The sequence below is a fragment of the Bordetella petrii genome, from assembly GCF_017356245.1.
In the GTDB taxonomy this organism is placed as follows: Bacteria; Pseudomonadota; Gammaproteobacteria; order Burkholderiales; family Burkholderiaceae_B; genus Bordetella_A; species Bordetella_A petrii_D.
Genome location: NZ_JAFMZZ010000004.1, coordinates 170,788 through 280,648, shown reverse-complemented (window position 1 = coordinate 280,648; position 109,861 = coordinate 170,788). Strand labels below are relative to the sequence as shown.

113 protein-coding genes and 1 tRNA gene (2 of these 114 running past the window's edge) are annotated in these 109,861 nt (G+C 67.0%); 64 read left to right on the top strand and 50 right to left on the bottom strand.

Features of this window, described 5'->3' with window-relative positions; all coding sequences use genetic code 11:
* The 3 genes in view from pip to J2P76_RS19470 are tightly spaced (at most 34 nt apart) and all read right to left on the bottom strand, a layout consistent with a single transcriptional unit that may run on beyond the window.
* Positions 1–391, bottom strand: the start of a protein-coding gene (gene pip, locus J2P76_RS19480) for a prolyl aminopeptidase (RefSeq protein WP_207409503.1). 551 nt of this gene lie to the left of the window's left edge; only the first 391 of its 942 coding nucleotides appear in the window; the start codon lies at positions 389–391; its stop codon lies beyond the left edge, outside the window.
* Positions 392–393: 2 nt separating this feature from the next.
* Positions 394–1,170, bottom strand: a complete 777-nt coding sequence (gene trmB, locus J2P76_RS19475) for a tRNA (guanosine(46)-N7)-methyltransferase TrmB (protein ID WP_207409502.1) — start codon at positions 1,168–1,170, stop codon at positions 394–396.
* A 34-nt stretch (positions 1,171–1,204) separates the two neighbouring features.
* Positions 1,205–2,152 carry a LysR family transcriptional regulator gene (locus J2P76_RS19470; protein ID WP_207409501.1) on the bottom strand — a complete coding sequence of 316 codons (948 nt, stop codon included), beginning with the start codon at positions 2,150–2,152 and terminating at the stop codon, positions 1,205–1,207.
* A 145-nt stretch (positions 2,153–2,297) separates the two neighbouring features.
* Here J2P76_RS19470 and J2P76_RS19465 point away from each other — a divergent pair, with 145 nt between their 5' ends.
* From J2P76_RS19465 to J2P76_RS19425, 9 genes are all read left to right on the top strand, one after another.
* A complete protein-coding gene (locus J2P76_RS19465; protein ID WP_207409500.1) occupies positions 2,298–3,101 on the top strand; it encodes an aspartate/glutamate racemase family protein in 804 nt (267 codons plus the stop codon).
* Positions 3,102–3,120: 19 nt separating this feature from the next.
* Positions 3,121–4,146: a tripartite tricarboxylate transporter substrate binding protein gene (locus J2P76_RS19460; RefSeq protein ID WP_207409499.1), complete on the top strand. Its 1,026-nt coding sequence runs from the start codon at positions 3,121–3,123 to the stop codon at positions 4,144–4,146.
* Between the two features lie 82 nt (positions 4,147–4,228).
* Positions 4,229–5,128, top strand: a complete 900-nt coding sequence (locus J2P76_RS19455; RefSeq protein WP_207409498.1) for a LysR family transcriptional regulator — start codon at positions 4,229–4,231, stop codon at positions 5,126–5,128.
* 116 nt (positions 5,129–5,244) lie between these two features.
* The gene (locus J2P76_RS19450) at positions 5,245–6,438 is read left to right on the top strand and encodes a CaiB/BaiF CoA transferase family protein (protein ID WP_207409497.1); all 1,194 of its coding nucleotides are present in this window, start codon (positions 5,245–5,247) and stop codon (positions 6,436–6,438) included.
* Positions 6,435–7,385: a hydroxymethylglutaryl-CoA lyase gene (locus J2P76_RS19445; RefSeq protein ID WP_207409496.1), complete on the top strand. Its 951-nt coding sequence runs from the start codon at positions 6,435–6,437 to the stop codon at positions 7,383–7,385. Before J2P76_RS19450 ends, J2P76_RS19445 begins: the two co-directional genes overlap by 4 nt.
* A 63-nt stretch (positions 7,386–7,448) precedes the next feature.
* Complete coding sequence (locus tag J2P76_RS19440; RefSeq protein WP_207409495.1) at positions 7,449–8,441, top strand: Bug family tripartite tricarboxylate transporter substrate binding protein; 993 nt, start codon at positions 7,449–7,451, stop codon at positions 8,439–8,441.
* 205 nt (positions 8,442–8,646) lie between these two features.
* Positions 8,647–8,720 (top strand) — tRNA-Gly (locus tag J2P76_RS19435).
* Between the two features lie 314 nt (positions 8,721–9,034).
* Complete coding sequence (locus J2P76_RS19430; RefSeq protein WP_242697622.1) at positions 9,035–10,090, top strand: DUF72 domain-containing protein; 1,056 nt, start codon at positions 9,035–9,037, stop codon at positions 10,088–10,090.
* Between the two features lie 57 nt (positions 10,091–10,147).
* A complete protein-coding gene (locus J2P76_RS19425) occupies positions 10,148–11,776 on the top strand; it encodes an FAD-dependent oxidoreductase (RefSeq protein ID WP_207409494.1) in 1,629 nt (542 codons plus the stop codon).
* An 88-nt stretch (positions 11,777–11,864) separates the two neighbouring features.
* On the opposite strand, the gene msrA is transcribed toward J2P76_RS19425, so the two are convergent.
* From msrA to J2P76_RS19400, 5 genes are all read right to left on the bottom strand, one after another.
* A complete protein-coding gene (gene msrA, locus J2P76_RS19420) occupies positions 11,865–12,608 on the bottom strand; it encodes a peptide-methionine (S)-S-oxide reductase MsrA (protein WP_207409493.1) in 744 nt (247 codons plus the stop codon).
* A gap of 23 nt (positions 12,609–12,631) precedes the next feature.
* Positions 12,632–13,135 (bottom strand): peptide-methionine (R)-S-oxide reductase MsrB, encoded by a 504-nt coding sequence (gene msrB, locus J2P76_RS19415; RefSeq protein WP_207409492.1) that lies wholly within the window; start codon positions 13,133–13,135, stop codon positions 12,632–12,634.
* Positions 13,136–13,205: 70 nt separating this feature from the next.
* On the bottom strand, positions 13,206–13,505 hold the full coding sequence (locus J2P76_RS19410; protein ID WP_207409491.1) for a pentapeptide MXKDX repeat protein: 300 nt from the start codon (positions 13,503–13,505) through the stop codon (positions 13,206–13,208).
* A gap of 49 nt (positions 13,506–13,554) precedes the next feature.
* A complete protein-coding gene (locus tag J2P76_RS19405; RefSeq protein WP_207409490.1) occupies positions 13,555–14,346 on the bottom strand; it encodes a molybdopterin-dependent oxidoreductase in 792 nt (263 codons plus the stop codon).
* 12 nt (positions 14,347–14,358) lie between these two features.
* Entirely contained in the window at positions 14,359–14,991 is a 633-nt protein-coding gene (locus J2P76_RS19400; protein ID WP_207409489.1) for a cytochrome b/b6 domain-containing protein, read from the bottom strand.
* Between the two features lie 135 nt (positions 14,992–15,126).
* On the opposite strand from J2P76_RS19400, the gene J2P76_RS19395 reads away from it, so the two are divergent.
* Both J2P76_RS19395 and J2P76_RS19390 read left to right on the top strand, forming a co-directional pair.
* Positions 15,127–15,843, top strand: coding sequence for a response regulator transcription factor (locus J2P76_RS19395; protein WP_207409488.1), 717 nt, complete (start codon positions 15,127–15,129; stop codon positions 15,841–15,843).
* The gene (locus J2P76_RS19390; protein ID WP_207409487.1) at positions 15,840–17,306 is read left to right on the top strand and encodes a sensor histidine kinase; all 1,467 of its coding nucleotides are present in this window, start codon (positions 15,840–15,842) and stop codon (positions 17,304–17,306) included. Before J2P76_RS19395 ends, J2P76_RS19390 begins: the two co-directional genes overlap by 4 nt.
* A 27-nt stretch (positions 17,307–17,333) precedes the next feature.
* Here J2P76_RS19390 and J2P76_RS19385 read toward each other — a convergent pair whose 3' ends face one another.
* Positions 17,334–18,407, bottom strand: coding sequence for a 5'-methylthioadenosine/adenosylhomocysteine nucleosidase (locus tag J2P76_RS19385; protein ID WP_242697621.1), 1,074 nt, complete (start codon positions 18,405–18,407; stop codon positions 17,334–17,336).
* On the opposite strand from J2P76_RS19385, the gene J2P76_RS19380 reads away from it, so the two are divergent.
* From J2P76_RS19380 to J2P76_RS19370, 3 genes are all read left to right on the top strand, one after another.
* Positions 18,292–19,233 carry an aldo/keto reductase gene (locus J2P76_RS19380; RefSeq protein WP_242697620.1) on the top strand — a complete coding sequence of 314 codons (942 nt, stop codon included), beginning with the start codon at positions 18,292–18,294 and terminating at the stop codon, positions 19,231–19,233. The genes J2P76_RS19385 and J2P76_RS19380 overlap by 116 nt on opposite strands.
* Positions 19,234–19,410: 177 nt before the next feature.
* Entirely contained in the window at positions 19,411–20,373 is a 963-nt protein-coding gene (locus J2P76_RS19375) for a TAXI family TRAP transporter solute-binding subunit (RefSeq protein WP_207409484.1), read from the top strand.
* Positions 20,374–20,483: 110 nt separating this feature from the next.
* A complete protein-coding gene (locus tag J2P76_RS19370; protein ID WP_207409483.1) occupies positions 20,484–22,517 on the top strand; it encodes a TRAP transporter permease in 2,034 nt (677 codons plus the stop codon).
* A 28-nt stretch (positions 22,518–22,545) separates the two neighbouring features.
* Here the strand turns inward: J2P76_RS19370 and tehA are convergent, their stop codons facing one another.
* The 3 genes from tehA to J2P76_RS19355 all read right to left on the bottom strand — a co-directional run bounded on the left by tehA (position 22,546) and on the right by J2P76_RS19355 (position 25,918).
* Positions 22,546–23,550, bottom strand: a complete 1,005-nt coding sequence (gene tehA, locus J2P76_RS19365; RefSeq protein ID WP_207409482.1) for a dicarboxylate transporter/tellurite-resistance protein TehA — start codon at positions 23,548–23,550, stop codon at positions 22,546–22,548.
* Positions 23,551–23,671: 121 nt separating this feature from the next.
* Positions 23,672–24,883: an FAD-dependent monooxygenase gene (locus J2P76_RS19360; protein ID WP_207409481.1), complete on the bottom strand. Its 1,212-nt coding sequence runs from the start codon at positions 24,881–24,883 to the stop codon at positions 23,672–23,674.
* Between the two features lie 39 nt (positions 24,884–24,922).
* Entirely contained in the window at positions 24,923–25,918 is a 996-nt protein-coding gene (locus tag J2P76_RS19355) for a Bug family tripartite tricarboxylate transporter substrate binding protein (protein ID WP_207409480.1), read from the bottom strand.
* Positions 25,919–26,084: 166 nt separating this feature from the next.
* Here J2P76_RS19355 and J2P76_RS19350 point away from each other — a divergent pair, with 166 nt between their 5' ends.
* Positions 26,085–26,972 carry a LysR family transcriptional regulator gene (locus J2P76_RS19350; RefSeq protein ID WP_207409479.1) on the top strand — a complete coding sequence of 296 codons (888 nt, stop codon included), beginning with the start codon at positions 26,085–26,087 and terminating at the stop codon, positions 26,970–26,972.
* A gap of 131 nt (positions 26,973–27,103) precedes the next feature.
* A complete protein-coding gene (locus tag J2P76_RS19345) occupies positions 27,104–27,511 on the top strand; it encodes a hypothetical protein (protein WP_207409478.1) in 408 nt (135 codons plus the stop codon).
* A 19-nt stretch (positions 27,512–27,530) separates the two neighbouring features.
* Here J2P76_RS19345 and J2P76_RS19340 read toward each other — a convergent pair whose 3' ends face one another.
* From J2P76_RS19340 to J2P76_RS19295, 10 genes are all read right to left on the bottom strand, one after another.
* Positions 27,531–28,049 carry a prolyl-tRNA synthetase associated domain-containing protein gene (locus tag J2P76_RS19340; protein ID WP_347565345.1) on the bottom strand — a complete coding sequence of 173 codons (519 nt, stop codon included), beginning with the start codon at positions 28,047–28,049 and terminating at the stop codon, positions 27,531–27,533.
* On the bottom strand, positions 28,046–28,798 hold the full coding sequence (locus J2P76_RS19335) for an amino acid ABC transporter ATP-binding protein (protein WP_242697619.1): 753 nt from the start codon (positions 28,796–28,798) through the stop codon (positions 28,046–28,048). Before J2P76_RS19335 ends, J2P76_RS19340 begins: the two co-directional genes overlap by 4 nt.
* A gap of 24 nt (positions 28,799–28,822) precedes the next feature.
* Positions 28,823–29,608 carry an amino acid ABC transporter permease gene (locus J2P76_RS19330; RefSeq protein ID WP_207409476.1) on the bottom strand — a complete coding sequence of 262 codons (786 nt, stop codon included), beginning with the start codon at positions 29,606–29,608 and terminating at the stop codon, positions 28,823–28,825.
* On the bottom strand, positions 29,605–30,342 hold the full coding sequence (locus J2P76_RS19325; RefSeq protein ID WP_207409475.1) for an amino acid ABC transporter permease: 738 nt from the start codon (positions 30,340–30,342) through the stop codon (positions 29,605–29,607). The genes J2P76_RS19330 and J2P76_RS19325 overlap by 4 nt, the downstream gene beginning before the upstream one ends.
* Entirely contained in the window at positions 30,342–31,733 is a 1,392-nt protein-coding gene (locus J2P76_RS19320; RefSeq protein ID WP_207409474.1) for an MmgE/PrpD family protein, read from the bottom strand. The genes J2P76_RS19325 and J2P76_RS19320 overlap by 1 nt, the downstream gene beginning before the upstream one ends.
* The gene (locus J2P76_RS19315; protein WP_207409473.1) at positions 31,730–32,560 is read right to left on the bottom strand and encodes a transporter substrate-binding domain-containing protein; all 831 of its coding nucleotides are present in this window, start codon (positions 32,558–32,560) and stop codon (positions 31,730–31,732) included. Before J2P76_RS19315 ends, J2P76_RS19320 begins: the two co-directional genes overlap by 4 nt.
* Before the next feature lie 45 nt (positions 32,561–32,605).
* On the bottom strand, positions 32,606–34,009 hold the full coding sequence (locus J2P76_RS19310; RefSeq protein WP_207409472.1) for an aspartate ammonia-lyase: 1,404 nt from the start codon (positions 34,007–34,009) through the stop codon (positions 32,606–32,608).
* Entirely contained in the window at positions 34,002–34,979 is a 978-nt protein-coding gene (locus J2P76_RS19305) for a LysR family transcriptional regulator (protein ID WP_207409471.1), read from the bottom strand. The genes J2P76_RS19310 and J2P76_RS19305 overlap by 8 nt, the downstream gene beginning before the upstream one ends.
* A 274-nt stretch (positions 34,980–35,253) precedes the next feature.
* Entirely contained in the window at positions 35,254–36,741 is a 1,488-nt protein-coding gene (locus J2P76_RS19300) for a TPM domain-containing protein (RefSeq protein WP_207409470.1), read from the bottom strand.
* Between the two features lie 23 nt (positions 36,742–36,764).
* Positions 36,765–37,688 carry a LysR substrate-binding domain-containing protein gene (locus J2P76_RS19295; RefSeq protein ID WP_207409469.1) on the bottom strand — a complete coding sequence of 308 codons (924 nt, stop codon included), beginning with the start codon at positions 37,686–37,688 and terminating at the stop codon, positions 36,765–36,767.
* Positions 37,689–37,840: 152 nt separating this feature from the next.
* Here J2P76_RS19295 and J2P76_RS19290 point away from each other — a divergent pair, with 152 nt between their 5' ends.
* The 5 genes from J2P76_RS19290 to J2P76_RS19270 are packed head-to-tail and all read left to right on the top strand — an operon-like array spanning position 37,841 to position 42,557.
* The gene (locus tag J2P76_RS19290) at positions 37,841–39,199 is read left to right on the top strand and encodes an acyclic terpene utilization AtuA family protein (RefSeq protein WP_207409468.1); all 1,359 of its coding nucleotides are present in this window, start codon (positions 37,841–37,843) and stop codon (positions 39,197–39,199) included.
* Between the two features lie 2 nt (positions 39,200–39,201).
* Positions 39,202–39,528, top strand: a complete 327-nt coding sequence (locus J2P76_RS19285) for an AtuA-related protein (protein ID WP_207409467.1) — start codon at positions 39,202–39,204, stop codon at positions 39,526–39,528.
* A 9-nt stretch (positions 39,529–39,537) separates the two neighbouring features.
* Positions 39,538–40,455 carry an SMP-30/gluconolactonase/LRE family protein gene (locus tag J2P76_RS19280; protein ID WP_207409466.1) on the top strand — a complete coding sequence of 306 codons (918 nt, stop codon included), beginning with the start codon at positions 39,538–39,540 and terminating at the stop codon, positions 40,453–40,455.
* Between the two features lie 28 nt (positions 40,456–40,483).
* Complete coding sequence (locus J2P76_RS19275; RefSeq protein ID WP_207409465.1) at positions 40,484–41,455, top strand: tripartite tricarboxylate transporter substrate binding protein; 972 nt, start codon at positions 40,484–40,486, stop codon at positions 41,453–41,455.
* 7 nt (positions 41,456–41,462) lie between these two features.
* Complete coding sequence (locus tag J2P76_RS19270; RefSeq protein ID WP_207409464.1) at positions 41,463–42,557, top strand: SDR family oxidoreductase; 1,095 nt, start codon at positions 41,463–41,465, stop codon at positions 42,555–42,557.
* A 28-nt stretch (positions 42,558–42,585) separates the two neighbouring features.
* On the opposite strand, the gene argC is transcribed toward J2P76_RS19270, so the two are convergent.
* Positions 42,586–43,512 carry an N-acetyl-gamma-glutamyl-phosphate reductase gene (argC, locus tag J2P76_RS19265; protein WP_207409463.1) on the bottom strand — a complete coding sequence of 309 codons (927 nt, stop codon included), beginning with the start codon at positions 43,510–43,512 and terminating at the stop codon, positions 42,586–42,588.
* 122 nt (positions 43,513–43,634) lie between these two features.
* On the opposite strand from argC, the gene J2P76_RS19260 reads away from it, so the two are divergent.
* From J2P76_RS19260 to J2P76_RS19200, 13 genes are all read left to right on the top strand, one after another.
* Entirely contained in the window at positions 43,635–44,546 is a 912-nt protein-coding gene (locus J2P76_RS19260; protein WP_207409462.1) for a LysR family transcriptional regulator, read from the top strand.
* A 148-nt stretch (positions 44,547–44,694) separates the two neighbouring features.
* Positions 44,695–45,489 carry a citryl-CoA lyase gene (locus tag J2P76_RS19255; protein ID WP_207409461.1) on the top strand — a complete coding sequence of 265 codons (795 nt, stop codon included), beginning with the start codon at positions 44,695–44,697 and terminating at the stop codon, positions 45,487–45,489.
* Positions 45,490–45,497: 8 nt separating this feature from the next.
* Complete coding sequence (locus J2P76_RS19250; protein ID WP_207409460.1) at positions 45,498–46,472, top strand: tripartite tricarboxylate transporter substrate binding protein; 975 nt, start codon at positions 45,498–45,500, stop codon at positions 46,470–46,472.
* Positions 46,473–47,621, top strand: a complete 1,149-nt coding sequence (locus J2P76_RS19245) for an acyl-CoA dehydrogenase family protein (protein ID WP_207409459.1) — start codon at positions 46,473–46,475, stop codon at positions 47,619–47,621.
* Between the two features lie 16 nt (positions 47,622–47,637).
* A complete protein-coding gene (locus J2P76_RS19240) occupies positions 47,638–48,333 on the top strand; it encodes a dienelactone hydrolase family protein (protein ID WP_207409458.1) in 696 nt (231 codons plus the stop codon).
* Positions 48,330–49,496, top strand: a complete 1,167-nt coding sequence (locus J2P76_RS19235) for a CaiB/BaiF CoA transferase family protein (protein WP_207409457.1) — start codon at positions 48,330–48,332, stop codon at positions 49,494–49,496. The genes J2P76_RS19240 and J2P76_RS19235 overlap by 4 nt, the downstream gene beginning before the upstream one ends.
* Positions 49,497–49,520: 24 nt before the next feature.
* Positions 49,521–50,495: a Bug family tripartite tricarboxylate transporter substrate binding protein gene (locus tag J2P76_RS19230; protein ID WP_207409456.1), complete on the top strand. Its 975-nt coding sequence runs from the start codon at positions 49,521–49,523 to the stop codon at positions 50,493–50,495.
* Positions 50,495–51,610, top strand: coding sequence for a mandelate racemase/muconate lactonizing enzyme family protein (locus tag J2P76_RS19225; RefSeq protein ID WP_207409455.1), 1,116 nt, complete (start codon positions 50,495–50,497; stop codon positions 51,608–51,610). Before J2P76_RS19230 ends, J2P76_RS19225 begins: the two co-directional genes overlap by 1 nt.
* Positions 51,607–52,065 (top strand): MaoC/PaaZ C-terminal domain-containing protein, encoded by a 459-nt coding sequence (locus J2P76_RS19220; RefSeq protein WP_207409454.1) that lies wholly within the window; start codon positions 51,607–51,609, stop codon positions 52,063–52,065. The genes J2P76_RS19225 and J2P76_RS19220 overlap by 4 nt, the downstream gene beginning before the upstream one ends.
* Entirely contained in the window at positions 52,062–53,615 is a 1,554-nt protein-coding gene (locus J2P76_RS19215) for a class I adenylate-forming enzyme family protein (RefSeq protein WP_207409453.1), read from the top strand. Before J2P76_RS19220 ends, J2P76_RS19215 begins: the two co-directional genes overlap by 4 nt.
* A gap of 23 nt (positions 53,616–53,638) precedes the next feature.
* The gene (locus J2P76_RS19210; RefSeq protein ID WP_207409452.1) at positions 53,639–54,619 is read left to right on the top strand and encodes a Bug family tripartite tricarboxylate transporter substrate binding protein; all 981 of its coding nucleotides are present in this window, start codon (positions 53,639–53,641) and stop codon (positions 54,617–54,619) included.
* Positions 54,620–54,634: 15 nt separating this feature from the next.
* Positions 54,635–55,807 (top strand): acyl-CoA dehydrogenase family protein, encoded by a 1,173-nt coding sequence (locus J2P76_RS19205; protein ID WP_207409451.1) that lies wholly within the window; start codon positions 54,635–54,637, stop codon positions 55,805–55,807.
* A gap of 48 nt (positions 55,808–55,855) precedes the next feature.
* The gene (locus tag J2P76_RS19200; protein ID WP_207409450.1) at positions 55,856–56,809 is read left to right on the top strand and encodes a LysR family transcriptional regulator; all 954 of its coding nucleotides are present in this window, start codon (positions 55,856–55,858) and stop codon (positions 56,807–56,809) included.
* Here J2P76_RS19200 and J2P76_RS19195 read toward each other — a convergent pair.
* Complete coding sequence (locus J2P76_RS19195; RefSeq protein ID WP_207409449.1) at positions 56,778–57,185, bottom strand: RidA family protein; 408 nt, start codon at positions 57,183–57,185, stop codon at positions 56,778–56,780. The two genes, J2P76_RS19200 and J2P76_RS19195, sit on opposite strands and share 32 nt — an antisense overlap.
* 141 nt (positions 57,186–57,326) lie before the next feature.
* Between J2P76_RS19195 and J2P76_RS19190 the strand changes: the two genes are divergently transcribed.
* Positions 57,327–58,244, top strand: coding sequence for a LysR family transcriptional regulator (locus J2P76_RS19190; protein WP_207409448.1), 918 nt, complete (start codon positions 57,327–57,329; stop codon positions 58,242–58,244).
* A gap of 12 nt (positions 58,245–58,256) precedes the next feature.
* Here J2P76_RS19190 and J2P76_RS19185 read toward each other — a convergent pair whose 3' ends face one another.
* The gene (locus J2P76_RS19185; RefSeq protein ID WP_207409447.1) at positions 58,257–59,120 is read right to left on the bottom strand and encodes a LysR substrate-binding domain-containing protein; all 864 of its coding nucleotides are present in this window, start codon (positions 59,118–59,120) and stop codon (positions 58,257–58,259) included.
* Between the two features lie 141 nt (positions 59,121–59,261).
* Here J2P76_RS19185 and J2P76_RS19180 point away from each other — a divergent pair, with 141 nt between their 5' ends.
* From J2P76_RS19180 to J2P76_RS19150, 7 genes are read left to right on the top strand one after another with little or no spacing between them, the layout of a single operon-like run.
* Positions 59,262–59,849 carry a hypothetical protein gene (locus J2P76_RS19180; protein WP_207409446.1) on the top strand — a complete coding sequence of 196 codons (588 nt, stop codon included), beginning with the start codon at positions 59,262–59,264 and terminating at the stop codon, positions 59,847–59,849.
* Complete coding sequence (gene metC, locus J2P76_RS19175) at positions 59,849–61,033, top strand: cystathionine beta-lyase (protein WP_207410579.1); 1,185 nt, start codon at positions 59,849–59,851, stop codon at positions 61,031–61,033. Before J2P76_RS19180 ends, metC begins: the two co-directional genes overlap by 1 nt.
* On the top strand, positions 61,030–62,634 hold the full coding sequence (locus J2P76_RS19170; protein ID WP_207409445.1) for a rhodanese-like domain-containing protein: 1,605 nt from the start codon (positions 61,030–61,032) through the stop codon (positions 62,632–62,634). The genes metC and J2P76_RS19170 overlap by 4 nt, the downstream gene beginning before the upstream one ends.
* 26 nt (positions 62,635–62,660) lie before the next feature.
* Complete coding sequence (locus tag J2P76_RS19165; protein ID WP_207409444.1) at positions 62,661–63,515, top strand: ABC transporter substrate-binding protein; 855 nt, start codon at positions 62,661–62,663, stop codon at positions 63,513–63,515.
* Between the two features lie 48 nt (positions 63,516–63,563).
* Complete coding sequence (locus tag J2P76_RS19160; protein ID WP_207409443.1) at positions 63,564–64,259, top strand: amino acid ABC transporter permease; 696 nt, start codon at positions 63,564–63,566, stop codon at positions 64,257–64,259.
* Positions 64,260–64,261: 2 nt separating this feature from the next.
* Positions 64,262–64,957 (top strand): amino acid ABC transporter permease, encoded by a 696-nt coding sequence (locus J2P76_RS19155; RefSeq protein WP_207409442.1) that lies wholly within the window; start codon positions 64,262–64,264, stop codon positions 64,955–64,957.
* Positions 64,958–64,980: 23 nt separating this feature from the next.
* Complete coding sequence (locus tag J2P76_RS19150; RefSeq protein WP_207409441.1) at positions 64,981–65,706, top strand: amino acid ABC transporter ATP-binding protein; 726 nt, start codon at positions 64,981–64,983, stop codon at positions 65,704–65,706.
* Positions 65,707–65,734: 28 nt separating this feature from the next.
* Here the strand turns inward: J2P76_RS19150 and J2P76_RS19145 are convergent, their stop codons facing one another.
* The 4 genes from J2P76_RS19145 to J2P76_RS19130 form a co-directional block, all read right to left on the bottom strand.
* Entirely contained in the window at positions 65,735–66,190 is a 456-nt protein-coding gene (locus tag J2P76_RS19145; RefSeq protein ID WP_207409440.1) for a carboxymuconolactone decarboxylase family protein, read from the bottom strand.
* 130 nt (positions 66,191–66,320) lie between these two features.
* Positions 66,321–67,742 (bottom strand): PLP-dependent aminotransferase family protein, encoded by a 1,422-nt coding sequence (locus J2P76_RS19140; protein WP_207409439.1) that lies wholly within the window; start codon positions 67,740–67,742, stop codon positions 66,321–66,323.
* A gap of 82 nt (positions 67,743–67,824) precedes the next feature.
* Entirely contained in the window at positions 67,825–68,448 is a 624-nt protein-coding gene (locus tag J2P76_RS19135) for an FMN-dependent NADH-azoreductase (RefSeq protein ID WP_207409438.1), read from the bottom strand.
* The gene (locus J2P76_RS19130) at positions 68,445–68,891 is read right to left on the bottom strand and encodes a GNAT family N-acetyltransferase (protein ID WP_207409437.1); all 447 of its coding nucleotides are present in this window, start codon (positions 68,889–68,891) and stop codon (positions 68,445–68,447) included. The genes J2P76_RS19135 and J2P76_RS19130 overlap by 4 nt, the downstream gene beginning before the upstream one ends.
* A 254-nt stretch (positions 68,892–69,145) precedes the next feature.
* Between J2P76_RS19130 and J2P76_RS19125 the strand changes: the two genes are divergently transcribed.
* Positions 69,146–70,135 (top strand): alpha/beta fold hydrolase, encoded by a 990-nt coding sequence (locus J2P76_RS19125; protein ID WP_207409436.1) that lies wholly within the window; start codon positions 69,146–69,148, stop codon positions 70,133–70,135.
* Positions 70,136–70,222: 87 nt separating this feature from the next.
* The gene (locus J2P76_RS19120; protein WP_207409435.1) at positions 70,223–70,972 is read left to right on the top strand and encodes an SDR family NAD(P)-dependent oxidoreductase; all 750 of its coding nucleotides are present in this window, start codon (positions 70,223–70,225) and stop codon (positions 70,970–70,972) included.
* An 84-nt stretch (positions 70,973–71,056) separates the two neighbouring features.
* On the opposite strand, the gene J2P76_RS19115 is transcribed toward J2P76_RS19120, so the two are convergent.
* From J2P76_RS19115 to J2P76_RS19095, 5 genes are all read right to left on the bottom strand, one after another.
* The gene (locus tag J2P76_RS19115) at positions 71,057–71,809 is read right to left on the bottom strand and encodes an SDR family oxidoreductase (protein ID WP_207409434.1); all 753 of its coding nucleotides are present in this window, start codon (positions 71,807–71,809) and stop codon (positions 71,057–71,059) included.
* 82 nt (positions 71,810–71,891) lie between these two features.
* Positions 71,892–72,200 carry a DUF4148 domain-containing protein gene (locus J2P76_RS19110; protein WP_207409433.1) on the bottom strand — a complete coding sequence of 103 codons (309 nt, stop codon included), beginning with the start codon at positions 72,198–72,200 and terminating at the stop codon, positions 71,892–71,894.
* 47 nt (positions 72,201–72,247) lie between these two features.
* Complete coding sequence (locus J2P76_RS19105; protein ID WP_207409432.1) at positions 72,248–73,012, bottom strand: DedA family protein; 765 nt, start codon at positions 73,010–73,012, stop codon at positions 72,248–72,250.
* Positions 73,013–73,094: 82 nt separating this feature from the next.
* Positions 73,095–73,559 (bottom strand): carboxymuconolactone decarboxylase family protein, encoded by a 465-nt coding sequence (locus J2P76_RS19100; protein ID WP_242697618.1) that lies wholly within the window; start codon positions 73,557–73,559, stop codon positions 73,095–73,097.
* A gap of 187 nt (positions 73,560–73,746) precedes the next feature.
* Positions 73,747–75,261, bottom strand: a complete 1,515-nt coding sequence (locus J2P76_RS19095) for a PLP-dependent aminotransferase family protein (protein WP_207409431.1) — start codon at positions 75,259–75,261, stop codon at positions 73,747–73,749.
* A 393-nt stretch (positions 75,262–75,654) separates the two neighbouring features.
* Here J2P76_RS19095 and J2P76_RS19090 point away from each other — a divergent pair, with 393 nt between their 5' ends.
* Positions 75,655–76,227, top strand: coding sequence for a chromate transporter (locus J2P76_RS19090; protein WP_207409430.1), 573 nt, complete (start codon positions 75,655–75,657; stop codon positions 76,225–76,227).
* A gap of 1 nt (position 76,228) precedes the next feature.
* Positions 76,229–76,768: a chromate transporter gene (locus J2P76_RS19085; RefSeq protein ID WP_207409429.1), complete on the top strand. Its 540-nt coding sequence runs from the start codon at positions 76,229–76,231 to the stop codon at positions 76,766–76,768.
* Between the two features lie 40 nt (positions 76,769–76,808).
* Here the strand turns inward: J2P76_RS19085 and J2P76_RS19080 are convergent, their stop codons facing one another.
* Positions 76,809–77,456 carry a hydrolase gene (locus J2P76_RS19080; protein WP_207409428.1) on the bottom strand — a complete coding sequence of 216 codons (648 nt, stop codon included), beginning with the start codon at positions 77,454–77,456 and terminating at the stop codon, positions 76,809–76,811.
* A 299-nt stretch (positions 77,457–77,755) separates the two neighbouring features.
* Between J2P76_RS19080 and J2P76_RS19075 the strand changes: the two genes are divergently transcribed.
* Both J2P76_RS19075 and J2P76_RS19070 read left to right on the top strand, forming a co-directional pair.
* Positions 77,756–78,397 carry an HD domain-containing protein gene (locus J2P76_RS19075; protein ID WP_207409427.1) on the top strand — a complete coding sequence of 214 codons (642 nt, stop codon included), beginning with the start codon at positions 77,756–77,758 and terminating at the stop codon, positions 78,395–78,397.
* A 43-nt stretch (positions 78,398–78,440) separates the two neighbouring features.
* The gene (locus J2P76_RS19070; RefSeq protein ID WP_278253184.1) at positions 78,441–79,904 is read left to right on the top strand and encodes a catalase; all 1,464 of its coding nucleotides are present in this window, start codon (positions 78,441–78,443) and stop codon (positions 79,902–79,904) included.
* A 20-nt stretch (positions 79,905–79,924) separates the two neighbouring features.
* Here the strand turns inward: J2P76_RS19070 and J2P76_RS19065 are convergent, their stop codons facing one another.
* Both J2P76_RS19065 and J2P76_RS19060 read right to left on the bottom strand, forming a co-directional pair.
* A complete protein-coding gene (locus tag J2P76_RS19065) occupies positions 79,925–80,896 on the bottom strand; it encodes a GlxA family transcriptional regulator (RefSeq protein WP_207409426.1) in 972 nt (323 codons plus the stop codon).
* Positions 80,896–81,816 (bottom strand): LysR family transcriptional regulator, encoded by a 921-nt coding sequence (locus J2P76_RS19060; RefSeq protein WP_207409425.1) that lies wholly within the window; start codon positions 81,814–81,816, stop codon positions 80,896–80,898. The genes J2P76_RS19065 and J2P76_RS19060 overlap by 1 nt, the downstream gene beginning before the upstream one ends.
* 126 nt (positions 81,817–81,942) lie before the next feature.
* On the opposite strand from J2P76_RS19060, the gene J2P76_RS19055 reads away from it, so the two are divergent.
* The 6 genes from J2P76_RS19055 to J2P76_RS19030 all read left to right on the top strand — a co-directional run bounded on the left by J2P76_RS19055 (position 81,943) and on the right by J2P76_RS19030 (position 88,665).
* Positions 81,943–82,935: a Bug family tripartite tricarboxylate transporter substrate binding protein gene (locus J2P76_RS19055; RefSeq protein WP_207409424.1), complete on the top strand. Its 993-nt coding sequence runs from the start codon at positions 81,943–81,945 to the stop codon at positions 82,933–82,935.
* Between the two features lie 10 nt (positions 82,936–82,945).
* The gene (hisC, locus tag J2P76_RS19050; RefSeq protein WP_207409423.1) at positions 82,946–84,058 is read left to right on the top strand and encodes a histidinol-phosphate transaminase; all 1,113 of its coding nucleotides are present in this window, start codon (positions 82,946–82,948) and stop codon (positions 84,056–84,058) included.
* A 28-nt stretch (positions 84,059–84,086) separates the two neighbouring features.
* Positions 84,087–85,064: a Bug family tripartite tricarboxylate transporter substrate binding protein gene (locus J2P76_RS19045; RefSeq protein ID WP_207409422.1), complete on the top strand. Its 978-nt coding sequence runs from the start codon at positions 84,087–84,089 to the stop codon at positions 85,062–85,064.
* 29 nt (positions 85,065–85,093) lie between these two features.
* Complete coding sequence (locus J2P76_RS19040; protein ID WP_207409421.1) at positions 85,094–86,779, top strand: thiamine pyrophosphate-dependent enzyme; 1,686 nt, start codon at positions 85,094–85,096, stop codon at positions 86,777–86,779.
* Entirely contained in the window at positions 86,776–88,188 is a 1,413-nt protein-coding gene (locus tag J2P76_RS19035) for an aldehyde dehydrogenase family protein (protein WP_207409420.1), read from the top strand. Before J2P76_RS19040 ends, J2P76_RS19035 begins: the two co-directional genes overlap by 4 nt.
* A gap of 81 nt (positions 88,189–88,269) precedes the next feature.
* Positions 88,270–88,665: a WG repeat-containing protein gene (locus J2P76_RS19030; RefSeq protein WP_207409419.1), complete on the top strand. Its 396-nt coding sequence runs from the start codon at positions 88,270–88,272 to the stop codon at positions 88,663–88,665.
* A 40-nt stretch (positions 88,666–88,705) separates the two neighbouring features.
* Here the strand turns inward: J2P76_RS19030 and J2P76_RS19025 are convergent, their stop codons facing one another.
* The 3 genes from J2P76_RS19025 to J2P76_RS19015 form a co-directional block, all read right to left on the bottom strand.
* Entirely contained in the window at positions 88,706–89,113 is a 408-nt protein-coding gene (locus tag J2P76_RS19025; RefSeq protein WP_207409418.1) for a Rap1a/Tai family immunity protein, read from the bottom strand.
* Positions 89,114–89,195: 82 nt separating this feature from the next.
* Entirely contained in the window at positions 89,196–90,092 is an 897-nt protein-coding gene (locus J2P76_RS19020; RefSeq protein ID WP_242697617.1) for a PhzF family phenazine biosynthesis protein, read from the bottom strand.
* The gene (locus J2P76_RS19015; RefSeq protein WP_207409417.1) at positions 90,085–91,044 is read right to left on the bottom strand and encodes a tripartite tricarboxylate transporter substrate-binding protein; all 960 of its coding nucleotides are present in this window, start codon (positions 91,042–91,044) and stop codon (positions 90,085–90,087) included. Before J2P76_RS19015 ends, J2P76_RS19020 begins: the two co-directional genes overlap by 8 nt.
* Before the next feature lie 202 nt (positions 91,045–91,246).
* Here J2P76_RS19015 and J2P76_RS19010 point away from each other — a divergent pair, with 202 nt between their 5' ends.
* Positions 91,247–92,038: an AraC family transcriptional regulator gene (locus tag J2P76_RS19010; protein WP_207409416.1), complete on the top strand. Its 792-nt coding sequence runs from the start codon at positions 91,247–91,249 to the stop codon at positions 92,036–92,038.
* Here the strand turns inward: J2P76_RS19010 and J2P76_RS19005 are convergent.
* From J2P76_RS19005 to J2P76_RS18995, 3 genes are all read right to left on the bottom strand, one after another.
* Positions 92,010–93,002, bottom strand: coding sequence for a Bug family tripartite tricarboxylate transporter substrate binding protein (locus J2P76_RS19005; RefSeq protein WP_207409415.1), 993 nt, complete (start codon positions 93,000–93,002; stop codon positions 92,010–92,012). The two genes, J2P76_RS19010 and J2P76_RS19005, sit on opposite strands and share 29 nt — an antisense overlap.
* 46 nt (positions 93,003–93,048) lie before the next feature.
* The gene (locus tag J2P76_RS19000) at positions 93,049–93,930 is read right to left on the bottom strand and encodes an amidohydrolase family protein (RefSeq protein ID WP_207409414.1); all 882 of its coding nucleotides are present in this window, start codon (positions 93,928–93,930) and stop codon (positions 93,049–93,051) included.
* 147 nt (positions 93,931–94,077) lie between these two features.
* Positions 94,078–95,028: a LysR family transcriptional regulator gene (locus J2P76_RS18995; protein WP_207409413.1), complete on the bottom strand. Its 951-nt coding sequence runs from the start codon at positions 95,026–95,028 to the stop codon at positions 94,078–94,080.
* A 211-nt stretch (positions 95,029–95,239) separates the two neighbouring features.
* On the opposite strand from J2P76_RS18995, the gene J2P76_RS18990 reads away from it, so the two are divergent.
* A complete protein-coding gene (locus tag J2P76_RS18990) occupies positions 95,240–95,707 on the top strand; it encodes a (2Fe-2S)-binding protein (protein ID WP_207409412.1) in 468 nt (155 codons plus the stop codon).
* Positions 95,704–98,040, top strand: coding sequence for a xanthine dehydrogenase family protein molybdopterin-binding subunit (locus tag J2P76_RS18985; protein WP_207409411.1), 2,337 nt, complete (start codon positions 95,704–95,706; stop codon positions 98,038–98,040). The genes J2P76_RS18990 and J2P76_RS18985 overlap by 4 nt, the downstream gene beginning before the upstream one ends.
* 60 nt (positions 98,041–98,100) lie before the next feature.
* Here J2P76_RS18985 and J2P76_RS18980 read toward each other — a convergent pair whose 3' ends face one another.
* On the bottom strand, positions 98,101–99,480 hold the full coding sequence (locus J2P76_RS18980) for a J domain-containing protein (protein WP_207409410.1): 1,380 nt from the start codon (positions 99,478–99,480) through the stop codon (positions 98,101–98,103).
* A gap of 30 nt (positions 99,481–99,510) precedes the next feature.
* A complete protein-coding gene (locus J2P76_RS18975; protein WP_207409409.1) occupies positions 99,511–101,232 on the bottom strand; it encodes a molecular chaperone HscC in 1,722 nt (573 codons plus the stop codon).
* Between the two features lie 111 nt (positions 101,233–101,343).
* On the opposite strand from J2P76_RS18975, the gene J2P76_RS18970 reads away from it, so the two are divergent.
* Together J2P76_RS18970 and J2P76_RS18965 are read left to right on the top strand one after the other, a co-directional pair.
* Positions 101,344–102,012, top strand: a complete 669-nt coding sequence (locus J2P76_RS18970) for a hypothetical protein (protein WP_207409408.1) — start codon at positions 101,344–101,346, stop codon at positions 102,010–102,012.
* A 153-nt stretch (positions 102,013–102,165) separates the two neighbouring features.
* Positions 102,166–102,351: a hypothetical protein gene (locus J2P76_RS18965; protein ID WP_207409407.1), complete on the top strand. Its 186-nt coding sequence runs from the start codon at positions 102,166–102,168 to the stop codon at positions 102,349–102,351.
* Between the two features lie 17 nt (positions 102,352–102,368).
* Here the strand turns inward: J2P76_RS18965 and J2P76_RS18960 are convergent, their stop codons facing one another.
* Together J2P76_RS18960 and J2P76_RS18955 are read right to left on the bottom strand one after the other, a co-directional pair.
* The gene (locus J2P76_RS18960) at positions 102,369–102,770 is read right to left on the bottom strand and encodes a RidA family protein (protein WP_207409406.1); all 402 of its coding nucleotides are present in this window, start codon (positions 102,768–102,770) and stop codon (positions 102,369–102,371) included.
* Between the two features lie 89 nt (positions 102,771–102,859).
* Positions 102,860–103,048, bottom strand: coding sequence for a DUF3008 family protein (locus J2P76_RS18955; RefSeq protein ID WP_207409405.1), 189 nt, complete (start codon positions 103,046–103,048; stop codon positions 102,860–102,862).
* Positions 103,049–103,194: 146 nt separating this feature from the next.
* Here J2P76_RS18955 and J2P76_RS18950 point away from each other — a divergent pair, with 146 nt between their 5' ends.
* The gene (locus J2P76_RS18950) at positions 103,195–104,649 is read left to right on the top strand and encodes an N-acyl-D-amino-acid deacylase family protein (RefSeq protein WP_207409404.1); all 1,455 of its coding nucleotides are present in this window, start codon (positions 103,195–103,197) and stop codon (positions 104,647–104,649) included.
* A gap of 71 nt (positions 104,650–104,720) precedes the next feature.
* Positions 104,721–105,281: a BON domain-containing protein gene (locus J2P76_RS18945; RefSeq protein WP_207409403.1), complete on the top strand. Its 561-nt coding sequence runs from the start codon at positions 104,721–104,723 to the stop codon at positions 105,279–105,281.
* Here the strand turns inward: J2P76_RS18945 and J2P76_RS18940 are convergent.
* A complete protein-coding gene (locus J2P76_RS18940; RefSeq protein WP_207409402.1) occupies positions 105,278–105,742 on the bottom strand; it encodes a hypothetical protein in 465 nt (154 codons plus the stop codon). The genes J2P76_RS18945 and J2P76_RS18940 overlap by 4 nt on opposite strands.
* 95 nt (positions 105,743–105,837) lie before the next feature.
* Here J2P76_RS18940 and J2P76_RS18935 point away from each other — a divergent pair, with 95 nt between their 5' ends.
* Positions 105,838–107,127 (top strand): NAD(P)H-binding protein, encoded by a 1,290-nt coding sequence (locus J2P76_RS18935; protein ID WP_207409401.1) that lies wholly within the window; start codon positions 105,838–105,840, stop codon positions 107,125–107,127.
* Positions 107,112–107,576, top strand: a complete 465-nt coding sequence (locus tag J2P76_RS18930; protein WP_207409400.1) for a DUF2269 family protein — start codon at positions 107,112–107,114, stop codon at positions 107,574–107,576. The genes J2P76_RS18935 and J2P76_RS18930 overlap by 16 nt, the downstream gene beginning before the upstream one ends.
* Positions 107,577–107,584: 8 nt before the next feature.
* Here J2P76_RS18930 and J2P76_RS18925 read toward each other — a convergent pair whose 3' ends face one another.
* Together J2P76_RS18925 and J2P76_RS18920 are read right to left on the bottom strand one after the other, a co-directional pair.
* The gene (locus J2P76_RS18925) at positions 107,585–107,917 is read right to left on the bottom strand and encodes a four-helix bundle copper-binding protein (protein WP_207409399.1); all 333 of its coding nucleotides are present in this window, start codon (positions 107,915–107,917) and stop codon (positions 107,585–107,587) included.
* A 110-nt stretch (positions 107,918–108,027) separates the two neighbouring features.
* Entirely contained in the window at positions 108,028–109,014 is a 987-nt protein-coding gene (locus J2P76_RS18920) for a DUF4105 domain-containing protein (protein WP_207409398.1), read from the bottom strand.
* 343 nt (positions 109,015–109,357) lie between these two features.
* Here J2P76_RS18920 and tssA point away from each other — a divergent pair, with 343 nt between their 5' ends.
* Positions 109,358–109,861, top strand: partial view of a type VI secretion system protein TssA gene (gene tssA / locus J2P76_RS18915; protein WP_207409397.1) — the 5' end (the start) only. It continues 543 nt past the right edge of the window; 504 of the gene's 1,047 nt are visible here — the first part of the coding sequence; its start codon is at positions 109,358–109,360; its stop codon lies off the right edge, out of view.

Here is a 109,861-nt window from a genome sequence, read left to right as displayed (position 1 = left end):
GCACCAGTTCGCTGACATGCTCCGGATGCGCCTGCGAATAGGCCAGCGCCAGCGTCGACCCCCACGAACCGCCGAACACCAGCCAGCGTTCGGCGCCCATGATCTCGGCGCGCAGGCGCTCGATGTCGGCCACCAGGTGCCAGGTGTTGTTGTTGTCCAGGCTGGCGTGCGGCACAGAACGGCCGCAGCCGCGCTGGTCGAACAGCAGCACGTTGTAGCGCTGCGGATCGAACAGTTGCCGGTGCACGGGCGAGCAGCCGCTGCCCGGGCCGCCGTGCAGGAAGACCGCGGGCTTGCCCTGCGGATTGCCGCAAAGTTCCCAATAAAGCTGGTGGCCGTCGCCGGTGTCCAGCATGCCGTGGCGGTAGGGTTCGATGGCGGGGTACAGCATGTTTACGCGGTCCTTTGGAAGATCAGGTCCCAGACGCCGTGGCCCAGGCGCAGGCCGCGCGTTTCGAACTTGGTTTGCGGACGGTAGTCGGGACGCGGCGCGTAGCCGGCCGCGGTATTGCGCAGCAAGGGCTCGGCGCCCAGCACTTCCAGCATCTGCACGGCGTATTCCTGCCAGTCGGTGGCGCAATGGATATAGCCGCCCGGCTTGATGCGGCTGACCAGCAGGGCCACGAACGGCGGCTGGATCAGGCGGCGCTTGTGATGGCGCTTTTTGGGCCACGGATCGGGAAAATACACATGCACGCCGGCCAGCGTGTCGGGGGCGATCATGTCGCGCACCACTTCGACGGCGTCGTGCTGCACGATGCGCAGGTTCTGCAGGCCCGATTCTTCGATGCGGCGCAGCAGCGAGCCCACGCCGGCATTGAAGACTTCCACGCCCAGGAAGTTGTCGCCCGGCCGCGCCTGGGCGATTTTCTGGGTGGTTTCGCCCATGCCGAAGCCGATTTCCAGCACGGTGGGCGCCTCGCGGCCAAAGGCGGCGGCCAGGTCCAGGCGGCGGCTGTCATACGGAATGGACCATTTGCCCAGCAGCTGTTCCAGCGCATCGCGCTGGCCCTGGGTAATGTGGCCGCGGCGGTGGACAAAGCTGCGGATATGGGCGGCGCCGGGGCTGTTGGGCGCCTGGCCGGCGGGCTGCAGCGCCGCCTGGGTGGCGTCCGACAAGGGGGCGGGTGACGGGGCGCCGCCCGGGGATGCGGGGGTGTTCGTGTTCATAAGGCGGATTGTAGTGGGCTGCCGCCCGCCTGGGTCAGCGGCGATGCGGGGCCAGCCCCAGCGCGGCTTCCCAGGGCGGGGCGGGCGGCAGCACCTGCGCCATCAGGTCGGCGAACACGCGCACGCGGGGCGACAGATGGCGGTTCGGCAAATACACCAGGTGGATTTGGGGGCCGGGCGCGATCCAGTCGGCCAGCACCAGCCGCAGCCGGCCATCCTGCACCGCCCGCGCGGCCAGGAAAGCCGCCACGCGCGCAATGCCGCCGCCCGCGATGACGGCGTCCAGCAGTGCTTCGGCGTTGTTTACATTGAGCGTGCCGGCCGGGGTGTAGACCAGATGCCGGCCGTCGCGCTGGAATTCCCAGTCGTGGTAGCGGCCGGTTTGCGGCACGACATAGGCCAGGCAATTGTGGCGGGCCAGGTCGTCGGGCGTTTGCGGCACGCCGCGGGCGGCCAGATAGGCCGGGCTGGCGCAGGTGACGAACACGCTGCGCGACAGCGGCCGCGCAATCAGCCGCGAATCGGCCGGCGCGCCCACCCGCAGGGCGGCGTCGATGCCTTCTTCGGCCAGGTCGGGCGTGCGGTCGCTGAGATCCATGTCGACCGACAGGTCGGGGTAGCGCTGCGTCAGCAGCGACAGCGACGGCAGGATGATGCGGCGGCCCAGGCCCATGGGCGAGTGCACGCGCAGTTTGCCGCGCGGCGAAACGCTGGCGCGCGTTACCGCGGCCTCGGCGCCTTCCAGGTCGGACAGGATGCCGCGGCAGCGCTGGTAGAACAGTTCGCCGTCATCGGTCAGCGAGATGCTGCGCGTGGTGCGGTTCAGCAATTTCACGCCCAGCCGGTTTTCCAGGCGCGCCACGCTTTTGCTGACCGCCGCGGTAGAGATGCCCAGCCGGCGCGCCGCGCTGGTAAAGCCGCGCGCCTCGGCCACGCGCACGAAGGTGGCGATGTGGTTCAGGTGATCCGATGGGGTGGCCATAAGCGGAACCAAGAAAAAATATGGCTTCATATTAGCCATTATTAGCTTTTGGTTAATAGTATTTTGAAGGCAAGCTGGTTTATCCCGGCGCATCGGCTTCCTACACTGGCCCCGTTATCCGCAAGCACGGCGCCAAGGAGGCGCGATGAGAATCTGGTACCAGAGCCTGACCCGACCGGATGCCTGGCCGGCCTACAACGAAACCCTGCGCGCCGTGCTGGCGCACGCCAAGGACCCCGACACACAGATCGAGGTGCATGGCATCGAAGCGCGCGGCGGCATCGGCGACCAATACCGCTACCTGGAATTCATCGAAGCCCAGGAAGTGCTGGCCAACGTCGAGCGCGCCACCCGCGAGGGCTATGACGCCTTCCTGATCGGCAACATCGGCGACCCCGGCCTGCGCGAGGCGCGCGAAATCGCCTCGATGCCGGTGCTGGGCCTGTGCGAGACCTCGACGCACCTGGCCTGCATGATGGGGGCCAATTTCGCGCTGGTTACCGGCAACGCCAAGCACGCCCCGCGCATTGTCGAGAACGTGGGCAAGTATGGGCTGTCCAGCCGCCTGTGGGCGGTGCGGTCCATGACGGTGGAGCGGCTGGTCGACCTGGATAGCGGCTTTGCCGATGAACAGGCCGGCCGTGCGCTGATCGACCAGTTTCTGGCGCAGGCGCGCGTGCATGTGGAAGGCGGGGCAGAGGTGGTCATTCCCGCCGTCGGCGTGCTGATGGCCCTGCTGGCCAAGCACCAGGTGCATGAAGTGGCGCCGGGCATTCCGATTTTGAACGGGGTGACCTCGCTGGTGAAGATGGGCGAAGCGGCCGTGCGCATGCGCCGCGCGATGGGGGGTGTATGGACCTCGCGCCGCGCCATGTATGCCATGCCGCCCGCCGGGCAATTGGACGAACTGCGGGCCCATTACGGGCCGGTGTACCCCGCGGCGTCCTGACTATTCCGCAGGAGGAGACATGAAAAACATCAATATCAATATCCGTACCATGATGGCATTGCGCGGCTGGGCGCGCCCGGGGCTGGCCGGCGCGGCCATGGCTCTGGCGGCGGCCTGCGCGGCGGCGCCCGCCGCGGCGGCCGACGATTATCCGGCCCGGCCGGTGACCCTGGTGGTGCCCTATGCGCCGGGCGGCGGCGTGGATACCGTGGGCCGCATCACGGCCAAGGGGCTGGGCGACCGGCTGGGCCAGCCGGTGGTGGTCGAGAACAAGCCGGGCGCCGGCAGCAATGTGGGGTCCGATTTCGTGGCCAAGTCGGCGCCTGATGGCTACACCCTGCTGCTGGCTTCGCCGGCCACGGCCGTCAACGTCAGCCTGTACAAGCGCCTGCCATTCGACCCGGCCCGCGACCTGCGTCCGGTGACCCTGATCGGCAAAGTGCCCAGCGTGATGATCGTCAACAAAGACCTGCCGGCCAAGAACCTGAAGGACTTCGTCGCGCTGGCCAAAAAACGCCCGGGCCACCTGAACTTCGGTTCGGGCGGCAACGGCACGTCGGAACACCTGGCCGGCGAAATGTTCAAGGCCATGGCGGGCATCGATATCGTGCACGTGCCTTATCGCGGCGGCGCCGCCGCCATGAGCGACCTGCTTGCGGGCCGCATTTCGGCCATCATCATCAACCAGATCACCGCGCTGCCCCTGGTCCAGTCGGGCAAGGTGCGCGCGCTGGCCGTGGCCGACGACCGGCGTTCGCCCTCGCTGCCCGACGTGCCGACCTTTGCCGAGCAAGGCTATCCCGACTACCGGGTATCGGTATGGTGGGGGGTGATGGCGCCATCCGGCGTGCCGGACCCGGTGGTGGCCAAGCTGGACGACGCTGTGCGCGCCACCTTGCAAACGCCGCAAGCCAGGCAGCGGTTCGACGCCATGGGGGTCAATGTGCTGGGGCAGGGGCCCAAGGAGTTCGGCGCGTTCCTGAAAAATGAAACGCAGCGCTGGGGGCAGATCGTGCAGGGGGCCAAGGTCGAGCGCATGGATTGATGACTGCCAGGAGTCTGGCAAGTTCCAGCCGTACAAACGGCGCGGCGCCTGCTTTGCCCGGTTGTGGGGTAGCATCTGCCGCATGAATTTCGCCCGTTTCGACCTGACCACGCTCGCGCTGTTTGTCGCGGTGGCGCGCGCCGGCAGTATTTCCGCCGGGGCGCGCCAGTCGCACCTGGCGGTGGGGGCGGCCAGCAAGCGCATTTCCGACCTGGAAGCCGCGCTGGGCACGCCCCTGCTGTACCGCAATACGGCCGGGGTCGAACTTACCGACGCCGGCCAGGCCTGCCTGGCCCACGCCCAGCGCGTGCTGCAGGAAGTGGAGCAGATGGCTGTCACCCTGTCCGACTTCGCCCAGGGCGTGCGCGGTCAGGTGCGCATTGCCGCCAATACCTCGGCGCTGACGCAGTTCTTGCCCGAAGACCTGGCCAGCTTCATGGACGAGCACCCGGCGGTGCGCGTCGACCTGGAAGAACTGAACAGCAGCGAGATCGTCACCGCCGTGCTGGAAAACCGCGCCGACATCGGCGTGTTTGCCGACCGCACGCAGGCCGACGGGCTGCTGACCGTGCCGTACCGCCCCGACGACCTGGTGCTGATCGCGCCGCAGCGCCATCCGCTGGCCAACCTGCCGCAGGTGGCTTTCCAGGACACGCTGGACTATGCCTACGTCAGCCTGCCGCAGGCCACCTCGCTGGCCACCCGGCTGAATGAAGAATGCGCCCGCCTGGGCAAGACCATGCGGCTGCGCATCCAGGTGCGCAGCTTCGACGCCATGTGCCGCATGGTGGTGGCCACCGGGGGCGTGGGCGTGCTGCCGCGCCTGGCGGCGGAACCGCATGCGCGCTCGATGTCAATCCGGTTGATCCCTTTGACCGACGACTGGGCGCACCGCTGGCTGTTGCTGGGCGTGCGCGACGCCGACACGCTGACCGTGGCCGCACGCCTGCTGCTGGCCCATTTGCGCAGCGACGCCGCCTGAGGCGGCAGGGGGTTTCTTGTTTGGGAAACCCCCGTTTCCCGCAATAAACATTCCGGCCTGCGGCTGTTTCGCGCACACTGCCAGCCGTCATAATCATTTAGATGTCTGGAGCAGGCATGGCAGGGCAGATACTCGCCGGCATACGCGTGCTGGAACTCGGCCAACTGATCGCCGGCCCGTTCGCGGCCAAGACCCTGGCCGACTTCGGCGCCCAGGTCGTCAAGATCGAGCCGCCCGGCCTGGGCGACCCGCTGCGCAAGTGGCGCCTGCTGCACGAAGGCACCTCGGTGTGGTGGGAAGCCCAGTCGCGCAACAAGCAATCGGTATGCGTGGACCTGCGTCAGCAAGAAGGCCAGGACATCATCCGCACGCTGGCCGCGCATGCCGACGTGCTGATCGAGAACTTCCGCCCCGGCACCCTGGAAAAATGGGGCCTGTCGTGGGAAGCCCTGCATGAACTGAACCCGCGCCTGATCATGCTGCGCATTTCGGGCTACGGCCAGACCGGCCCCAAGGCCCGCGAACCGGGCTTCGCCGCCATCGGCGAAGCCATGGCGGGCCTGCGCTACCTGAACGGCGAGCCCGGCCGCGCGCCGGTGCGCGGCGGCCTGTCGCTGGGCGATACCATTGCCGGCCTGCACGGCGCCCTGGGCGTGCTGCTGGCCCTGTACCAGCGCGACGCGCGCGGCGGCGAAGGCCAGGTCATCGACGCCGCCCTGTACGAAAGCCTGTTCAACCTGACCGAAAGCCTGCTGCCCGAATACACCGCCTTCGGCGCGGTGCGCGAACCGGCCGGCGCTTCGCTGCCCGGCATCGCGCCGTCCAACGCCTATCGCTGCCGCGACGGCTACGTGCTGATCGCCGGCAACGGCGACACCATCTACCAGCGCCTGATGGCCCGCATCGGCCGCGACGACCTGGGGCAGGATCCGGCCCTGGCCCACAACGACGGCCGCGCCGCCCGCGTCGAAGAAATCGACGGCGCCATCAGCGCCTGGACGGCCGAACGCAGCATCGACGACGTGCTGGACGCCATGCGCGAGGCCGGCGTGCCCAGCGGGCGCATCTACAACGTGGCCGATATCGCCCGCGACCCGCACTACCGCGCCCGCAACGCCATTGCGCAAATCGAAGGCGCCAACGGCGTGCGCGTCGAGATGCCGGCGGTGTTTCCCATGCTGTCCGCCAACCCCGGCGCCATCCACGACCGCGCGCCCACCCTGGGCGAGCACACCGACGCCGTGCTGGCCGCGGCCGGCCTTACCGACGAACAACGCGCGCAACTGCGCGCCCGTGGAGTCATCGCATGAACACCGGCGCCCCTCGCATCGAAATCAACGAAGTCGGCCCGCGCGACGGCCTGCAGATCGAAAAAGCCTTCGTGCCCACCGACGAGAAGGTGGCGTTTGTCGACGCCCTGTCGGCCTGCGGCTACGCCCGCATCGAAGTCACCAGCTTTACCTCGCCCAAGGCGATTCCCGCGCTGGCCGACGCGCAGGACGTGATGCGCCGCATCCAGCGCCGCCCCGGGGTCATCTACACCGCGCTGGTGCCCAACATCCGCGGCCTGGAACGCGCCCTGGAAGCCGGCACCGACGAGCTGAACCTGGTGATGTCGTCCAGCGAAACCCATAACCGCGCCAACCTGCGCATGACGCGCGAACAGTCGCTGGGCGAACTGATCAACATCCTGCAGGCCGCCCAGGCGGCCGGCGTGCCCTGCAACGTATCGCTGTCCACCGTGTTCGGCTGCCCCTTCGACGGCGACGTGCCGGCCAGCGAAGTGCTGCGCCTGGCCAGCCGCCTGGCCGAGGCCGGCGCCGCCGGCATCACGCTGTGCGACACCACCGGCATGGCCTACCCCACCCAGGTGGCGGACCTGTGCGAGCAAGTGGCGCGCGCCCTGCCGGGCATTCCCCTGACCGCGCACCTGCACAACACCCGCGGCATGGCCCTGGCCAATGCCATCGCGGCCTGGCAGACCGGCGTGGCGCGCTTCGACGCCGCCGCCGGCGGCCTGGGGGGCTGTCCCTACGCGCCCGGCGCCAGCGGCAACGTAAATACCGAGGAACTGGTGCACATGTTCGAGTGCATGGGCACCCAGACCGGCGTAGACCTGCAGGCCCTGCTGGCCATCGTGCGGGGCCTGCCGCAGCTGGTGCAGCGCGAATTTTCCACCCCCTTGCTGGCCGCCGGCCACCGGCTGGCCACCCATGCGCCGCCCGCGTGGCTGGCCGAGCGGTTCGGGCCCGCCTGACCCGGGCGTTTTTCAGGCGTAGTAACTTTCTTGCCGATAACAAATCACCAGGAGACTTTCCCCATGAGCATCCCCTTCCTACCGAAACCGCTGCGCGCCTGCCTGGCCGCCGCCGCCCTGGCGGTTGCCGCCAACCCTGTCGCCGCCCTGGCCGCCGACTATCCGGACCACGCCATTACGCTGCTGGTGCCGGCCGCGCCCGGCGGCACCACCGATCTGGCCGCCCGCCTGATCGCCCAGCCCCTGGGCGAGGCCCTGGGCCAGAGCGTGGTGGTGGAAAACAAGCCCGGCGCGTCCGGCGCCATTGCCTCGCAGGCCGTGGCCAAGGCCACGCCCGACGGCTATACGCTGCTGCTGCAATATTCGGGCTACAACGCCATTTCCCCGCACGTGCAGCCCCCGCAAGGCTGGGACCCGATCAAGGATTTCGCGCCCATCGCCAATATCCTGTCGGCGCCGCAGGTAATCGTGGTGCGCCCCAGCCTGCCCGTGCATACGCTGAAAGAACTGGTGGCCTACGCCAAGGCCAATCCCGACAAGCTGAACTACGCCTCGTCGGGCAACGGCGCGCTGCAGCACGTGGCTACGGAACTGCTGAAGCAGATGGCCGACATCAAGATGACTCACATCCCCTACAAGGGCACCGGCCCCGCGCTGACCGACCTGCTGGGCGGCGCCGTCGACCTGACCATCACCACCCCGCCGCCGCTGATTCCCCACATCAAGACAGGCAAGCTGCGCGCCCTGGCCGTAACCGGCCCGAAGCGCCTGGATTCGCTGCCCGGCGTGCCCACCGCCGCGGAAGCGGGCTACCCCGACCTGCTGGTGTCGTCGTGGTTCGCCATGTACGCGCCGGCCAAGACGCCCAAGGCGGTGGTGGACAAGCTGGCCGGCACCATCGAAGGCATTATGAAGACGGACGCGTTCCGCCAGAAGGCCGCCGAGCAGGGCGCCGAAGCGGAATTCATGGGCCCGGCCCAGCTGGGCGAATACACCCAGCAAGAGTACGACCGCTGGGGCAAAGTGGTGAAGGCCGCGGGGATCAAGGCCAACTGAGGCTGATTGGCTGAGCACCCGGGTCACCAGGTGTCTTGGCAGGTGTCAGGCTCCCGCCAGGGTGCCTGACACCGTACGACCGAGACAGGCGCGGCATACAGCGGTGTTGGGCGAGGCGCCTTTCCGCTGCCGCGGCCCCGGGTCCGAAACCCCGCTATAATTCGATTTCTCTGCTGCGCCTGCATGGGCGCGGTACGACACCTAAGCGGGTGTAGTTCAATGGTAGAACGGCGGCTTCCCAAGCCTCAAGCGTGGGTTCGATTCCCATCACCCGCTCCATTCGCGCTTCACACTCATCTCGTCACTTTGGGAAGTAACCCCAAGTGGTTGAAATGCAGCGATGTTTTTATTCCTGATGCTGTTTGGATCAGGAAAATCCACCCCTGGCACCTCAGTTCGGTACATGTTTCGGCCCATCAACATGGTGTGCCGCATGACCGCTGCCGCCAGCCCACACAGTGACGGTCATGAGCCCCATCCTGCCTGATTTGGGATTCGGAATGCAAGAGCGGCGCTGACTGACGTACATATCCGAAATAGGCCCGGTGTTATTCAAGTACCCTTTAGCCTACCTTCGTGCCAGTACGACAAGTATGCAAGACGACCTTTTCGGAGACGCGCTTCTCCAGCCTTCGGCCAACTCCTCGAACCATGCGGCCTCTCAGGCGAATCCGGATTTTTCCGTCCTTCGGCGCATGGCCAAGGTGCTTCCCGCTCCCGCGGGGCAGGGGTGGGGCGCGCTCGCACGGCAGCTTCCGGCGCAGCTGCGCTTTGGCGTCTCTACCTGGTCATACTCGGGCTGGGAAGGGCTGGTCTGGGATGGCGAATACGATTCGAGCACGCTGTCCAGGCATGGTCTTGGCGCCTACCATCAGCATCCGCTTTTGCGCACGGTTTGTGTGGACCGCACGTTCTGGCGCCCGCTGACGGCAAGCCAGTATGCCGCTTATGCGGGGCAGGTCGATGACGACTTCCGTTTCGTCGTCAAATGTCCGGCCAGCATTACCGACGCCCAGGTTCGGGGCGAAGAAGGCAGGACGCGCGAGATCAACCCGGTTTTCCTGGATCCGTCGCTGGCCATCCAGGAATTCGTGCGGCCGGCGCTCGAAGGTCTGGGCGCCAAGCTCGGCGTTCTGGTGTTCCAGTTGAGTCCCCTGCCTTGGGGGTGGCTGAGTCGCCCCGCAGCGCTGTTTGAGAAGCTGGGCCGCATGTTGGCGGCTGTCCGGGAGGCTCTGTCCGCGCATGGCGCCGTGATCGTCGCGGTGGAAGTGCGGGACCCTGAACTACTGGACCAGGCGCTGGTCGACACCCTCAAGGCGCATGGGGCTACTTTCTGCCTGGGCCTGCATGGCAAGATGCCGCCGATCGAAGAGCAATTGCCGATGCTGCGCGCGCTATGGCCGGGGCCGCTGGTCTGCCGGTGGAACCTGAACCGCATTTTCGGCGCGTATGGCTATGTCGACGCGCAGAAAAAGCACGACCCGTTCAATGCCATTCTCAGCGAGGATCTTCCTACCCGCACGGTGCTGGCGCGCACGATCCGCGGGATCACGGGCGCGGGCCAGCCGGCCTACGTGACGGTCAGCAACGATGCCGAGGGCTGCGCGCCGCTGTCCATCCAGAAGCTGGCCCAGGCCATTGCGGCGTAGAGCCGGCGCACGGTTGCTGGTAGAGTGGCATCCCCACATCGTCATCAGGGGCTGTCCATGGCGAATGCCTCGCCTTTCGATTCAGCTTACGACTTCATCGTCCTGGGGTCGGGCTGCGCCGCGCTGACTGCTGCCTTGCGCGCGGCGACAGCCGGCCTGAGTGTCCTGGTCTGCGAAAAAACGGGCCTGCTCGGCGGCACCAGCGCCATGTCTGCCGGAGGAATATGGGTGCCGGGTAATCACCTGGCCAGGGAAGCGGGCCTTGAAGACAACCTGGATGATGCGTTGCGCTACATTGCCGGCGCTTCTCCGGAGGGTTGGGACGAAATGCCATCCTGGCGCGCCATGCTGGCGGCCGGGCCGCCCATGCTCGAACTGCTGGAGCAACGCACGCCGCTGCGTTTCCGCCTGACGGGCGAGCCCGACCCTTATGCCGGCGTGCCAGGCGCGCGGCGCAAGGGGCGCATGCTGTCGCCATTGCCGCTTAGCCGGCTGGCGGCGGGGCGTTTTGCCTTCAGCATACGCGGCTCGACGCTGCCGGAACCCTATACCTATCATGAGGTGCTGGAAACCGATCTGTACCATCGACCCGTTTCCACTACGTTCCAGCTCTTGCCGCGGCTCTTGGGCCGGATGTCCACGCTTTCCGCGGGAAAGGGCGTCGCGCTGATAACCGGGTTGGTGCGCGGCTGCGTCGACGCGGGATGCCGGATTCTGCGCGAGGCGCGCGGCACGGAGCTGTTGCTCGAGGGCGGCCGGGTCACAGGGGCGCGCATAGCCTGGCGAGGTGGCGCGCACGATGCCCGCGCGCGATATGGCGTGCTTGTCGCGACGGGGGGATTCGAATGGAATCCGGAAATGATGGCCCGTTATCTGCCGGGGCCCCTGGGGTTTCTGGGCGGCCCGCGATCGCTGACAGGCGACGGCCAGGCCATGGCCGCGCAGGCCGGCGCCGAACTCGCTCGCATGGACCAGGCGACCTTCACGCCGGCTATCCCCAAACGCTATCGCGGCGCCGTGCACGGCATGCCGGTTCCGTACCACGGAGAGGCCAACTCGATCTTGATCGATAGAGATGGGCGCCGCTTCACGGATGAGCTCATTCCCAATATCGGCGAAGTGATAGATCGCCGCGATCCCGGGTCGGGCGAGTTTCTGCATTTGCCGGCCCATGTCGTGGCCGATGCGCGCTACCTGCCCAGGATGCCGCTGGTTCGCTGGCTGGCCAGGCTGGCGCCGGGCTGGCTGGTCCAAGCCGCGACCCTAGAAGAGCTGGCGCTGAAGATCGGCGTGCCGCCCGGCGCTTTGGCGGACACGGTCGCGCGCTACAACGCCCTTTGCGCCACGGGCGTCGATAGCGATTTCGGCCGCGGACGCACGAAAGCGCAGCAGGCGGCCGATAAACGGAAGCGGGGCGGGTTCGAGCCCATCGTCCAGTCTCCCTTTATCGCCATCCGTTTCAACCGTTCGATCATGAGCACAAAGGGAGGCGCGCGCACCGACGCGCGGGGGCGAGCGCTGCGGCCCGATGGAAGCGTGATCGAGGGCCTGTACTGTGCCGGCGCATCCATGGCCAACCCCATCGGCACCCGCGGCATGGGCGCCGGGACTACCTTGGGGCCTTTCATGAGCTGGGGATACCTTTGCGCCGAAGATGTCGTGCGTCGGGCAGGCCAGGCTACATAAGCAAGCTCCGGTCGACGCCCGCCGGGCCCGCGACCGCCGCGGCGCCGTCGAGCTGCCGGCCGCCGTGGTTCTCCCGGTTGCTGCAAAATCACCCCCCCACCAATACCGGCGCCTGCCGGTACCGGCCAGGATATTCCTTGGCCAGGTTCTCCACCTTGGGCTGATCATTGATGACGATGTACAGGCTGTCGGGGTGCCGGACCAGGTAATTCTGGTGATATTCCTCTGCCGGATAAAAGCCCCCCGCCTTTTCGACCGTGGTCGCGAGCGGGCGCGCATAGGCTCCTGAATGGTTCAGCTGGGCAATGTAGGCCTCGGCGACGCGGCGCTGGGCGTCGTCGGCCGGGAAAATGGCCGACCGGTACTGGGTGCCTACATCCGGGCCCTGGCGGTTGTGCTGGGTGGGGTCGTGGGCCACCGAGAAGTAGATCTGCAATAGCTGGCCATAGGTAATGCGGCTGGGGTCGTAGGTGATCTGCACGGCCTCGGCGTGGCCGGTGCTGCCGCTGCTGACGGTGTCGTAGTCGGCGGTATCGGCCTTGCCGCCGGCATAGCCCGACAGCGCCTGGGTGACGCCGTTCACGTGCTGAAATACCGCTTGCACGCCCCAGAAGCATCCGCCGGCGAGCACGGCGGTGGCTGTGCCGGTTTCGCTGGCGGGCAAGTCGACCTGGGGCGGCGGAATATGAAATACGGCTTCGGCGGCGCGGCCGGGCGTCTGGAAAGCGAACCAGGCGGCGCCGGCCGCCAGGGCCGCGCCGGCCAGCCTGAAGCAGGCGCGGCGGGCGGGGGAGCCGATTTTTTCGGCTTGTGTGGCAGAGGTCGGGCTCATGGCGAAGTTCCTGTAAGGGGCTGTCAAGATGCCGCTGCCGTGAAGGCCAGCGCCACGCCATTCATGCAATAGCGCAGGCCGGTGGGCTTGGGGCCATCGTCGAAGACATGGCCCAGATGGCCGCCGCAGCGGCCGCAATGCACTGCGGTGCGCACCATGCCGAAGCTGCGGTCGCGCGTGGTGCCGACCGCGTGCGGCAGCGGTTGCCAGAAACTGGGCCAGCCGGTGCCGCTGTCGAATTTTGTATTGGATGAGAATAACGCCTGCCCACAGCCCGCGCAGGCATAGGTGCCATGACGGTGTTCGTGGTCCAGGGGGCTGGAAAAGGGCCGTTCGGTGTCGGCCTGGCGCAGTACCGCGTATTGCGCCGGCGTCAGCAGGGCGCGCCATTCGGCATCGCTGTGCATGACGGAAAAGGCCTCTTCCGCGGCCCGGGCCTGTCCGCGCGGGCTGGCCAGCACGCCCAGCATCCCGGCCAGGGCGGCGCCGCCGCCGGCGGCCAGGAAAAGCCTGCGAGTCGTTTTCATGATCTGCTCCATAGCATGCGGCCCGCGGCGCCCGCACGAGCGGGGGCCGCTGCCACGCGGTCCTGGATTGCTACTTCTTCATGCCGTCGTGCGACATGGCGTCTTTTTTCATGCCGTCCTTGGACATCGAACCCTTGGACATGCCATCTTTCTTCATGCCGTCCTTGGACATCGAGTTCTTCGACATGCCGTCTTTCTTCATGCCGTCCTTGGACATGCCCTCGTGCCGGGACATGCCGTCCTTGGACATCGAACTCTTGGCCATGCCGTCTTTGGCCATGCCCTCCTTGCTCATGCCGTCGGCGGCATAGGCGCCGCCGGCAGCCAAAGCCAGGCACATCGAGACAGCGTAGATCGCGCTTTTTTTCATGGTGGAAGCTCCAGTCTGTTGCGGCGCAGCCGCGGGGTTGAACAATTCGTCAGCTGCCGCCGAACCAGTTGTAGCCCTGGTCTTCCCAATATCCGCCAGGAAACGTGTTGGTCACGTAGATGGCCTGGATGTGCTTGGGGTTCTTGTAGCCAAGCTTGGTCGGCATGCGCAGCTTCATGGGAAATCCGTATTCGGGCGGCAGCGACTGGCCGTCGTAGGTCAGGGCCAGCAGGGTCTGCGGGTGCAGGGCGGTGGGCATGTCGATGCTGGTGTAGTAGTCGTCGGCGCACTTGAAGCCGACATACTTGGCCTGCAGGTCGGCGCCCACGCGCTTCAGGAAGTCCGAAAAGCGCACGCCGCCCCATTTGCCGATGGCGCTCCAGCCTTCCACGCAGATATGGCGCGTAACCTGGTCCACCTGCGCCATCGCGCGCAGCTGGTCCAGGCGCCAGGGGCGCTTGTCGGCCACCAGGCCGGCCAGCTCCAGCCGGTAGCCGGCTTCGTCCACCTGCGGCACATCCTCGATGCCGTAGTAGGCATTGAAGGGAAACGGCCGGGTGATCATCGATTCGGGATAGGTGGGCGCCAGTTGGCCGGGATCGAAGATCCATCCCTGCGCCCGGTCGTTGAAGCGGGACACGGCGGCCAGGGCCTGTTCGACGCTTTCGTCATCGCTCAGGCTGCAGCCCGACAGTAGCGCCAGCCCGCCCAGGCTGAGCGTGCGCCGCAGGAATGCGCGGCGCGCGGGCTGTTCGATGCGGGGGGCAAGCAGCTTGCGTGCCTCTTGCATAATGGCCGGGCCGTCCAGGCCGGGCAGGGTGGGGCGTTTATGCCGGATCATTCCTGTGTCCTTCTATTTGCCGCGGATCATGGCCGACAGGGTGCGCGGCACCAGGGCCACCATCAGCACATGCACCACTACGAAGGCGGCCAGCAGCGCCATGGCGACGAAATGCACATAGCGGGCCGCCTCATAGCCGCCCATCAGCGCGCGCAGTGTTTCGAACTGCACCGATTTCCACAGCACCAGGCCGGACAGCACCAGCACCGCGATATCGAGCATGGCGAACAGGTAGGCCAGGCGCTGCACGGCGTTGTAATGGCGCGGATCGGCATGCGACAGGCGGCCGCGCAGCGCGGCGCCCAGGTCGGCGGCAATGGCGCGCGGCGACAGCGGGAAAAAGCGCTGCCGCAGGCGGCCGGTGCCCAGGTTCAGGGCCAGGTACAGCAGCCCGTTGCCGGCCAGCAGCCACATGCCGGCAAAATGCCACTGCAGCGCTCCGCCCAGCCAGCCGCCCAGGGTGATGCCGGCCGGGAAGCTGAAATCGAACAGCGGCGAGGCGTTATAAATGCGCCATCCGCTGGTGATCATGACCAGCACGGCCAGGGCGTTCAGCCAGTGGGCGGCGCGCAGCCAGGCGGGGTGGATGGCCCGGTCACGGGGCGCGGCGCCGGCCTGCGGATAGGGGTGTAATGGAGTAGCCATGCGGGCATTCTTGCCCGCGCCGCATGGCGAAGTCCTCACGCAAACTTAAATTAAATGTGATAACTGGCCCGCCGCAATTGGCGACAATAGCGGGTATCCGGCCCGTATTCCCTGCCCGTATTTCTTGCTGCCGCCATGTCCAAGCGCATTCTGATAGTTGAAGACGACGTCCACATCGCAGACCTGCTGAACTTGCATCTGCGCGACGAGGGCTATGCGGTGACCCACGCGGCCGACGGCGAGGCCGGCCTGCGCCAGCTGGAAGCCGGGCGCTGGGACGCGCTGGTGCTGGACCTGATGCTGCCCGGCATCGACGGCCTGGAAATCTGCAAGCGCGCCCGCGCCATGGCGCGCTACACGCCCATCATCATTACCAGCGCGCGTTCCAGCGAGGTGCACCGCATTCTGGGGCTGGAACTGGGCGCCGACGACTACCTGGCCAAGCCGTTTTCGATGTTGGAACTGGTGGCCCGCATCAAGGCGCTGCTGCGCCGCACCGACGCGCTGGAGCGCAATGCCCGCCTGGATGCCGGGCGGCTGGAGATTTCGGGCCTTTCTATCGACCCGGTGGCGCGCGACGCCACGGTCGACGGCCGGCCGCTGGAACTGACGCCGCGCGAGTTCGACCTGCTGTATTTCTTCGCCCGCCATCCCGGCAAGGTGTTCTCGCGCATGGACTTGCTGAACCAGGTATGGGGCTACCAGCACGAAGGCTACGAGCACACGGTGAATACCCACATCAACCGGCTGCGCACCAAGATCGAGACTGATCCGTCCGAGCCCTGCCGGATTCTTACCGTATGGGGCCGCGGCTACAAATTCGCCGCGCCGGCCTCCGGAGAGCCCACATGAAGCGCCTGACCCTTACCCAGCGCCTCTCGGCCGTGTTCGCGCTGTTGCTGCTGGCTTGCTGCGGCGCTTCTGCCTGGCTGCACATGGCCGCCAATGAACGCTATCAAGAAGAAGTCGTACAGCGCCTGTCCAGCGGCCTGGCCGCGCACATTGCCGGCAGCCGTCCGCTGATGGACGCCGACGGCTGGAAGCCAGAGTCGGTGCGCACCCTGTTCGACCAGCTGATGGCCGTGAATCCGGCGGTCGAGGTCTACCTGCTGAGCAATGACGGCCGCATCGAGGCCGACGCGGCGCCGGCCGGCCACGTCAAGCTGGACCGGGTCGACCTGGATCCGGTGCGCCGCTTCCTGGCGGGCGAGGCCCTGCCCATCCTGGGCGTCGACCCGCGCGGGACCGGCATGCGCAAAGTGTTCAGCGCGGCGCCGATCCGCATCGATGGACAGGATCGCGGCTACGTCTATGTGGTGCTGCAGGGCGAAGCCCACGATGCGCTGGCCTCGACGGTGTCGGCCAGCGCGGTCTTGCGCGCCACGCTGTGGTCGATCGCGCTGGTGGCGCTGCTGGGGCTGGCGGCGGGGCTGGTGGCGTTTGCGTTGATTACGCGGCCGTTGCGCGCGCTGACACAGGCGGTGCGCAACTTCGACGCCGATGGCGCTGCCGCGGCCGCGCTCTACCGGGCCGGCGACACCGACGGGCGCGGCGACGAAATCGCCGTGCTGCGGCGCGCGTTCGCGCAAATGGGGCAGCGCATCGCCGACCAGTGGCGTGAACTGACACAGCAGGACCAGCAGCGGCGCGACCTGGTCGCCAATATTTCGCACGATTTGCGCACGCCCTTGACATCGCTGCACGGCTACCTGGAAACCCTGCGTTTCAAGGACGAGTCGCTGGGGCCCGACGAGCGGCGCCGCTACCTGGACATCGCCCTGGGCCAAAGCCGCAAGGTCGGCCGGTTGGCGCAAGAGCTGTTCGAGCTGGCCAGGCTCGAATCCGGGCTGGTGCAGCCCGAGCTGGACACGTTCTCACTGCCGGAACTGGTGCAGGACGTCATCCAGAAGTTCGAGCTGGCCGCCGAAGCCCGGCGCCAGCACCTGAGTACCGATTTCCCCAGAGAGCTGCCGCCCGTGCATGCCGACCTGGCCATGATCGAGCGGGTGCTGACCAACTTGCTGGACAACGCCATCCGCCACAGCCCGCCGGGCACCGGCATCCAGGTGCGGCTGGGCAGCGCCGGCCAGGCAGTGGAAGTGCGCGTCAGCGATACCGGCCCGGGGATCCCGGCCGAGCTGCGCGCCGGCCTGTTCACGCGCGCGTCGGCGCTCAGTCAGCATCGGCGCGACGGCGGGGGGCTGGGGTTGGTGATCGTGCAGCGCATCCTGCAATTGCACCGCAGCGAAATCAGGCTGCTCGACGAGCCCGGGCAGGGGGCGGTGTTCCGGTTCGTACTGCCGGCAGGGCGCTAGCCGCGCCCGGGTGAGGCCGCGCGGCCGTCAAGCTGGCTGGGCGGGTTCCGGAATGCTTCGGCTTGCGCCGGATTGATCCCGGCTTGCCATGAATTTCAACAACACGCCACAGGTGTAGCGCCCGGCCCATTGTTCCAGAAAGTGCGCGAAGTGATCCTTTGCATGCTGATTGGCATGATCGGAAACCACCCGCATCACGGCATACGGAACGCCAAACTCGTAGCACACCTGGGCCATGGCCGCGCCTTCCATCTCGACGCAAAGCGCCTCGGGCAGGCGTCCCTGTATCTCGGCGCCGCAAGCCGGGTCGCTTACGAAAATATCGCCGGTCGCGACAAGGCCGAGGTGCGCGCGGGGATGCCGGGCGCCCGCCGCCAGCGCCGACGGGGCCGGGCCGCCCTGGGCGGACAGTTCTTTCAAGTACGCTTCGGCATGGCCGGCAAGCGCCCGGCTTAGCGCCGGGTCGGGTGCGAACTGTGCAAGACCCAGCATCGGCACTTCGTACCGGTCAAACAAAGGACGGGCGTCCAGGTCATGCTGGATCAGGCTGCTTGCCACGACGATATCGCCGATCTGGACCGAGCGGTGGATGCCGCCCGCTAGTCCGGCGAAGACGATTTCCGTTACCTTGAAGGTTTCTATCAGGATGGCGGTTGTCGCCGCTGCCGCAGCCTTGCCGATACGGCTTAAAACAACCACGCAGGGGCGGCCCGCGATGTTTCCCAGGTAGAAGTCGCGCATGGCGACAGTTTGTACGCTTATCGAGGGGCCCATCGCCAGGACGAGGCCCTCTAGTTCTTTGGGCATTGCGGCCATGATGGCCAGCCGTTCTGCCGGCGCTTGCTGCTTCGGAACATTATCCGTGAATATCATGTGGCACCCCTGTGGCCGCTTCGTTTTCTTGACAGCCGCGGCCGGCGCAGCATAATCGTTGCTGTCATCTGTTTTCGTGGACATACCCGCCATGGCTTTTACTTTGCGCCCATTGGGTCGTTCGACCCTCGAGGTTTCGCCGCTGTGCTTTGGCGGCAATGTCTTTGGCTGGACCGTGGACGAGGCCACCAGCTTTTCTTTGCTTGATGCATGGCTGGATGCGGGCATGAATTTTGTCGATACCGCGGACATGTATTCGCGCTGGGTTCCCGGCCATCAGGGCGGCGAATCCGAAACCGTGATTGGAAAATGGCTGCGCCAGTCGGGCCGGCGCCACCAGGTTGTATTGGCCACCAAGGTGGGCAAGGAAATGGGCGATGGCAAGGTCGGCCTGCGCCCCGAGTATATCCGCGAGGCTGTCGATGCGTCGCTGCGCCGTTTGCAGACCGACCATATCGATCTTTATCAGTCGCACGACGACGATCCCGATGTGCCGCTCGAAGACGTGCTGGGTACCTTTGGCGATCTCATCACGCAAGGCAAGGTGCGCGCCATCGGCGCCAGCAACTACAGCGCGCCGCGGCTGGCCCAGGCCCTGCAGATCAGCCGGGAACACGGCCTGCCGCGCTACGAGAGCCTGCAGCCGCTTTACAACCTGTACGACCGGGACGTGTTCGAGAAAGCGCTGCAGCCGCTGTGCGTCGAGCAACAGGTCGGCGTTATCAACTTCTATTCACTGGCCGCCGGCTTCCTGACAGGAAAATATCGCACAGAAGCCGATGCCGGCAAGAGCGCGCGCGGCGCCAAGGTGACCAGCACGTACATGAACGATCGCGGCCTGAGCATTCTCGACGCGCTGGACACCGTAGCCCGGGAAGTGGGCGCGCAATCCAGCGAAGTGGCCATCGCCTGGATCATGCGCCAGCCGGGTATCGCCGCGCCGATTGCAAGTGCCACCAGCCTGGCGCAGCTGCAATCGCTTGTCCGTGCTGCCGAGCTGCCGCTGGATGATGCAGCCATGGCCACGCTGGACCAGGCCAGCGCTGAAAGCTGATCCAACCGCACAATTTTCACCGGATTGAATGCCATGGATACTAGCAGGAACTCTGATTGACGTAGCTGGCTTCACCGGTTACACCGTGACGAGGTACACGCAGCATCGGCCTGATCGCATTACAGAAATTGTTTCGCAATCGCAGCGCAACATCAAAAAATGCTCCCAGGAGACAAGATGATTACTTCAATACGGCGTTTCGCGTTCCTGTTGTGTTTGTGCTTGGGGTTTTTCCAGGCTGCCGCGGCCGAGAATATCTCGATCGCCACCGGCGGCACCGGGGGAGTCTATTACCCGATCGGCGGCGGTATTGCGTCGATGCTGTCGAAGAAAGTGCCCGGCATGGAGGCCACCGCCGAGGTAACCGGCGGATCGGTGGACAACCTGAAGCTGATAGACGGCGATGTTTCTTATATCGGGCTGACCATGTCCGATGCCGCCACGGATGCCTACAAGGGCCAGGGCAAGTTCAAGGGCCACAAGGTGCCTGTGCGCACCCTGATGATTCTTTATCCGAACCGCATGCACGTGGTCACGGTGGATGGCCGGGGCATCGAGAAAATGGCCGACCTGAAGGGCAAGCGCATTTCCACCGGCTCGCCCGGCAGCGCGACCGAGGTCATGGCTTTTCGCATGCTCGAGGCGGCCGGGCTGGACAAGGACAAGGACGTCGAGCGCGAACGGCTGGGCGTGGCCGAGTCGGTCAATGCCATGAAAGACAACAAGATCGACGCCTTCTTCTGGGTGGGCGGGCTGCCCACGGCGGCCGTGACAGACCTTGCCAACACCCCGGGCACCAAGATCAAGCTGATCGACAATGCGAACCTGGTTTCGGCCATGAACAAGAAGTACGGGAATCTGTATGTGGAAGACACGATTCCCAAGGCCACGTACCGCGGCATGGACCATGACAACAAGCAGGCCACGGTGATGAATATTCTGGTGGCCAACGAGAAGATGAGCGACCAGACCGCGTACAACATCGTCAAGACCATCTTCGACAGCCGCGACGACCTGATCGCGGTGCACAAGGACACGGCCGAATTCAAGCTCGAGAATCAGAAGGCCTCGGCCTCGCCGGTTCCGTTCCATCCGGGCGCCATCAAGTATTTCACCGAAAGAGGCGTCAAGCTCGATTGAGCCGGGCCCATTCTGCCCCAACCGCGCGGTTGGGGCATTTTTTACATGGCTCGCCCAACGACAACGCCAAGGCACACAGATGCCGGACTCCATCCCGGGGGAATACCAGTATGAATGTATCCGCTGAACCGACTTCCACGGCCGCTGTCAGCGACGAGGCCTTGCGCAAGGCCGAGCAATACATCGAAGAAGAAGAGGGCGCCGCCAATCACATGGGCGGCTGGCTGGGCATATTCCTGGCCGCCGCGGCGGTGATCATGTCGTTGTTTCACCTGTATGCCGCCTACGCCATCGTGCCGACGCAGACGCTGCGCCCCATACACGTGGCATTCGTGCTGTTCCTGTCTTTCCTGATGTTCCCGGTCAGCAAGCGGTTCCGGCACCGCATCATGTGGTGGGACTGGGCCGTGGCGCTGGTGGCGATTGCCGTGGCGGTGTACCTGATCGTGGGCGGCGACGATTTCACCGATCGCAATACCAGCCCCAATACCTGGGACATCGTATTCGGCGTGGCGCTGATCCTGATGGTGCTGGAAAGCATGCGCCGCACGATCGGATGGATATTGCCCGTTATCTCGATCTGCTTCCTGGCCTATGCGGTGTTTGGCGAATACCTGCCGCACCCGTGGACGCACAAGGGTTATGGCGTGGATCGCATCGTGGGCTTCATGTACATGACCCTGGAAGGCATATACGGGGTGGCCGTGGACGTGTCGTCTTCGCTGATCATTCTGTTCACGATATTCGGGGCGTTTTTGCAGTATTCGGGCGCGGGCAAGTTCTATATTGATTTTTCGTTCTCGGCCATGGGCGGCAAGCCCGCCGGCGCGGGGCGCACGGTGGTGCTGGCGTCGTTCCTGCTGGGCGGGCCGTCGGGTTCGGGCGTGGCCACCACGGTGACGCTGGGCACGGTGGCCTGGCCGATGCTGGCCAAGGTGGGCTACGAGCGCAACGCCGCGGGCGGCCTGCTGGCCGCGGGCGGCCTGGGCGCGATCATTTCGCCGCCGGTAATGGGCGCGGCCGCGTTCATCATTGCCGAGTTCCTGAAGATTTCGTACCTGGATGTGCTGCTGATGGCGGTCATCCCGACCGCGCTGTTTTATCTTGCGCTGTTCCTGATGGTTGAGATCGACGTGCGCAAGTACGGCATGAGCAACATCATTTTCGAGAAGGTCGACACGGTGTGGAACCTGACCAGGCATTACTGGTTCCACTTCCTGTCGCTGATCTCCATCGTGGCATTCATGATGTGGGGGTTCTCGCCGGTTCTGTCGGTGTTCTGGGCGACCGTGGTGTCTTTCCTGGCCAGCTTCCTGCGCCCCGACACGGCCATGATTTCTTATGACCTGTTCCGCGGCAAGGGCTCGATATCGAAGCTTTTCTTTCAGTCGCCATTGATCCAGGCGCTGAAAGCGGGGTCGGTGGGCATGCTGGGCGTGGGCACGACCTGTGCGGGCGCCGGCATTATCGTGGGCGTGGTGACGCTGACGGGCCTGGGCCTGAAGTTCAGCGGCATCGTCATCGACTACGCGGGCGGGTCGCTGCTGCTGACGGCCATTTATACCGCGCTGGTGGTGTGGGTGATAGGCCTGGCGGTTCCGGTGACGGCCTCGTACATTATTTGCGCCGTTATTGCCGCGCCCGCGCTGATCAAGCTGGGCGTGCCCGACTTCGCCGCGCACATGTTCATTTTCTACTACGCGGTGCTGTCGGAAGTGTCGCCGCCCACCGCGCTGTCGCCATTCGCGGCGTCGGCGATTACGGGCGGCGATCCCTACAAGACCACCATGCAGTGCTGGAAATACACCATGCCGGCATTCCTGGTGCCGTTCATTTTCGTGCTGGACCCCACCGGCCAGGGCCTGCTGCTGATGGGTTCGACCAAGGCGCTGGCGACGGCAAGCTGGTGGTCGATTGCCGAAGTGACGGTAACGGCCGCCGCGGGCATTTTCGCGCTGGCCGTGGGCTTCCAGGGGTGGCTGCTGGCGCGCGCCACGATGTTCGAGCGTGTCCTGTTCTGCATTGCCGGATTCGCCCTGGTGTACCCGGGGGGAATGGCGGATGTGGTGGGATTCGGCCTGGTGCTGATCGCGCTGGTCTGGCATTGGCGGCGGGGCCGCGCGCGGCCTCCGGCGGTGGCCTGAGTTGTCTCGGGCGAAGGCGGCGCATCGGTCAGCGCGCCTGGCCAGGGCCAGGCACCTGGGATGCCGCCGCCGGAGGCAGCAATGTACCGTTGAACAACTGCCACAGCGTACCGGCGGCAATGCCCAGCACCACGGCGTTGGCCAGCAGGAACAGGATGGGCGCCAGGAACGAGAAGAGTTCGCTCTGGCCTTCGCCCGACAGGCGGATGACCACGCCGGCCAAGGCCGTGGCGCCGAAGGTGAAAGCCCAGTACGAGGCGCCGAATGGCTGTTCGGCTATCCACCGTATCATCCGCGTCAGCAACAAGGCCTGCAGCAGGGCGTATCCGACCAGCATGTGGGCGAACAGATCGGCGTGCGCGCCGCCTACCGCCAGGTAGCATGCCGCGCCCACGGCCGGAGGCGCCAGCTGAATGCCCAGTGTGGGCCGTAGCGGCGTGGCCAGGGGCGCGGCCGTGTACAGGCGGTGCAGCAGCACGGATTCGACCGCCAGCCATGTGAAAAGCGCGGCGCCGAACGCCAATTGGCCGAATTCGCGGTAGCCCAGCGCGGCCGCGGCGATGCCCGACACGAATCCGCCGGCGACCAGCGGCAGGTACAGCACGGGCGTGGTTGCCGTGGCATCGCGCCCACCCTGCCACAGCAGGCCCGTGCGCCACAGGCCGAACGCCACCGTGAACAGCGTGCCCAGCAGGAACAGCGCGATGGCCGCCGAGCGCGAATAGGGCAGCGCCCCTTGCGCGACGAGCATGGTGGCAACTCCGGCCAGTCCGATAAAGCAGCACTGGATGGCATGGGCCGCCTCTTCCCGCGCGACGGCGGTCGCTGTGAACCATTTGGCGCCGTAGAGAACCGAGATGGCCAGCCATGCCAGGGCCGCGGCTGCGTACAGCGCTTCTCCGATGGCCGGCGGCAGGGACCAGACGTCGTGCGCGGCCCGCCAATTGCTTGCCAGGCCCGCCAGGCCCAGCACGATTCCGTAGAACGAGGGCGGCACCAGCGGAAAAGCTCGCGCCGTTGTTCTTTTGGCCATGATTGTTCCTTCGAGTCTGTCACGCGTTTCAGGGTCGAGGAAACCGCAGTGGCAGAATACATCCAGGCGCAGGGCGCATCCAGGCGCCCGATGGCGAAGGCTGTCAATCAGGGGTTGGCGTCTATTGCGCCACGGCCTCCGCATCCACGTCGTAGGTAAACAGCCATTCATACCGTTCTTTCACGCGGTCTTCGCTCCATTCCCGCTCGACGTAGGCCGCCGCGCCGGCCGCGTGCGCCAGCTCGGGGTTGTGGAACCGCTTGGCGTTCTCGGCCGACCCGCGCACGACCCGCGCCGTGCGGGCGGCGCGCAGCTGCTGGTAGCGCAGCAGCGCCTGCCCCGCATCCCCGGGCAGCTCGTCCAGGCAGCGCGCCAGCATGTATCCGTCTTCGATCGCCATGGCCGCGCCCGACGCCAGCATGGGCAGGGTGGGATGGCAGGCGTCGCCCAGCAGGGTGATCCGCCCCTGCGTCCATTGCGCCAGCGGTTCGCGCAGCATCAGCGCCCATTTGAACGGCGTATCCAGCGCATGGATCAGCGTCTGCACATCGTCGTGCCAGCCGGTGAAGTCGCGGGCGCATTCTTCGATGGTGCCCTGCTGCGTCCAGGACTCTACCTGCCAGTCGCCGCGTTCCAGGATGCCCACGAAGTTCACCAGTTCGCCGCGGCGCAGCGGGTAGTGGATGACGTGGGCGCCGGGGCCGACCCAGTTCACCGCATAAGGCTCGCGCAGATGCGCGGGCAGCTTGCCGGCGGGGATGACCCCGCGCCAGGCCAGCGCGCCGGAAAAGCTGGGCTGGTCCTGGCCATGCAGGGCGGCGCGCACGCGCGAGTGCACGCCGTCGGCGCCCACCAGGACATCCGCCCGCCGGGTACTGCCGTCGGCCAGGGTGGCCGTGACCTGCCCGCCGTCCTGCGCCACCGCTTCGACCCGGGCATTCAGTTCGATGGCCTGCGGATCGCGCGCCAGCACGGCGTCTACCAGCACGCGATGCAGGTCGGCGCGGTAGATAGTCAGGTACGGATAGCCGTAGCGTTGCACAGATTGCGCGCCCAGGTCGAACAGGGGCCAGGTCTGGCCGGTGTTCCACAGGCGGATGCGCTTGCCGGCCGCGGGGCTGGCCACGCGTTCCAGGGCCTGGCCCAGGCCCAGCCGGTACAGCACGCGGTTGGCGTTGGCGCTGAGCTGGATGCCCGCGCCCAGTTCCCGCAATTGCGCCGCCTGCTCCAGCACGCGCACGTGAAAGCCGCGCGCCTGCAGGGCCAGCGCGGCGGTCAGGCCGCCCAGGCCGGCGCCGGCGATCAGCACGGTGGGGGTCGGGGTGTCGGGCATCGTGGTTTGTCCTTCTGGTGTTTCGAATGGGGTCTACATTTACTGCGGCTTGACGCCGGCGCTGCGGACCACGCCGGTCCATTTGTCGAGATCGGCGCGAATCGTCCGGGCGAAGTCCTGCGGCGTGCCGCCCACGGGCTCCAGGCCCTGCGCGCTGAGCTGCCTGATGACCTCGGGGTCTTTGGCGGCGGCGGCCAGGGCGCCGGTCAGCGCCTGCACGGCGGGGGCCGGGGTGCCGGCGGGCGCCAGCAGGCCAAACCAGGAATAGGCCTCGAAAGGCTTGCCGATCACTTCCGAGACGGTGGGCGTGTCGGGCAGGCCGCTGTAGCGCTGGCTGCCGGTGACGGCGTAGGCGCGCAGCTTGCCGGCGCGGATCTGCGGGGTCAGCAGGGTGACGGTGTCGAACAGCAGGTCGACCTGGCCGCCCATGACATCGGTAAGCGCCGGCGCGCCGCCGCGGTAGGGCACGTGCAGCATCTTGGCGCCGGACTCGCTCTTGAACATTTCGGCCGTCAGGTGGCCGATGGAGCCGGTGCCGGCCGAAGCGACCGTCAGGTCGTGGCTGTTGGCGTAGGTTTGCAGCTGGCGCAGGTCTTTGGCCGGCAGCTCGGGGCGGCTGACCAGGATCAGCGGGCCGCGCACGGCCATGCCGATGGGAGTGAACGATTTGACAGGGTCGTACTGCAAGTTGGTGTACAGGGCGGGCGCCACCACGATGCTGCTGGTGCCGCCCCACAGCAGCGTGTAGCCGTCGGCCTTGTCGCGCGTGACCGCGGCGGTGCCGACACTGCCGCCGGCGCCGGCGCGGTTTTCCACGATGACCGGCTGGCCCAGTTTCTTGGCCATGACGCTGCTGAACAGGCGCGCGCTGGTATCGGTGGGGCCGCCCGGCGGGAAGGGCACGACCAGGGTGATGGGTTTGGCGGGAAAGCCTTCGGCGGCCGCAGGAACGGCTGGCCCCAGGGCCAGCGCGGCGGTGGCCGCCAGCGCGAATACGGCGTGCAGCGCCACGGGAATTGCGGGTAGGTTCGACATGCCTCGTCTCCTTTCTCTCTGTCTTGGTAATGACGGCCTCGGATGGGCCGATGCGTTATTTCAACGCAGCGCATTAAATAAGTAAAAGAACAATATTGGATAAATTGACAAGTAATGCTTGTTAATATGAATGCTTGATTCCGCCCGCCGGCCTCGTGCGTCGACCATGAATTTCTCTTTTCGCCAGATGCGCGCCTTTCTTGCGGTGGCGCGCCACGCCAGCTTTACCAAGGCGGCCGAGCAGCTGCATATTTCTCAGGCCGGGCTGAGCGCCATGGTGCGCGACCTGGAAACGCAACTGGGCTGCCGCCTGTTCGAGCGCACCACGCGCACCGTGCGCTTGACGGCGGCGGGGCTGAGCCTGCTGCCGGTGGCGCAGCGCACCGTGCAGGACCTGGGCGCGGCAGTGGCGCAACTGGGGGCGTTGGGCGCCGGCGGCCACGATCGCCTGCGTGTCGGCGTGACGCCGCTGATCGCCTGCAGCGTCATCCCGGACGTGCTCAAGCGCATGCACAGGCTGGCGCCGCGGCTGCGGGTGGATGTGATGGACCTGGACCGCAGCCTGATCGCCGCGCGGGTGGAAAGCGGCGACCTGGATGCCGGGTTCGGCGCGTTTTTTACGCGCGTGTCGGGCATCCGGCGGCAGACGGTGTTCCCGGCGCGGCTGGCGCTGGCGGTGCCGCGCGTGGAAAGCGACCGGCGCAGGTCGGTGCGCTGGCAGCAGATCGATCGCGACAGCCTCATCGCCTTGCCCGACGAGAACCCCATCCAGCGGCTGGTGAACCAGCACCTGGGCGTGCGGGGCGATGCGCCGGGGCGCGTCGTTACGCATCTGGAAACGGTGCTGGCCCTGGTCGAGGCGGGCCTGGGCCAGGCCGTGGTGCCGTCGTTCGCGGCGGTGGGCAGCAAGCGCTGGAAGGTAAGGCTGGTGCCGATCGCGCCGGCAGCGGCGGTGGATTACTACTGCATCACGCGGGCCGGGCAGGGCGCTTCGGATCGCATCGATGCGTTTGCCAGGTGCTTCGGGGAAGTGGCCACCGGATACATGGCGTGATGGCTGCCTGCCGGCCAGAACCGCAATCGTCCGGCCTCGTCCGGGGCCGGGCGTCAGTCCCGATTGACGCTGCCGGTCGGACAGGTTAAACCCACACAGGGAATCGATCTCAGCAACATCGGACAATGAAGATGCTCCGTCATATTGCGGTGTGCGCGCTCGTATTGCTAGCCGGTTGCTCGACGACCGCCATCGACGTCGACAAGGCGCCGCGGGCCGACGCGTCGGCCGTCCTGGACCCATCCCTGGCGTCGCCCGCGGCGGATCGCGGCACGGTCCGGATCGCGCGGGACGGCGGCGTGCTGGGCCACGAGAAAACGGTGCTGGTGTACCTGGACAGCCGGCACGTGGCCAACGTCAAACCCAGCCGGGTGCTCGAGCTGTATGTGCCGGCCGGCGCGCACAACCTGGGTGTGCAGGCGGGCGACGCCACGCGGCCGATCAGCTATGTGGACGTGAACGTGCAGGCCGGCCGCGTGCACGATTTCCGGATTTCGGCGTCTTCGTCCACCGACTGGAATATCACTGCGTTGAAGTGACCGGGCGGGGCCCAGGGATTCAGGCGCCGCGCCGCGGGATTTCGACGAAGGCCGCGGGGTGCCCGATGGCGGCCAGAAATCGCAGCAGGTCTTGCTTGCCTATGGATATCGTGGCGGTATTGACCATCGGGTGGAACAGAAAGTGCGTGGCCGATTCCAGCAAGGCGTCCATGACGAGCTTGACCTGGCCAAGCGAGTCAGCCGCCAGTGCAAAAGGGCTGGCGGCGCCGGGTGCAACGCCCAGCAGAGCCTGCATGGTCTCGGGCGGGCAGAACGACAGCCGCCCGACGTCGAGCCGCCGGCCCAGTTCGCCCAGGTCGACCCTGGCATCGGGCGTTGTCACAACCAGGAAATGCTCGGTGCCTTTCTTGTTCTGCACCAGCAGGTTCTTGCAGCGGCAGCCGGCCAGCGCCGCATTCAGCGCCGCGGACTCGGCCATTGTGTAGACTGCTTCGTGGGTGGTTTCCCGATACGCCAGATCCAATGTGTCGAGCAGGGCCAACAGCGAGCCGCGGGCCCCGGCGGCGTCTGCATTCACAATACGTGCCCCAGAAACTCGCGCGTGCGCGGATCTTGCGGCGCATCGAAGAACTGGCCCGGCGCGCCATGCTCGACGATCAGGCCTTTATCGGTGAAGTACACCTGATGCGCGACTTCGCGTGCAAACCCCATTTCGTGGGTGACCAGGATGCATGTCATGCCTTCTTGCACAAGGTCGCGGATGGTGTGCAGCACTTCCTTGACCGTTTCGGGATCGAGCGCCGCGGTGACTTCGTCGAACAGCATCACGCTGGGCCGCATGGCCAGCGCACGGGCGATGGCCACACGCTGTTGCTGGCCCCCCGACAAGTGGCCGGGGTAGGCGTTTTCCTTGCCCGTCAGCCGGACCTTGGCCAGTAGCGCGATGGCCCGTTCGCGTACTTCGCCGGGGTCTTGCTTCAGCACTTCGACCGGGGCCAGCATGATGTTCTGCAGCACCGTCATGTGCGGGAACAGGTTGTACTGCTGGAACACCATGCAGACGTCCTTGCGCAGGGCGATGCGCTTCGCGTTGTCCGCCAGCGCATGCACCGCGTGTCCGGCCGCCAGGATTTTCCCCGAGTCGGGCGCCACCAGCCCGTTGATACAACGCAGCAAGGTGGATTTCCCCGAGCCCGACGGGCCGATCAGGGCGACGGCCTCGCCCTTGCGTACGGTCATCGAGACGCCCCGCAGCACCTGGTTGTCGCCGAATGCCTTCTTGACGCCATCGATGTGGACGATTGCGTCTTGGCCGTTCTGGGTCATCATTGTCTCCTCGGATTATCGATGTCAGGCGATCGCATAGCGCTTCTCGAGCCTGCGCGTCCAGCGCGCAATCGGATAGCAGTAGGCGAAGAAAAGTACCAGCAGCAGGCCATACACCGGCATCAGCAAGGCGGTGCTGTTTTCGGCCGAGAGCACGGCCCGCGCCACTGTGACGCTGTCTTCCACGCCCACGATGGAAACCAGCGGCGTCGCCATCATCAGCACCGCATAGATGTTCATCCAGGGCGGCACCATGCGTTTGACGGCTTGTGGCAGGATGATCATGCGCAAGGTCTGCCCGCGGCTGAAGGCCAGCGCGTTGGCGGCTTCCCATTGGCCGGACGGCAGCGACTGGATGCCGCCGCGCACGATCTCCGAGACATTTCCCATTACCGGCAGCATCAGGCCAAGAATGCCTTTGACCGATGCGGGGAACGGGATGCTCCAGCCGAAGAGCTGGATCTGGTAAGGCAGCAGCAGCACGCAGAAGAACAGCAGCACGAGCCAGGGCGCATTTCGAAAGAATTGCGTGATCCAGCCGGACAGCCTGCGCATGAAGGAAAGTTGCGAGACCTGCCCGATGCCGAGCAGGGCGCCCAGCACGGTGCCGATCGCCATGGCCGCCACGCTGATGCCCACATCCACGGCGAAGCCTTTCAGGAGCAGGGGAATCCATTTGGCCAGCGCGGCGATGCCCGGTTCGGCGGCCTCGCTGGCTTGCGCGGCCAGCGGCAGCGACAACGACAGCACTGCCGCGCTTGCCAGGCCGGATGGCCGGCGATGGCGCTTGATCGAGTGTTTCAGTGTCATGCGTTTCCCCATCCCGGTACGGCGATGGTTCGCTCCAGCATTCTCATCAACCATGTGAAGGCTCCGATCACAAGCATGAAGAACATCAGCAGCACTACCATCATCTCAAGCGCGTTCAGGCTTTCTGACCAGATCTGGGAAGAGGCGTACAGCACTTCGGGTACCGCGATGGCGAAGGCGTTGGTCGTGGTCTTGATGAGATTGACCAGATTGTTGGTCAGGCCGGTCAGGCTGATTCGAACGGATAGGGGCAGGACGATACGCCTGAAGATCTGCCTGTCGTTCATGCCGAGCGCGTCGGCGGCTTCGATGGTGGAGCGCGGCACGGCCTCGATGCCCGCGCGGAAGATCTCGACGTTGAAGGCGCCCGCATACAGGGTGAGAGAGACAATGGCCCATGTAACGTTGCTGACCGCCGGTTGCATGCCTGGCAGCAGCCCGTTCAGCGTAGGGCCGAGTGCGAAATAGAAGAAGTACAGCTGGATCAGCGGCGGCGTGTTGCGAAAGGCGTGCACGTAGCCGTTGACCAGCCGCTGTGCCCAGGCGCCGCCCGAGTACTGCAGATAAGCGCCCAGCGCGCCGACCAGCAGGCTGCCCGCAACGGAGGCGATCGATAGCCATGCGGTATAGAGCATGCCCTCGAGGAAGAGGCCGCGATGGTAGTCGTCGTAGAAGATCGACAGATTGATGCCCTGCGAATCGTTCAGGCCTGAAAAGAATGCTGCGATGTCCATCAGGTGCTCCTGGCGCTGGGCGTACGGGTCAATAGCCGGCGGACACCGGGCTGGTGCTCCAGGCGCTGCAAGAAATCCCAGAGCGCCCGGGCCTGTTCAGGCGCCAGCGCATAAAGGGCGCAAGCCATGAACTTCTCGTGCATGGTGTGTTCGGATGCGGGCCGTTGCGGCATGCCCTCGGCGGCCAGGACGGTGTGCGACAGGCAACGGCCATCGGCCAGGCGGATCTCGACGCGGGCGGCTTCCGGGCAGGCGCAGGCTTGTCCGGGCGGCGCCAGCGCCTGGTCTTCCAGCAGCTGGACGCGCTGCATCAGCCGCTGCAGGATGGGGTCCGCCAAGGTCGCGTCGTTCAAGTGTTCGATCCGCACGTCGCCGTGCAGCAGTGTGCAAGCGATCGAGAACGGCATGCAGAACTGCGCTTCGCTGGGCTGGGAAGGATAGCGATAAGGCAGGCTGGCAACCACCAGCGGAGTGCCATGGCAGGTCACGGATTCGACCTGCGCGGCCGTCCAGTCGTGCTCGGCGCGCAACGCGATCACGGCTTCGACCGCGGCCTGCATGGCCGAGCACATGGGGCGAAGCTTGAATGCGACACCCGGGTCGACCAAGGCGTAGCGCGATCCCAGCATCTCGATGGCGCGAGTGTCGAGCACGCCGCCGTTGAGCGCGCCGGCATAGCCGCGCGGGCGTTCGAAGGTGCCCGGCTGGCCGGCGATGCCGGCCCGGGCCGCGTAGGCGGCTTCCACGCCGGTGCGCGCCGCCACGCCGCATAGGTAGGGTTTGGCGTTTGCGCCGTGCGTGACGCGCAGGCCCATCGGCTGGTTGGCTGCCAGGCGGATGGCATTGGCCGTTGCCCGGGCATCGAGCCCCAGCAGTTTTGCCGCCCCGGCCGCGGCGCCAATGACGCCCAGTGTTGCCGTCGCCCAGAAGCCGCGCTCGTACAGGCTGTCCGTGAGTGCCAGGCCCAGCGCATACTCGGTCTCGACGCCGGCCACGAATGCCTCCAGCAGCCGGGCGCCATCGGCATCGGCCTCTTGCGCTGCCGCCAGAACGGCGGGCAGCACCGCGGCGGTGCCGTGGACGATGCCGGCATAGCACGTGTCGTCGAAATCCAGCGCGTGCCCGGCGGCGCCGTTGCTTTGCGCAGCCGAGCGGGCATCCACCCGGGCAGAGCCGTCGGCCAGGCAGCATTCGCCGGCCAGGCGGGGCAGCATCGCGCTTTGCGCGAACACGGCGGTGGTGCTGCCCGCCAGCATGACCCCCAATCCATCGGTTATGCAGGCACGCGCGACGGCCAGTGCGGGCTTGGGGATATCCGCCAGCGAAAGTCCGACAACCCAGCGGGCGATACGGCTTTCCAAGTCCGTAGGCTCGTTGCGGATAGCGGTCATTGCGACTTCGCCTTGGCTTGCTCGTCTTTCAGGAAGCCGGTCGCCGGCAGCCCCCATTTCTTCTCAAGGGAAATCAGCAGGCCCGAGCGGTGCCAGTCGGCCACGGTCTTCCGGGCGAAGTCGCCGTAGGCCTTGTCGCGCTCATCCAGCGGTACGGCGATCGCCCAGGGCGTGATGTCTTCCACCGGCAGGGGCATTTCGTATTCCGCCCATCTGGCATCGCCGCTTGCCAGGATCGAGGCCAGCAGCGTGCTGTCCTGCACGAAGCCGATGCAAGAACCGGTCAACAGGGCATTCTGTGCTTCGACATTGCCGGGAAAGGCGACAATCCGCGCGCCGTATTTCTGCGCGACGCCGCGGTTGTAGTAGGCGCCCTGTGTGCCGCAAATCGGTTTTCCGTCCAGGTCTTTCCACGTCTTGATGCCCGCGTTCTTGCGGATCAGCAGGCCGGTTCCGCCGGCATAATAGAAGGGCTCTATGACACCGACGACCTTGCGCCGCTGCTCGTTGACAGACATGGTTGCAATCATCAGATCGATGCGGCCCTGCTGCAGGAACTCGATGCGGTTCGCGGTCTGTACCGGCACCAGCTCCAGGCGCGCGTCCAGGCGCTTGGCCATGTCCGCGGCCAGGTCGGGCTCGAGGCCGACGATCTTGCCGCTCGGGTCGAGGAAGCCGAAGGGGCGGTAGTCGGTCTTGACGCCCACGCGCAGCACGCCCGTGCTCTTGACGCGGTCAAGCACCGCGCTTTGCGCATGCGCCTGGCCGGCGCTCAGTATGCCCGCGGTGGCCGCGGCGGCCAGCAGGATCGAAAAGGTCTTCTTCATGGTTTGTCTCCGTTGTCGAAATGTTCAGGGCCAGAAGGAAGGAGCTCAGCGGTCGATGGCGGTGGACTCCCGGGTGAGCGCGATGGCCTGCTCGCGGGCAAGCAGGCCCTGTTGTTGCAGTACGTCCAGCAGGTTCAGGTGCTTTGCGGTGGCCTGGCGCACCATGGCGCTGACCTTGGCGTAGCCCAAGGTCGGGATCAGCGCGGTGGCGATGGCGGTGGATTGCAGCAGATGCCGTTCGTTGGCCGCGACGTTGGCGCGGATGCCGTCGACGCACTTCTCGCGGAAGAGGCGCACGCCGTTGCGCAGCAGCCGGATCGAGTCGTACAGGCGGTCGGCGACGACGGGCTCGAAATGATTGATCTCCAGTTGCCCGGCCTGGTTGGCCTGGGCAATACAGACGTCGTTGCCCGTGACCGCGAAGCCGATCTGCACGATCGCCATGGGCAGTACCGGATTGATCTTGCCCGGCATGATCGACGACCCCGCCTGCACGGCGGGCAGCTCCAGTTCGGCCAGGCCGCCGTTGGGGCCGGAAGACAGCAGGATCAGGTCGGATGCGATCTTGCCCAGCGACGTCGCGCAGGTACGCAGCTCGGCCGAGACCCGCGTGAATGTGTCCAGGTTCTGCATGGCGTCGAAGGCGTCGCCCGCAGGCTGGAAGTCCACTTCGGTGAGCTGGACCAGATGGGCGTATACGCGGGCCTTATAGCCCTTGGGAGCGCCGAAACCCGTGCCGATCGCCGTACCGCCCAAGGGCAGCGCGCGCAGGTCGTCGCGGACACGCTCGAGTTCCGCCGCCAGGCGTTCGGCCAGCGCCGTGTAGCCACCGAAGAGCTGGCCCAGCGTCATGGGTTGGGCGTCCTGCAGGCAGGTCCGGCCCAGGTGCAGGACATCGCGGAATTCGGCGGCCTTGCGCCGCAGGCTGGCCGCCAGCAGACGCACTTCTTCGATCATCGGCGCGAGCAGGGCATAGGCCGCGATCTTCATGGCCGCCGGGTAGACATCGTTGGTGGATTGCGAACGGTTGACGTGGTCGTTCGGATGCACGCGGTCGTAGACGCCGGGTTGGCCGCCAAGCAGCTGCTGGGCGCGATTGGCCAACACCTCGTTGACGTTCATATTTGACGAGGTGCCGCCGGATCCTTCCAGGAAGTCCACCATCATGGAGGCGTCGTATTGCCCCTCGGCGAGTTCCTTGCATGCTTGCACGAGGGCGTCGCATTGGACGTCGTCCAGTACCCCCAGATCGCGATTGGCCAGGGCCGCCGCCCATTTGCAGAACGCGAAGGCACGCACGAGTTCCCGTTCAGAACCGATGGGCCGCTGCGATACCGTCAGGTTGTCAACGCCTCGGACGGTGTTCACGCCGTACAGGGCATCGCAGGGGATCTGGACGGTGCCCAGATAGTCGGATTCCGTCCGCAGGCTGTCTAGGGGGTCAAGCATCTTCGCTCCAGGAATGTATTTCGATGAGATTGCACAAGATGGGATTAATAGCCTTCAACTCGGCTTTGGTCTGGCTTTCCAGTACATGGCAGACCGTATCGAAAGTCTCGCGCCCCAATGATCCGTACTCGCCCTTCCGGAAATGCAGGTAGAGCTTTCGTTCGACATTCAGGTCGGCGACGAAGTCCTGCCGTACGGCGGGTGCCGAGCGGGCTCCTTGCAAAAGGCATAACGGTGTTGTCACCGCCCAGCCGAGACCGCCTGCCACCATCGAGGTCAGCGTGTCGGCTGTTTCTACTTCGAGGCGGCGAGGCGGATTGAGGCCGACGCGCCGCAATGCACTATCAACTTGTTCGCCCAAATGAGATTGCTGGTTGAAACGCACGATGGGCAGCGCCCGGGCAAGCGCCGCTATATCCGCGGCTGACCGGCAAACGGGCGCTTCTTTGGGCGCGATCAGGAAAAACTTCTCGGTCATCAGGGTGCGGTTCGCCATGCCTTCCAGATCGAGGGAGCGCGAAGAGATGACCAAATCGAGTTCACGGCGGGAGAGTGCCTCGCCGAGGTTTGGCGACAAGCCGGAACGCACGGATAGCTGGGCGGTATTTCGAAGCAGTTGCCGGACAAATGCGGTGCCGCATGTGGCGGCGAAGGAGTCGACCAGCCCGACCCGCAAACTGGGCTTGATGCCCTGGGCAGCCTCGATAACCACGCCGCGCAGGGTCAATGCCTCTTCCATCAGCACCCTGCCCCGATTGAACAATGCCATTCCCGCAGCCGTCAGCGTGAGCGGACGCGCCGACCGGTTGAGCAGCGGTGTTCCGAAGCTGTCTTCCAGCATTCGAACGGATTGGGAAACCGCGGACTGCGTGATGCCCAGGCGCACGGCCGCTTTGGACATGTTGCAGTCCTGGGCGGTGGCAAGGAAGACGCGAAGTGCTTGCATGTCGATGGGGCGGTTTTCTTGCATGGCGTGGAGTTCCGTGGAAGCTTAAGAACAAAAAGAAGTTTTCGGAATAGTTGTTCTAATACAATTAGAATTACTAATAATAATGTCCGCGATGCGGCAATACCGCTATTCGTCCATCCGGGTAAATACTGAAAATGGTGCCGAGCCCCCTCAAGACGCGCTGGAAGGCGCGGCGCGCGGGGGCTTCAGGAGCGTCAGTGAAAGGAAAGCGGCGGGGCGGGCAAGCGCCTGATGCCGGGGTGGGCGATGCTTGTGTCCGCCAGGGGCCCGGACCTTACCATTTGCCTCCGGCCCCACCCCCGCCGCTGGACCCGCCGCCGAAGCTGCCGCCAGAGCTGCTGTTTCCTCCGCCCCCGGAACCACCGGAGGAAGAAGACCTGCTGCTGCTCTGCAGCTTGGCAAGCGCCACCATTCCCAGCGATATCTTGTAGTCGCAGAAAGCGCATTCCTGCATGCGCTCTCCTGTTCCGGCCTGGGTGCGCGTCGACCGCTTGCGCACTTTGATCGCGGGTTCTTGCAGGGTCCGCCCGTGGCATTTGGGGCAAACCCCGTATCGCGCGATTTTTTCTCCGTCGAAGCCGGCGATGTGCGTCTGGCCGGTTTCCTGGTCGCGCCAGATTTCGTAGGACCTGGCGCCCAGTTTTTCTTCCTGCAGCTGCTGTTCGGTCAGGTACTGCTTCATGTCGGCGCGCTTGATATCGTCGCGGTTGACGCGAACCCAGCGGCCGGCCGCGGCCGGCGGCACGGCGCGCAGGCGCGAATTTCTGCTATTGCGGGCCAGGTTGTAATACCCCTTGTAGGCCAGCGGGGCCAGCAGCAGCGGCAGCAGGCTCAGGCGGGTGAAGGCAACCTGCATGTCCAGGCCGGTTTTCTTGTCGCGCGTGCTCTTCTTCAGGAATTCGTTGCTTCCATAATAGTGAAACAGCAGCAGCAGCGACCCGAATGCGGCGGCAAAGCCGGGCAGGTTGTTGAACTGGTAGACGCGGTCGACCACTTCCAGAAACACGAATACAAACAAGCTGAGAAACAGCGCGAACAGAAAGGCGAATAGCGCGAACCAGAAGGAATGGGATTTATAGGGCGCCGTCTTGACGGCGAATTTTTTCAGCACTCTGCGGCGCGCCAGGCTCATCCAGCCGAACCCGACGGCGAAGGCGGCCAGCACATAGAAGGTCTGTTCCAGTGCGGCGGCGTGCCGGTTCCAGAAGGTGGGCCGGTATGCCTGCAGGCTGGCCAGTTCCACCTGATGCGATGGCGACAGGAATACGCTTTCGACCGCCTTGGCGGCGGCCAGCACGGCCATGTCGGTGTTGCCGTCTTTCAGGTACGGCACCAGGTAGGTTTCGCCGATCTGTTTCAGCAGCGCGTCGGGCAGGATGCCTTCCACCCCGTACCCGCTGATGAAGCGGTACTCGTGCCTGTCCATGGCCAGGAACAGCAGCAGGCCGTTGTTGCTGCCTTGCTTGCCGATGCCCCAGTGCGTGAACAGATCCAGCGCGAAGTCGAAATCGCTGTCGCCCTGGTAGTCGTTCACGATCACGATGGCGAATTCGCTGCCGTTGGCGTGTTCGATGCCGGCGCTGATGGCATCCAGCTGCGCGCGCGTATTGCTGTCCAGATTGCCGTCGGGGTCGCTGACGTAATGGTCGTTGCCCTGGTTTTTGGGGTTGGGCATTGACTGCACGGTGTATTGCGCGTGCGCGTTCAGGCACCACAACAGGCCGATCAGGGCGGCAAGCAGGAAACCTGGCTTCTTGTGCATGGGATGCTACCCCGCCGTGTGGATTATTTTTCGTTGACGATGGCGCCGCTGACGCGCTGCAGCGCCGCGATGAAGCCCAGCACCGCCGCCGACGGCGACCGCCGCTTTTTTACCAGAATGCCGATCTCGCGCGTGGCTGCCGGGGCATGCAGGGCCACGCTGCGCAGGCGCGTGGTGTCCATCAGGCGCAGCGCCAGCTGCGGCACCGCCGCCACGCCCACGCCCGCGGCCACCATGGCCCCCACCACCGAAATATTGTCGGCCACGTAATTCGCGTCGGGCGCGCGGCCCGACGCCGCCAGTATCCGGTCGGTGACCAGACGGATGCTGCTGGCCGGCCCGCTGGCCACGAACGGCCGGTTGGCGAACACGCTCCAGTCCACGCGCTTGCGGCGCGCCAAGGGGTCGTTCACTGGGCAGATCAGCACGAAGTTCTCTTTCAGCAGCGGGGTGAATTCCACGTCCGCCGGCTGGCCCGCTATCTCGATGGAAATGCCCAGGTCTGCCTTGCCTTCGGCCACGGCCTGGGTTACCTGGCGTGCCGAGGCCGCCTGGATCACCAGGCGCACTTGCGGATGCGTTTGCTGCAGGGCCTGGGCGGTGGATGGCAGAAGCGCAGCGGCCACCGAGGGCAGCGCCCAGATGTTGACGCTGCCGCGCCGGCCAGCGATGAATTCGGACAGGTCGCTGAGCGAATCGCGGAACTCGGACAGCATGCGCTGGGCAATGGGCACCAGTTCCGCGCCGGCGTCAGTCAGGGCCACGCCGTGCTTGTCGCGGTCGAAGAGTTTGGCATTGAGCTTCTGCTCGGCCGCCTGCACCCGCCGGCTGAGAGCGGGCTGGGACACGTGCGCGTGTTCGGCCGCCACGCGGAAGTTGCGGGTTTCCGCTACCAGCAGCACGGCTTCCAGTTCAGAAATGGTGAGGGTAAGCCGCGTGCCGGCCATGGCAATGCAATTAAGTTATTACCGAGATATGAATATAGCATTTTACGCATCAAGCAATCCTGCTCATACTGCCTGCATCAACCTCGCCGCCAGGCGGCGGCCGGCACGCGATCCGCGGGGCCCCGGGCGGGTGGACACGGATGGAGACAGGCATGGACAAGCCGCGCACGCGACTGCGCATCGGGGTGGGGGCGGGCATGGCCGATGATCGCATCGGCCCGGCGCTGCAATTGCTGGAGCAGTGCGACCTGGACTACCTGGTGTGCGAATGCCTGGCCGAGCGCACCATCGCGCGGGAAACGCTGTCGCGCCGGCACGATGGGGCGCAGGGCTACAACCCGATGCTGGAAGAGCGCATGCGCGCCTTCCTGCCGCTGTGCCGGCAGAAAGGGGTGCGGCTGGTGTCGAACATGGGGGCGGCGAATCCGGTGGGCGCGGCCCAGACGGCCCTGGAGATCGGCAGGGAACTGGGATGGCGCGATTTGCAATGCGCGGCGGTCGTGGGTGACGACGTAGTCGAGCGCGTGCGGGCGCACCCCGAGTTGCCGCTGCTGGATCGCCGCCTGCCGCTGGAAGACATTCTGCCGCGGCTGGCGTCGGCCAATGCCTACCTGGGCGCCGACATCGTGCGGGACGCGCTGGCCACCGGCGCGCAGGTGGTGATGACGGGCCGCGTGGCCGATCCGTCGTTGTTCCTGGGCGTGGCCCTGCACCACCACCAATGGGCGTACGACGACTGGCCGCGCCTGGCGGCCGGCACGATCATGGGGCACTTGCTGGAATGCTCGGCGCAGATCACCGGCGGGTATTTTGCCGACCCGGGCAAGAAAGACGTGCCGCGGCTGGCCGAGCTGCCGTACCCCTACGCCGACCTGTACAGCGACGGCGAGCTGTTCATCGGCAAGCCGGACGGCTCCGGCGGCCGGCTGGACCGCATGACCTGCACCGAGCAGGCCTTGTACGAAATCCATGATCCCGGCGCCTACATCACCCCCGACTGCGTGCTCAGCCTGGACGGCCTGCATTTCCAGGAACTGACGCCCGACCGCGTGGCCGTGCGGGGCATGGGCGCCCGCCCGCGCACCGACAGCTACAAGGTGGTGGTCGGCTACTTCGACGGCTGGATCGGCACGGGCGAGGTCGCCTACGCCGGCGTCAACGCGATTGCGCGCGCGCAGCTGGCCGCCGAGACCGTGAAAGAGCGCTTCCGGCTGGATGGCGGCAAGGCCAGTGAAATCCAGGTGGACCTGATCGGCATCAGCAGCCTGCACGGCAGCCACCCGGCGTCGCTGGCCGGCCAGCCTTACGAGGTGCGCCTGCGCGTGGCGGCGCGCTGCCCCGACAAGAAAAGCGCCCATCTGCTGGGCGACCACGTGCGGCAGCTGAACATGCAGGGGCCTTATGGCGCGGGCGGCCCGGTCAACCTGGGGGCCAAGGAAATCATCGCGGTGGATGCGGTGCTGATTCCCCGCGACTGGGTCAACCCGCAAGTGATCACCACAGGAGCATAGCGATGGGCATCCTGGTCCATGACTTGGCGCATGCGCGCGCCGGCGACAAGGGCAATACGTCCAGCATTGCCGTCATTGCCTATGACGAGGCCGGTTGGCAGCTGTTGCGCCAGATGCTGACCGCCGAGCGCGTGGCGGGGGCTTTTGCGCACCTGGGCGCCGGGCCGGTCAGGCGCTACGAGGTCGCCAGCCTGAAGGCCCTGAATTTCGTCATTCCCGATGTGCTGGCCGGCGGCGTGACGCGTTCGCTGCGCCTGGACCCGCACGGCAAGTCGCTGAGCGCGCTGATGCTGGGCATAGAGCTGCCGCGCAGCCCGGCGCAATCTTGAGAGGCCGATATGTATCCCCCCGCCGAACCTTTGCAGACTGAAGTCTTTGCCCGGCTGCCCGAATCGCTGCACCTGACCGACCGGCCATCTACCTGGCTGGCCGCGCGCCACGTGCAGATGCATTCGTTCCTGGAAGGGCCCGCCTTCGACCGCGCCGGCAACCTGTGGTGCGTGGACCTGGCGCATGGGCGCATCCTGCGGGTGGACCCCGCGGGCAACTTTGAAGTGGTCGTCAGCTACGAAGGCGAGCCCAACGGCCTGAAGATCCACCTGGACGGGCGCATTTTCGTGGCCGACCACCTGCACGGCCTGATGCTGGTCGACCCCGTGGCCGGCACCATACGCCCCTACATGCAGCATGTGCAGCGCGAAGCGCTGCGCGGCCTGAATGACCTGTTCTTTGCGTCCAATGGCGACCTGTACTTCACCGACCAGGGCGAGAGCGCTTTGGAAAACCCCACCGGCCGCGTGTTCCGCCTGCGGGCCGACGGCAAGACGGTGGACCTGCTGATGGACGGCCTGGCCGGGCCCAACGGGCTGGTGCTGAACAAGGCGGAAAACGTGCTGTATGTGGCCATTACGCACGACAACGCCATCTACGCCCTGCGGCTGGAACCCGGCGGCGCCATGAAAAAAGCCAGCCGTTTCATCCAGTTGTCGGGCAGCACCGCCGGCCCCGACGGCCTGGCGCTGGACGAGGCCGGCAACCTGGCCATTGTGCACGCCCAGGCCGGCACGGTGTGGCTGTTCAGCCCGCTGGGCGAGCCGCTGTACCGCATCCGTTCGTGCGCGGGCCTGCGCACCACCAACGTCGCGTTCGGCGGCGACGACCGGCGCAGCCTGTACATCACCGAAGCCGAACAGGGCGTCATTCTGCGCGCCCGCCTGCCGCACCCGGGCAAGCCGATGTATTCCCACACCAATTGATCAGAACGCACTATCAGGAGACTACGCCATGACACTGCATCGATTGATCGCCGGCCTGGCCCTGGGCCTGGCCGCCGCCACCGCCGCCCAGGCGGCCGCTACCTGGCCGGCGCGCCCCATACGCCTGATCGCCACATACGGCCCGGGCAGTTCCATCGACATCATCGCCCGCCTGGTGGCCAAGCCGCTGTCCGAGCAGCTGGGCCAGACCGTGATCGTCGAGAACAAGCCCGGCGCCGGCGGCGACCTGGGCACCGACATCATCGCCAAGGCCGACAAAGACGGCTACACCATCGGCTTTGCCTCTGCCGGGCCCATTACCGTGAACCCCAATGCCCGGGCCAGGATGCCGTACGACTCGATGAAAGACCTGGCCCCGGTGGCCCTGATCGCCACGGGCCCGAACGTGATTCTGGTGAACCCGTCGCTGCCGGTGAAGACCCTGCAAGAGCTGATCGCCTATATCAAGGCCAACCCGGACAAGGTGAGCTTTGCGTCGGCTGGCGTGGGCACCAGCGGCCACATCGCGGGCGAGCTGTTCCAGCACCTGTCGAAAACCAAGATTCTGCACGTGCCCTACAAGGGCAACAGCGAGGCCATTACCGATACGCTGGGCGGCCGCACCCAGATCGTGATCAGCGGCGTGCCGCCGATCTTGTCGTTTGTGAAGTCGAGGCAGCTGCGGGCGATTGCGGTGGCCGATACCAAGCGTTCGCCGCTGCTGCCCGATGTGCCCACCGTGGGCGAAGCCGGCCTGCCGGGCGCCGAAAGCGTGGCCTGGTACGGCATTGTGGCGCCGGCCGGCACGCCCACGCAGATACTGGACCGCCTGCACGATGAAATCGCCAAGGCGGTGGCCAGCCCTGACGTGCAGGCCAAGTTCGCCAGCCTGGGCATCGTGGCGGCTTCGGACTCGCGCGCCGAGTTCGGCAAGCGCATGACCGACGAGTTCGCCCGCTTCAAAGAACTGTTCAAGCAGATCAATCTGGTGATGGATTGACCGGACCATGCCACGCACCGTACTGATTACAGGCGCCAGCGGGCTGGTGGGCACCGCGGCCGTCGATTCGTTCCTGAATGCGGGCTGGGACGTCATCGCCGTTTCCCGGCGGCGTCCCGAGGTTTGCAGCGACCGGGCGTTCACGCACTTGCCGGTAGACCTGCAGGACGCCGCGGCGTGCCGGGCGGCTTTCGGGAGCCTGGCGCAGGTCAGCCATGTGGTCTATGCCGCGGTCTACGAGACTCCCACCCTGATCTCGGGCTGGCGCGATCCGGAGCAGATGTCCACCAACCTCGCCATGATCCGGAATGTGATCGAGCCGCTGGCCCAGGCAGCCCGCCTGGGACATGTGACCCTGTTGCAGGGCACCAAGGCGTACGGCGTCCACCTGCATCCCATCCGCATCCCCGCGCGCGAGCGCGAGCCGCGCGACGACCATCCCAACTCGTACTGGTTCCAGGAAGACTACATCCGCGAAAAGGCCGGGCAGTGCGGTTTCGGCTGGACGATATTCCGGCCTGCCATCGTGCTGGGGCCCAACGTGGGCGTGGCCATGAACACCATACCGGTCATCGGCATCTATGCCGCGCTGTGCCGGGAAGAAGGCCGGGCATTCAGCTATCCCGGCCATATTTCATATCCGCGCGAGGCGGTGGATGCGCGCCTGATCGGCGACGCGGCGGTCTGGGCGGCCGGCAATCCGCGGGCCTGGGGCGAGCACTACAACCTGACCAACGGCGAGGTCTTCAGCTGGCGCGACCTGTGGCCCGGGCTGGCGGCGTTCCTGCGCGTAAGGCCGGGCCCCGACCAGCCCCTGTGCCTGGCCGAATACCTGCCCAGCCGCGCCGGCCTGTGGGCGGAAATCGTCAAGAAGCACGGGCTGCGGCCGATGAGCATGGCGCAACTGCTGGGGCAGTCGCACTATTCGGCCGACGCACGGTTCGGCTATGGCCTGCGGGCAGCCCCCGCGCCCGCGTTCGTCAGCACGGTGAAGATCAAGCAGGCCGGATTCACGCAGGTGTACGACACCGAAGAATGCGTGCGGCACTGGCTGCAGGTGCTGGCCGACCGGAAGTTCATTCCGGCGCCTGCCGTTTCTTAGCTGAAGCGCGGGTCGACGCGGCCCGCGCTTACTTCGCCAGCATCAAATCCAGGTTCTGCACGGCCGCGCCCGACGCGCCCTTGCCCAGGTTGTCGAAAACGGCCGACAGCAGCACCTGGCCGCGGCTGGCGTTGGCGAACACGCCCAGCCGCAGGTCGTTGGTGCCGTTCAGCGCCTGCGGGTCCAGGTGCGTGGCGGCCTGCGCCTGCGCCAGCGGCATGACATCGACGTGGCGCGCGTGCGCGTAGTGGTCCGCCAGGCAGGCATGCAGCCGCTGCCCGTCGACGCCGGCCGGCAGCAGGCGCAGTTCGATGGGCACGGTCAGCACGATGCCCTGCCGGTACGCGCCATAGGCCGGCACGAAGAAGGGGCGGTTGGCCAGCCCCGCGTGCAGCTCGATTTCGGGCGTGTGCTTGTGTTCCAGGCCCAGGCCGTACACCTGCGACGGCGCCACGCCCGACGCGGCGCCTGATTCGTGCGCGTCGATCGCGGCGCGGCCGCCGCCCGAATAGCCGGAAATGGCGTGGATGGCTATCGGGTAGTCGCGCGGCAGCAGGCCGGCTTCCAGCAGCGGCCGCAGCAGCGCGATGGCTCCGGTGGGATAGCAGCCCGGGTTGGTGACGCGCCGCGCCTGGGCGATGCGTTGCGCCTGGCCCGCGGCCATTTCGGGAAAGCCGTACACCCAGCCGGGCTGGGTGCGATGCGCGGAACTGGCGTCGATGACGCGCACGGCGGGGTTCTGGATGAAGCCGACCGACTCGCGCGCGGCTGCATCCGGCAGGCACAGGATGGCGATGTCGCTGGCGTTGATGGCTTCGGCGCGGCGCCGCGCGTCTTTGCGCTCGGCGGCCGGCAGGGTCAGCAGCCGCATGTCGGCGCGGCCGCGCAAGCGGTCGTGGATCTGCAGCCCGGTGGTGCCCTGGTCGCCGTCGATGAAAACAGTCGGGGAAGTCATGGTGTGGCCTGCCTGGAAAGCGGTCGTGGAATGGAACAGCCCTATCTTCCCCGCTGCATTAGAATAGGAAAAGTTGAATTTAATGATCATGTAATTCAGTTTTACTGAATCAGGGAATTCTGATGCGCGAAATCAGCCTCGACCGGCTGCGCACCTTGGTGGCCGTTGCCGACCACGGGTCGTTCGCGGCCGCGGCGCAGCTGCTGCATCTTGCGCCGCCCACCGTCAGCCTGCACATCGCCGAACTGGAAAGCCGCATCGGAGCCCCGCTGCTGTCGCGCAGGCGGGGCGATGTGCGGCCTTCGGCCGTGGGCGAAATGCTGGTAGAGCGGGCGCGCCGGCTGCTGGCCGAGGTCGAGTCGACGCTGGACGACGTCAGCCGGCAGGTGCAGGGGCTGGCCGGGCGCGTGCGCCTGGGGGCGTCCACCGGCGCAATCGCGCATCTATTGCCGCAGGCCGTCACGCGGCTGCGCGAGCAGCATCCGGACATCGATGTGCAGATCGCGGTGCTGACCTCGCAGGAAACCCTGACGCGCCTTGCGCAGGGCAAGCTGGACATCGGGCTGGTGGCCCTGCCGCAGGCGCCGGCGGCAGGGCTGGCCATTCGCCCGTGGCGCCGCGATCCGGTCATGGCCTTTCTGCCGGCCCACTGGCAAGCCCCGGCCCGCATCACCCCCGCGTGGCTGGCGGGCAGGCCGCTGATACTCAACGACGCTAGCACGCGGCTGTCGCGCCTGACGTCCGAATGGTTTGCGCTGGGCGGCTTCCGGCCGGCGCCGCGCATTGAACTGAACTTCAACGATGCCATCAAGAGCCTGGTCGCCGCGGGCTACGGCGCCGCGCTCTTGCCGCACGAAGCCGGCGCGCCGCAGGCGGATGCGCGCATTGCGATGCGCGCGCTGCGCCCGGCCATGTGGCGCGAGCTGGGCATCGCCCATCGGGCCGGGCAGGCCGAGCGCGCCACGCAGCATGTGCTGGACGCGCTGTGGGAACTGCAGGCGGGCGCGCGCGCCGCGCGAGGGGCGGCCCGGTAGCGCGGGATTCCTTCCATTATTCGTTTCATGCATACAGAAAATGAAGGCCTTCTATTGGACAGCCTCCAATGGCAAGGCCTATCTTTCGTCTCCAAGAGACGGCTGAAGCCGCCTGCAACAGCCTCCATTCAAAGGGGCGGGAGACAGCATGAACCAAGACCGCAAGCCCATCCGCAGCGGCATGGGCCGCAGTACGCCTGACCGGATCTTCGTCCAGGGGCGGGACCTGGTCCGGGATGTCATCGGCACGCTCAACCTGGGCGACATGGCCTACCTGGAAATGACGGGGCGGTTGCCCGATGCGCATCAGTCGCGCGTCTTCAACGCCATTCTGGTCACGTTGGTGGAACATGGCATGACGCCCATGGCCATTGCCACCCGCCTGGTCTACCTGGGCGCGCCGGAATCGCTGCAGGCGGCGGTGGCGGCCGGCCTGTGCGGCATGGGGACGACTTTCGCCGGCACCGCCGAGGGCGCCGCGCGCATGCTGCAGTCTGCCTGGGACGAGCACGATGGCCAGGACGCCGACACCGTGGCTCACGGCATCGTGGCCGATTTCCGCCAGCAGGGGCGGTCGATTCCGGGCCTGGGGCACAACCTGCACAAACCGCGCGATCCCCGCACGGCGCGCCTGTTCGAAGTGGCCAGGCAAGAGGGATACGCGGGGCGCTATGTCGACCTGATGACGGCCATCGGCCGGCAGGCCGAGGCCACCCATGGCAGGTCGCTGCCCGTGAATGCGACGGGCGCCATCGGCGCCCTGTGCTGCGAACTGGGCATCTCATGGAAGGCGGCGCGCGGGATCGCGGTGATCGGACGGGCGGTGGGGCTGGTGGGGCACCTGGTGGAAGAGCAGGGCAACCCCATTGCGCGCGAGATATGGCGACGTACTGAAGAAGAAACAAGCTGCCAGGATGAGACATCGGCCCGCATCGGCCAATAGGAGGAGACATGTTGATCAAGACCCGATGGTGCCGGGCGGCGGCGGCCCTGTGCCTGGCGCTGGGCGCCCCGGCCGCGCAAGCCGGCTGGCCGGACAAGCCGATCCGGTTCATTGTTCCCTATCCCGCCGGCGGGGGCACCGACATCGTGGCGCGCGCCGTCGGCAAGAAGATGGCGGACAGCCTGGGGCAGCCGGTCATTATCGAGAACCGGCCCGGGGCAAGCACCATTATCGGCACCGAGGCGGTGGCCCGGTCCGAAGGCGACGGCTACACCATCGGCCTGATTACCGATTCGCACGTGCTGAATCCGTTTTTCTTCGGGCAGAAGCTGCCCTATGACTCGCAAAAGGACTTCGCGCCGGTCAGCCAGCTGGTGTCCGTGCCGTTCATCCTGGTGGCGAATCCCAAGGCTGGCGTATCCACGGTGGGGCAGTTGATCGAGGCCGCGCAGGCGCATCCCGGCAAGATCACCTATGCGTCGATCGGCAATGGCACGCCGCATTATCTGGCCATGGAATGGGCCAGGGCGATGGCCGGCATCGACCTGGTGCACGTGCCTTACAAGGGCGTGGCGCCGGCGCTGGCCGACGTGGTGGGCGGACAGGTGGACGTGATGTTCACCGGAATGTCTTCCGGGCTGCCCCATGTGCGCAGCGGCCGCCTGAAGGGCCTGGCGGTGTCGGGCCCGCAGCGTTCGCCCATCGCGCCCGATATCCCGACGGTGGCCGAGTCGGGCCTGGACGATTTCGCATTCATGACCTGGTACGGCGTGGTGGCGCCGGCCTCGACGCCACCCGAACTGGTGGCGCGGCTTGGGGCCGAGTTGCGCAAGGCGCTGCAGAGCGCGGAAATACAGGACCAGTTCGTCAAGCTCGGCGTCGAGGCCGCGCCCTCCAGCCCGGCGGACTTCGCGCGGTTCATGCAGGCCGAGTCGGCCAAGTACGAACGCATCATCAAACTGACTGGCGCAAAAGGTGAGTAGTTGGAACTGACTGAAGAGCAGCGGCTTATCCGCGACACGGTGCGCGCGCTGGCGCAGAAGCAGTTCGCGCCGGGCGCGGCCGCCGCCGACAAGGAGTATCGGCCGCCGGTCGAGAACCTGAAGGTGCTGGCCGAACATGGGTACACGGGCATCTTCCTGCCCGAGGCCTATGGCGGCGCGGGCCTGGGCCTGCTGGAGACGGTGCTGGTGGTGGAGCAGCTGGCGCGTTCGTGCGCCAATACGGCGATGCTGTATTCCTGCACGGATGGCGCCACGCCGCGCGCCATTCTGCAGATCGGCTCAGAGGCGGCCAGGCGCCGCTATCTGCCCGCTTTTGCCAAGGCGGAGCTGTACGCGGCCTGGAGCATGTCCGAAGCGAATGCCGGGTCGGACGTCGGCAACGTGCAGGCCAGGGCCGTGCGCCAAGGCGACCAGTATGTGCTTGACGGCAGCAAGCTGTGGTGCAGCGGCGCCCAGGTGGCCGACGTGTTCCTGGTGCTGGTGCGCCTGTCGGACGAGCCCGGCATGAAAGGCGTGGGCGCGGTGCTGGTCGAGCGCGGCGCGCCGGGGTTTTCGGTGGGCCGCCACCTGGACTTGCTGGGCCTGCGCGGCACGGGCATGGCCGAGCTGGTGTTCCGGGATTGCCGGGTGCCGGCCGAAAACCTGCTGCTGCCGGCCGGCCGGATGAAAGACCTGCTGCAGGTGCTCGACGCCGACCGCATTACCGGCAATCCGCCCATTTGCCTGGGCCTGGCCCAGGCGGCCCTGGCCCAGGCCGTGCAATACCTGAAAGACCGGGTCCAGTTCGGTCGGCCGCTGGCCGACAACCAGGGGCTGCAATGGAAGCTGGCCGACATGGCGATGGATATCGAGGCGGCGCGCGCGCTGGTCTATGGGGCGGCGGCCGCCATGGACCAGGGCCGGCATTCGGTGGCGCAGGTGTCCATTGCCAAGACCTATGCCAATGAAATGTCGGTAAGGGTCACCAATCAGGCCATGCAGCTGGCCGGCGCCTGCGGGCTTTCCCAGGAATACCCGTTCGAGCGGTATTTCCGCGATGCGCGCGGCATGTCCATCGGCTACGGAACCACCGAGATTCACCGCAATTCGATTGCGCGCGAAATATTGAAAGGCAGTTACCTGCCCTGACGCAAGCGAGGATTCCATGCATACCAGTATCGAACCGATCCAGGCGGCGGACGGCCGCTCGTTTTCGACCTACACAAGCGTGCCGGCCGAGCCGAACGGGCACGCGGTGATCGTCCTGCAAGAGATTTTCGGCGTGACGGACACGATCCGCGCGGTGGCCGACCGCTATGCCGCCGAGGGCTATCTGGCGCTGGCGCCGGACCTGTTCTGGCGCATCGAGCCGGGCATCGAACTGGGCCACGACAAGGCCGGCGTGGCGCGGGCCTTCGAGTACCTGGAGCGTTTTGACGAAGAGGCGGGCATCCAGGACATCGGGAGCACGGTGGCGCACGTGCGCGGCATGCAGGGCTTCCAGGGGCGGGTGGCGGTGGTCGGGCTGTGCCTGGGAGGCAAGCTGGCCTATCGGGCGGCCGCCCGATTGAAGGTCGACGCCGCCGTGGCTTTTTACGGCGTCGGGATAGAAAAGAGCCTGGACGAGGCCGGCTCGCTGCAGTGCCCCTTGATGCTGCATTATGGCGGCCGCGACCGTTATGCGCCGCCCGAGGCGGTCGACCGGATCGAGGCGGCGCTGCCCGCGGCGCCGCGCGCCGTGCTGCATCGCTATCCGCAGGCCGATCATGGCTTTTATACGCGTGGCGCGGCCGAAGACGCCGACCTGGCGCATGCGCGCACACAGCGCTTCCTGCAGTCGGTGCTGGGAGCGGATCGATGAAAGTGCTGCAAGGCGTCCGGATACTGGATCTGGGCAATTTCATCACCGCGCCGCTGGCCGGCATGCTGCTGGGCGAATTGGGCGCCGACGTGATCAAGGTCGAACGGCCCGGCGCCGGCGATCCGTTCCGCGCCTTCAAAGGCGGGCTGTACAGCCCGCAGTTCCAGGCGCACAACCGGAACAAGCGCAGCCTGTCGCTGGACTACGCGCGGCCGGAAGGGCTGGCCGTGCTGGACCGGCTCATCGCCGGCGCCGACGCCATCATTCTGAATATGCGTCCCGGCGTGGAAGAAAAGCTGGGCCTGGGGGCGCCGCGGCTGCAGGCGCTCAATCCGCGCCTGGTGTATTGCGCGATCACGGGGTTCGGGGCGAGCGGGCCGTATGCATCCCGGCCGGCCTACGACAACGTCGGCCAGGCCGCCTCGGGCTGGCTGTCGATGTTCCACGCGGGTGCGGATCCCAAGGTGGCCGGCCCGGCGGTGTCGGATGCGGTGGCCGGCATCTACGCATCGCTTGGCGTACTGGGCGCGCTGGTCGAGCGTGCGCGCACCGGCCGCGGGCGCAAGGTCGAGGTCAGCATGCTCGAAGCGATGATCGCGATGGCCTGCGAACCGCTGGGTTCGATGCTGGCGACCGGGCGCGCGCCATCCTTGTATGGCCGGGCGGCGATGTCGCAGTCTTATGTCGTGACCTGCCGCGACGGCCGCCGGATCGGCTTGCACCTGTCTTCGCCCGAGAAATTCTGGCGCGGCTTGGCGGCGGCCATTGACCGCCCCGATCTGCTGGCCGCCTACCCTTCGCGCGCCGAACGCATCGAGGGGTACGCCGAACTGGCGGCGACGCTGGCACAGGTGTTCGCGGAACAGGACCGCGAGTATTGGGTGCCCCGCCTGGAGCGCCACGATGTGCCGTTCACGCCGGAGCGCCGCCTGGACGAGCTGGCGGATGACCCCCAGGTGCGCCACCAGGGCGTGTTCTATGAGCAGGCGCATCCGCGCCACGGCACGTTGCGGGCCGCGCACCGGCCCATCCGGTACGACGGCGATAACCGCAGTGATTTCCTGCCGCCGCCCGACCTGGGCGAACACACGGATGACGTGCTGCGCGAGGCGGGGCTGTCGGACGAAGAACTGCGGGGCCTGCGCCAGGCCGGCGTGGTCTGAGCCGCATTGAAAGGGGAGCGTCACATGAACGTACGGATGCAATGCGCGCGCGCCGCCGCCGCGATGATGCTGGGCCTGGCCTGCGCCGCGGCGCAGGGCGCCTGGCCCGACCGGCCGGTCCGCCTGGTGGTGTCGTCGGGAGCCGGCGGCAGCGCCGATATCCTGGCCAGGTCGCTGGCCGAGAAACTGGCGCAGGCGCTGGGCCAGCCGTTCATCGTGGAAAACAGGCCGGGCGCCGGCGGTCATCTGGGCGCGGCCCAGGTGGCTCGCTCGCCGGCTGACGGCTATGTGTTCCTGGTCAGCGGCAGCCCCACCCATTCGGTCGGTCCGCATCTGTACAAGAACCTGACTTACGACCCCATGCGCGACGTGCCGCCGGTGGCCATGGTGGCAATCGCGCCCAATTTGCTGGTGGTGAACCCCGACCTGCCCGTCAAGTCGGTGGCGCAACTGGTCGCCTTGGCAAAGCAGCGGCCCGGAGAACTGACGTACTCATCCGCCGGCAGGGGGACATCCGGCCACCTGGCGGGCGCGATGCTGCAGAACATGGCGCACGTCCGTATCAAGCATGTTCCGTACAAGAGCGGGCCCGAGGCGGTCACGGCCGTGCTGGCCGGCAATGTCTCGATGACGTTTTTCACGATGCCGTCGGTGCTGCCCCAGGTGCGGGCCGGGAAATTGCGGGCCCTGGCCGTGACATCCCGCACGCGCACCGCGCTGGCGCCGTCGGTGCCCACCGTGGCGGAAGCCGGGTATCCGGGGTTCGAGGCATTGGCCTGGTACGGACTGTTCGCGCCCAGGGATACGCCGCGTGAAGCCGTGACCCGCTTGAGCGCCGAGATCGAGCGCATTGTGCGCGACCCCGACATGAAAGCCAGGCTGACCGGGCTGGGCGCGGAGCCGCACTATCTGGACGCCGCGCAACTGGAGGCGTACGTGGCGGTCGAGTCCCCCAAGTGGAAGACGCTGATCGACGCCTTCGGCGCGGAGGCGGATTGATGGACGCCCGCATGCCGGCCGCAGAGCCCATCACGGGCTGGAAGGTGTACGTGCGCCAGCTGCCGTATGCCCGGGCGGTTCAATGGAGCGACCTGACCGAGACGGCAGCCAGTTTCGTGGTGCTGCGCATCGAGACGGAATCCGGCTGCGCCGGCGCCGCCGAGCTGGCGGTCAAGCCGACCTGGGTCGGCGCCACGGCGGCCAGCCTGGGCTGTGTGCTGGCCGAGATATTCGAGCCCCTGGTCCGCAGGCAGGGGCTTTCCGATCCGCGCCAGCTGCGGGCCGTGCTGGAAGCGATTCCCGGCAACCAGCCCGCCAAGGCCCTGATCGACAACGCATGCTGGGACTGGCTTGCCGAAAAATCCGGCGTGCCGCTGTGGCGCCGCCTGGACGGCCGGCCGCGGGTGCCCGTGTCCTGGGCCGTCACGCGCCAGCCGCCCGCGGCGATGGCGCGCGAGGCGGCAGACATGGTGGCGCGGTTCGGGTTTCGCACCCTGAAAATCAAGGGCGGGCAAGGGCAGGCCACAGACCTGGCCTGCATGGCCGCGGTCAGGCAGGCTGTCGGCGACGGCGTCGCGCTTTATGTGGATGCCAACGGCGCCTATCCGGCCGAAGATGCGGCCGCGTATGCCCGGGCCATGGGCCAGGCCGGTGCGAGGGTGGTCGAAGATCCCTGCCCGTTCTGCCCGGACCGGGATTTCACGGCGCTGCAGCAGGCGCTGGATGTACCGCTGCTGGTGGATTTCGGCATGACCGGCGTGCGCGACGCGCGCCTGTTCCTGGAGCGCGGCGCCAAGGCGCTGAGCCTGAAGCCAGGCCGCTTCGGGCTGTCGGATGTGCTGGCGATGCAGCAGCTGGCGGCGGCCGGCGGCACTGCCGCGGTGGCCGGGCTGATGGGCGAAAGCGCATTGGGAACCTGGGCTGGCCTGCAGTTCGCCGCCGCCATGCCCGAGCCGGCACTGCCGGCCGAACTGACCTGGTTCTTGGCAATGCGCGAGCAGTTCATCGCGGATGTGCCGCAAGTGGTCGACGGCGAGATCGCCATGCCCGATTGGCCGTCAGTGTGCCAGCGCGTCGACTGGACAGAGATGGCGGCCTTCCAGGTGATGCCATGAGCGCAGTGTGCTACCGCGACCTTGCCGTGGGCGCCTGTTACACCGGCACGGCGCGCACGCTCACGCAGGCAGACCTGTCCCTGTCGTGCATGCTTACCGGAGACTGGCATCCCATTCACGCGGACGAGGAATTCTGCCGCGCCGAGGGCATGCCGGGGCCCATGTTCCATGGGCCGTACGGGATCTTGCTGACGATGGGCATGTCGACCCGCCTGCCGGAGTTCGCCGAACCGGTGATAGGCGCGCTGGGTCTGCGGGAATGGCGCTACCGGCGGCCCCTGCTGGTGGGCGACACCGTGCGCGTGCGCGCCAGCATCCATGCGAAGCGTATCGCCTCGGGCGGCGAACGCGCCATTGTCGAGCGGCGTTTCGAACTGCTGGACGCCCGGTCGCGCATCGTCCAGGAAGGATACGGCAGCACCCTGCTGCGCCTGGTTCCAGGAGGACAAGCATGATTCTTGGCGACGTCATCGAGCGCAATGCGCGCTGTTACCGGGACCACCCGGCCTTTGTGTTCGAAGGGCGCAGCATCAGCCACGGCGAATTCGCCGGGCGCGTGCGGCGGCTGTGCAACGCCCTGGCCGGCCTGGGGCTGGAACGCGGCAGCCGGATCGCCATCCTGGCCCAGAACTGCCCCGAATACCTGGAGCTGTATGCCGCGGCGGGCACCTGCGGCTTTATTGCCGTGGGGCTGAACTACCGGCTGGCGCCGGCCGACCAGGCCGCCATCTTGCGCGACTGCGAACCCGCCTTGCTGGTGTACGAGCCCGAGTACGCCGAGCGCGCGGCCGAATTGCGGGGCGCGCTGCCCGGACATGCGCGAGTCCTGCGCCTGGGGCCCGGGCCGGAAGCGGACAGCTACGAGCGCGCCGTGGCCGGCGCCGGCACGGGCGAGCCGCCCTGGCGCGCGCGCGACGACGATACCCTGTTCCTTATCTATACCAGCGGCACTACCGGTGTGCCCAAGGGCGTCATGCTGGGCAACGGCGGGCAGGTGGAGCAGGCGCGCATGCTGGCCCTGGCGCACGGGGCCCGGCAGGACGACCGCATGCTGATCGTGATGCCGGCGTACCACATCGGCGGGCCCACGGAATTGCTGAGCTATCTGATCTGCGGCGCAACCATCGTGCTGCACAGGAAGTTCGACCCCCGCGAGATTCTGGCCAGCATCGAAATGCACCGGGTGACCGCCGCGCATTTCGCGCCGGTCATGATCCAGGCCATGATAGACGTGCAGGCCGCCACGCCTTTCGATGTGTCGAGCCTGCAGATGGTGTGCTATGCCTCGGCCCCGATGTCGGTGGCCCTGTCGCGGCTGGCGCGTGCGACGTTCGGGCCCGTCTTCATGCAGGTCTATGGCATGACCGAGCACGGGCCCGGGACGGCCCTGCTCAAGCACCAGCACCTGCCGGACGGATCGGAGCCCGAAGCGGCGCGCATGGCCTCGGCCGGGCAGCCCATCCTGGGCGTGGATATCCGCATCGTGGATGAAGGCGGCTCTGTGCTGCCCGATGGCCAGATCGGTGAAATCCACATGCGTTCGGCGGCCATCATGCAGGGATACTGGCGCAAGCCACAGGAAACAGCCGCGGCGTTGCAGGATGGCTGGATGAAGACGGGCGATCTCGGCTATTTCGACGAGGGCGGCTATCTGTTCATCGTGGACCGCAAGAAAGACATGATCATTTCGGGCGGAGAGAACATCTATTCGCGCGAGGTCGAGGAAGCCCTGCTGCTGCACCCGGCGGTCAAAGAGGCCGCGGTGATCGGGGTGCCCGACGAGAAATGGGGCGAGGCGGTCAAGGCCTTCGTGGCGCTCAAGCCGGGCGCGCGAGCCGACGAGGCCGCGCTGGTCGGGCATTGCCGAAGCCTCATCGCCAGCTACAAGAAGCCGCGCAGCATCGAGTTCATGGATGCGCTGCCGCGCCTTCCCAGCACCAACAAGATAGACAAGAAGGCCCTGCGGGCCCCGTACTGGCGCAAGGGGGCCAGGCAGGTGGCTTGACGGTTCGACAAAAGGAGACTGGCATGGGTGTGTTCAAGATACTGGCAACGGGCGTTGCCGCGCTGGCCCTGGGAACAGGTGCGGCCGCCGCGCAGGACAATGCGTTTCCCGCGAGAATGGTGCGCATCGTGGTGCCGTTCACCGCCGGCGGGCTGGCCGACGTGCTGGCCAGGGGGCTGGCGCAGGAACTGGCCGGCCGGTGGTCGCAGCCCGTGGTCGTCGAGAACCGGCCGGGGGCCAATACCATCATTGCCGCGGAATACGTGGCGCGCTCGGAGCCCGACGGCTATACGCTGCTGATGGCCAATGATCCCACGGTATCGTCCAACCAGTATCTGTACCGCAAGCTGCCCTACGATCCGGTAAAGGATTTCACGCCGGTGGCCAATGTGGCGCAGACCCGCGAGATTCTGCTGGCCAGCAATGATTTCCCGGCCCGGAACCTGACGGAACTGATCGCGCAGGCCAAAGCCCGGCCCGGCCACGTCACTTACGGATCGTACGGAATCGGCAGCAAGGCGCACCTGGATGCCGCGACTTTCTCGGCGCTGGCGGGAATCGAGCTGAACCATGTGCCGTACAAAGGCGTGGCCGATGTCATGACAGCCTTGCTGGGCGGGCAGATCGACATGGCGATGGTGGGCGTGCCGCCGTCCATTCCCATGGTCAGGGCCGGCAAGGTGCGCCTGCTGGCCGTGGCCGCTCCGCGGCGGATCGCCGCTTTTCCCGATACCCCCACGTTTGCCGAGCTGGGCTTTCCGGCGATGGTGTCGCAGGCATGGTTCGGCCTGGTCGCCCCGGCGGGAACGCCGCCGGCAGTGGTTGCGAAGATCGCGGCCGACGTGCGGCAAGTGCTGGCGCAGCCGGCGTTCCAGGAAAAGTTCGTGACCAGCGTGGGCCTGGAGCCCCTGGACCAGGGGCCCGAGGAATTTGCCCGCTTCCTGGCGCGCGACCGCCAGGAATACGAGCACAGCATACGCAGTTTGAACGTGAAGCTGAACTAAGCAACGGAGCTGCCCATGGATTTTGACTTGCCGCCCGAGCTGCGCATGCTGCGCGACTCGGCCCGCCGCTTCGTGGCGGAAGAACTGGCGCCGCTGGAGGCCCGCTACGCCAATGAGGCCGACATTCCCGACGAGGTGCGGCAGGCGCTGCAGGACAAGGCGAAGCAGCTGGGCTTCTGGGCCTTCGACCTGCCGGAAGCGGTGGGCGGGGGCGGCGTCGGCGTGGTCGGGATGTGCGTGGTCTTCGAAGAGCTGGCGCGCTGCAATGTGCCGTCGTTCCGCGCCCCGACGGTTTTCACGCCTTACCTGGGGCCGGTGCTGTTCCACGGCGACGAGCGCCAGAAAGAAAAGTACCTGATGCCCGTGGTCCAGGGCGCCAAGCGGACCTGCTTTGCCCTGACCGAGGCGGGGGCGGGCTCGGACCCGGCCGGCATGAAGACCACGGCAGTGGCTGATGGCGGAGAATTCGTCATCAATGGCGCCAAGATATTCATTACCGGCGCGGACAAGGCCGATTTCGTGCAGCTGTTCGCCAGGACCGTGCAAGACGGCCAGGACCTGGGCGTGTCGTGCTTTCTGGTCGATCGCGGCACGCCGGGCCTGCGCCTGGGGCAATGCTTCGACCTGATGTCGCCGGACCGGCCCTGGGAACTGTTGTTCGAAGATGTGCGGGTGCCGGCCGGCCAGGTAGTGGGCGGCATCGGCAAGGGATGGGAGCTGGCGCGCGAGTTTCTCGACATGGGCCGCCTGATCCATGGCCCCAAGGCCATCGGCCGGGCGCAGCGCGCGCTGGAGCTGGCCATCGACTACGCCAATACGCGCCAGACTTTCGGGCAGCCGCTGGCCAGGCGCCAGGCCATTCAGTGGATGATCGCCGATTCCACCGTAGAACTGCACGCGGCGCGCGCCATGGTCTACCATGCCGCCTGGAAGGCCGACCAGGGGCTGGATTATCATCTCGAGGCATCCGCCGTGAAACTCTATGCGGACGAGATGCTGGTCCGGGTCGTCGACAGGGCCATCCAGATACACGGCGGCCTGGGGTTGTCGCGCGAGTTGCCGCTGGAACTGATGTTTCGCGACGCACGCAGCCGGACCATCACCGAGGGGTCGTCCGAAATGCAGCGGATGATCATCTCCGCGGGCGTGCTGTCCGGCCGGCATGGAGTGAACCGCTTCGACACCTGACCCGCCGCGCCGCCGCCAGCGAACGAGATCGCTTTACGGACAACTACGATGAATATCGAGAATATCGATCTGAATCTGCTGGTGGCATTCGACGCGATGATGCAAGAGCGCAACGTGACCCGGGCGGGCCTGCGGGTGGGCCTGTCGCAGCCGTCGATGAGCCATGCCCTGGTGCGGCTTCGGCAATTGTGCGGCGACCCGTTGTTTGTAAGAGTGAAGGGCGGCATGGAGCCCACGCCCTTCGCGCATCGTATTGCCTCCAGCGTCAGGGCCGGCCTGTCGATGCTGCAGACCGGCCTGGAAAGCGCGGTGGCTTTCGACCCGGCGCATTCCGAACGCATTTTCCAGGTGCTGCTGAGCGACCTGGGAGAAGTCGTCTACCTGCCGCGCCTGATGCATCACCTGAAATCGGCGGCGCCCGGCATCAGCCTGCGCATTCTGCAGCTGCCGCGCGAAGGCTATCGCGAGGCCCTGGAAGCGGGAGACGCCGACCTGGCGATCGGCTTCCTGCCGGCGCTGACGGCGGGCTTTTACCAGCAGCGCCTGTTCAGCGACCAGCATGTGTGCCTGATGCGGGCCGGCCATCCCCGCATTGGCCGCCGCCTGAACATCGGCCAGTTCTCGGCCGAGTCCCACATCATGATCGAGCCGGCGGGCTCGCGCTACAGCCGGGTGTCTCCGCAATCGTCCACCACCACGCTGATCGAGCAATACCTGGATAAGCAGGGCCTGCGCCGCCACGTGGCGTTGCGGGTGCCGCATTTCACGGTAGTGCCCGAGATCCTGGAGGCCACCGACTTGCTGGCGGTCATTCCCAGCACGGTGGCTCGGGTCATGGCCCCGTTGCGGCGCATCAAGATTCTGCCGCTGCCGCTGGCGGCGCCCAGCTTCGAGGTGAAGCAGTTCTGGCACGAGCGCAGCCACCAGGACGAGGGCACGCGCTGGCTGCGCGGCGTCATTGCCCAGCTGTTCATGGAGAGCCGGCCGACTCAGGCAGCCTAGCGATCACCTTGATCTCAAAATCGAAGCCATACAGCCAGGTGACTCCGACCGCCGTGATGGTGGGGTAGGGCGCCTGGCCCCAGTATTCCGGCACGACCTGCCAGATGGTCTCGAATTTCGATTGCGGGTCGACCATGAAAACGGTGACGTCGATCACGTCGTCGAACGAGCCGCCCGCCTCTGCCAGAATGGCATTCAGGTTCTCGAACGCCAGCCGCACCTGCTGCTTCAGGCCGGGTTCGGGCGAGCCGTCGTCCCGGCTGCCGACTTGCCCTGAAACGAACAGGAAACCATTGGACCGGATCGCCGGTGAATACCGGTTGCGCTCATAAAGCGCATGGCGTTGCGGGGGAAAAACGACATCGCGCGTGGTCATTCTGGAAGCTCCATCGGGGCCGGATCCGGCCTTGGGTTGGTGATGAGCACACTGTAAAGACGCGCGCGGCGCCGATAAACCAGCAACTGCATCCAGCACTGTTTGTAAAATCCAAACAATTTCCCGGCAACCGGAGTGGCGATGGACCGTATCGACGCGATGCAGGCGTTTGCCCGCGTGGTGGAAACCGGCAGCTTCACCAAAGCAGCCCAGACCCTGCACATGAGCAAGACCAGCGTGACGCAATTGGTGCAGCAGCTGGAGGCGCGCCTGCGCGTCAAGTTGCTGAACCGCACCACGCGGAAGGTCAACGTCACGGCCGATGGCGCCGCCTATTACGAGCGCGTGATACGGCTGCTGGCCGATATGGACGATGCCGAGACCAGCCTGTCCAGCGCGTCCGCGCTGCCGCGCGGGCGGCTGCGGGTGGACGTGCCCAGCCCCTTTGCCCGCATGATTCTCATACCGGCCTTGCCGGCGTTCCACGCCCGGTATCCCGACATGCAGCTGCACATGGGGGTCAGCGACCGGGTGGTGGACCTGATCGACGAGAACGTGGACTGTGTGGTGCGCGGCGGCGAAATCACCGACCAGTCGCTGGTGGCGCGCCACGTGGGCGATTTGCAGCTGGGCGTGTATGCGGCGCCCAGCTACCTGGACCTGGCGGGCCGGCCGGAGCATCCGCTCGAACTGCAAGACTCGCATCACCGTATCGTGGGTTTCATGTGGTCGCGCACGCGCAGGGCTTTTCCGTACACCATGCGCCGCGGCGAAGAAAGCATCAGCGTGCAGGGCCGCTACGCGCTGGCGGTCGACGACGGCAACGCTTATCTGGCGGCCGGCCTGGCCGGGCTGGGAATTCTGTGGCTGCCGGACTACATGGCCACGCGGCACGTCGCGCAGGGCGAGCTGGTGCGGCTGTTCGACGGCTGGCAACTGGAGTCGATGCCGATGTATCTGGCATTTCCGCCGAACCGGCATGTCAGCGCCAAACTGCGCGTGTTCATCGACTGGGTGGTCGCGCTGATGGCGCGGCACGCGCCCGTACAAGGGCGATAGGCATCGCGCCGCTCAGGCGGCTTTCTGCTGTTCGAACTGCGCTTTCAGCATTTCGTAGATGGCGATGGTCAGGGGGCTGATGGTGTCGCCGCGCGTCCACAGCATGTAGGTCATGGGCGGCAGCGGCGGCAGGCCGTCGGCCTCGCCCAGCACGCGCATGTCGGCGCCCAGGAATTCGACGCTGCGCGCCGTGACCCCCAGCCCGGCGCGCACTGCCGCCTTGATGCCCACCAGGGTCGGCGCCACGTAATTGATGCGCCAGGTCAGCCGCGTCTGCCCCAGCGCTTCCAGGGCGATCCTGCGGAAAATGCTGGGCTCGTCGGCCAGGATGAGCGGCAGCGGCGCGCGCCGGTTGTAGATGTAGTCGGCGGCGCATATCCAGGCGGTGGGCGAGGTCCGCAGCGCGAAGCCGGTCAGTTCGGGGCTGGAGCGCGTGGAGATGGTCAGGTCGATATCGCCCGAGTGCAGGGCGTCCATCAGGAACGGGCTGCGATCCACCCGGATTTCCATCCGCACCCTGGGGGCGTGGCGCGCGATGTGCGTCAGTACCGGCGGCAGGATGGTATCGGCCACGTCCAGTGGCGCGCCCAGCTTGATCTGGCCTTCGATCTGGTTGCGCCCGATGCTGCGCAGGGCTTCGTCGTTGATGGCCAGCAGCCGGCGCCCGTAGTCGGCCAGCTGCTGGCCCTGCGCCGTCAGGATGCGGCGCCGCCCTTTCTTCTGGAACAGCGGGCAGCCCATCTGGCTTTCCAGGCGCTGCATCTGCTGCGTGATGGCCGATTGGGTCTTGAACAAGGCCTGCGCGGCGCCCGAGAATGTATTAGCTTTTTCCACGGTTACCAGGGTGCGTAGCAGATCCAGATCGAGATTTTTCATAGGGATTACCCTTGGAGACGCATTCGCATAAGGCCGGTCTTCATAGAGAATATATTAAGACTGCTTATGTGTTTCTTATAACAATTAATTTGTGAACCGGGGTGGCGCCACCTATAGTCGTTTGCACTACAGGAGGCCAACATGACCCAAGCCCATGAAAAGCAGGCAGCCATTGCCCGCTTCATCGACACTGCAAAGCAGCACACCGGCGGCGATGTCAGCCGCGCCGATCTCGCGGTGGTGCTGGACGCGCTGGTGGACATCGCATCGCAGCCGCAATGGTGGTCGGGGCAGGACTACCCGGCGCCGGAAGGCGATGAACTGCAGGCGCGCTATCTGATCCACGAAGAGCCCGACAGCACCTACGCGCTGTACCTGAACGTGATGAAGCCGGGCAAGAAGATCGTGCCCCACAACCACACGACCTGGGCCTGTATCGCCGCCGTGGAAGGCACCGAAAGCAATTATCTGTACGAACGCACCGACGACGGCAGCCAACCCGGCCACGCGACGCTGCGCGAAACCGGCGTGAAGCTGGTGTCCCCGGGCCAGGGCATTGCCCTGCTGGCCGACGATATCCACGCGGTGCGCATCGAAGACGCCAGCATCCGGCACCTGCACATGTACGGGCTGGCGCTCGAAAAGCTGGACCAGCGCCTGGCCTACGACATGGAAAACAACACCTGCAAGGTCATGCCGGTGGGTGTGAAGACGCGCCGGAGCGCATGATGAAAGCCAGGTCGACGCGGCTGGCGCACATGGGCCGGCCCGCCTCGGGGTGGGCCAATACCCCTATCGTGAAGGGCAGCACCTATCTTTTCGAAAGCCTGGAGCAATGGCGCGGCGCGCGCAAGCAGCGCGAAACGCAGCGAGTGCTGTCGTACGGCGCCCGCGGCAACGAGACCGTGTACGCGCTGGAAGACGCGATCACCGAGCTCGAAGGCGGCTATCGCACCAAGCTGTTTCCGACGGGGCTGGCGGCCATCGCGTCCACCTTGCTGGCCTGCCTGAAGACGGGCGACCACGTGCTGATCCAGGAAGGGGTGTACGAGCCGGTCAGGCGCCTGTGCGCGACCCAGCTGGTGCAGTACGGCATCGGCTACAGCTTCTTCAACCCGCATGATCCCGAATGGCAGCGCCACCTGCGGCCCGAGACGCGCATGGTGTATGCCGAATCGCCCGGCTCGCTGCTGTACGACATGCCGGACCTGCCGGCCATTGCGCGCACCTGCCGCGAGCGCGGCATGCTGCTGTGCGCCGACAACACCTGGGGCTCCAGCCTGGCCTACCGGCCGCTGGCGCTGGGGTGCGACATCTCGGTGGTGGCGGCCACCAAGTACCTGGGCGGCCATTCCGACGTGATGATGGGGTCGGTGACCACCACCCGGGCGCACTTCGACGCCATCGAGAACGTCAGCATCAACCTGGGCCAGACCGTGGCGGCGGAAGACGCCTTTCTGGTGCTGCGCGGCCTGCGCACCCTGGACCTGCGGCTGCAGCGCCATGCGCAAAGCGCGCTGGACATCGCCGGCTGGCTGGCGGGCCAGGCGGCCATCAGCACGGTATTTCATCCTGCCCTGCCGGGCGACCGCAACCATGCTTTGTGGCGCCGCGACGCCGCGGGCAGCAACGGCCTGCTGACGGTGGAGTTCCATCCGGACTTTTCCCATGCGGCGGTCGAAGCCGCCATCGGGCAGCTGCAGTTGTTCGGCATCGGTTCGTCGTGGGGCGGCTACGAAAGCCTGGTGCTGCCCGTGGACCCGGCCAGCACGCGGTTCGCGGGGCAGGCGGCCGCGCCCGGCTACCTGCTGCGCCTGCACATCGGCCTGGAAGACCCGGCCGACCTGAAAGAAGACCTGGGGCGGCTGCTGGCCGCCCTGCCCAGCCTGCCACAACAACAAGCGATTGCATGATGAAAGATTCAACCCCGCGGTATGTCGATGCGCGTGAACTGAAAACCTGGATACACGATGAAGCGGAGCTGGCGCTGCTGGATGTGCGCGAGCATGGCCAGTTTGGCGAGAACCACCTGTTCTTCGCGGTGCCGCTGCCGTACAGCGAGCTGGAACTGCACATTGCGCGGCTGGTGCCGCGCACGGCCACGCGCACGGTGGTCTACGGCGATGCCGCGACCGAGCCGGCCGTGCTGGCCGCCGCGCAGGCGCTGCAGCGCCTGGGGTACAGCCGGGTGCACGTGCTGCGGGGCGGCATACAGGCATGGCGCGACGCCGGCTACGCCACGTTCGCGGGCGTGAACCTGCCCAGCAAGACCTTCGGCGAAATCGCCGAGCACGTCTACCACACGCCCAGCGTGTCGGCCGGCCAGCTGCACGACATGCTGAACGACGCCGACGCGAACGTCATCGTGCTGGACGGCCGCCCGGTGGCCGAATACCGCAAGATGAACATCCCGGGCGCCATCTGCTGCCCCAACGGCGAGCTGGCGCTGCGCATCGGCGCACTGGCGCCGGACCCCGGCACCAAGGTCATCATCAATTGCGCGGGGCGCACGCGCAGCATTATCGGGGCGCAGACACTGATCAACCTGGGCATTCCCAACGAGGTGTATGCACTGGAAAACGGCACGCAGGGCTGGTACCTGGCCGACCTGCCGCTGGAGCACCAGTCCAGCCGGGTGTATCCCGAACACATCCCGGCGCGCGATATCGATGTCTTGCGCCAGCGCGCGGACCGGCTGCGTGAGAAGTTCGCCGTGCCCGTGGTGAATGCCGCCCAGGTAAGCGCCTGGCTGCAAGACGAGGCCTGCAATGTCTTTTTGTGCGACGTGCGCACCGAGCAAGAGCACCGGCAGGGCGGCGTGCCCGGCCAGGCGCAGCATACGCCGGGCGGCCAGCTCATCCAGGCTACCGACCAGTACATCGGCGTGCGCAAGGCGCGCGTGGTGCTGTGCGATACCGACGGCATACGCGCGCCGGTGGTGGCAAGCTGGCTGAAGCAGCTGGGCTGGAACGTCAGCCTGCTGCAAGATCCGCAGCAGCTGGCCAGCCTGCCCGCCGGGCCCGCCGCCATGCCGACGCTGTCGCATACGCAGGAACTGCCCGCCGGACGGCTGGCGGCATTCGTGGCCGCGCATCCCGGCGCGCTGATCCTGGATGCCCGCCCTAGCATGCAGTTCCGCAAAGGCAGCCTGCGGGGGGCCACATGGGTGATCCGTCCGACGCTGATGCAGCAAACGGAGAGCCACGCGGCCGGCCCGGTGCTGCTGCTGGGCGATAACCTCGCCAAGCTGGCCTGGCTGGCCGGCGACCTGGAACGCGCCGGCCGCGCCGATATCCACTTGTGCGTGGTGGACGACGCCGGCCTGCGGGCATCGGCGCTGCCCATGGCCGCCCGCCCCGATCTGCCGGACGAGGCATGCATCGACTATCTGTTTTTCGTGCACGACCGCCACGACGGCAACAAGGCGGCGGCGCGCAAGTATCTGGAATGGGAAACCAACCTGGTGTCCCAGATCGATGAACAGGAACGCAAGACGTTCTCTGTGGGCGGCTAGCCCCATTACATTACAGGAGAAGAGACATGCATTACCGGTTAAGCAAGACTGTCGTGCTGGGCACGATCATCATGTCCGCGTTCTGGGGCAGCCAGGCCCTGGCCAGCCAGTGGGACGACATCAAGGCCCGCGGCACGATTGTGTGCGGCACGCAGAACGCCAGCTCGCCGTACGGATTCCAGGATCCGGCCAAGCGCGAGTATGTGGGCTATGACGTCGACATGTGCAAGGCCATCGCCAAGGAACTGGGGCTGAAGCTGCAGCACAAGCCGGTATCCACCGAGGCCCGCATTCCGGAAGTGAAAATGGGGCGCGTCGACATGATGGCCGGCGCGGTGGCGTGGCTGCCCAAGCGCGCCGAGCAGGTCGATTTCAGCAACCAGTACCTGCAGGGCTACATCAAGGTGTTGGTGAAGGCCGATTCGGGCATCAAGACGCTGGCCGACCTGAAGGGCAAGAAAGTATGCGCGTCGTCCGGGTCCAGCTCGGCCGCCATTGCCCAGAAGGTATTGCAGGGCGCCAATGTGCTGACGTTCCAGAATATCGCGCAGTGCTATGTGGGCCTGCAGAGCGGCAAGGTGGAAGCCATGACCGCGGGCGAGCTGGTGCTGCGCCGTTTCCTGAACGATTCGCAGAAAGACGGCAAGCCCACCGCGCTGCTGGACGAGCCGACCTACACCGAACACATCGGCATCATCGTCAAGCAGGGCGAGCCGGCGCTGCTGGCGCAGATCAACCAGGCCATCGCCGCGCTGGACAAGTCGGGCGAACTGACCCGGATCTATGACAAGTGGATGGGGCAGGGGTCGATCTACAAGATGAAGCGCGACTTCAAGGTGGAGTCGGTTTCGGCGGCGGCCCAGGCCGACGCGGCGAAGTAGCCAGGCAACCGGAGCAAGAGGGCGCGGCGCGCCCTCGCCATTCTTCTTATGGATCTTTCTTTTTCCATGCTGTCGGATCCGGAGGTCATGGGCATGCTCATGACCGGGATCACCATTACCCTGCGGCTGTTCGCCGGCGCGCTGGCCGGCGGCTTCGCGCTGGCGCTGGTGCTGACGGGCATCAACCTGATTCCGTCGCGGCTGGTGCGCGCGGTGGTGGCCCTGTATGTGGAATACCATCGCAACGTGCCGACCGTGGTGCAGATACTGGTGTGGTACTTCGGCATGCCGGAAGTCCTGCCCGAGGGCATCCGCACCTGGATCAACCAGGGCAATAGCGAATTTTCCTTCGCGCTGATTGCGCTGTCGCTGAACGTCAGCGCGTATTACTACGAAGATATCCGTTCGGGCATCCGCGCGATTCCGGCCACGCAGATCGAGGCGGCCCGCTCGATCGGCCTGGGCGCCGTGCAGGCGCTGTTCTATGTGGTGCTGCCGCAGGCAGTGCGCTATGCCGTGCCGCCCATCATCAACCGGTCGATCATCCTGTTCAAGGACACCAGCCTGGCGATGGTGATCGGCGTGACCGATATTACGTACCAGACCAAGCGGATCGAGAATGCCACGTTCCAGACGTTCCAGATCTTCATGATCTCGACCTTGATCTACCTGTGCATGGCCCTGCTGATCTCGGCGCTGGGCGCGCATCTGGCGCGCAAGTATCCGGCCAGTTTCAAGAGTTGAGCATGATCGAATTCCTGCATACCTACGGCATGTTGTTCCTGGTGGGGTCGTGGCCCAACGGCCCCATTGGCGGGTTCGCCGGCACGCTGATCCTGGCGGCCCTGGGCCTGGCGGGCGCGTTTCCGGCCGCGCTGCTGATCGGCGTGGCGCGCACCAGCGGCAATGCGCCGCTGAAGTGGCTGTCGTCCGCCTGGGTGCATACCTTCCGCTCCATCCCGCTGATCATGATCGTGTTCTGGGCGTACTTCCTGCTGCCCGTGCTGACCGGGTTCGAGGTGCCGCCGTTCTCGACCGCGCTGGCCGCGATCATCATCTACGAATCGGCCTTTCTGGCCGAGATCGTGCGGGCCGGCATCCAGTCGCTGCCGGCGGGCCAGGTCGAGGCAGCCAGGGCGGTGGGGCTGGGCTATTTCCAGACCCTGTGGTCAGTGCAACTGCCCCAGGCGCTGAGCAACATGATTCCTTCGCTGGTCAACCAGTTCGTGTCGACCATCAAGGCGACGTCGATCGTGTACATCATCGGCGTGCAAGAGGCGGCGTTTTCGGCCCAGCAGATCAACAGCATCGAGCTGACGGGCGCGCTGCGCACCTACCTGGTGCTGGCCCTGTTCTATTTCCTGTTGTGCGCGCTGCTGTCCCGGCTGGCCAGGCAGCTCGAACTGCACCTGCAAAACAAGCGCCTGGGGCTGGCAACCTAGCCGCGGCGGTTACGGAGAGAGAGATGATTCAATTCGAAGGCGTCAACAAGTGGTACAAGCGATACCACGCCCTGAACAACATCTGCGGCGAAGTGCACGCTGGCGAAGTCCTGGTGGTGTGCGGGCCGTCCGGTTCGGGCAAGTCCACCATGATCCGCACCATCAACAAGCTGGAAGAAATCCAGAGCGGCACCATCCGGGTGCAGGGCCAGAGCATCTGCGGCGACAAGGTCGACATCAACCATCTGCGCGCCAAGATCGGCTTTGTGTTCCAGCAGTTCAACCTGTTTCCGCACCTGTCGGTGAAAGACAATATCGCGCTGTCGCCCGTGAAGGTGGGCGGCATGGCGCGCAAAGACGCCTACGGGCTGGCCGAGGAACTGCTGCACAAGGTGGGGCTGGGCGACAAGCTCGACGCCATGCCGGCCAACCTGTCGGGCGGCCAGCAGCAGCGCGTGGCCATTGCGCGGGCGCTGGCGCAGAAGCCCACGCTGCTGCTGTTCGACGAGCCCACCAGCGCGCTCGACCCGGAAATGGTGGGCGAAGTGCTGGGCGTGATGAAAAGCCTGGCCGCCGAAGGCATGACCATGGTGTGCGTGACCCACGAAATGAACTTCGCCCGTGAAGTGGCCGACCGCGTCTGGTTCATGGACCGGGGCGAAATCCTGGAAGACGCGCCGCCGGCCGAGTTTTTCTCGCGCCCGCGGCATGAGCGCGCCAGGAAATTCCTGGCGGATATCATCCATTGACGGGATTCACGCGGCACGCCAGGCCGGTTCAGGCCTTGCCCGCGGCCGCCGGCGGCATGCGGAACCCCACGCCCAGGCGATTGAAGGCGTTCATCAGGCCGATGGCGTAGGTCAGGTCGGCGAGCTCTTTGTCGCTGAATTCGGCGGCTGCCGCGGCATAGTCGTCATCGGGTATGGCGGTGGCGGCCACATTGGTGACGGTTTCCGCCCAGGCCAGCGCCGCGCGTTCGCGGGCGCTGAATACATCCCCCGATTCGTGCCATACCTGCACCAGCACCAGCTTTTCCACTGCCAGTCCATGCTTGAGCAGGTCGCGGGAATGCATGTCGATGCAGTAGGCGCAGCCGTTGATCTGCGACACGCGCAGATAGACCAGGTCGATGAGTTCTTTGGGCAGCCCGCATTTCTGCAGATAGGTGTAAACGCCGCCAAAGGCCTTGTAGCCTTCGGGGGATGCTTTGGCGTAGTCGATGCGCTTGCTCATGGTGTGCCTTGTCGGTGTGTCGGTGTCGGTTGCGAGGCTCCATCATGGCGCATCATGGACTACTCTGGAAGAGCCAAGATCGAGCTTGTTGACTGGGCCATGTTGCGGCGCCACGGCCCGGCCGATGCGGTTACAGCAGCTTCAGGATACGCCTGCCGAGTTTCTCGGCAGTGGCTTGCGAATCGATATTGGTAAAGCCCAGCAGCAGGGCCGGCGCGGCCCTGGCGCCGTGGTCCCAATCGCTCAAGGCTTCGGCGAACATGCCGTCGGCCCGCATGCGGGCCGCCAGCCGCCGGTCGGACAGGCGGCTGCCAAGGCGCAGGATCAGGTGCATGCCGCCGGGCTGCGGGTCGATGCGGATGTGCGTTTTCAGTACGTGCTCCAGGCCCGCGGTGGCCGCCTGGCGGCGCTCGGCGTATAGCTTGCGCATGCGCTGGATATGGCGGGCGAAATGCCCTTCGGTAATGAAGGCGGTGACGATCGCCTGGGTCAGTTGGGGGCTGCCGCCGGCCCGGGCCTGCGTGATGGTTGCAAACCGCTCGGCTTGCGCCGGCGGCACCACCAGGTAGGCCAGCCGCAGGCTGGGGAAAAGTACTTTGCTGAACGTGCCGGCGTAAATCACGCGCCCGTCGCGGTCCAGGCTTTTCAGCGCGGGCAGGGGGCGGCTGACGTAGCGGTATTCGCCGTCGTAATCGTCTTCGATGATCCATGCGCCGCTTTGCGCGGCCCAGTCCAGCAGCGCCATGCGGCGGGGCAGGGACAGGGACACGGACAGCGGGCTCTGGTGCGCGGGGGTGACCACGGCGGCGCGCGCTTTGGGCGCGGCCAGGATGCCATCGGCGACCACCATGCCCGCGCCGTCCACCGGCACCGGCGCCGCGGCGATGCCCATCAGCGCCAGCAGGCGGCGCGTGGGCGGATAGCCCGGATCTTCCAGCCAGACGGTATCGCCCGGCTTGAGCAGCGCCTGGCCGATCAGCTGCATGCTGTCGCAATAGCCCGACGTGACGAACACCTGGGACGGCGTGCAATCGATACCGCGCGCCACATGCAGGTAGGCGGCGATTTCCGCGCGCAGCGCCGGCAGGCCGTAGATGGACGGATGAACCATGTCCGACGGCTGCATGGCACGCGCGCAGCGCGCGCCCAGCCGGGCCCAGATCTTGCGCGGGAAGGCATCCAGGGCTGGCAGGCCCATCTGGAAAGGACGTATGGAATCGGGGCGGAAATTGGACGCGGCGGCGTCGCTGTCGACGGCCGGGGCAATGGCGGCTGCCCGCGTGTGGGGCCGCAGGCCTGCCGCGACCACTGTGCCGGCCTGGCCGCGGGACTGCACGTAGCCCTCGGCCGCCAGCAGGGAATAGGCTGTTTCGATGGTGCCGCGCGCCAGGCCCAGTTCGGTGGCCAGCGCACGCGCCGAGGGGATGCGCTCGCCCGGTTTCAGCAGCCCGCTGGCAATGGCGCCGCGAAACCGTTCGTAGATTTGCCGATAAAGCGGCTGGGCCGCGGCCGGATCCAGCGGCGAAATACTGCCGGCCTTTGCAGCTGCCATGGGCTGGCCACCTGTGCGGAGAGTTCGGCCGGAATTATACGGGAGCGCTGCGTGGCCAGGCACGCCGCGGCCGCCGCCCCGCCTATGCGGCGACCGTGGCGAAATGCTCGGCCAGGCTTGCCTGCGCGGCGTCTCTGGCGGCCTGCAGCGCTTCGGGGCCGTACGCGGTGCCCTGCACAGAAAAGAACGCGATGTCGCGGATACCCACAGTATTCAATACCACTGTCAGGTACGGTGTCAGGAAATCGGGCTGGCGCGCGGGGCCGTCTCCATAGGTGCCGCCGGATGAAATGGCGATGAAGGTGGGGCGGTCGCGCAGGGTGCCGACCTTGCCCTGGCGGGTGGGCAGGAAGCTGCGATGCACGCGCACGATGTGGTCGATCCAGGCCTTCAGGGCCGATGGCACGGTGTAGTTGTGCATGGGCGTGCCGATGATCAGGCCGTCGGTATCTTCCAGTTCGCGGATCAGCATTTCCGATTCCGCCAGCGTGCCCAGCTGGTCGAGGCCGGCGGGCGACCGGGCGCCGCCCAGCACGGCGGCGTAATCCGGGTCCACGTGCCTGACGGTGTCGGCCGACAGCTGGCGGTCGATCAGGCCGGCATCGGGGTGGCGGCCCAGCAGGTGGCCGAGCACGGCCTCAGACAGGCGATAACTTTCGGATGCCTGCGCGCGCGGGCTGCAGGTCAGGCGCAGGATCTTCTTCATTGTTCTTCCTTGTCGATGGTTTTCGAAAAACGCATGGCGCCGGTGACCAGGCCCTGCCGGAAATAGAACCGCTGGGCCAGCGCATTCGACAAGCCCGTATCCAGCACCAGCTTTGCGCAGCTCTGCTGCGCGGCGACGATGCTCAGTTCATCGAGCAGCCGGGCGCCGAAATTGCGGCCCCGGCTGGTGGCGGTGGTGACCAGGTCGTCTACATAAAGAAAGCGGCCATAGATCAGGTTTTCCTGCAGGCGATACCCCGCCAGGGCGAGCGCATCCTGGCCGTGCCATACGCCCAGGATGCGGTAGGTGTCGCCGGCCATGCGCCGCACCCGCGCGGCGAAATCCGCCGGGCCGTGCAGATGCGGCCGCAACTGCTGCATCACAAGAAAGCAGGCCCGCAGGTCTTCATCGGTTTCGGCGTGCCGGATCACGACATCGTTCACATGCTGCTCCTGGTTGCGCCCCGGCGGGGCTTTATCACGGATCCATGCTAAAGGCTGGATGACTCAGCAGGAAGAGCCATAACCTGCCATTTCGACTAGGCCATGTCGAGCCGGGACCCGCCGCGCAACTGGACCATTGAATCAGTGCGGAATCGGCCCATGACACGGCCGGGGGCCGCCGGCATGATTGATCCATGCTTCACCGCACTGCCTGTCACCCCTGATATCGACCTTCTTACCTGGAACCACACATCATGTCTTCGAAAAAGCAAGCAGACCATGCCTTCGCCCGCCGCAACGTACTGGTAGGGGGCGCAGCCGCCGTCGGCGCCCTGCTGGTGGCGGCCAACAGCCCCGAGGCCTCGGCCGCCCGGGCCAGCGGCCAGGCCGCCAAGGCAGCCGCCGCGCCGGCCGCGTCGGGCAGCATCATTGTCACCAAGGACGGCACCCAGCTTTACTACAAAGACTGGGGCGCGGGCCAGGCCGTGGTGTTCTGCCATGGCTGGCCGCTCAGTTCGGACAGCTGGGAATCGCAGATGCTGTTCCTGGCCTCGCAGGGCTACCGCGCCGTGGCGCATGACCGGCGCGGCCATGGCCGCTCGAGCCAGCCGTGGAACGGCAACGACATGGATACTTATGCCGACGACCTGGCCACGGTTATCGAAACCCTGGACCTGAAAGATATCGTACTGGTGGGTTTTTCCACCGGCGGCGGCGAAGTGGCGCGCTACGTGGGCCGGCACGGCACCAGGCGCGTATCGAAGGTGGTGCTGGTTTCGGCAGTGCCGCCCCTGATGGCCAGGACGCCGACGAACCCGCACGGACTGCCCGTCGAAGAATTCGACAAGCTGCGCGCGGCGCAGCTGGCCAACCGCTCGCAGTTCTACCGGGATGTCGCCAGCGGCCCCTTCTATGGGTTCAACCGGCCGCAGGCCCAGGTTTCGCCCGGCCTGATCGACGCGTGGTGGATGCAGGGCATGCAGGGCGGGCACAAGAATACGTATGACTCGATCAAGGCGTTCTCGGAAACGGATTTCACCGAAGACCTGAAGAAAATCGATGTGCCCACCTTGATTGTGCATGGCGATGACGACCAGATCGTGCCCATCGATATTTCCGGCCGGCTGTCGGCAAAACTGGTGCGCCAGTCGAAGCTGCTGGTGTATTCCGGAGCGCCGCACGGGCTGACCGATACGCATAAGGCGCGCTTCAACGCGGATTTGCTCGACTTCGTGCGCAGCTGAGCGCTGCATCGTACTGCACGCGGATCCGGCTGCCTGGCGGCGGCCGGATCCGTGCGTTTTTTTGCCCCAACACAAGGAACTGAATTCATGAGTCAATTCACCGACAAGGTCGTCCTGATCACCGGCGGCGCGGGCGGCATCGGCGCCGCCGCTGCCCTGCAGTTCGCCGCCGCCGGCGCGCAGGTCGTGGTTACCGGCAGGCGCGAAAACCAGCTGCGCGAATTTGCCGCGCAGCATGCGTCGGTCGATTATCTGGTGGCGGACGCAGGCAAGCCGGAAGACGCGGCGCGCACGGTCGAGGCCGTCGTGGCGCGGCATGGCCGGCTGGACGTACTGGTCAACAACGCCGGCGCCGCCACGGTGATGCCGCTGCAGCAAGCCAGTTACGAGCAGGTCATGGCGATACTGGCCGTGAACGTGGTGGGCCCATCCCTGCTGGCGACGGCGGCGGTGCCGCACCTGGCACGGCAGCAGGGCAGCATCGTGAACGTGTCCAGCACCTATGGGCACAAGGCGGGAGCCAACCTGTCCCACTATGCGTCCAGCAAAGCCGCGCTGGAACACATGACCCGCTGCTGGGCGCTGGAACTGGCCCCGCAGGGCATCCGGGTCAATGCCGTGGCCGCGGGCCCCACCGAAACCGAGTTCCTGGCCACGCGCATGGGGCTGACCGCTGAACAGGTGGAATCGATCAAGGCTGCCGAACGGCAGCAGATTCCGCTGGGCCGCCGCGGCCAGCCGGAAGACGTGGCGCGGTGGATCGTGTCGCTGGCAGCGCCCGCGGTATGGATGACCGGGCAGGTCGTGGCCGTGGACGGCGGCCTGAACATAGCCTGATTGACGCTGTAAAAAAAATGGCCCGGCAGGGATGCCTGCCGGGCCATTCTGTTTGTGCCGGCCGGAATACGGCGGCGCCCGCACTTACTTGCGGGCATAGCGATCGAACCAGGTATCGAAGCTGATCGCGCCCAGGCGTGGTTCGCGCACGGGCACCAGCGATTTTTCGTTCAGCACCACGCCGAAGTAGGCGGCGGTTTCATCTGCCACCACCTTGCGGGTGTCTTTCATGGCGTCGAGATAGCGCTGCACGAACCCGGCCACGCTGGAGCGCTCGGGGCCGGCGATCTCGACAATGCCGTTGACCGGGGCGGCGGTGGCGGCGTCGGCCACGGCCTCGGCCACGTCTTCCGCGGCGATGGGCTGCAGGGCGGCCGGCGAAAGCCGGATCTGCGTGCCATCGTCGCCGGACTGGGCGATGCCGCCCAGGAATTCAAAGAACTGGGTGGACTGGACGATCGTGTACGGCACGCTGCCGGCCTTGATGATCTGCTGCTGGGCCATTTTGGCGCGGAAGTAACCGCTGTCCAGCAGGCGTTCGGTGCCGACGACGGACAAGGCCACGTGATGGCTCACGCCCGTGGCGATCTCGGCGGCCAGCAGATTGTGGCCGGCGCGCTGGAAGAATTCCAGCGACGCGGCGTCTTCGAACGTAGGCGAGTTGGCCACGTCGACCACGACTTGCGCGCCGGCCAGGGCTTCACGCAGGCCCTCGCCCGTGACCGCGTTGACGCCCGTATTGGGCGAGGCGGCAATGGCCTTGTGGCCGCGGGCCTGCAGCTTGCTTACGACTTTCGAACCGATCAGGCCGGTTCCACCGATAACGACGATCTTCATGGCATTTCCTTTTTGCTTGGCGGGGAATTCCGGCTGGCCGGGAGGGCTCCCGGCCAGCCGCGGGCGAACCGGACGGCCGCGATCACGACGCCGGGGGATAGTCGAGATCGCCGGTGCTGACCAGGCCTTGCCGGCGAGCCTGCTGCAGTTCGGCCCAGACCTGGGTGCGCGTCAGGCTGGAATCGGCGGCCTGCTGGACCGGCGCCGTGGCTTCCTGCGACCACACCAGGCCAGCCGCCCGGGCTTCGCGCAGCTCGGCCACGACCTGTGCGCGCGTCTTGCCGGCGACCTGGGACTGCGGCAGCGGCGCGGGCTGCTCGACATCGGCGGCATACGCGCCGGCGGCCAGCGCAAGTTGGGAAACGACGATCAAGGTTTTGAGGGTGTTCATGATGGACTCCTGATTCAGATGAGATAAGGAAAGGGGTTGGTCATGCGTCAATAGGTGAGAGAGGTCATGCTGTTGCCGGCATTGCTGCCGCGGGTGATGCTGCGGGTACTGCCACTGCTGCTGTTTTCGCTGATACCGCGGATGCCTTGCGGTTCGCCCGGGGCGGATCGCAGGGAAATGAGTCGGGATGCATGCATGATCGGCTTGAGCTCCAGCGAAACCCGCTCCTGCCGCCGCCGATAGACCAGCACGGCGATCGCGGCGCATGTCAGCAGGATGAAGCCGATAAGGCCGGTCACGATGTACGGGCGCACCGCCTTGAAAACCACCATTACGGTTTCCTGGAAGACGAAGCCCAGGACGAGCGCGGATCCGGCCCATAGCGCGGACCCGCCCAGGTCGTACAACAGGAATATCCTCAGCCGGGTGCCGCTGGCGCCGGCCAGCAGGGTGGTGATGGCGCCCGCGCCGGGCAGGAACTTGGCTACCAGCAGCGAACGCGGCCCGAAGCGGCGGAAAGCGTTGTTGCTGGTGACGACGCAGGCACTGGGCGAAATCGAGAACCGGCATACGCCGCGGGTCAGGGCGCTGCCATAGCGCCGGCCGGCCCAGTACCAGGCGGTATCGGCCGCCAGGCAGGCCGCCACCACCATGCCCAGCGTGGCGCAGAGCGCGCCCATGCCCGTCATGCTGGCGGGAATGGCGCCCGCCAGCAGCAGCGATGGATAGGCCGGCAGGGGCAGCCCCATCTGCTCGAAGAACACCGTGGCCATCAGCAGCACGTGCCCGTATTCATCGACGAGCTGTGACATAAAAGATAGATCTGACATGGCTGCGCTCTCGCGGAGGGAGCGGCGCTGCGCCGGTTTCGCCGGCATCGCCGCGGCGGGTTATTTATTTGGCGCCCATGGGCTGGAAGGCCAGCGCGATGGCGATGCGGTTCCACGCGTTGATCGACGCGATCACCACGCACAGGCTGACGATCTGCTCGTCGCTGAAATGTTCTTGCAGGGCCTGCCAGGCCGGGTCCGGCGCGCCCTGGCGCGAGATGTCGGTCAGGTGTTCCGTCCAGGCCAGCGCGGCGCGCTCGGCGGGCGTGTAGATATCGCCGGCTTCCCGCCAGGCGGCCAGCAGATCGATCTTGGCGGCCTGCAGGCCGGCCTTGCGAGCCAGGCTCAGGTGGTACTGGATGCAGAATGCGCAGCCGTTGATTTGCGAGGCCCGCACTTCCAGCAGCTCGATCAGGGCCGCATCGAGTTTCGCGTGGGCGTCGGCGCCCAGCGCGTTGAGCGATGCGGCATCTTGCGGCATCAGGCGGGCAAAGGCGGCGTAGTTGGGGCGTGAGGTCTGGCTCGACATGGCTGATCCCGAATGGATGAATGGAGTGCCCATTCTTCGATATCGCGGTCAGCGTGTCTTGATCCGATTACGCTTTGCGTGATTAGTCCACTTAACGCGGATCAGCCGGTCTGTTGATGAGATGAGGAAAGACGATAAAAGGCCGCGGGCGCCGGCCGGCGGGCCCGGGAAGCGCGCGCCGGCGTGTTCAGGCGTCGGGCTGGCGCAACGCGTCGGCCGCCACGCGGGCGGCGTTGTCGATCTCGGTTTCGGTAAAGGGCGCAAACCCCATGACCAGCGCGGGCGCGGCGGTATGAGAGCCGGTGTATTTGCCCATGGGGAACGCCATGACGCCGGCCTTGGCCAGGCGCCGCAGGGCCGTGGCCTCGTCCATGTCCACCAGCCGGCCCACGGTGTCCAGGCCGGCGTGCGGCCGGTCGACGTCGATCAGCCCCTGCCAATACCGCTGGGCGGCGTGGTGGAAGGCCTGGGCGCGCGCCACGTAGATCTTGCGCATGCGGCGCACATGCTGGTCGAAGTGGCCTTCCAGGATGAATTCCGCCAATACGGTCTGCAGCGGCCAGTTGGTCTGCCGCAAAGTCAGCGAAGCCGCGCGCGTGAACGCGTCGACCAGGTGGGGCGGGCACACGATATAGGCGATGCGGATGGCCGGGAACAGCAGCTTGCTGAAGGTGCCGGCGAATACGACCCGGGATTCGGCGCCCGGAAAACTGCCCAGCGCCGATATCGGATTGCCCGAGAAGCTGAATTCGCTGTTGTAGTCGTCTTCGAATATCAGCGCGCCGGTCTCGGCCGCCCATTGCAGCATCTGCATGCGCCGCTCGCGCGACATGACCGTGCCCGAGGGCGAGTGATGGCAGGGAGTGGTGTAGACCAGGCGCGCGTCAGGGGCTCGGCTGATGCCGTCTTCGACGCGCATGCCGTGCTCGTCGATGCCCACGTCGACCACGCGCAGCGCCGCGCCCAGCAGCAGCTGCCGCGCGGCGTTGTAGCCGGGGTCTTCCATCCAGACGGCGTCGCCCGGGGTAGTGACCAGCCGGATGCAGAGGTCCAGGGCCTGCTGCACGCTGCCCAGAATGATGATCTGTTCTGGCTGGGTGCTGAGCCCGCGCGAGATGGCCAGTTGCTGGGCGATCACCTGGCGCAGCGGCAGATGTCCGGGCCCGTCGGTGGGCCACAGAGAATCGATGCGCGAGGCGCGCAGCTGCCGCGCCTGCAGGCGCCGCCAGATGTCGATGGGAAAATTCCTGACGTCCGGCCGGTGCGGGGCAAAAGGGTAGGGCGTGGACCCGGCCACGTTCATGGGAAACGGCGGTTCCAGCCCGGCCAGTTTGGCGGCCCACTGGCCGATGGGTTCGGGCCGGCGCTGTCCCGGCGCCGACGGCTGGGCCGGCGGCGGCGTGACGCGCAGCTCGGGCAGCAGCGCGCTGACCCGTGTGCCGCTGCCTGGCCGGGCGTCGAGATAGCCTTCGGACAGCAATCGATCGTAGACCGTCTGGGCGGTGCCGCGCGCCACGCCATAATGCTGCGCCAGCGACCGCGAGCCGGGCAGCAGGCTGTCCGGCGGCAGGCGCCCGGCCACGATGGCCTTCCGGATGCCTTCATAGAGCCAGCTTTGCAGGGGTTCGCCGGGGTGGCGCTCGTCAAGGGGCAGTGACCATACCAGGGGACCTCGCTCACGTCGCACGGGAGAACTGTTCATGAGAACTGGCCTAGTCAAAAATAGAAGAACTGGACCAATACAGGCGCGGCCAGGTCTCTAGAATTGTGGATACTCGTACTGGGCGGATGCCGCGCGTCGCGATGGCCGGGGGGAAACCCTTCTGGCTCGGGAGCGGCAGGCCCCGCCTTGCGCGGCTTCTACAGGTTGCTGGATGATGTCGAAACGGCTTCTGGAGTTTACTGGAAGTCCGAAAATGGCCGTGCGCGCCCCGTTTTGGGGAACGCCGCGGGCCGGCAAACCGGGCCATGCCGCCGGCGACAGGGCAAAGACAGGTATTTGTTATCCACGTTGCGCCATAATCGTGGATGTATCAACATTTACGGAATGAACCGGCTGCCGGCCGGGCCGCATCCGGTTTCCTGTGCCTCGACCATGCCTGTCCATGATTCCGACGCGGCGCCCAGGCCCACTGCCTGGCGCCTGTTTCTTATTTTCTCCCGTATCGGCCTGACCAGCTTCGGCGGCGGGCTCAGCGGCTGGCTGTTCCGCGAATTCGTGCAAACGCGCGGCTGGATGAGCGAAGAGGAATTCCTGAACGGCCTGTCGCTGTCGCAGGCGCTGCCGGGGGTCAATGTGAAGAACATGGCGATCTGGATCGGCTACCGGCTGGCCGGCGCGCGCGGCGCGGTGGCCGGGTTCACGGGAATCATTGTCCCGCCGGCCATTTTCATCGTCATGCTGGCGGCGGTGTTCGCCGCCTTCACCCAATACCCGCTGACCAACATCGCGCTGGCGGGCGCGGCCGCGGCGGCCATCGGGCTGTCGGCCAGCATGGCCATCACGGCGGCGCGCCGGGTGCCGCGCCGCGTGCTGCCCATGGTGTTCCTGGCCACCACGTTCATTGCCGTCGGACTGCTGCAATGGCCTCTGTTGTGGGTGGTGCTGGGGGAAGGCGCGCTGAGCGTGGCCATCGAGTACGGCCGCCTGCGCGGAGAAAAGGCCTGAGATGGGCAGCGTGCTCTGGAGCCTGTGGGCGGTGTTCGCGCCGCTGTCGCTGGTAACGATAGGCGGCGGGCAGGCCACGGTGGCCGAGATCCACAGGCAGGTGGTGGATGTGCACCAGTGGATGACGGCGCAGGATTTTCTGAACACCTTTGCCATTGCGCGCCTCGCGCCCGGCCCGGGCTCGCTGCTGGTGACCCTGATCGGCTGGGATGTGGGCGGCTTCTGGGGCGCCGTGGTCGCCACCCTGGCGATTTTCGCGCCCACGGCCTTCCTGATCTACGGCGTGGCCTACCTGTGGCGGCGCCACCGCGGGGCGCGCTGGCAACTGGCGCTCGAAGCGGGCCTGCGGCCCATTGCCGCGGGCATGATTCTGGCCGCCGTATATGTGCTTTTCATGGCGCTGGAAGGCGGCTGGTGGGCGCGCGGCATTGCGGCGGCAGCCACCCTCTTGATGAGCTGCTCGCGGCTGAATCCGTTGTTGGTAATCGGGTGCGGCGCGGTGGTGCTGTGCGCCGCGCAGCTGGCCGGGTGGCTGGCGTAGGGCCATTTACCCGGCTTCCGGCGCCACGGTCCGGCAATATTCAATGATTGCCGAGCATGGTTTTGGCGTACTGGATGCCTACCCCGAAGGCCCCGCCGAATTTGCGCGCGATGCCCGTGGTCAAGTCATAGGTTTCGACGCGCGCCCAGTCGCGCTGCAGTTCCAGCAGGTAGGTCAGCGCGGTGATCGGGCGCGCGCCGGCCTGGACCATGCGCTGCACGGCGCGTTCGTGGGCTTCGGCGGTGCAGTCGCCGCAGGCGTCGGTGACCACGTAGACTTCGTAGCCCTGCTCCAGGGCCGACAGCACGGGGCCGTTGCAGCACACCGAGGTCCACAGGCCGGCCATCACCAGGCGGTTCTTGCCGGTGGCGTTGATGCGCGCGATCAGGTTTTCGTCTTCCCAGCCGTTCGAGGTGGTGCGGTCGATCACCTCGGCGTCGGGAAAGGCTTCGGTAATTTCGTCGAACAGCGGGCCCGCGAAAGTGTCCTTGGAAATGGTCGTGATGATGGCCGGCACTTTGAAGCCCTTGGCGGTGTTCGCCAGGATGGCCGTATTGGTGCGCAGGTTGGTCACGTCGATGGATTTGGTGTTGAACGCCATTTCCGACTGGTGGTCGATCAGGATCAGGGCGTGGTCGTGCGGGCTCAGCAGGCTCTGGGCGGGCTTGGCGGAAGCTTTGATGCTCATGGGGACCTCGTTGGGTTTCGGTCTGGCCGCGGCAGGGCGGCAACAGGTTGGACACCGAAGATGGGCCGGCCCGCAATCAATCGGTGTGGGGAAATTCTATGTGCGCATCAGGGCATGCGCGCATGCCCTGGCGCGAAACGACGTCCGCTTGTCCTGATCCGTGGTCGTGCGTGCATTGTCCGGCGCTTGGGCGGATGCTGAAATTCATCCAGGCGCCGGGCTGTCTGGCGGCGCATCCGATCCACATGGCTTTTGACCGGCGCGGCGCGCCGGGGGCCGACCGACCCAGGAGCATTCCCATGGCTGAAATCATTGCCGGCATCCGCATTCCCGACAGCGCCATCGCGCGCGCCGCGACCGAACTGGTGCGCGACACCGAAGACGACCTGCTTTACCACCACAGCCGGCGGGTGTTTCTGTGGGGGGCGCTGACCGGCCAGCGGCGCGGCCTGGAATACGACCCGGAACTGCTTTACCTGGGCGCCATGTTTCATGACATGGGACTGACACAACCCCACGCCAGCCCCGACCTGCGTTTCGAGGTCGACGGCGCCAATGCGGCGCGCGATTTCATGAAAAGCCACGGCGTGGCCGAACGCGATATTGAAGACGTATGGACCGCCATCGCGCTGCACACCACACCCGGCATTCCGGAGCACATGCGGCCCACCATCGCCCTGGTGACGGCGGGCGTCGAGATGGACGTGCTGGGCATGGCATTCCATGACTTCACGCACGACCAGCGCGACCACGTCTGCCGCCATCATCCGCGCGAACCGGATTTCAAGGAAAGCATCATCGACCACTTCGCGGCGGGCATCCGGCACAAACCGCAGACGACCTTGGGCAACGTCAAGGCCGACGTGCTTGCATTGAAAGATCCCGGCTATAAGAGGATGAATTTCTGCTCTATCATCCTCAACTCGGCCTGGCCGAATTGATTGCAGCCGGTAGCCGAGTCCCGGATTTATTGGAGTATCAAAAATGACCGATAAGCAAACACCCAACGGCGATGCGCTGCCTGCCATGACCCACGCCACCGGTGCTCCGGTGGCCGACAACCTCAATACCATGACTGCGGGCCCGCGCGGCCCGGCGCTGCTGCAAGACATCTGGCTGATCGAGAAACTGGCCCACTTCGACCGCGAAGTCATCCCCGAGCGCCGCATGCACGCCAAGGGCTGGGGCGCGCACGGCACGTTCACGGTCACGCATGACATCAGCCGCTACACCAAGGCAAAAATCTTTTCCCAGGTGGGCAAGCAAACGCCGCTGTTCATGCGCTTTTCCACGGTGGCTGGCGAACGCGGCGCGGCCGACGCCGAGCGCGACATCCGCGGCTTCGCCGTGAAGTTCTACACCGAAGAAGGCAACTGGGACATCGTGGGCAACAACACGCCGGTGTTCTTCTTCCGCGACCCGCTGCGCTTCCCCGACCTGAACCACGCCATCAAGCGCGACCCGCGCACCGGCCTGCGTTCGCCCGACAGCAACTGGGATTTCTGGACCTTGCTGCCCGAAGCGCTGCACCAGGTCACCATTGTGATGTCGGATCGCGGCATTCCCAGAACCCTGCGGCATATGCACGGTTTCGGCAGCCATACGTTCTCGATGATCAACGCCGCCAACGAACGCGTGTGGGTGAAGTTCCATTTCCGCTGCCAGCAGGGCATCGAGAACCTTACCGACCAGGAAGCGGCAGCCATCATCGCCAACGACCGCGAAAACCATGGCCGCGACCTGCTGGAAGCCATCGATCGCGGCGATTTCCCGCGCTGGAAGCTGTTCATCCAGGTCATGACCGAACAGCAGGCCCGCGGTCACAAGCACAACCCGTTCGACCTGACCAAGGTATGGCCCAAGGGCGACTATCCGTTGATCGAAGTGGGCGTAATGGAACTGAACCGCTATCCCGACAATTATTTCGCGGAAGTGGAGCAGGCGGCGTTTTCGCCGGCCAACGTGGTGCCGGGCATCGGGTTTTCGCCCGACCGCATGCTGCAGGGGCGGCTGTTTTCGTATGGCGATGCGCAGCGCTACCGCCTGGGAGCCAACTTCAATCACATCCCGGTCAACGCGCCGCGCTGTCCCTTCCACAGTTTTCACCGCGATGGCGCCATGCGCACCGACGGCAACCTGGGCGCCACTACCAACTACTGGCCCAACAGCAAGGGCGCCTGGATCGGCAACGATCCGTCGCTGCAAGAGCCGCCGCTGGCCCTGGACGGCGCGGCCGACCACTGGGACCATCGCGTCGATGAAGACCACTTCGAACAGCCGGGCAATCTGTTCCGCCTGATGTCTCCCGCGCAGCAGCAATTGCTGTTCGAGAACACGGCGCGCGCCATGGGCGATGCGCGCCTGGAAGTGAAGCGGCGCCACGTCGACAACTGTGCCAAGGCCGACCCGGCCTATGGCGCGGGCGTCGCCAAGGCGCTGGGCCTGTAGCCCCGCGCCGGCGCGGCCCCCTACGGGCCGCGCCGGCGGAAACTGGCCCGGTACTGCGCCGGCGTCACGCCCAGCCGTGCGCCGAACACGATGCGCATCCTGTCCACCGTGCCGAAGCCGCAGTCGTAGGCGATGGTTTTCAGCGGGCGTTCGCCCGCTTCCAGCATCATGCGCGCGGCGTCTATGCGGGCGCGCTGCACGAATTCATGCGGCGTGATGCCGGCTTCCTGCACGAAATAGCGCGCCAGGCTGCGCGGGCTCATGCCGACTTCGGCGGCCAGCGATTGCAGGGTATGCCGCCCGCCGATGTGCGCCATGACGTGGGCCTGGATGCGGGCCACCGGCGACACCGGGTCGGCCGGGGCGCTAAGGTACGGGCTGAACTGCGATTGCCCGCCTTGCCGCTGCGCCACCACCACCAGCCGCTTGGCGACCGCCACCGAGATTGCCGGGCCGTGGCACTGGCCGACCAGCGCCAGGGCCAGGTCGATGCCGGCGGTGACGCCGGCCGAGGTAACCAGCCTGCCGTCGCATACGTAAATGGCATCGGGTTCGACCCGCGCGCGCGGAAAGCGCGCCGCCAGCCTGGACGCATTCTGCCAGTGCGTGGTGACCCGGCGCTGGTCGAGCAGGCCGGCATGGCCCAGCGCGAAGGCTCCGGTGCAAATGGAGCCATAAATGCCGGCCCGCTGCGAGGCCGCGCGGATCCATTCGACGAACCGGGGGTCCGGCTCCGCCTCGGGCAGGCCGGGGCCGCCGGCCACCAGCAGGATGTCGAAGCCGGCCCCGGCATCTTCAAAGGCCAGGTCGGCAAGCATCTGCATGCGGTTCGAGGCCCGCAGGGGGCTGCGGTCGGCGGCGACCAGCACGGTTTCGTACCGGTCTTGCGGGGGCAGGTATCCGTTGGCCTCGTGAAAGACATCCACCGGCCCGGCCACGTCCAGCGCCTGGACGCCGTCGTGGATGGCGATCGCGACGGTTCGCGTGGGCATTATGGCCTTTCCTGGACCCTGTCAATGCGCGCGTACGAGGCCAGCATGGCGCACAGCCGCTGCGCTTCGCGGCTGAGGCGCCGGCCCGATTTGTACACGATGCCTATCGTGTACGGGCGCGGCGGGTCGTCCACCGGAATGGCGACCAGCCGCCCCTGCACCAGCGGGTGATCCAGCACCACGCGAGGCAGTCGGGCCAGGCAGTCGGATTCCATCAGCATCGAAACGGTGTCGAACAGCGATGAAGAATAGGCGGCGATGCGGGGCCGCCCGAGCTGGGCGTCGTCGAACAGTTCGGTCAGGCTGGCGTCTTCGGTGCCGCGGTCGGGCGCCGAGCCCACCACGATCCAGTCGCACTGGATCAGCTCGCTGACCGAGCGGGCCCGGGCCAGGGGGTGGCCCGCGCGGGCCAGAATGGCGGGCCTGGCCTGGTAGAGCGCTTCGACGTGCAGGTCGTCGGACTGCAGGCCGGCCGGGATGCGCACCAGCGCGACTTCGATGCGGTTGTCGCGCACTTGCAGCAGCAGGTCGCTGGCCACCGATTGGGTGATCTGCAGCGATACGTCGGGGTTGCGGCTGCGGAAGTCGTTCAGCACGGTGGGCGCCAGGCGCAGCGCCGGATCGATCGAGATGCCGATGTTGATGGTGGGACGCTGCTGCGCGCCGGTCTTGAACAGCCATTGCGAGGCGCGGTCGGCCTCGAGCACCGTGGCCCGGGCCAGGTGCAGGAATTCTTCGCCGTGCGCCGTCAGTTCCAGGCCCTTGGCGTCGCGCGCCAGCAGGCAGACCCCATGATCGTCTTCCAGCCGGGCCAGGCTCTTGGTCAGCCCGCCCTGCGACACGTTGAGCGCGCGCGCCGCGGCACGGAACCCCCCGTGCTCGATGACGGCAATGAAGTCGCGAAGCTGTTGAAGTGTCATGCGGGGCCCGGGCGATTCCGTAGAGTGATCGCGATGTCGGAAGTGCCGTTGACCGAGGGGCGGGGGCGTCGCGATGATAACGCTGGCAGCTGGTACCAGACTGTATCAAAACCAAGGGGAAGTCGCATGTCCAAGATAAGCCGGTTTTACCGCGCCCTGGGGGCGCTTGGGCTGCTGCTGGCCGGCAGCAGCCTTTGCCTTGCCGCCGGGCAGCCGCCCATGCCGCAGACGATCAAGCTGATCGTCGGCTACCCCCCGGGGGGCAGCGTCGACACGGTGGCGCGGCTGCTGGCCCAGCCGCTGGCAGAGAACCTGGGCGCCAACGTCATCGTCGAGAACCGCCCGGGGGCGGGCGGCCGCATCGCGGCCGGCATCGTCAAGCATTCGCCGCCCGACGGCAGCGTGGTGATGATTGCGCCCAATGCGCTGACCACCATCCAGACCCTGGTGTATGCCAAGACGCTGGGATACGACATGCGCAAGGATTTTGTACCGGTGTCGCGCCTGATCGCCTATCCCATCGCGCTGTCGGTCAGCGCGGCGTCGCCGATCAAGACGCCCGCCGACCTGGCCGCCTGGCTGAAGGCGCATCCCGGGCAGGCCAATTATGGCTCTTCATCGGCGGGCGGCATGTCGCACTTCGCGGGCCTGATGTATGCCAAGGCGGCCGGCGTGCAGTGGACGCACGTGGCGTTCAAGGGCGGCGCGCCCTTGCTCAACGCCATTCTGGGCGGCCATGTGGTGGCCGGCATCGACACGCTGATCGACCATATCGAATACCACCGCACCGGCAAGCTGCGCATCCTGGGCATATTCACGCCGAAGCGCTATCGCCTGGCGCCCGAGGTGCCCACGCTGGAAGAGCAGGGCATCAAGGGGCTGGATGTGCAGGGCTGGTTCGGCGCGTATGCGCCGGCCGGCACCCCGCAGGAGACGGTCAGGCGCCTGGACGAGGCCATCGGCAAGGCCTTGTCCGACCCGCCCTTTGTCGACAGGCTGAACAAGCTGGTCATCGAGTCGGCCTACCTGCCCAGCGCCGAGTTCACGCGGCTGCAGGAAGCCGAGCTGCGCCAGTGGGCGCCGGTCATCCGCGATTCCGGATTCAACCCTGAACAGTAGAGCCGCACAGATGTCTTACACCCCCAACGTGCCGGCGCACATCGCGGCGCTCAAGGCCTATGTTCCGGGCCTGCCCATAGAGGACCTGGCGCGGCGCCTGGACATGCCGCCCGCCCGCATCGCCAAGCTGGCATCGAACGAGAACCCGCTGGGGCCGAGCCCCAAGGCCATCCGGGCGCTGGCGGAGTCGGCCATCGATGTTTCGCTGTACCCCGACAACGATTGCACGCTGCTGGTAGAGGCATTGAGCCAGGCGCTGGGCGTGCCGCGCGACTGGATCGTGGTGGGCGCGGGCTCGGAGAGCATCCTGGGCATGGCGGCGTCGGCCTGGCTGTCGCCGGGCCGCTCTGCGGTGTATTCCGCCTATTCGTTCCAGGCCTTCGTGAATGCGGTGCAGCGCCTGGGCGCGCAGCCGCTGGTGGCAGCCTCGCCCGGTTTCGTGGTGGACCTGGATGCGCTGCTGGCGGCGGTAACGCCCACTACCAGCGTGATCTATATCGCGAACCCCGGCAATCCCACCGGCACCCGGCTGCCGCCGGCGGATATCGCCGCCTTCCTGGCGCGCGTGCCGCCCAGTATCGCCGTGGTGCTGGACGAGGCTTATCGCGAATACCTGCGGCCCGACGAAGCCGGCGATTCGCTGGCCTGGGTACGGGCCCATCCCAACCTGATCGTGACGCGCACGTTCTCGAAGGCGTACGGGCTGGCCGGCCTGCGCGTGGGCTACGCAATTGCGCAGCCGGCGGTCAGTGCCGTGCTGCATCGCCTGCGGGCCCCGTTTTCCGTGACGCACCCGGCGCAGGCCGCGGCAGTGGCCGCCCTGCATGACGGCGATTTCCTGGCCGAAACCGTGCGGGTGAATGCCGCGGGCCGCGGCCAGCTTTGCCAGGGGTTCGACAGGTTGGGGCTGGGGTATGTGCCGTCGTCGGCGAACTTTGTGCTGGTGCAGGTGGGCGACGGCGCAGCCCTGGCGCGCCGCCTGGAGGCGCACGGATTGATCGTGCGGCCCGTGGCGGGCTACGGGCTGCCGGCCTGGCTGCGCATATCGATCGGGACGCAGGACAACAATGCCCGGCTGCTGCGGGCACTGGAGCAGGAGAGGGCGGCAGGCGCCCTTCAATAACAACATAGCCATACAGGAGAGAGACAACATGAATATCACCCGTTTCACGGCCGCGGCGCTGGGCCTTGCGTCGCTGCTGGGCGCCCACGCGGCCGGCGCGCAGCCTTACCCTTCCAAGCCGATCACCCTGATCGTGCCGTTCGCCGCCGGCGCTTCGGCCGATGGCATCGCGCGCGTGCTGGCCAAGGACATGTCGGCATCGCTGGGCCAGCCGGTGGTGGTCGAGAACAAGCCAGGGGGCGGCGGCGCCGTGGGGCTGATGATGGTGTCCCACACCAAGCCCGACGGGTATACGCTGGGCATGGGCGCGACCGGCGCGATTGCGGTGAATCCGCATCGCCCCGGAGCTTCGCCGCTGAAACCCGAGCAGGACCTGACGCCGGTGGCGAAGCTGGCCAATATCCCGTTGGTGATGATCGCCGGCAAAAGCACGGGCTACGCCAGCTTGAAAGACTTGATCCAGAAGGCGAAGCAGCATCCGGCCGAGCCGCTGATCTACGGCACGCCCGGCCAGTACACGGCGCAGCACCTGTCGGGCGAGCTGGTAGGGGAAATGGCCGGCATCAAGATGAGCGCCGTGCCATATCGCGGCAGCGGCCCCGCCGTCAGCGACGTGCTGGGCGGCCAGATCGGCCTGGCGGTGGTGGACCTGACCTCGGCCTACCCGCATGTGAAGGCCGGGGCGCTGGTGGCGCTGGGCGTGACCAGCGCGCAGCGCACCAAGGTGGCCCCCGACCTGCCGACCCTTGCCGAATCCGGCTTGCCGGGCTACGACGCGCCCGCCTGGATGGGATTGTTCGGGCCTGCCCAGCTGCCGCCCGACATCGCCGGCAAGATCGCGGACGCGGTGCGCGATGCGCTGGCCAAGCCGGCCGTGCAGCAGCAGGTAATCGGCCTGGCCGCCGAGCCCGATTATGCGGACGCCGCGCAGTTCGCCGCGTTTACGCATGCCGAGTCGGAACGCTGGGGCAAGCTGCTGCAGTCGATATCGGCCCCGCGCAACTGAAGATGCATGTTCAACCAGGAGTGTCTTGCATGACTAATACGGGTGGCCAGGCATTGGCGGCCGGCTTGATTCGCAACGGAATCCGCGATCTGTTCATGATTCCGGGCATTCAGCTCGATTGGGCGGTCGACGCGCTGCGCCAGCGCGGCGCGGAAATCCGGCTGTATGTGCCGCGCCACGAGCAGACCACCACCTACATGGCGGACGGCTACTACCGCGCCAGCGGCGAGGTCGGCGCGGCCATGGTGGTGCCGGGGCCCGGTGCATTGAATGCGGGGGCGGGCCTGGCCACTGCGTATGCGTCGAATTCGAAGGTGCTGTTCGTTACCGGGCAGATCCATTCGGCGGGCGTCGGCCGGGGCCTGGGCCTGCTGCACGAGATAAAAGACCAGACCGGCTTCGTGGCGGGCCTGACCAAATGGAACACGTTCGTTCATGCGCCGCAGCAGATCGGCGCCGCGGTGGACCAGGCCTTCGCGCAGCTGCACACCGGCCGACCGCGCCCCGTCGGCATGGAGATTCCGCACGATTACCTGAGCGCGGCGCTGCCCGGCCCCGATATGCCACCGGAGAGCGGCGCCGATGCCGAAGCCGCGCCGGCGCCAGTAGAAGACGCCGTGCTGGACCGGGCCGCGGCGATTCTGAACGCGGCCCGCCTGCCGGTGATCTATGCGGGCGGCGGCGTTTTCCAGGCCGGCGGCTGCGAGGCGCTGCAGGCGCTGGCCGAGCGCATCGGCGCGCCGGTGGTCATGAGCGACAACGGCCGCGGCGCGCTCAGCGACCGCCATCCGCTGGCGATGAATTCATTGGCCGGCCGGGCCGTGTTCCAGCATGCCGACGCCGTGCTGGTGGTGGGCAGCCGCTTCATCGATGCCCTGACGCCCACGGCTTCCTGGCCGGCCAGGCCCGGACTGCGGTTCATTCATATCAACATCGACGCCGCCGACCTGTCGCCGCCCCGGGCGCCCGATGTGGCCATCGTGGCGGATGCCGCCACGACGCTGCCCCGGCTGGCCGAGCGGCTGGCGCCGCGCAGCGCGCTGCCCGAAGCGGACGCGCTGCGCGTGAAGGCCTGGGCGCAGGGCCAGATCGACGCGATCATGCCGCAGTCGGCCTATGTCAGCGAGTTGCGCGCGGCCATGCCGGACGACGCGATCTTCGTCAATGAACTGACGCAGGTGGGCTACCTGGCCCGCATCGCCTTTCCCGTGTACGGACCGCGCACCTACATCGGGCCGGGCTACCAGGGCACATTGGGCTACGGGTTCCCAGTGGCGCTGGGCGCCGCAGTCGGCGGGCGCGGGCGCCGCGTGGTGTCTATTACCGGCGACGGCGGCTTCGGCTGGAACCTGCAGGAACTGGCCACGGCCCAGCGCTATGGTCTGCCGGTGACGCTGGTGGTGTTCAACGACGGGCACTACGGCAATGTGCGCGCCATCCAGAAGCGCGAATTCGGCGCCGAGGTGGCAGTCGACCTGGCCAATCCCGATTTCGGCACGCTGGCGCGGGCCTTCGGCGTGCCGTTCGAGCAGGTCGGCACGCCGCAGGCGCTGGGCGCGGCGGTCAAGGCGTCGCTGGCGGCGCAAGGGCCGGTGATGATCGAAGTGCGGATCGGCGTGGTGCCCAGCCCCTGGCACCTGCTGCGCCTGCAGCCGATGAAAGGCATGACAGGCCCGGCGGCGCCGGTCAATCCCCTGGGCGAGGCCCGGCCATGAACATCTATGACCACTTTTATGCGGACGGCCGGTTCATTTCGGTAGCGGAGGGGCGCCGCCATGTCGTGGTGAACCCCGCCAGCGAAACCGCGTGCGCCGAGGTGGCGTTGTGTGGCCGGGGCGACGTGGACGCCGCGATCAAGAGCGCGCGGCGCGGCTTCGAGGCATGGCGGCATAGCCGCCTGGATGAGCGCGAGGCGGCGCTGCGGCGGCTGAAGGCCGCCCTGGAGCCGCGCGCGGACGAGATCGCGGCATTGCTGGCCGTCGAGATGGGCTGTCCGGTGTGGCTGGGTGGGCTGATGCAGATGTCGATGCCCTTGAAGGGCCTCGACTTCGCCATCGAAGGCCTGTCGCAAATAACGTGGGAAGAACGCGTCGGCAACGGGCTGGTGGAGCGTGTGCCCGGCGGCGTCGTGGCGGCCATCACGCCATGGAATTTTCCGGTGCACCAGATCGTGGCCAAGGTCGCCGCCGCCGTGGCGGCGGGCTGCAGCATCGTGGTCAAGCCCAGCGAGGTGGCGCCGGGCGCCGCATGGGCGTTCATGCAGGCCGTGCACGAAGCCGGGCTTGCCGCGGGCGTGGTGAACCTGGTGTGGGGCGATGCCGATGTGGGTGAATACCTGGTGACGCATGCCGGCGTGGACCGGATCAGTTTCACCGGTTCGACCGCGGTGGGCCAGCGCATCATGGCCAGCGCCGCTGCCAGGCTGACGCCCGTGACACTGGAACTGGGCGGCAAGTCGGCCGCGGTGCTGCTGGACGATGCCGACCTGGCGGCCGCGATTCCGGCGGCAGCGCGGATGGGGCTGGCCAACTCGGGCCAGGCCTGCGTCAGCCAGTCGCTGCTGCTGGTGCCCCGGCCATTGCGCGACGAAGCGATTGCGCGGTTCCAGCAGGCGGCCGCCGGCTGGGTGCTGGGCGATCCGCTGGACCCGGCCACGCGCCTGGGGCCGGTGGCGACCGCCGCGCAGCATGCGCACGTGAACGCGATGATCGCCCGCGCGCAAGAGCAGGGCGCCATGTGCGTGATGGGCGGGCCGACGGGTTTGTCCCGGGGCTATTTCGTGGCGCCGACCTTGTTCTCGAACGTCAGCCCGGACATGGAGATCGCCCGGCGCGAAGTGTTCGGCCCGGTGGTGGCGCTGATGACCTACGAAAACGAGCACGAGGCCGCGGACCTGGCCAACGCGTCGGGCTATGGCCTGTCGGGGGCGGTGTGGTCGGGCGATCCGGCGCGGGCAGTGTCGTTCGCCCGCCGCCTGAAGACCGGCCAGGTGGTGATCAACGGCGCCGCGCAGAACCTGGCCACGCCTTTCGGCGGCTGGGGGTTGTCGGGCTTCGGCCGCGAGAATGGCAGGTTCGGCATCGAGGATATGTTGAGCTTCCGGTCGCTGCACGGGGCCGCGTGAAGCGGCCGCGGGCCGTCCAGGGCGGTGGTACGCTGGGCTGCAATGCGCCATGCGCGTCAATACCCATCGAGTACCGACCCCATGAAGATGCACTTTGCGATGCTTGCCGCCGCGCTGCTGGCCGCGGCGGCCTTGCCGGCCCGCGCCCAGGACTACGGCCGCCACGGCCACGCCCTGGTCCAGGACAGCAAGGGCTGGGTGTATATCGACCGCGACCGGCGCCCCGTGCTGCGGCCTTACATCTTCGACAACGGCCCGGACTACTTCGAGGAGGGCCTGGCCCGGTTCGTCGACAAGGGGAAGATGGGCTTTTTTGACGAAGCCTTGAACATCGTGATCCCCGCGAAGTACGACTTCGCCTTTCCGTTCCGGAAGGGCGTGGCCAGGGCCGGCACCGATTGCCGCACGTTCCAGCATGGCGAGCATTCGTCGGTGCAGTGCAAGACCTGGGAATACCTGCGCAAGCCCGCCAAGTAGATTGTTGTTCGCCCTGCCTGCACCTGCAGGCGACGCCCGCTCAGTGCTTGCAGGGATATGCCTTGGCCAGGGCCTCGACCACGATGCCCGCGGCGCCTTCCGAGCGGCGCGCTTCGGGAAGATCGCCCAGGTAGTCGAGCACCGGCGCCGGCATGGCTTCCATGTCCAGGTCTGAAGCCGGGCACCATTGCTTGCCGTTGGCGGTGTCGGCGATGCCGAGTATGTACGAGGTCGCCATCAGGGTGGACAGCATGGTGCGCTGCGCGGGGTCTTTTACCCAGGATGCCAGGCCGCCGCTCATGATGCCGTCGTAGAGTTCCTGGGCGGTGATCGGGCGGTACGGAGAAGGCTGCTGGGCAGGGGCGGCCGCCGCCGTGCCTGCCGCCAGCGCGAACGCCAGGGCGGCGAGCAGGCGGGGCGGGCCGGTGCGGCGTGCGGGCTGGGTCATGGCCGGGTATTCCTGTTCGGTGAAGGCAGGCGGCCATGTTATCAGCGGGCCGGTCCGGCGCGGCAGGCCGCCCGCCGCCGGGTCAGTCCTGCCATTGCACCGCGCCGCTCAGCCAGCAGCCTGGCGCATCGTCGCGCGCCCTGAGCTCGATGGCCGACGGCGACCCCATCGCAATACCCTGGCGTATGGTGCAGGGCTGGCGGGGGTCGATCCGGCCGGTTTGATGCAGGTAGCCCCACAGCGCTGCGGCCGCAATGCCGGTGGCCGCGTCTTCGGGGTAGCCCGACGATTTCGGGAACTGCCGGGCGCAGGCGTGGCCCTCCGCCAGTGCATAAGGGTAAAGGCCGGTGGATTCCAGCGCGTCGCACAGCGCCGGCACCGCGCTGAAGTCAGGCGCCAGGCTGTCCAGCGCGGCGGCGCCGGGCAGGCGCACCAGCGTTTTCACACGGCTGGTGCAGGCGTTGACGGCTTGCAGACCCGGCGTGGCCGGGTCGATGCGCAGTACCCGCGCGATGTCCGCCAGCGCCGCCGCGGGCAGCGGAGCAAGCTGCGCGGGGGGCTGCGAAATCCAGGCACGCTGGCCGGCTTCGTCCCAGATCCCGTCGACACTGCCGCTGGCCGTTTCGATGCGGGCCGCCGCACGCCGCCAGCAGCCCCACTGGCGCAGCGCCCACAGAGTGCCGACGGTGGCGTGCCCGCACATCTCCATTTCGTGGCCGGGCACGAAAAAGCGGAATCGCCAATCGTGGCCGCTGGCCGGATCGGCCGGCGGCAGGATGAACGCGGACTCGTGGCCGTAATCGGCGGCCAGCGCCTGCATGGCCTGGCTCGCCATGCCGCGCGCGTCGAGCACCAGCGGCACGGGGTTGCCGCCGCGCGCGCCGGCGGCCGGGTCCACGAATACCCGGATCAGGATGGCCTGCCCGGGCGCAGGCGGGCGCGGCGGGCGGCGAGCGGCGGGGACATGGATATCAGTCAATGCGGGCTCCCACCGATTTGGCGATTCCGCCCCAGAACGGCACGTCGTGCTTTACCGCTTGCGCGAGCGCGCCGGAGGGGCCGGGCTGCGCGCGGACACCTTTGGCGGCAAGATCGGCGGCGATGGCCGGATCGTTCAGCGCCGCGTTCAGGGCCTGGTTCATGCGGGTGACAATCTGCGGGGGAGTATGCCCCGGAAACGCCAGGCCATACCAGAGCTGCTGTGTATAGCCCGGGAAACCCTGCTCGGCAAAGGTGGCCACGCCGGGCAGAATGTCCGTGGCAGCGGTGGTGCCCACAGCGTCCAGCTTGCCGCCAAGCACGTACGACGCAAGGCCCACCGGGTTGTCAAACATCAGGTCGACCTGTCCGCCGATCAGGTCGGTGTAGGCGGGAGCCGCACCCCGATAGGGGATATGGGTGAGACTCAGGCCCTGCTTGGTGCGGAACATCTCGCCCAGCAGGTGCGATACGGTGCCCACGCCCACCGATGCGAAATTGGCCTGGCCACGCTGCTTGAGCGCCTGGATCAGGCCGGCGACGCTGCGCGCGCCTATCGATGGATGGACCGCGAGCACATAGGGCGAAGTCCCGATGAAGCCCACATAGTCGAAATCATGCAACGGGTCGTAAGGCAGGTGCTGGTACAGGCTGGGGCTGACGGCGTGCGTGCTGGTGGTGACGGCCAGCGCGGTATAGCCATCGGGCCGGGCGCGGGCGGCCTGTCCGGAGCCTACCGTGCCGCCCGCGCCGCCGCGGTTTTCGATGATGACGGTCTGACCCAGTTCACGCGCCAGGGCGGGCTGCAGGGTGCGTACTACCAGGTCGGTGCCGCCGCCGGCCGGAAACGGCACGATCACGGTAACCGGCCGGTCCGGCCAGGGCGCTTGTGCCTGGGCCAGCAACGGCGCGGCGGCCAGCGCCAGGGCAAGCAGGCGGAATGAGTTGGGCATGGGGCCTCCTGTGGATTCAGGAAGGCATCCTATGCGCGGCGCGCGGCTGGCCCAAACCTGTGCGCGACAGGACATGATCCCGCATGCGACAGCCGCGGGGCCGCCACGGGTAAATGCCCATGCCGCGGCATGCCCGGGGGCAGCCGCCCGGATTTAAGATAACCGCAGGCGGCGTCAAGGGTGCGCCGCCGGAGATCCCGTCATGGCCAGCGCCGTTCCTCTTTCTTCGAAGCTCGATCTGATCGCATGCGATGGCTATGCACTGGCGGCAAGCCGCCAGCCCGGCTATGTATTCGACTGGCACGTGCATGACTGCGCCATGCTGCTGTGGCCGCGCACGGGGGCGCTGGACAGCGCCTGGCAGACGGCCGGTGGGCGCCGGCGCGGGCGGCTGGCGCGCGGGCAGGCCCTGCTGCTGCCCGCGCAGGTTCCGCACAGCACGCGGTCGACCGGCGCCGCCCAGCAGCATGGCGAACTGTACCTGGCCGCCAATCTGCTGCGTGAATGCCCGGTCGGCGGGCCGCTGCAGCTGGATGGCGCGGCGCAGGCCATGCTGGATGCCTTGTGGATGCCGGCCCTGGCGGCCGCCGCCCGGGCCAGCCTGGTGCGCGCCCTGATCGGGCAACTGGCCGCGAGCCGGGCGCTGGCGCTCGAAGAAGATCCCCTGGCCGATCTTGCCGGCCGGTGGTTCGACAGCCTGCGGCTGGCGCTGGAAGACAGCCGGCCGCTGCCGGCGATCACGCAGTCCGCCGCGCGCCTGGGCGTTTCGGTTCGGACCCTGCAGCGCGCCTGCCTGCAAGAGTACGGGCTGACGCCGCTGGACTTGCGGCGCACCCTGCTGGCGCAAGCCGCCCGGGCGCGGCTGGCGGGCGGCGAATCGCTGGCGTCGGTCAGCGCCGCGCTGGGCTTTGCCAACAGCGGGCATCTGGGGCGCCTGCTGCGCGCGGTGCCCGCGCGTCGCGCGCCTACTCGTTCGAAATATGAGCCGACTTGATCAGCTTGCCCCAGGTGGCGGCCTGGCCGTGCAGGAAAGCGCCGAAGTCATCCGCCGAACCTGACGCTACCGTGACGCCCATGGACGCGAGCTTTTTCTGCACGTCCGGCTTGGCCAGCGCCGCATTGATCTGCTTGTTGAGCTTGTCGATGATGGGGCGGGGCGTGTCCTTGGGCGCCACGAAGCCCCACCACACCGAGGCTTCCAGCTTGGGATAGCCGGCATCGGTGGCCGACGGCACCGACGGGATCAGCGCCAGCCGTTCGGGGCTGGCCACCATGATGGCGCGCAGCCGCCCCGATTCGACCTGGGGCAGGGCCTGCAGCGGATCCAGCAGCATGAACGACACGCGCCCGGCGGTCAGGTCGATGATGGCCGGCGCGCCGCCCTTGTACGGAATGTGCAGCATGTCGGTGCCGGTAACCGATTTCAGCATTTCCGAGCCCAGGTGGGCAGAGCTGCCGCTGCCGGCCGAGGCATAGGTGACTTTGCCCGGGGCCGCCTTGGCGGCATCCGTCACGTCTTTCAGCGATTGATAGGCGGACCCGGACGGCACCATCATGATCAGCGGCGACGAGCCCAGCTTGGCAATCGGGGCCAGCGAGTCCAGTTCCGAGAAGGTCCGGCTGGGATACAGCGCCGTATTGGTCGCCAGCCCGTTGCTGCCGATCAGGATGGTGTAGCCGTCGGGCGCGGATTTGGCGGTGTACTCGTAGGCGATGGTGCCGTTGGCGCCCGCGCGGTTTTCCACGACTACCGATTGGTTCAGCTGTTCGCCCAGGTGCTGGCCGATCAATCGGCCCAGGATGTCGACCGCGCCGCCCGGCGGAAAGGGCACCACAAGATGGATCGGCTTGTCGGGATAGGTGTCCGCCGCCTGGGCGGCGGCCCCTTGCGGCGCGAGGCCGAGCAGGCCGGCAGCCGCCAGCGTTGTTGCCAGTGTGCGGATGGATATGCTGTTCATGAAAGTTCTCCTGTGTGGATGCGTTTGAGATGGCCTGCGCCAGGTCTCAGCCTGGCTGCGCGGCGGGCTCGGGCCAGCGCAGCACCCGCGCCGCCGTCTTGCCCATGACCCATTCCCTGTCGTCGGGGCCGAGAAAATCCAGGGCGATGCGGAAGTGGTCCACGCACTCCTGGTAAGTGCAGGGCAGCCGCGTGAAGTCGGAGCCCCACATGCAGCGCCGCGGTCCGAACGCGTCATAGATGCGCCGCAAGTAGGGCGCGATATTCGTGAAAGGATAGGGCTGGCTGCTGTAGCAGGGCGCGGCCGACATCTTCACGTACACGTTCGGCAGCGGCGACAAGGCCAGCAGCCGGTCCAGGTCGGCGAAGCAGGCGTCGTCGCGCAGCTGGCTTTCCCGCGCCATGTGGTCGAGCACGATGGTCAGGCCCGGGTAGCGCCGCGCGATGGGGGCGACTTTGTCGACCTCGCCGGGGACGAACAGCATCAACGGGATCTCCAGGCGTTCGCACGCCGACCAATACCAGTCGAGCGCGCCGGGCTCCAGCCAGCCGCTCCATTTGGGCTTGTGGAAAGTCATGCGGATGCCCAGCATCCGCGGCTGGTCCAGCCAATGCTCCAGCTGCCGGCGCGCGTCGGGGGCGTCGGGATTGAAGCGCCCCATGATGCCCAGTCGCGACGGATGCCGCTGCGCCTCGCGCAGCGCGGTGATGTTGCTGTCGCCCACGGGCGATGGCGGCACGATGATGGCCCTGGATACGCCGGCGGCATCCATGATGCCCAGGAACTCGTCGGCCAGCAGCGGCGCTTCGCGATGCGGGCGGGCGCCGGGCACCGCCACGAATGTTTTCTTGCCGATTTCTTCGGCGGGCCAGGGTTGGTCGGCGCGGTGGGCCTCCCAGAAATGCACCTGGGTATCGGTGATCAGCATGCAGGACTCCTTGCTACGGCTGCGGCTGCTTGCGCAGAGTCCGAATGCTAATCGCTGCACTTTGATACCGAAATGGCATTTCCTGTCTAGCTGTTATGAGAAACAGGAATATCAGGCCGGAGACGTCCGCCGGGCGCGGCAGCCCGGTCAGCCGTCGCGTGTGCTGGCGCGGCGCCGCAGCAGCGGCGATGCCTTTTCGGCCGCGGCCATGATGTCGGGCAGAAAGCCGCGGATCAGCCCGGCGGTGGCGCGCGCCAGTGCGGTGCTGGGGCGTTCGGCAGAAGTCGCCAGCGCCAGCACGCTGGTCATGCGCGGGGACACGATCCGCCGCGCGGACAGCGCCGGCGCGGCGCGGGCGATCAGCAGCGCGTTGAGCGTGACGATGGCCTGCCCCAGGCCCTGGTCGACCAGATCGACGATCGCGCCGACGGCGTCGATTTCCAGCGCGATGCGCGGCTTCTTGCCGATATTGGCCAGCCGGGTCTCGACCTGCATGCGCAGCGGGTGGGGGCGGCTGGGAATGATGAGCGGCACGCTGGCCAGGTGCTTCATGGGCACCGAGCCACGCAGGCCGGGGCCCGCGCCGCGCCGCTCTACCAGGAACAGCGGATCTTCGCGCAGCGGGATGATTTCGAGTTCGGGCGTGGGAACCGGATCGTGCAGCAGCGCGACATCGATGCGGCCGGACAGCAGCCATTCGTACAGGTGCACGGTCAGCCCTTCGGTCATCGACAGCGTGGCCTGGGGGAAGGCCTGCTTGAACCGGGTGGCCAGCGGTGCCGTGATGAGACGGCCCACCGAATACGGCACCCCCACGACGACCCGGCCGATCGGCGCGCCGCGGGTGTCTTCGACTTCCTGCCGCGCGCGTTCGACCTGCATCAAGATGCCGCGGCCGTGCGCCAGCAGGCGCTGCCCGGCTTCGGTCGGGTTGACGCCGCGGCCATTGCGGTACAGCAGGTTCTGCCGCAGTTCGATTTCCAGGCTGCGGACTTGCCTGCTGAGCGCGGGCTGGGCTACGTCGAGAATGGCGGCGGCCTTGGTGAAACTGCCCAGTTCGGCGACGTGGACGAAATATTCCAGCTGGCGTAGATCCATGGCCGGCTCCGATGGCGCCGTGGCGGCTTGGTTGGCGGGTATGCCGGCAAGCTGGGTTTCCCGGCCGGCATGGGGCGCCAGCATACTACCTGGCCCATCAGTCGCGGGCCGACACGTCGGCCGCCCGCTTTCGCGTCCGGTGGCCTGCCGCGCCGCGCTGCGCTAGTATGGGTGTCTTCTCGCCTTGTCTTTCCCGCCCAAGGAGCTCTCCATGGCCAGCTTGACAATCAATGGCAAATCCCAAGACATAGACGCGCCCGACGACATGCCCCTGTTGTGGGTCATTCGTGACCGCCTGGGCATGACCGGAACCAAATTCGGCTGCGGCATGGCCATGTGCGGCGCCTGTACGGTGCACCTTGACGGTGCACCGATTCGTTCCTGCGTAACGCCCATTTCCGCGGCGGCCGGCAAGCAGATCACCACCATCGAGGCCGTGGGCGACGACGCCGTCGGCCGGGCCGTGCAGCAGGCCTGGACCGAGATCGGCGTGCCGCAATGCGGCTATTGCCAGTCGGGCCAGATCATGTCGGCCACGGCGCTGATCAAAAGCAACCCCAAGCCCACCGACGCGGATATCGACGCGGCCATGAGCGGCAATATCTGCCGCTGCGGCACGTACCCGCGCATTCGCGCCGCCATCAAGCAGGTGGCCGCCGCCCAGGGAGCCGCCAAATGAACGAGTTCTACCGGATGTTCCCGCAGGCGCCCGGTTTGGTCGGCGACCTGCCCGCGTCGCCGGCCCGCCGCGACTGGTTGAAGGCCGCCGGGGCGTTGACCGGCCTGGTGCTGTCGGTGGGCGCCAGCGGCATCGTGCGCGCCGCCGAAGGCGCCAAGGCCGACAAGAAGTATGGCGCCGACGGCATGCCGCATGGCACGGTCGACGATCCCCACGTGTTCGTGTCGATCGGCGCCGACGGCATCGTCACCATCATCGCGCACCGCGCCGAAATGGGCACCGGCGTGCGCACGGGTCTGCCCATGGTGGTGGCCGACGAGCTCGAGGCCGATTGGGACAAGGTCCGCGTCATCCAGGCGCCCGGCGACGAGCCCCGCTATGGCAACCAGGACACCGACGGCTCGCGCAGCACGCGCCATTTCTTCCAGCCCATGCGCCGCGTGGGCGCGGCCGCGCGCGGCATGCTGGAAGCCGCCGCCGCCAAGCAATGGGGCGTGCCGGTGGCAGAGGTCGCGGCGCGCAACCATGAGGTCATCCACGATAAAACCGGACGCAAGCTGGGCTACGGCGAACTGGCCGAAGCAGCCGCCGCGCTGCCGGTGCCCGCCGCCGGCGAGCTGCGCCTGAAAACCCCGGAACAGTTCCGCTACATCGGCAAGCAGAGCACGCGCAGCGCCGATATCCAGGCCATTGTTTCCGGCCACACTCATTTCGGCATCGACACGCGCCTGGACGACATGCTGTATGCCGTGGTGGCGCGGCCGGCGGTGCTGGGCGGCAAGGTCAAGCGCTACAGCGCCGATGCCGCCATGAAGGTGCCGGGCGTGGTCAAGGTGATCGAGATCCCGGCCGGGCCCATTCCGCCGGTGTTCGCCCCGCTGGGCGGGGTGGCCGTGATCGCCCGCGATACCTGGGCGGCGCTCAAGGGCCGCCAGGCGCTCGAGATCGAATGGGACGACGGCCCGAACGCCAGCTACGATTCCGAGGCCTTCCGCAAGACGCTGAGCGAAGGCGCGGGCAAGCCGGCCAAGGCCGTGCGCAACGATGGCGACGCCATGCAGGCGCTGCAGGGGGCCGCGCGGCGCATCCAGGCCGAATATTATCTGCCGCACCTGGCGCACGCCTCGATGGAGCCGCCCGCGGCCACCGCGCGCGTCGCCGACGGCAAGTGCGAGGTCTGGGCCTGCGTGCAGTCGCCCTACGGCACGCGCGAAAACGTGGCCAAGCACCTGGGCCTGGACACCGCGGCGGTGACCGTGCACCAGACCTTGCTGGGCGGGGCCTTCGGGCGCAAGTCGAAGTCGGACTTCGTGGTCGAGGCCGCCTTGCTGTCGCGCGCCATGGACGGCAAGCCGGTCAAGGTGACCTGGGCGCGCGAAGACGACATCACCAACGACTACTTCCATACCGTCTCGGTAGAACACCTGGAAGCCGGCTTCGACGCGCAGGGCAAGGCGGTGGCCTGGCTGCACCGCACCGCGGCGCCTACTATCGGCTCTACTTTTGTCGCCAATGCGCAGGGCCAGCAGCCGTTCGAGCTGGGCATGTCGGCGGTGAACATCCCGTTCGACATCGCCAACTTCCGGGTCGAATCGGTGCCGGTGCCCGCGCATACGCGCATCGGCTGGTTCCGCTCCGTGTCGAACATTCCGCACGTCTTCGCGGTGCAGAGCTTCGCGGCCGAGATGGCCCACGCGCTGGGGCGCGACCACCGCGATTACCTGCTCGAACTGATCGGCCCGCCGCGCAAGATCTCGCCCGCCGACATGTCCGACGGCTGGAACTATGGCGAGTCGCCCGCCACCTATCCGCTGGATACCGGCCGCATGCGCCATGTGGTCGAGGTGGCGACCCGCGAGGCGGGCTGGGGGCGCAAACTCGAAGCCGGCCGCGGGCTGGGGCTGGCTGTCAGCTACAGCTTCGTGACATACGTCGCCACGGTGGTGGAAGTGGCGGTGGGCAAGGACGGCAGCCTGGCCGTGGAGCAGGTGCACGTGGCGGTGGATTGCGGGCCGCAGGTGCACCCCGACCGCGTGCGCGCCCAGGCCGAAGGCGCGTGCATCATGGGCCTGAGCCTGGCTACCCGCAGCGAGATCTCGTTCGCGAAGGGGCGCACCAACCAGACCAACTTCCACCAATACGAAGTCGCGCGCATGTCAGAGGCGCCGCGCGACATCAAGGTGCACCTGGTCGAGCACGGCTACGACATGCCGCTGGGCGGCGTGGGCGAGCCGGCGGTGCCGCCGTTCGCCCCGGCCCTGTGCAATGCCATCTTCGCCGCAACCGGCAAGCGCATTCGCAGCCTGCCCATCCGCGACCAGCTCAAGGCCTGAGCGCGGCCATGGGGGTGTGGCCCGCCGGGCGGGCCGCCCCCGGGCCCGCGCCACGGCCGGCTATTTCGGCGCGGCCGGCGGCTGTTGCGGACGGAACTCGAACGGCAGCCGGGCCGTCAGCGAGTACGCCAGCTTGCCATCGACGCGCGCGCCCTGGGCGGCGGCCAGGGCGGCGGAATCCAGCGGCCTGCTGCCTGAACTCTGGCTGACCGCGGCCTGCACTTCGCCCCACGACGTCACGGTCAGCGTGATGTACACGGTGCCGCGCGCGCCCCAGCCGTTTTTGGGATAGGCCGGAATGGGCACTTCCAGCAAGGCCTGGCCGTTCGGGTTGCCGCCGGCGACCGGGCCGGTAATGCGGTAGGCGCGCTTGCCGCCGGCGAAGCTGGTAATCGGCTGCAGCTGGTCGGCCGGAGCCTGCGGCTTAGGGGCGGCCTGCGTTTGCTGCGGGCGGGCCTGGCTGGCGGTGGGCCGCTGCGACTGGGTAGACCACGCGTGCAGGCCGTTGGCCAGAATGCCGACGAAGATCCAGACGTACCACTTGGGCCAGCCGATTCCGCTGCCCTGCAGTTTGCGCAGGCCGCGCACCAGCAGCGGCGGCGACTGCAAGGCCTGTTCGTAATGCCGCGCCAGCGCGGCGGGCACGTGCAGGCGCCACCACAAGGGCATGTGCCGCGAGACAAAATAAATGACGGGATGGGCCCGGTTGGCCCGCCGCCAGCCGGGCGACGGGTGGCGCCGCATGCGCTCGATGGCGCGCTCGTTCTGCAGGCGCTGCTTGCGCGGCTGCCGTTCCCACAGTTCGCGTTCTTCGATATAGCGCTGCAGCCATTCGGCCGCGCGCGGCGTGCGCGGGCGGTAGGCGGCATGTTCCCAGTGGAATTGCCGCTGGCCCAGGGAGTACAGCGCGTATTGCCCGTCGGGCCGTTCGGCGATGTGTTCGAGCAACCGGTCGCCGAAGTCCGCCATGGCGTCCAGCGATTCCAGCCCGGGCTGCGAGGTCAGGCGCTTCCAGGCGGCGGGCAGGGCCTGCGGCTCGGTCTGCATGAGTTCGGCGATGGATTCGTCGACGATTCTTCGCCGTTCGCGCGCGGCGCGCCAGGTGGCGTGCCGCGGCACCTGGCGCACGGTCTGCTGCGGCTGCCGCGGCGCATAGCCGGACGCCGGAATATCGGCCAGCGCGGCCGGGGGCTGGGGCGCGGACTCGGGGTCGGCCGGGTTGCCGGCGTCGGGCGCCGGGGCGGCCGGTTCCTGGGCCTCGGCCGCGGCGCCGGCGTTGCGGGCCCAGTCCAGGGCGGTTTCATAGGCGCGGCGCAGGGCTTCGAATTCGCCGGCCTGGGTGTGCTGGTCCAGTGTTTTCAGCCGCTGCGCGTAGGCGCGCCGGATCGCCCGGGTGTCGGCGGTCGGCGTGATGCCGAGCACGGTGAAGATCGCTTGCATGGGGTCGGATCGTCGTGGGCGGGTCTGGCGTTACAGCGGATCGGGCTCAGTATCGAAGACGTTGTAGCGGTCGAAGTGCTCGATGGCGCGGCGCAGCCGGTCGCGCGCGCTTTCGATGGCGCGCTCGTGCTGTTCGGCCAGCGCGGCCTCGAACAGGCTTATCTCTTCGCCCATGACTTCGCGCGCGCGCCCGCGCAGGAAGGCATATATGCGTTCGGCCTCGGCCATCACCCCGCGGTTTTCCAGCTTGTCGCGCGGGTGGATTTTCAGTTCGGCCAGGGCCGCGAAGCGCTCGGCGATCTGCTGGTCGGTCAGCTCGCTGGCGTGGCTGCGGATGACGATGCGATATACCTCGCTGTCGGAAAGGCGCATGGCCTCGACTTCCAGGATGCCGTTGACATCGTAGGTGAAGCGCACTGCCACGGTGCCGTCGGTGCGCGAGCCGCCGTCCAGCGGCACGGCCAGCTCGCCGATCTTGATGTTGTCGCGCACCGAGCGCGATTCGCCCTGGTAGATGCGCAGCAGGATTTCTTTCTGGCCGTTGCGCAAAGGAGAATATTCCTGCACCCGGCTGACGGGCACCACCGTGTTGCGTTCGATGATGGGCGAAAACTGCCCCTCGACATGGCGGCCGTCGTCCAGCTCGCGCGAGGTTTCCACGCCCAGCGAGTATGGGCAGACATCAGTCATGACCACTTCGCGCAGGGCCGCGTCGCGCGCTTTCAGGCCGGCCATCACGGCGGCGCCCAGGGCCACGACTTCGTCGGGGTTCAGGGCTACCGACGGAAAACGGCCGAACATGCGCGTAACCAGGTTGCGGATCATGGGCGCGCGCGTGGCGCCGCCGGCCAGGACGACTTCCTGGATGTCGCCGCTGCGCAGCCCGGCATCGCGCAGGGCCCGTTCCAGCGGCGCGCGCAGGCGCTGCAGCAGGGGTTCCGAGATCGTCCGGTAGTGCTCTTCGGACAGTTCCAGGCGGTAGGCCTGGTCTTTCCAGTGCACCGCGATCTCGGCGGAATCGGCCTCGCTGAGCTGCCGCTTGGCGGCTTCGACGCGCGCGCGCAGGTGCTGCATGAAGGCGTGGTCGTCGCGCGCCCGCTTGGGCACGTTGGCCGACTGGCAGAACCAGTACACGATTTCATTGACGAAATCTTCGCCGCCCAGGAAGTTGTCGCCGGCGGTGGCGCGCACTTCCATGACCCCTTCGAACAGCTCCAGGATAGACACGTCGAAGGTGCCGCCGCCCAGGTCGAACACCAGGAACTGCGATTCGGCCGCGCGCTGGTGCAGGCCATAGGCCAGCGCGGCGGCCGTGGGCTCGTTGATCAGCCGCTCGACATGCAGGCCGGCCAGCCGGGCCGCGGCGCGGGTGGCCTTGCGCTGGGCATCCGAAAAATAGGCGGGCACCGAAATGACCGCTTCGGTCACGGTTTCTCCCAGGGCGGCCTCGGCGTCTTCTTTCAGCGCGCGCAATACCAGGGCCGACAGCTCTTCGGGCCGGAAGCGGCGTGCGCCCAGCTGGAACAGCTTGTCGCCGCCCATGTGGCGCTTGAACAGGGCGGCGCTCTGGCCGGGGTGGGTCTGCAGGCGCTCGCGGGCGGGTTCGCCCACCAGCACGGTGCCATCTTCATCCAGGCTGACGCAGGACGGCGTCAGGTTGCGGCCCAACGCGTTGGGTATCAGCCTGGCCTGGCCGTCGCGCCAGCAGGCTGCCAGGCTGTTGGTAGTGCCGAGATCGATGCCGACTATCATGAACCACGCTGTTCCTCGCGCCGGGCGGTGCGGCCCAGTGGAATGCCCGGCGGGTCCGACGCAGCGATTGTTTGCAAATATGACGGTTGCGGAACTATATACTGACACGCCATGACTGCACTAGCCGCCATCTTTTACTTCCTGGGCCAGCATTCGCTGTGGAGTCTGCCGCTGCTGGTGCTGGCGGGGCTGGCGGTGGGGGCCTGCCTGGCCCGCTGGCTGGGGCACCCCGCGTGGTACGCTCTGGGCATCGCCGGTTTCGTGGCGGGCATGGCCAATGTGTTCACCGGGCCGATGGCCAATGCGCTGTTCGTGCATGCATTCGGCACGTACGGCAGCGCCGTTATCACCCATGCCGAACAAACCAGCTCGCAGCTCAATGAGCAGTACGTCTGGGCCTACGATGCCGTGCTGAAGACGGCCGATGGCCGCGATGTGAAGTTCCATTTTGACACCCTGTCGGCCAGTCTGTATCCGGTGCGCAATGAAATCGAACTGCCGCCAAAGGGCGAGCGCTTCGTGGTGAAGTACATGCCCGGCTTCGAGCGCAGCGTGGTGATCATGCGCGACGAATCGCCGTTCGGGCGACGCCGCCTGTTGCAGCGCGCCCGCGCGCCGGTCGAGCGGGCGCGGGCCCAGCTGGCCGCCAGCCCAGGCAATGACGGGTTCCGGCAGGAATACCGCCAGGCGCTGCGGCAGTTCCTGGACGCTTACCAGCACGATGCCCCGCCCGGCCTGGTGCAGCAGTACCGGAACGAACTGCAGGCCATGGGGTCGTAGCCGTACCGCCGCGCTGCCCGGCCCTTCCATACTTAGGCAACGGCAAACCGTCGGCTTGCAACATCCGAATTGTCGCGGCCCGGCCAGGCGTTCACACTCTGGGTCTTTTGCGAGGAGACACAGATGAGGCAGGCACGGGCGTGTATTGCGGCGATGTTGCTGCTGGGAGGCATGGCGCAGGCAGCGGCGGCGGGCTACCCCGACCGCCAGGTGAAGCTGGTGGTGCCGCAGGCGCCCGGCGGCGCTTCGGACTTCCTGGCGCGCCAGGTGGCGCAGGGCCTGACCGAAGCCTGGGGGCGGACCGTGGTGGTCGAGAAGTCGGGCGCCCGCGTAGACTGAACGCCGGCCGCGGGGCTTCAGGCTTCGGAGACGGGGCCGGGCGGGCGGCGTTCGGGAAGCAGGGCCTGGACTTCGATCTCGACGTCGACGTCCAGGGCCAGCCGGGCCTGCACGGTGGACCGTGCGGGCAGCGCGTGGCCGAAGCGCGCGGCATAGACTTTGTTGAATTCGCCGAACAGCGCCATGTCCGACAGCCACACCGTGGCGCGCACCACGTCTTGCAGGTGGCAGCCGGCCTTGGCCAGTGTCTCGGTGATGCGGTCGAATACGGCTTCGGTCTGCGCGGCGATATCGCCGCGCACGACCTGCCCCGCCGCGTCCATGGGGATCTGGCCCGAAGCGAACAGAAAGCCGTTGGCCTTGACGGCGCGCGACAGCGGCAGGGGCGTGGCGGCGGGCAGGCGGGTGACGCGTGACATGGCGGTACCTCGTCAAGGGTGGGCGGGCGTGCCGCCAACCCTAGCACAGGATGCCGCGCCGCGCCCAGCCCGGCGCCGCGGCCCGCGCCTCACGAGTCGTGCTTGTGCTGCGGCTTGCCGTGCCGCGAGGCGGACGCCATTTTTTCCAGTTCCTTCTCGTCCATCGATTCGTACATGGATTTCGAAGCGCCCTTCAGGCTGCTTTTTTTCTGTTCGCCACGCTTGGCGGCAAGGGCAGCGCCGGCCGCCTTTTGCTGGGCTTGGGATTTCGCGGGCATGAGTGGCCTCCGTGCATCAGGTGGGTGAACCGGCCGCGCACGCAAGCGGCATGCCCGGCGGGGCAGCGCCGCGGCGGCCGTACACTTGGGCATTGCCCGGCGCCGCGCCCCGGCCGCCGCCCCGCATTCCACAGACAAGGCCCATCATGCAGCCCATTTACGACGTTTTGATCCGCCATGCCGAGATCGTCGACGGCACCGGCGCGGCGCGCTTCGACGGCGACATCGGCATCAACGGCGACCGTGTCGTGCGCCTGGGCGACCTGGGCGGCGCGCGCGGCCGCCAGGAAATCGACGCCCGCGGGCTGGTGGCCGCGCCCGGCTTTATCGACGCCCACACGCACGACGACCGCGTCATGCTGTCGGCCGGCGACATGGCGCCCAAGGTCAGCCAGGGCGTTACCACGGTAATCGGCGGCAATTGCGGCATTTCGCTGGCGCCCATGCCCCAGCCGGCGCCCGCCGCCATGACGCCGCCGCTGGATCTGCTGGACAGCACCGGCCAGTGGTCCCGCTACGCGCGCTTCGGCGATTATCTGCAGGCATTGCGGGCGCAGCCGGCCGCCACCAACTGCGCCATGCTGGTGGGCCATTCCACGCTGCGGGTAATCACCATGGATGACTTGTCGCGCCCGGCCACGGCCGGCGAGGCGGCCGCCATGCGCGGCCATGTGGACGAGGCCATGGAAGCGGGCGCCATCGGCGTGTCCACCGGCCTGGCGTACGCGCCGGCCATGGCGGCTTCCACGGAAGAGATCATCGATGTCTGCCGCCCGCTGGCCGGGCATGGCGGGCTGTACTGCACGCACATGCGCGACGAGGGCGACGAGATCATGGCATCGCTGGAAGAAACCTTCCGCATCGGCCGCGAGCTTGGCGTGCCGGTGGTGATCTCGCACCACAAGCTGGCCGGGGTGAACAATTACGGGCGGTCGGTGCAGACGCTGCAGCGCATCCGCGCGGCAATGGCGCGGCAGCCGGTGTGCCTGGACTGCTATCCGTATGCCGCGTCGTCCACCATCCTGACCCATGCGCGGGCGGCGGGATCGTCGCGCACCATCGTGACCTGGTCCAAGAGCCTGCCGCAGTATGCGGGCCGCGACCTGGACGATATCGCGCGCGAGCTGGGGGCCACGCTGGAAGACGCGGTGGCCCGCCTGCTGCCGGCCGGCGCCATTTATTTCCGCATGGACGACGCCGATGTGCAGCGCATCCTGCAGTTCGACGACACCATGATCGGTTCGGACGGCCTGCCGCACGATGAACAGCCGCATCCGCGCCTGTGGGGAACCTTCCCGCGCGTGCTGGGCCACTATGGCCGGGGCCTGGGGCTGTTTTCGCTGGAAAAGGCCGTGCACAAGATGAGCGGCCTGACCGCCGCGCGCTTCGGGCTGGCCGATCGCGGCGTGCTGCGCGAAGGCGCTTTTGCCGACCTGGCGATCTTCAATGCCGAAACCGTGGCCGAGGCCGCCACCTTCGACAGGCCGGTGGCGCCGTCGATCGGCATTGACACGGTGCTGGTCAATGGCGCCATCGTGTGGCGCGGCGGCCAGGCCAGCGGCGCGCGGCCGGGGCGGGTATTGCGGCGCCAGGCGGCATAGCGCGCGGGCGGCGTGCCGGCGGGCACGCCAATTGCGGGGCGCAGGTATTGTCATGACAATGAGGCCCCATCATGCGCTATCGCCTGAATGACCTGCCCGACGAGCCGCCCCGGCGGCGCAACTACGACCGCAACTCCAATTCGGGCTATCCGGGGGGCGGCCAGACCTACAGCCAGGAACGCGACCCCTACGGACGCCGCTACGACGACCCGGTCGCCGGCGAGCGCGCCCGCCGCGAGACGCGCGACACGTATTCCCGGCCCGACAGTTGGAAGAACGATCCCCAGTGGCGGGGCGGGGGAGTGGGCCAGGGCGACTACCCCGGGCGTTCGGGGCTGAGTTTTCCGTACCAGAGCCAGCCGCGCATGCCGGTGTATCCCAAGGGATATGTGCGTTCGGACGAATATATCCAGGACGATCTGTGCGAACGGCTGAGCCGCAGCGGCCTCGACGTCGGGGATGTGTCGGTGGCGGTGGCCGGCGGCAAAGTCGTGCTGGCCGGCAATGTGCCTTCGCGCTGGATCAAGCATGCCGTGGAAGACGCGGCCAGCGACACGCGCGGCGTCACCCAGGTCGAGAACCAGATTCGCGTGGGTCCGGCCGCGTCGCGGGCGGCCGGCCCGGATTCTTAAGAGCGCCGCGCCAGGTGCGTGAGCGCCAGGCCGATGCCGAAGGCGGCATAGACCACGGCAAGTGACCGGCCCGACAGCCGGCGCTCGAAGCCCGGCGTCAGGCGCCGCGGCGTGGCCTTCAGGTCCACCAGGCAGGCCGTGGCGGCCACGCCCAGCCCCGCCGCGCAAGGATGCCAGCCCGGGCTGTCGCGGCGGCGCTTGTGCAGCAGGACCTCGTAGGCAAGGGCCCAGAAGATCGACATCGAATGGTGAATGACATACCCGGTGACGGTGTAGCGCAGCGAGGGGCGCTGTTGGCGCAGGGCCGTGTCGCGCCACAGCCAGTGGCTGATGGCGTTGACAGGCGCGAAAGCGCTGTGGCAATCGCGTGCGCCGCAGCCGGCCAGCGTCAGGGTGGACAGGACGCTGGCCGTGCTGCCCGACATGATGGCCCGCGCCGCGATGCGCGCGATGAGGCTCATGCGGTTCCCCGGTGGTTTTGCCAGCTTTCAGCATGCATGGCGGGCCGGCGCGGGGGTGTAACGGTTGGTGCGAGATTGCTTCGGAGGCGTGGCCGATGAGCATATTGGTGCTGGGCGCCACGGGTTTTCTGGGCCGGCACGTGGTGCGGGCCCTGGCGCACACCGGCCACGATGTGGTGGCGGGTGTGCGGGCGACGCCGGCCAGGCGCGAACCCGGCATTGCATACCGCAGCGTCGATTTCAATCAGGCGGGTGATCCGCGCGACTGGCTGCCCTTGCTGCAAGGCATCGATGTAGTGATCAATACGGTGGGGATTTTTCGCGAGTCGCGCGGCGAACGGTTCAGCCAGTTGCATGAAAAAGCGCCGCGGGCATTGTTTTCGGCCTGCCGCCAGGCCGGGGTGCGGCGCGTGATCCAGGTGTCGGCCCTGGGCGCCGATGCGGGGGCCCGCAGCGCCTATTATTTGAGCAAGCGCGCCGCCGATGACTACCTGCTGGCCTTGCCCATGGATGCGGTGGTGGCGCAGCCGTCGCTGGTGTACGGGCCGGGGGGAACCAGCGCGGCGCTGTTCGGCATGCTGGCGACGCTGCCATGGATCCCCGCGCCGGATCTGGGCGCGGCGCGATTGCAGCCCATACACATCGATGACGTGGCCGCGGCGATCGTGGCGCTGGTCGACGCGCCGCGTCCGCCCGGGCCGCGCATCGCCCTGGTGGGGCCGCGCGCCTTGTCGTGGCGGGATTTCCTGGCGCGCTTGCGCGGGGCATTGGGCCTGCGGGGCCGCGGCCGCTTTGTTCCGGTGCCGCGCGGCGTCGCCGCCATCCTGGCGCGCATGGGCGATTGGCGGCGCGAGGCTTTGCTGGACACGGCGGCCTGGCGCATGCTGCGGCGAGGCAACAGCGCCGACGTGGAGCCGCTGCGCGCGCTGCTGGGCCGCATGCCGCGCGAGGTGGATCAGTTCGTGGCGTCCGACGATGCGCCGGCGCAGCGCATGCAGGCCCAGCTGCGCTGGCTGCTGCCGGTCGCGCGGGCAAGCCTGGCGGTTTTGTGGGTCGTTACCGGCGTGGTGTCCCTGGGCGTTTACCCGCTGCAGTCCAGCTATGCCCTGCTGCAGCGGGCGGGGGTTCCGCAGGCGTTGCAGCCGCTGGCGTTGTACGGCGCCGCGCTGCTGGATATCGCCCTGGGCCTGCTGGCGCTGGCGCCGCGCCGCATGCCTTGGCTGTGGGCGGCGCAGGCGGGATTGATGCTGGGCTACACGGCCATTGTTTCGTGGCGGCTGCCGGAATTCTGGCTGCATCCCTACGGGCCGATATTGAAGAACCTGCCGCTGCTGGCGCTGCTGTGGGTGCTATATGAACTGGAGCGGCCATGGAATACGCGATAGCGAAATGGCTGCACGTGCTGTCGTCCACGGTGCTGTTCGGCACCGGCATCGGCAGCGCCTATTATTTTCTGGTCGCCACGCTCGGGCGCGATGCGCGCACCGTGGCCGCTGTGGCAGGCTATGTGGTGACGGCCGATTGGCTGTTCACTGCGACGACGGCGGCGGCCCAGCCCCTGACGGGGTATTGGATGATGCATGTGGCCGGCATCGGCATGGATGCGGGCTGGCTGCGCTGGTCGGTGTATTTGTACATTGTGGCGATCGCGTGCTGGCTGCCGGTGGTGTGGCTGCAGATCCGCCTGCGCGACCTGGCCCGCCAGGCCGCCGCCGGCGGCCTGGCGCTGCCGGCCGGCTACTGGCGATATTTCCGTGCCTGGTTCGGCCTGGGCGTGGCGGCGTTTCTGGCGTTCCTGGCCATTTTCTATCTGATGACGGTCAAGCCCGCCTGACGCGGGCCTTATCCCGCTATCCGTTCGCACGCATCGGCGCAGCGCCGGCACGCGGCGGCGCATTCGTCCATGCCGTCCAGCGCGTCGCAGCTATCGGCGCATTGCCGGCATATCGACGCGCAGTCGGCGCAAATGTGCTGATGATGGGGCACGCCGATCAGCATGAAATGCGCGGCCGTGCGGCAGCTTTCCGAGCAGGCCATCATCAGGCGGAAGTGGGCGGGATCGACGTGCGGACCGCCCTGTTCCAGGCAATGGCTCATGGCCATGCCCAGGCAGGCCTGGTAGCAGTTCAGGCATTCGTCGATGCAGATCTGTAGTTGGGGGGAACGAGGCGTCATGGCGGTGGGCTCCTGCCGGGTGGTTTGGGGGCAGGGACACGCAGCAAGCCGCATGCCGCCGGAAGCGGAGCGCCTGGCAGCCTTCGGGAGCCAGGCGTCTGCAACACCGGCTACAGGTCTTCGATGCCCGGCACGCCGGCGCGGATGCGCCGCGAGAACGGCAGAGGGGATGCGGTGTCGCGGGCGCGTTCGGTGTAGCGCCCGCGCCGGCGGTATTCCTGCAGGCTGCCGGCGCCGCGCAGCGCGCCCAGGTCGTACAGGTATTCGGGCAGGTAGCCCGAGGCCAGCAGGCGGTAGTCCAGCGGCAGCCCGGCCACGATGCGGTTGACCATGCGGTAGACCAGGGTGGTGCAGTTGGCGGTCAGCGTGTTGTAGAAGCGCGGCCGTTCGGTCAGCCGGTTGGCCTGGTTGATGTATTCGGCGAACAGGGCTCGCATGTCGTCGGGGGCCATCTGCACGCGGTACAAGTAGCCGTCTTCGTGGCGGACATTGGTGCGCACTTGCAGGATGTCGCGTTCGTCGGCCGCCACGATGCTCAGTTCGTACTGGCGGAAGAAGCCGCCGATTTCCGAGAACCGGTCGTTCTTCCGGCGACGGATTTCCACTGAAAAGACCAGGTAGTCGCCGTCGGCGAAGCCGAACGACACCAGGGTGTGGGCGATGGCGGTGTGCGACCAGTACGACAGCGCCAGGTCAACAGAACGGATGGCCGCCAGGCTGTATTGCCGCGTTTCCCAGCGTGCGTCGAAATCCTGCGGGCCGCGCCACTGGAAATTGCGCACGTTGTGCAGCGTGGCGGTGTCGCCCATGACCTGCCCCTGCAGCAGGCGGGCCACGCTGGGTTCCCAGTCGCGATGCTGCGAGGGCCGCAGCGTCAGCCACCACGCGGCCAACGCGGCGGCGGGGCCGGCAAACAGCAGGGCGCCTGCCCAGCGGCCCATGCCGACCAGCACGCACGCGGCCAGCGCGACCAGTACCCAAATGACGATCAGCGCATAGGTAAAGGGGACGCCTGCCGGCCGCCGTACCCACAGGGCCAGCGCGCCCCAGCCGGCCGCTGCAACAGCAAAGAGAACAAAGCCCGCCTGGACCGCCACATGCGCTCCCGAGTCATGGTCAGCCGCATGCTAGCAATAGCGTAACCGTCCGGTCTACAGACTTTATATATAAGGGCGGCCCGCCTGGCGCGCCGCGGCGGGATGCCGCCCAGGCCTGGCCAGGGGCGGTCGCCACCGGCCGATATTGTTTCAAATTCTCAATTTACTAGTGCACGAAATGTGCATTTTTTTTCGTATTTGTTAATGAAACGTAAGAAAAAACAGTAGCTGTTAAGCGTCACCGGAATTAATACAAGCTCTGCCTAGAATTCGGGTTTCTGCGGCAGTTACGCGAAGATAGGCTGTTTTAGGCTCCGGGTTATCCCGGATATGACCGATCACCATGGAATTTGCCGATATCCTGACCGCGCTGGATCCTCGTCTGCCTTGTGGAGAAGACCTGGAATATGACGCCGAGTTCCTGCAATTGCAGCAGGCGGCAGTCGAGCGCAGCGAACAGCAGTTCGGCTCGACCATTATTCCGGCCCAGCCCCCCGACTGGCGCGAAGTTGAAAAACTGTCGCGCGGCCTGCTTGAACGCACGCGCGATGTGCGCATCATGGGATACCTGACCCAGGCCTGGACCGAAGTGCGCGGCCTGCCAGGCTATGCCGATGGCCTGACTCTGGTGGCCGATACGCTCGAGCGCTACTGGGATGCGGTGCATCCCCGCCTGGATAGCGTGGGCGACAACGATCCCATGCCGCGCATCAATGCGCTGGCATCGCTGGGCGACCTGGCCGGCTGCGCGCGCAGCGCCCGTTCGAGCCGCCTGGTCAACGGCGTGCACGGACAATTGTCATTGCGCGATGCCGAGTCCGTGCTGGACGGCAGCCGTTCCGATCCC

Bases quoted from the DNA above. Each gene is read 5' to 3' on its own strand.
- J2P76_RS19185 (WP_207409447.1), bottom strand. From the start codon at position 59,120: ATGAAAAATCTCGATCTGGATCTGCTACGCACCCTGGTAACCGTGGAA.
- J2P76_RS19290 (WP_207409468.1), top strand. From the start codon at position 37,841: ATGGACAAGCCGCGCACGCGACTGCGCATCGGGGTGGGGGCGGGCATG.
- J2P76_RS19210 (WP_207409452.1), top strand. From the start codon at position 53,639: ATGGGTGTGTTCAAGATACTGGCAACGGGCGTTGCCGCGCTGGCCCTG.
- J2P76_RS19465 (WP_207409500.1), top strand. From the start codon at position 2,298: ATGAGAATCTGGTACCAGAGCCTGACCCGACCGGATGCCTGGCCGGCC.
- J2P76_RS18975 (WP_207409409.1), bottom strand. From the start codon at position 101,232: ATGATAGTCGGCATCGATCTCGGCACTACCAACAGCCTGGCAGCCTGC.
- J2P76_RS19160 (WP_207409443.1), top strand. From the start codon at position 63,564: ATGGATCTTTCTTTTTCCATGCTGTCGGATCCGGAGGTCATGGGCATG.
- J2P76_RS19190 (WP_207409448.1), top strand. From the start codon at position 57,327: ATGGACCGTATCGACGCGATGCAGGCGTTTGCCCGCGTGGTGGAAACC.
- J2P76_RS19080 (WP_207409428.1), bottom strand. From the start codon at position 77,456: ATGAGCATCAAAGCTTCCGCCAAGCCCGCCCAGAGCCTGCTGAGCCCG.
- J2P76_RS19375 (WP_207409484.1), top strand. From the start codon at position 19,411: ATGATTACTTCAATACGGCGTTTCGCGTTCCTGTTGTGTTTGTGCTTG.
- J2P76_RS19320 (WP_207409474.1), bottom strand. From the start codon at position 31,733: ATGACCGCTATCCGCAACGAGCCTACGGACTTGGAAAGCCGTATCGCC.
- J2P76_RS19390 (WP_207409487.1), top strand. From the start codon at position 15,840: ATGAAGCGCCTGACCCTTACCCAGCGCCTCTCGGCCGTGTTCGCGCTG.
- tehA (WP_207409482.1), bottom strand. From the start codon at position 23,550: ATGGCCAAAAGAACAACGGCGCGAGCTTTTCCGCTGGTGCCGCCCTCG.
- J2P76_RS19400 (WP_207409489.1), bottom strand. From the start codon at position 14,991: ATGGCTACTCCATTACACCCCTATCCGCAGGCCGGCGCCGCGCCCCGT.
- trmB (WP_207409502.1), bottom strand. From the start codon at position 1,170: ATGAACACGAACACCCCCGCATCCCCGGGCGGCGCCCCGTCACCCGCC.
- J2P76_RS19135 (WP_207409438.1), bottom strand. From the start codon at position 68,448: ATGAAGAAGATCCTGCGCCTGACCTGCAGCCCGCGCGCGCAGGCATCC.
- J2P76_RS19315 (WP_207409473.1), bottom strand. From the start codon at position 32,560: ATGAAGAAGACCTTTTCGATCCTGCTGGCCGCCGCGGCCACCGCGGGC.
- J2P76_RS19450 (WP_207409497.1), top strand. From the start codon at position 5,245: ATGGCAGGGCAGATACTCGCCGGCATACGCGTGCTGGAACTCGGCCAA.
- J2P76_RS19180 (WP_207409446.1), top strand. From the start codon at position 59,262: ATGACCCAAGCCCATGAAAAGCAGGCAGCCATTGCCCGCTTCATCGAC.
- J2P76_RS19385 (WP_242697621.1), bottom strand. From the start codon at position 18,407: ATGCCCGCATCCAGCCATGCATCAAGCAAAGAAAAGCTGGTGGCCTCG.
- J2P76_RS19280 (WP_207409466.1), top strand. From the start codon at position 39,538: ATGTATCCCCCCGCCGAACCTTTGCAGACTGAAGTCTTTGCCCGGCTG.
- J2P76_RS19035 (WP_207409420.1), top strand. From the start codon at position 86,776: ATGAACATCTATGACCACTTTTATGCGGACGGCCGGTTCATTTCGGTA.
- J2P76_RS19040 (WP_207409421.1), top strand. From the start codon at position 85,094: ATGACTAATACGGGTGGCCAGGCATTGGCGGCCGGCTTGATTCGCAAC.
- argC (WP_207409463.1), bottom strand. From the start codon at position 43,512: ATGACTTCCCCGACTGTTTTCATCGACGGCGACCAGGGCACCACCGGG.
- J2P76_RS19060 (WP_207409425.1), bottom strand. From the start codon at position 81,816: ATGACACTTCAACAGCTTCGCGACTTCATTGCCGTCATCGAGCACGGG.
- J2P76_RS19125 (WP_207409436.1), top strand. From the start codon at position 69,146: ATGTCTTCGAAAAAGCAAGCAGACCATGCCTTCGCCCGCCGCAACGTA.
- J2P76_RS19270 (WP_207409464.1), top strand. From the start codon at position 41,463: ATGCCACGCACCGTACTGATTACAGGCGCCAGCGGGCTGGTGGGCACC.
- J2P76_RS19075 (WP_207409427.1), top strand. From the start codon at position 77,756: ATGGCTGAAATCATTGCCGGCATCCGCATTCCCGACAGCGCCATCGCG.
- J2P76_RS19370 (WP_207409483.1), top strand. From the start codon at position 20,484: ATGAATGTATCCGCTGAACCGACTTCCACGGCCGCTGTCAGCGACGAG.
- J2P76_RS19195 (WP_207409449.1), bottom strand. From the start codon at position 57,185: ATGACCACGCGCGATGTCGTTTTTCCCCCGCAACGCCATGCGCTTTAT.
- J2P76_RS19295 (WP_207409469.1), bottom strand. From the start codon at position 37,688: ATGGCCGGCACGCGGCTTACCCTCACCATTTCTGAACTGGAAGCCGTG.
- J2P76_RS19275 (WP_207409465.1), top strand. From the start codon at position 40,484: ATGACACTGCATCGATTGATCGCCGGCCTGGCCCTGGGCCTGGCCGCC.
- J2P76_RS19305 (WP_207409471.1), bottom strand. From the start codon at position 34,979: ATGCAAGAAAACCGCCCCATCGACATGCAAGCACTTCGCGTCTTCCTT.
- J2P76_RS19170 (WP_207409445.1), top strand. From the start codon at position 61,030: ATGATGAAAGATTCAACCCCGCGGTATGTCGATGCGCGTGAACTGAAA.
- J2P76_RS19045 (WP_207409422.1), top strand. From the start codon at position 84,087: ATGAATATCACCCGTTTCACGGCCGCGGCGCTGGGCCTTGCGTCGCTG.
- J2P76_RS19405 (WP_207409490.1), bottom strand. From the start codon at position 14,346: ATGATCCGGCATAAACGCCCCACCCTGCCCGGCCTGGACGGCCCGGCC.
- J2P76_RS19105 (WP_207409432.1), bottom strand. From the start codon at position 73,012: ATGTCACAGCTCGTCGATGAATACGGGCACGTGCTGCTGATGGCCACG.
- J2P76_RS19055 (WP_207409424.1), top strand. From the start codon at position 81,943: ATGTCCAAGATAAGCCGGTTTTACCGCGCCCTGGGGGCGCTTGGGCTG.
- J2P76_RS19155 (WP_207409442.1), top strand. From the start codon at position 64,262: ATGATCGAATTCCTGCATACCTACGGCATGTTGTTCCTGGTGGGGTCG.
- J2P76_RS19225 (WP_207409455.1), top strand. From the start codon at position 50,495: ATGGACGCCCGCATGCCGGCCGCAGAGCCCATCACGGGCTGGAAGGTG.
- J2P76_RS18945 (WP_207409403.1), top strand. From the start codon at position 104,721: ATGCGCTATCGCCTGAATGACCTGCCCGACGAGCCGCCCCGGCGGCGC.
- J2P76_RS19115 (WP_207409434.1), bottom strand. From the start codon at position 71,809: ATGAAGATCGTCGTTATCGGTGGAACCGGCCTGATCGGTTCGAAAGTC.
- msrB (WP_207409492.1), bottom strand. From the start codon at position 13,135: ATGAAAACGACTCGCAGGCTTTTCCTGGCCGCCGGCGGCGGCGCCGCC.
- J2P76_RS19235 (WP_207409457.1), top strand. From the start codon at position 48,330: ATGAAAGTGCTGCAAGGCGTCCGGATACTGGATCTGGGCAATTTCATC.
- J2P76_RS19070 (WP_278253184.1), top strand. From the start codon at position 78,441: ATGACCGATAAGCAAACACCCAACGGCGATGCGCTGCCTGCCATGACC.
- J2P76_RS18935 (WP_207409401.1), top strand. From the start codon at position 105,838: ATGAGCATATTGGTGCTGGGCGCCACGGGTTTTCTGGGCCGGCACGTG.
- J2P76_RS19410 (WP_207409491.1), bottom strand. From the start codon at position 13,505: ATGAAAAAAAGCGCGATCTACGCTGTCTCGATGTGCCTGGCTTTGGCT.
- metC (WP_207410579.1), top strand. From the start codon at position 59,849: ATGAAAGCCAGGTCGACGCGGCTGGCGCACATGGGCCGGCCCGCCTCG.
- J2P76_RS19085 (WP_207409429.1), top strand. From the start codon at position 76,229: ATGGGCAGCGTGCTCTGGAGCCTGTGGGCGGTGTTCGCGCCGCTGTCG.
- J2P76_RS19470 (WP_207409501.1), bottom strand. From the start codon at position 2,152: ATGGCCACCCCATCGGATCACCTGAACCACATCGCCACCTTCGTGCGC.
- J2P76_RS19065 (WP_207409426.1), bottom strand. From the start codon at position 80,896: ATGCCCACGCGAACCGTCGCGATCGCCATCCACGACGGCGTCCAGGCG.
- J2P76_RS18980 (WP_207409410.1), bottom strand. From the start codon at position 99,480: ATGCAAGCGATCTTCACCGTGCTCGGCATCACGCCGACCGCCGACACC.
- J2P76_RS19200 (WP_207409450.1), top strand. From the start codon at position 55,856: ATGAATATCGAGAATATCGATCTGAATCTGCTGGTGGCATTCGACGCG.
- J2P76_RS19220 (WP_207409454.1), top strand. From the start codon at position 51,607: ATGAGCGCAGTGTGCTACCGCGACCTTGCCGTGGGCGCCTGTTACACC.
- J2P76_RS19090 (WP_207409430.1), top strand. From the start codon at position 75,655: ATGCCTGTCCATGATTCCGACGCGGCGCCCAGGCCCACTGCCTGGCGC.
- J2P76_RS19425 (WP_207409494.1), top strand. From the start codon at position 10,148: ATGGCGAATGCCTCGCCTTTCGATTCAGCTTACGACTTCATCGTCCTG.
- J2P76_RS19325 (WP_207409475.1), bottom strand. From the start codon at position 30,342: ATGGACATCGCAGCATTCTTTTCAGGCCTGAACGATTCGCAGGGCATC.
- J2P76_RS19395 (WP_207409488.1), top strand. From the start codon at position 15,127: ATGTCCAAGCGCATTCTGATAGTTGAAGACGACGTCCACATCGCAGAC.
- J2P76_RS19460 (WP_207409499.1), top strand. From the start codon at position 3,121: ATGAAAAACATCAATATCAATATCCGTACCATGATGGCATTGCGCGGC.
- J2P76_RS19360 (WP_207409481.1), bottom strand. From the start codon at position 24,883: ATGCCCGACACCCCGACCCCCACCGTGCTGATCGCCGGCGCCGGCCTG.
- J2P76_RS18995 (WP_207409413.1), bottom strand. From the start codon at position 95,028: ATGGATCTACGCCAGCTGGAATATTTCGTCCACGTCGCCGAACTGGGC.
- J2P76_RS18930 (WP_207409400.1), top strand. From the start codon at position 107,112: ATGGAATACGCGATAGCGAAATGGCTGCACGTGCTGTCGTCCACGGTG.
- J2P76_RS19350 (WP_207409479.1), top strand. From the start codon at position 26,085: ATGAATTTCTCTTTTCGCCAGATGCGCGCCTTTCTTGCGGTGGCGCGC.
- J2P76_RS19230 (WP_207409456.1), top strand. From the start codon at position 49,521: ATGAACGTACGGATGCAATGCGCGCGCGCCGCCGCCGCGATGATGCTG.
- J2P76_RS19440 (WP_207409495.1), top strand. From the start codon at position 7,449: ATGAGCATCCCCTTCCTACCGAAACCGCTGCGCGCCTGCCTGGCCGCC.
- J2P76_RS19335 (WP_242697619.1), bottom strand. From the start codon at position 28,798: ATGACCCAGAACGGCCAAGACGCAATCGTCCACATCGATGGCGTCAAG.
- J2P76_RS19240 (WP_207409458.1), top strand. From the start codon at position 47,638: ATGCATACCAGTATCGAACCGATCCAGGCGGCGGACGGCCGCTCGTTT.
- J2P76_RS19150 (WP_207409441.1), top strand. From the start codon at position 64,981: ATGATTCAATTCGAAGGCGTCAACAAGTGGTACAAGCGATACCACGCC.
- J2P76_RS18950 (WP_207409404.1), top strand. From the start codon at position 103,195: ATGCAGCCCATTTACGACGTTTTGATCCGCCATGCCGAGATCGTCGAC.
- J2P76_RS19110 (WP_207409433.1), bottom strand. From the start codon at position 72,200: ATGAACACCCTCAAAACCTTGATCGTCGTTTCCCAACTTGCGCTGGCC.
- J2P76_RS19260 (WP_207409462.1), top strand. From the start codon at position 43,635: ATGCGCGAAATCAGCCTCGACCGGCTGCGCACCTTGGTGGCCGTTGCC.
- J2P76_RS19010 (WP_207409416.1), top strand. From the start codon at position 91,247: ATGGCCAGCGCCGTTCCTCTTTCTTCGAAGCTCGATCTGATCGCATGC.
- J2P76_RS19250 (WP_207409460.1), top strand. From the start codon at position 45,498: ATGTTGATCAAGACCCGATGGTGCCGGGCGGCGGCGGCCCTGTGCCTG.
- J2P76_RS19330 (WP_207409476.1), bottom strand. From the start codon at position 29,608: ATGACACTGAAACACTCGATCAAGCGCCATCGCCGGCCATCCGGCCTG.
- J2P76_RS18970 (WP_207409408.1), top strand. From the start codon at position 101,344: ATGACTGCACTAGCCGCCATCTTTTACTTCCTGGGCCAGCATTCGCTG.
- J2P76_RS19255 (WP_207409461.1), top strand. From the start codon at position 44,695: ATGAACCAAGACCGCAAGCCCATCCGCAGCGGCATGGGCCGCAGTACG.
- J2P76_RS19165 (WP_207409444.1), top strand. From the start codon at position 62,661: ATGCATTACCGGTTAAGCAAGACTGTCGTGCTGGGCACGATCATCATG.
- J2P76_RS19310 (WP_207409472.1), bottom strand. From the start codon at position 34,009: ATGCTTGACCCCCTAGACAGCCTGCGGACGGAATCCGACTATCTGGGC.
- J2P76_RS18925 (WP_207409399.1), bottom strand. From the start codon at position 107,917: ATGACGCCTCGTTCCCCCCAACTACAGATCTGCATCGACGAATGCCTG.
- J2P76_RS19430 (WP_242697622.1), top strand. From the start codon at position 9,035: ATGCAAGACGACCTTTTCGGAGACGCGCTTCTCCAGCCTTCGGCCAAC.
- J2P76_RS18940 (WP_207409402.1), bottom strand. From the start codon at position 105,742: ATGAGCCTCATCGCGCGCATCGCGGCGCGGGCCATCATGTCGGGCAGC.
- J2P76_RS19000 (WP_207409414.1), bottom strand. From the start codon at position 93,930: ATGCTGATCACCGATACCCAGGTGCATTTCTGGGAGGCCCACCGCGCC.
- J2P76_RS19215 (WP_207409453.1), top strand. From the start codon at position 52,062: ATGATTCTTGGCGACGTCATCGAGCGCAATGCGCGCTGTTACCGGGAC.
- J2P76_RS18965 (WP_207409407.1), top strand. From the start codon at position 102,166: ATGTTGCTGCTGGGAGGCATGGCGCAGGCAGCGGCGGCGGGCTACCCC.
- J2P76_RS19445 (WP_207409496.1), top strand. From the start codon at position 6,435: ATGAACACCGGCGCCCCTCGCATCGAAATCAACGAAGTCGGCCCGCGC.
- J2P76_RS19095 (WP_207409431.1), bottom strand. From the start codon at position 75,261: ATGAACAGTTCTCCCGTGCGACGTGAGCGAGGTCCCCTGGTATGGTCA.
- J2P76_RS18960 (WP_207409406.1), bottom strand. From the start codon at position 102,770: ATGTCACGCGTCACCCGCCTGCCCGCCGCCACGCCCCTGCCGCTGTCG.
- hisC (WP_207409423.1), top strand. From the start codon at position 82,946: ATGTCTTACACCCCCAACGTGCCGGCGCACATCGCGGCGCTCAAGGCC.
- J2P76_RS19285 (WP_207409467.1), top strand. From the start codon at position 39,202: ATGGGCATCCTGGTCCATGACTTGGCGCATGCGCGCGCCGGCGACAAG.
- J2P76_RS18985 (WP_207409411.1), top strand. From the start codon at position 95,704: ATGAACGAGTTCTACCGGATGTTCCCGCAGGCGCCCGGTTTGGTCGGC.
- J2P76_RS19100 (WP_242697618.1), bottom strand. From the start codon at position 73,559: ATGTCGAGCCAGACCTCACGCCCCAACTACGCCGCCTTTGCCCGCCTG.
- J2P76_RS19205 (WP_207409451.1), top strand. From the start codon at position 54,635: ATGGATTTTGACTTGCCGCCCGAGCTGCGCATGCTGCGCGACTCGGCC.
- J2P76_RS18955 (WP_207409405.1), bottom strand. From the start codon at position 103,048: ATGCCCGCGAAATCCCAAGCCCAGCAAAAGGCGGCCGGCGCTGCCCTT.
- J2P76_RS19145 (WP_207409440.1), bottom strand. From the start codon at position 66,190: ATGAGCAAGCGCATCGACTACGCCAAAGCATCCCCCGAAGGCTACAAG.
- J2P76_RS19015 (WP_207409417.1), bottom strand. From the start codon at position 91,044: ATGCCCAACTCATTCCGCCTGCTTGCCCTGGCGCTGGCCGCCGCGCCG.
- J2P76_RS19025 (WP_207409418.1), bottom strand. From the start codon at position 89,113: ATGACCCAGCCCGCACGCCGCACCGGCCCGCCCCGCCTGCTCGCCGCC.
- J2P76_RS19030 (WP_207409419.1), top strand. From the start codon at position 88,270: ATGAAGATGCACTTTGCGATGCTTGCCGCCGCGCTGCTGGCCGCGGCG.
- J2P76_RS19140 (WP_207409439.1), bottom strand. From the start codon at position 67,742: ATGGCAGCTGCAAAGGCCGGCAGTATTTCGCCGCTGGATCCGGCCGCG.
- J2P76_RS19120 (WP_207409435.1), top strand. From the start codon at position 70,223: ATGAGTCAATTCACCGACAAGGTCGTCCTGATCACCGGCGGCGCGGGC.
- msrA (WP_207409493.1), bottom strand. From the start codon at position 12,608: ATGAGCCCGACCTCTGCCACACAAGCCGAAAAAATCGGCTCCCCCGCC.
- J2P76_RS18990 (WP_207409412.1), top strand. From the start codon at position 95,240: ATGGCCAGCTTGACAATCAATGGCAAATCCCAAGACATAGACGCGCCC.
- J2P76_RS19300 (WP_207409470.1), bottom strand. From the start codon at position 36,741: ATGCACAAGAAGCCAGGTTTCCTGCTTGCCGCCCTGATCGGCCTGTTG.
- J2P76_RS19005 (WP_207409415.1), bottom strand. From the start codon at position 93,002: ATGAACAGCATATCCATCCGCACACTGGCAACAACGCTGGCGGCTGCC.
- J2P76_RS19355 (WP_207409480.1), bottom strand. From the start codon at position 25,918: ATGTCGAACCTACCCGCAATTCCCGTGGCGCTGCACGCCGTATTCGCG.
- J2P76_RS19345 (WP_207409478.1), top strand. From the start codon at position 27,104: ATGCTCCGTCATATTGCGGTGTGCGCGCTCGTATTGCTAGCCGGTTGC.
- J2P76_RS19455 (WP_207409498.1), top strand. From the start codon at position 4,229: ATGAATTTCGCCCGTTTCGACCTGACCACGCTCGCGCTGTTTGTCGCG.